Source organism: Stenotrophomonas sp. WED208 (assembly GCF_040984485.1).
Taxonomy (GTDB): Bacteria; Pseudomonadota; Gammaproteobacteria; order Xanthomonadales; family Xanthomonadaceae; genus Stenotrophomonas; species Stenotrophomonas riyadhensis.
Genome location: NZ_JAZARB010000001.1, coordinates 849,006 through 964,348, shown reverse-complemented (window position 1 = coordinate 964,348; position 115,343 = coordinate 849,006). Strand labels below are relative to the sequence as shown.

The following is a 115,343-nucleotide window of genomic DNA, read 5'->3' as shown; positions in this document are numbered from 1 at the left end:
CCTTGGCGGATCAATGCGGAGGACGCAATCTGAAAAGTGTCTGAAAAACGTCGAGGATCAATTTCTGCCCGGCACGACAGACCTCACCAGGTTCAACGTCAGCGCGTGCAGCCAATGCCTGGCAGCCAGGGAGGCGGAATGCGACAAAGGATGCGCCGCCCCACGACGACTACTGCAGCGTTGCTCCACCCCGGATCTTTTCAGCCCACAACTGCTGTTGCGCGTGGCAGGTCAGCTCGCGTGCAGCCAGCAGCAGGCCTTCCATCGCATCCGAAGGTACGACCTGCAACGGACCTCCGCGGGTGCGTGCGATATGCACGGCGTACATCATCCGGGTCAGGATGGTGATACCTGCGACGGTATGCCTGATGCCGGCCAGCGTGCCGGCCTCCGACGCTTTCAACCCGGCGCGTTGTGCAGCCTCCCCGGTGATGCGGTCGACGTCCATCTGGACCTTCAGGAGCGGCATCAGGCCATCGGGCCGGGACAGCGTGTCCTCGACACGCTGGGCGATATCGGCGGACAGCTGGCTGATCGATTCGCCGACCAGTTGATACAGGTTCGGGTAACGGGTGCGGTGTGACATGGCGAACCTCCTGGCGGACGGCGGGTGATTCCGGCGCAGGCATCTGGCCATCTGCACGTCAGTCTGTCAGGAGGCAAATGCGGCAATGGCAGCGGGGATCGCCGGAACCGTGAGCCGCGACACGCTGCCACAACCGCACGGCTCCCAGCCCGAACTGGCAGGAAGAGGTACTTCCGTGCTCCTTGCGACATTGAATCCACCCGATGCCTCGCGGATGCAGTGCCGGCCAAGGTCGGCACCTACCGAAGCGGGTGTGTCGGCCGTCCGCGCTTACAACGGCTTCGGCGAGAACGTCAGCGTGGCGATCACGCCACGCTCGCCACCGGGGCGCACGCTCACCTGCCAGCCGTACAGATCGCACAGGCGGCTGACGATCGACAGGCCGATGCCACCGCCCTGCGAATGGCCGGCGTGGGTGCCGCGATAACCGCGCTGGAACAGCTTGGCGGCGTCTTCCTCGCTCAGGCCTGGCCCACTGTCGGTCACCGACACCGAATTGGTGCCGACGAACACGCGCACTTCGCCATCCTGCGAGTACTTCACCGCGTTGCCGATCAGGTTGCCCAGCGCCACCGACAGCGCCGCCTCGGGCGCGTCGATCACCAGGTTGCGCTCGCCTTCCAGCGCCAGCTCCAGTGGCTTGCCACCCAGCTGGGCGCGATGCGCGTCCAGCAACTGTTCGGCCACGCGGGCGACGTTGCTGGTGCCCTGCCCGCGCTCGTTGCGCGACAGCAGCAGCAGGGCGCCGATCAGATCGCTGCATTGCTGTTCCGCACGCTGGATACGCTGCAGGCGCTGCAGTACCTTCTCATCCAGCCCGGGCCGGGTCAGCAGCAGCTCGGTGGCGCCACGGATCACCGCCAGCGGCGTGCGCAGCTCGTGGCTGACGTCTGCATTGAATTCGCGGTCGCGCTGCACCACTTCGGTCAGCCGCGAGGAATAGTCGTCCAGTGCCTGGGCCAGCTGCCCCACTTCGTCATCGGGGAAGCGTGGCGCCAGCGGTTCGGGGTCACTGGTGCCGCCGCGGTAGGCGCGCAGCCGCGCGGCAAGATCCGACACGGGTTTCATCACCTTCGATGCCGACCACCAGCCCAGCACCAGCGACAGCAGGCTGAACACCAGTACCGACAGCACCAGCGCGCGGTTGAGCTGCTGCCCACCCCGCACGCTGTCGGTCATGTCATAGGCCAGGAACGCCCAGGCGTCGGGCGTCTTGCGCACGGCCAGCTTGTAGGCGTACGGCTGACCACGTTCGTCGGTACCGGAAATGTTGTGGTTGCCATCAGGCAACGCTGCCCAATCCGGCTCTTCCTCGCGCAATGCCTCGAACTTGTCGGGTTTGACCAGGCGCGCGCGCATCTGCTGCACGGGCAGGTCGGGGTTTCGATCCGGGCTCTCGTAGAACCGACGCACATACTCGTTGATGTTGCGGTTCATCACGTCTTCCACCAACTGGTTTTCCACGCGCATGCGGGCCCAGTTGGTGGCGAACGCGAACAGTGTTGTCAGGCAGAAGCCCAACAACACGAACGAGACGATGATGCGGCTGCGCAGGCGCCGCCGATAGGGCGTGCGCCGGCGCTCCCCCTTGGTTGCCACGGAATCAGGCTTCCGGGGTGGCGATGCGGTACCCGATGCCATGGCGGGTCTGGATCAGCGGCACTTCAAACGGCTTGTCGACCACCGCACGCAGGCCATGGATGTGCACGCGCAGCGAGTCCGAGTCGGGCAGTTCCTCACCCCAAACACGGGTTTCCAGCTCCTGGCGGGTCACCACGGCGGGGGCCGCCTCCATCAGCGCCTGCAGGATCTTCAGCGCGGTCGGGTTGAGCTGCAGCAGCTTGCCCTGGCGGCGCACTTCCAGCGTGTCCAGGTTGTATTCCAGGTCGCCGGTTTCCAGCACGCGGGTCTGCACGCCCTTGCCGCGACGCGACAGGGCATTCAGGCGCACTTCCACTTCCTGCAGCGCGAACGGCTTGATCAGGTAGTCGTCGGCGCCGGAATCGAAACCGGCCAGCTTGTTGTCCAGCGAGTCGCGGGCGGTCAGCATCAGCACCGGGGTCTGCTTGCGCGCTTCGTTGCGCAGCTTGCGGCACACTTCGATGCCATCCATGCCGGGCAGATTGAGATCCAGCACGATCGCGTCGAACTCGTGGACCACGGCCAGGTGCAGGCCGGTCACCCCGTCGGCGGCGAAGTCCACGGTGTGGCCACGATCCTCAAGGTAGTCGCCAAGGTTGGCGGCGATGTCGCTGTTGTCTTCGATTACGAGAATGCGCACTGGGACCTCTGGTTCTTGAAGGGTCGTCGGGGGCCAGGCCCACGCTGCAGGATGGGCCTGCAGGAGTGGACGCGACGTCTACCTGCTGAACGATACAGGTTCCATTCTTAACATTTCGTACCGGCACCGCGAGGCGGGCGCAGGGCCCGCCCCCTCGTCCTCAGCGGCTCATGCGCTGCTGGTCGATCATCGTGCGGCGGCTGTCTTCCTGGGCCTTGCGGCGTTGGGCCACGGTCAGGCACACGCTCTGTGGCATGTTGCTGCCGGTCAGGCGTTCGCGGCGGCAGATCATGCGGCTGTCGGCCTGGGCACGGGTCATGATCGTGTTGACGATCTCCTGCTCGTTGAAGACGTCGTTGCGCTCCTGTGGCGCGAGTTCGTCCACCTTCTCACGGCCATTCATCTTGATCTTGATGCGGTTCAGGGCCTGCTGCACCCGGCTTTTGTCTTCGAGGCCGATCTCGCTGTAAGCCTCGCTGCCCATGGCCGTTTCAACGTTGCGGATCTGCTCGGAAACCGGCGTGGAGCTGTCCATCCGCACGGTGGGCTTGTCAGCCTTGGCATGTGCGGTGGCGGCCAGGCCCAGAGACAGCATCAGGGCCAGCGTGGTCTTGCGGTACATGTCGCACTCCAGGTTCTTCCATGAATGGGAGCCAACTTTACGACTCCGACGAAGCGCCCACAAGGGACGCTCGGCAGGGTGACCGTTGGCCACAAGGCGCGATCAGGATCAGGGTGATCACGCCGTCCTTGAGCAGCATAAAAAAGACCCAGGCGGTGCCCCCGCCTGGGTCTGAAGTTGTATCCCGATACCGATCCTGCTGAGAGGCAGAGCTGCGGTTCGCTGAAGGCTACGCCGGGCCCGATTAAAGGCATGTTAAACCCGGCCTCATTCGCTCATGAGAATTTCAAGCCACTGAATAATCAGGGCTTTTTGAGCTTTTCAACATGCTCGATGATGCGTGTGGCCACATCCACCCCGCAGGCGGCTTCGATCCCTTCCAGCCCCGGCGTGGAGTTGACCTCCAGCACCAGCGGCCCACGCGCGGAGCGGATCAGGTCCACCCCGCATACCGACAGGCCCAGCGCTTTCGCCGAGCGCACCGCTACCTGCTGCTCGGCACGGCTGGCCTTGGCTGCCACCGCAGTGCCACCGGCATGCAGATTGGAGCGGAAGTCGCCTTCCGGGGCCTGCCGTTGCATCGAGGCCACCACCTGGTCGCCAACCACGAAGCAGCGCAGGTCGGCGCCCTTGGCCTCGCCGATGAACTCCTGCATCAGGAAGTTGGCATACAGCCCGCGCAGCGCCTCGACGATGCCGCGCGAGGCACTGGCCTTCTCGGTGAGGATCACGCCCCGCCCCTGGGTGCCCTCATTGAGCTTCACCACATGCGGCGGCGGGCCGAGCATGGACAACAGATCAACAGTGTCGTCGGGGTTGTCGCCGAACACGGTGACCGGCATGTCGATGCCCTTGGCCGCCAGCAACTGGTGCGCACGCAGCTTGTCGCGCGAACGCAGGATCGCGTCGGACGGATTGGGCGTGCGCGCGCCCATCAGCTCGAACTGGCGCAGCACGGCGGTGCCATAGCGGGTGATGGAGGCACCGATGCGCGGGATGACCATGTCCACCCCGGTCATCGGCCTGCCCTTGTAATGCATCGAGAAACCATCGGCCGCGATGCGCATGTAGCAGCGCAGCGGATCGAGGATGCGCACGGTGTGGCCGCGCGCGCGGGCCGCCTCGACCAGCCGGCGGGTGGAGTACAGGGAGCTGTTGCGGGACAGGATGGCGAGCTTCATCGCGGCAGGATCGGGCGGCAGGCGCGCAGCATAGCGCGGGCGTGTGGCGGGTGGATGATGCTCTGCGGCGTGGCCTGGCCGGAAACGGACGGCACACTGCCAGGATCTGGACAGACCGGAAGGAAGCCCATGTCGATCACCGTGTTCCCACGCTTTTCGGAGGTGGACGTGCTTGGCCACGTCACCAACACCGCCCTGCCCGTCTGGTTCGAGGAGGGCCGCCAGGAGATCTTCCGGTACTTCAGCCGCGAGGCCGGCATGCGCGACCTGACGCTGATCCTGCGCCGCTACGAAATCGACTTCCTGCAGCAGATCCAGCCGGGACACGACGTGCGCATCGAGACCCGCATCGAGAGCATCGGCCGCTCTTCGCTGACGATCGTGCAGCAGGCGTTCCAGTTCGAGGCCCTGGTAGCCAGCGGACGCTGCGTGATGGTGCATTTCGACTACACGACCAACGCCTCGCGCGAGATCGATGCGGGGCAGCGCCGGGCGTTGTCGGGGCTGTTTACCGAGGAGTATGCGCAGTCGCTGCGGGAAACGCGCGAGCGCGCCGCCGAGGCCTGATCAGGGCGAAGGGATGCGAAGGTTGAAGCGTCCATTGCGAGCACGCAGTGCCAACGGAGTGTCCCGCCACTCCACGGGAAGCGCCAGCGACGTGTGTACTGTCGGGCAACGCGTGATGTCATCAAACTCCCAGCGCTCCTCGTAGGCCTCGCATCGGAGCGTGCCGTCATCGCCGGCCTCGATCACATCGATCCAAGCCCCACTCCGGGCCTTGCCGCTGCCGCCCATCGCATGGCGGCCAATGGCTTGCCAACGCCCCTGCCAGTGGATGAGCCACACTCCCGCGATGGGACGCAGCTCCCCATCGAGCACGCTGCCCGCCACCACCAGGCATCGCCCTGCCGGGCTGGTGATCACCGTATCCAGGCCACAGGCGTGGCGCTCACTGGGCTCGCCATCAAGACAGAGCGCGTACGGGCAGATGCGCGCGAACAAGGTCGGATGCGCAGTCAGGCGCAGGTCGTCGGGAAGCAGCGGGATGGCCTGCAGCACCCGGGCATCAGGCAGGACATGCCGCAACGCCTTCGGCACTCCAGCGCTCAGCGCCGGGTGCGCCTGGTGCAGCCACAGACCGCGACAGGGATACAGCTGGCGCGTGCTGCTGGGCAGGCTGCGCAGCCACGACACGGCGCCAGCGTCTCCTTCGGATTGCCGCTGCGCATTCAGTTGCTGCCAGAACTGCCAGCCAGGCATCGCCAGCACATACACCACCTTGTGATGCTCATCGTAGACGATGACGGCCTCGCACCGGTCAACATAGCAGGAGGCCCAGCGCAGTGCGCTTCCCGGAACGTCCTTCCATCCGCAACTGGCATCACGACCACCTGCAATGGCGATGTCTTCGACGATGGCACCATCACGCAGCATCTGGGTGCTGTAGACGGGCCCTCCCATGCCCAGCTCGCCCCATTCCAGCTGCACATCGTGGGCAGGCGGCCGGTTGGCAAAGCGCCCTGGTGTTCGCGAGCGCAACCGTTCACCGCCTACTGCATCGCCGATCAGATCGAAGCGCTGCAGCACGCCCCCCAACGCAAGACACGCAGCCAAGCCCGCGATCACTCCCAGAGGTGACCACCACGCCACACCGATGACAACCCAGACCAGAATGGGCAGCCATTGGGTGTAACGGCGAAGCGTGCTTCGATTCAAAGCCATGCAGATCAGGCAGAGTGTTCGTTGTGATCCATCACGTCGACCTCCAGAATGTGCGCTCACAGGCTAAGAGAAGCCAAGCGCGATATCCAGCGGTGCTGCCCGCAGCAACGGAGGAGAACACGTTCTCCTCGCAGGTGCTCAGTGACGTTGAAAAGCTGACGAAAATGCCGGCGGGCAGTTCCCGGCAGGAGCGCCTCAAGGAACATCTTTCCGTGATCAAAGCGCTTTCAGCCGAAGCGGATCGGCTGGGTGGCCTGCTCGATCAGGAGTGATCGAGAGGCGGGATGGAGCGGGCGATGGGAATCGAACCCACGTCAGTAGCTTGGGAAGCTACAGCTCTACCATTGAGCTACGCCCGCAGCGCGGATGAAAGTCTATGCGGAGGGACCGGTACAGCGCAATGGTGGCCACCGCATCCGCGAGGGGTCAGAGCCCTTTCCTTGCGGAAAGGGATCCGACCCCCGCGGTTGCTGCTTAGAACGTGCCGCTGAAGTTGGCGAACAGCGTCGCGTCCTGGGCACGCTTCTGCCCGGCCGATGCGCTCAGGCCGAAGTTGCTCTGCAGTCCGAACAGCTCGGTACGGGCCCCCAGCACCACGGTGGCGTAGTTCTTGTCGAAGTTCAGGCCCGGCACGCGGTAGCTGCCCAGTTCCGGCAGGGTCTGCAGCCAGGCACTGGCCTGCTTGGTGTCTTCGAACTCGTGGTCGTAGGTCACCTGCGCGTACGGCTTGACGGTGCCGCCATCGAAGCGGGCCTGCCAACCGATGCGGCCGACGGTCGAGTCGACGTTCTGGCGGTCATAGCCCAGTGCGGTGGCCAGGGTGCCGGCCGCAGCACTTTCGGTGTAACCGTCGATCTTCACCTTCTGCCAGATCACCGAAGCGATCGGGCCGTGGCGGAAACCGCCCTCGGTGCCGAACTCGTAACCAGCGTTCAGGGCAGCGGTCAGGTTGCTGCCGTCCGGCGAACCACCGTGCTCGCGGGTGGCCGGGCCCAGCTGGACCTTGCGGTTCACGTCATAGGACAACCAGGTGTAGCTGACCTGGCCATTGACCCAGATGCGGTCGTGGTACCAGCCCGCGAACAGACCGGCGGTGGTGTCCTTCTGGGTGAAGTCACCACGGCTGTTGCCGAAGTCGGCATTGAGGCGGCCAAAGCCGGCGAAGCCGCCGAACACCATGCCGTCGCGCGCCCAGTCGATACCGAACAGGCCGGCCGGCGCCAGGCCGTCGTACAGGTCGGCATGGTCATAGCGCTGCAGGTCACCGCGCACGCCGCCCCACCAGGACAGGCCGTCGGCCGGACGACCACCCAGATGCATGCTGACCTGGTCGGCGCGCGAGCGGCCGATGGTCTGCGCCGAGTGGCTCAGCACCTGCTGCAGACGGGGGCCTTCCAGCACCGATACCGCGTACTGGCCCAGCAGCTGGTGGCCGGCGGTGGTCGGATGCACGCCGTCGGCGAACAGGTAGGTGTTGGCCGCATCCGGGCTGACGTAGCTGGTCGGGTTGCAGGTCAGGATGCTCTGCGTCGAGTTGGCCGGGTCGATCTTGCAGGCGGTGCTGGTGACGTTGGTGAAACCGTACATGCCCGGGTTGGCAGCCACTTCGCCCAGCACGGTGAAGGTATCGAGCGGGATGAACTCGATGCCGGCCTGCTTCAGGCCGCCGTACAGGGCCTTGTTGTAACCGGCCGACAGCGCGGTGGCGGCTGCGGCATTCGGGCCACGGAAGGCCGGGGTCAGGCCCACGTTCGGCAGGTTCGGCACCAGCACGTACTGCGCACCCGCCTGCTTCAGCGCGCCGACCAGGGCGATCTGGTCGGTGACGGCCGCGCCGATGATGGCCTGCGCCTGCGCCGGCGCAGCGGCCGCGGCGAACAGGTCGTTGGCACCGCCCCACACCGTATACAGGACATTGGCGTCAGCCTTGCCGCCATTCGCGGCCAGGTAGCGGGCCGCCTGCGACTTCAGCGACGGGATGGTTCCCATCGCGCTCGGAACGTCCACGCCGACGCGGGCACCACCCACCGCATAGTTGTCGCCGCTCTGGCCGTTGCCGTTGGCGGCGCCGTTGAGACCGTAGTAGTTGGCCACCTGCTGCGACCACACCCAGCCCGGGTTGGTGGTGAACTGGCCGGTGACCGGCTGCACGCCGGGCGGCAGCAACGGGCGGAAGTAGCCGGCATCGGTGAGGCTGTCACCGAAGAACACGGCCTTGGAATACGGGGATTCGCCTGCCATGGCCGGAAGCGCGGCCAGCGCGATCGCGGCCGCCATCAGGGAGCGGATCGGGCGTTTGCTGAGCAGCATGTAAAGAACTCCTGTGGGGATATCGTTGAGGACCCGGCGGACGTACGCCGGCGCACGGTGAATGGTTTCACTGCGCCGCCGTTTGCTCACGCTGCGCCGCCGCATGGATTGTCGCCTGACCGCGTGAAAACCCGTTGTGCCAGAGCTGGCGCCCGGTTCAATTTGCAAACGTTCCGATCCCACCGGGCTATCGGCGACAATGCACGGATGAACATCCAGCTCAACGGCGAACCCCGTACCCTGCCCGCTCTGGCGACCCTCCACGACCTGCTCGAAGCCGAGCAGCTGCTGCAGCGCCGGGTGGCGGTGGAGGTCAATGGCGAGATCGTCAGCCGCAGCCGCCATGGCGGGCATGTCCTTGCCGAAGGCGACGTGGTGGAGATCGTGCACGCGCTGGGCGGGGGCTGAGGCTGCTCGGGTCTTCAGGGGTCAGATCCCTTTGCCACAGGCAAAGGGATCTGACCCCACGCTCGACCCCGCCCGCTGCGTGACCCCATCTTCAGGCGGATAAGCGATAATCGCGCCATGAACGTTCATGTCTCCCCCGATTCGCTGGTGATCGCCGGCAAGACCTATGGCTCGCGGCTGCTGACCGGCACCGGCAAGTTCAAGGATCTGGAAGAAACCCGCCTGGCCACCGAGGCTGCAGGCGCCCAGATCGTCACCGTGGCCATCCGCCGCACCAACATCGGGCAGAACCCGGGCGAGCCGAACCTGCTCGACGTGCTGCCGCCGGAGCGCTACACCATCCTGCCCAACACTGCGGGCTGCTACACCGCCGAAGACGCGGTGCGTACCTGCCGGCTGGCCCGTGAGCTGCTGGACGGCCACAACCTGACCAAGCTGGAAGTGCTGGGCGACCAGAAGTCGCTGTACCCGGACGTGGTGCAGACCCTCAAGGCCGCCGAACAGCTGGTCAAGGACGGCTTCGACGTGATGGTCTACACCTCCGACGACCCGATCCTGGCCAAACGCCTGGAAGAGATCGGCTGCGCTGCGGTGATGCCGCTGGCCGCGCCGATCGGTTCGGGCCTGGGCATCCAGAACAAGTACAACCTGCTGCAGATCATCGAAGACGCCAAGGTGCCGATCATCGTCGACGCCGGCGTGGGCACCGCGTCGGATGCGGCGATCGCGATGGAGCTGGGCTGCGACGGCGTGCTGATGAACACCGCCATTGCCGGTGCACGCAGCCCGGTGCTGATGGCCAGTGCCATGCGCAAGGCCGTCGAAGCCGGCCGCGAGGCCTTCCTGGCCGGGCGCATCCCGCGCAAGCGCTACGCCAGCGCCTCCTCCCCGGTGGATGGGTTGATCGGCTGATGACCAATCCCTTCGACAGCGCCGGTTCCAAAGCCCCGCCCAAGCCCTTCACCGTGAGCGAGGGCCGCCGCGAAGTGCGCAGCTTCGTATTGCGCCAGGGCCGCTTCACGCCCGCCCAGCAGCGCGCGTTCGACGAACGCTGGCCGCGCTTCGGCATCGACTACAACGGCCAGCCGCGTGACCTGGACGCCACCTTCGGCCGCCCGGCGCACAAGGTGCTGGAAATCGGCTTCGGCAATGGTGCCGCGCTGCGCTTCGCTGCCCAGCACGACCCGTCGCGCGACTACATCGGCATCGAGGTGCACGCCCCCGGCGTGGGTCGCCTGCTGAACGCGCTGGCCGACGACAACGCCGACCATGTGCGCCTGTACCACCACGATGCGGTGGAAGTGCTGCAGAACGAGATCGCCGATGGCGCGCTGGATGAAGTGCGCATCTACTTCCCGGACCCGTGGCACAAGAAGCGCCACAACAAGCGCCGCCTGCTGCAGCCTGCATTTGCCGAGCTGCTGGTGCGCAAGCTGCGCCCGGGTGGCCGCCTGCACTGCGCCACCGACTGGGAGGACTACGCCGAGCAGATGTGGGACGTGCTCGATGCCACCGCCGGCCTGGTCAACCGCGCCGGCCCGCGTGGCAGCGTGCCGCGCCCGGACTGGCGTCCGCAGACCCACTTCGAGACCCGCGGCCAGAAGCTCGGCCATGGCGTCTGGGACCTGCTGTACGACCGCACCTGACGATCGCCTGAGGACACCGCTCCCCACATGGATACCGCGCTGACGCTGACCAACGACATGAAGCTCGTGCTCGGGCTGGTCGGCTTCACGATGGCGATGTTCCTGTTCGAGCGCATCCGCGCCGACGTGGTCGCGCTGGTGGTCCTGGTGGTTCTCGGTGTCACCGGCCTGATCGCGCCGGAGGAGATCTTCGGCGGTTTCTCCGGTAACGCGGTGATGAGCATCATTGCCACCACCATCCTCGGTGCGGGCCTGGACCGCACCGGGGCGCTGAACCGGCTGGCCGCGTGGCTGCTGCGGCGTGGCCATGGCGTCGAGCAGCGGCTGCTGATGATGACCACGGCCATTGCCGGCCTGAATTCCTCTTTCATGCAGAACCCGTCGGTGATGGCGCTGTACCTGCCGGTCGCCTCGCGACTGGCCGCGCGCACCGGGTTGACCCTGCAGCGCCTGCTGCTGCCTATTTCGGCGGCAATCGTGATGGGTGGTGCGCTGACCATGGTCGGTAATTCACCGCTGATCCTGCTGAACGATCTGCTGGCCTCGGCCAACAACAACCTGCCTTCCGGCCTGGCCACCATCGAGCCGCTGCGCATGTTCGCGCCACTGCCGATCGGCGTGGCCCTGCTGATCGCCTCGCTGCTGTACTTCCGCTATTACGGCGACCGCAAGCTGGTGGAAGAGGAAAGCCTGGTCAACGACGGGGTCACCCCGGCACGCACCGAGAGCTACTTCGCCAAGACCTATGGCATCGAAGGTGATGTGTTCGAGCTGGTGGTCAGTGCCGAAAGCCCGCTGGTCGGCATGACCCTGGGCGAGGCGGAGAACCTGCACGATGCGCCGCTGCTGCTGGCCCTGAAGACCGGCAACGACACCCGCCTGGCGCCGCCGGCGGAGATGCGCATCTGGGTCGGCAGCGTGCTCGGCGCGATGGGCCCGCGCGAGCAGATCAGCGACTTCGCGCAGAATCAGTTCCTGCGCATGTCCTCCCGCCTGAAGCATCTGGGCGACCTGTTCAACCCCAGCCGCGCCGGCATTTCCGAGGCCGTGGTGCCGCCGACCTCGAACGTGATCGGCAAGAGCGCGGCCGACCTGCGCCTGCGCAAGGAGCGCGGTATCAGCCTGCTGGCGATCAACCGCGACAAGCAGGTGATCCGCGAGGACGTGCGCGACGTGCAGCTGCGCGCCGGCGACATGCTGGTGTTCCACAGCATCTGGACCGACCTGGCGCAGGCCGCCCGCAGCCGCGACTTCGTGGTGGTGACCGACTACCCGACCGGCGAGCAGCGCCCGCACAAGTTCAAGATCGCGATGGCGATCTTCGCGCTGACCATCCTGATCGCGCTGACCAGCAAGCTGCCGGTGGCGCTGACGCTGATGACCGGCGTGGCCGGCATGCTGCTGACCGGCGTGCTGCGCATGGACGAGGCCTATGCCTCGATCAACTGGAAGACGGTGTTCATGATGGCCGGGCTGATTCCGCTCGGCTGGGCGATGGATTCCAGTGGCGCGGCGGCATGGGTGGCCGGCCATACCATCGACAAGCTGCCCACCGGCATACCGGTGTGGGTACTGGAGGTGGCGCTGGCGCTGCTGACCACGGCGTTCTCGCTGGTGATCAGCCATGTGGGCGCGACCATCGTGATGGTGCCCATTGCAGTGAACCTGGCGTTGGCGGCGGGCGGCAATCCGACGGCGTTCGCGCTGATCGTGGCGCTGTCGGCGTCCAACAACCTGATGACGGCCTCCAATCCGGTGATCTCGATGATCACGGGGCCGGCCAACTACACACCGCGTGAGATGTGGCGGGTCGGCGGCCCGCTGTCGCTGATCTACACGCTGGTGGTGGTGTTGATGATCAACCTGATGTTCTGAGGTTGGGGTTTGTTGGCAGGGCTGCGCCCTGCACCCCGGTAGTGCCGGCCGCTGGCCGGCAACCTCAACAGCAAAAGCGTGCATTTCGTGGGATGCCGGGGTGGGTCCGGTTGCGGGGGACGCCGTAAACCCGTCCCTGGGGGCTTGGCCGCGGCATCCATGCCGCGGACACCCCCGCAACCGGACCCACCCCGCCTTCGACAGATTCATGCGAGCTGTCGAAACGGCATTCCGTGCTGCTGTTGGTAGGTGTCGACCTTGGTCGACACGGCTTTTGTAGCGTCGAGCCATGCTCGACTGCTCCTGGCTTGATGGGGTCAGAGCCGCTTTCCGGCGGAAAACGGATCCGACCCCTGGTCTGGACTCAGGCCAGATAAACCTGCCCGTCGCGCACGTCCACCGGTACCGCGCGCAGGCGGTCGCCCTTGCAGGGGCCGGCGATGCAGTCGCCGCTGTCCAGCGCGAACGAGGCACCGTGGGCGGCACACACCAGGTGGCCCTCGCGGCTCTTCAGGAACTGGCCCGGGGCCCAGTCCAGGCGACGGCCGGCGTGCGGGCAGATGTTCAGGAACGCACGCACCTGCGCGCCATCGCGGTACAGCACCAGCGATTCGGCATCGCCATCGACCACCGCTTCGACCTCGGCAAACGCGCCATCGGCAATGGCATCAAGGGCGATCAGGGCAGCGGCGGCAGTCATGGCGAAGGCTCGGACAGTAAACCTGCATTGTCGCACGCCCACTCAGGTGACTGGCTGCGACATGAACACAAGTCATTGATCCGTAATAAGCACAGGCTATATTTAACGAGTTTTTCACTCAATGACAGTGGCGCGTCCCGATACTCTGGTTTCGCTGATCCCAGCCTATCGAGCCGCCATGTTCAATCGCGCATCCGCCTTCAACCAGTTCCGCACCCTGTTCGCGCCGCGCAAGCCGCGTCACCCGCTGGTGCGCGTGGCCGTGGGCCTGCTTGGCCTGGCGATCCTGGCCGCGATGGTGTTCATCGGCGTATTCGTCGGTGCGGCAATGATCCTGGTCGGCCTGGCGTGGAAGCTGCTGGCCTCGCGCAAGCCGGGCGCCGCGCGTCCGGTCGACCCGACCGTGGTCGAGGGTGAGTACCGCGTGGTGCGCAAGCCGGTGCTGCCGGCCTCGCGCTGATCCACGCCCTCCGCGCCCGCTGACGGCGGGCGCCATGCGTTCTAGACTGCGGGCACGCCCTTCCTGGATGCCCGCATGTCCGATGTCTCCGATGTGATCCCTGCCGTAGCCCTGCCGCGTGTGCCGGTGGTGGGCGGCGGCAGCTTCCCCGTGCACCGCATCTACTGCGTCGGCCGCAACTTCGCCGACCATGCCCGCGAAATGGGCGCGGCGGTACCGGCAGCCGATGACCGCGGCCGCCCGATGTTCTTCAGCAAGCCAGCCGATGCGATCGTGGTCGGCCACGACGATGCCATCCCCTACCCCCCAGCAACCGCCAACCTGCACCACGAAGTGGAGCTGGTGGTGGCGATCGGCCGCGATGCGCCCGCGGGCGAGCTGGCCGTGGCCGATGCCGAAGCGCTGGTCTACGGCTACGCCGTTGGCCTGGACCTGACCCGTCGCGACCTGCAGGCCGCGGCCAAGGACAAGGGCCACCCGTGGGATGCAGCCAAGGGCTTCGATGCCTCCGCGCCGATCAGCGAGATCGTGCACGCCGAGGAAGTGGGCGACCTGGCCGCGCTGAACCTGTCGCTGGAGGTCAACGGCGAAGTGCGCCAGCAGGCGCTGCTGGACCAGATGATCTGGAACGTGCCGGAGATCCTGCATGAGCTGTCCAAGCTGTGGCAGCTGCGTGCCGGCGACCTGGTGTTCATGGGCACCCCGTCCGGGGTGGCTGCGCTGAAACCCGGCGACCGCTTCAGTGCCCGACTGGAAAACGTGGCCGAGCGCCACGGCGTGATCGCCGGCTGACATCACCTGCGCTACCCTGCGCGCTGTCCACTTCCCCCACCGGAGAAAAACAACAATGGGAATGCTCACCGAGTTCAAGGAATTCGCGATGCGCGGCAACGTCATCGACCTCGCCGTCGGCGTGGTGATCGGCGCGGCCTTCGGCAAGATCGTGACCGCCCTGGTCGAGAAGATCATCATGCCGCCGCTGGGCATGCTGATCGGCAAGGTGGATTTCTCGCAGCTGGCCTGGACGTTGTCACCGGCCAGCGTCGGCGCCGATGGCAAGGAGATCCCGGCCGTGGTGATCGGCTACGGTGACTTCATCAATACGCTGATCCAGTTCGTGATCGTGGCCTTCGCCATCTTCCTGGTGGTCAAGACGATCAACCGCCTGTCGCGCAAGCAGGAAGCCGCACCGGCCGCACCGGCCGAGGAAGTGGTGCTGCTGCGCGAGATCCGCGACAGCCTGAAGAAATAAGGCGGCCTACCGGTAGTGCCGGCCGCTGGCCGGCAAGGTCCGAACAAGCGGGGAGCCGGCCAGCGGCCGGCACTACCGCGACTGCACGAAAGCCCCGCCCCGGCGGGGCTTTCGCTTTGCCGGACGTGGCGGAAAACAGCGTTCGCGGCAGCCATGACCTCCCGCCCATGCGCCGGGCTGAACGACTGTTAAGCTCCAAGGCTTAGGTCCCTTCCCGGAGTTGTCCATGCGTCGCCGCGTCCTTGCCATCGCATCCTCCCTCGCCCTGCTGGCCGCCCCGGCCTTCGCGGCGCCGCGTACCACCACCCTGCCCCCGGCGTCGCTGGCCACCGCCGCACAGCTGCGCGACCAGGCGCTGGCCGATGACACCGGCTGGAAGGTGGTCGAATCGCTCACCACCGAAATCGGCCCGCGCATCGCCGGCAGCGAGGCCGACGCCCGCGCCGTGGCCTGGGCCGAGGCCAAGTTCAAGGCCCTCGGCTTCGACAAGGTGTGGAAGGAACCGGTGACGTTCCCGAAGTGGGAGCGCCGCAGTGAACACGCCGCGGTGACCGGCAAGAACCCGCAGCCACTGCAGATCACCGCGCTGGGCGGCAGCCCGGGCGGCACCGTTGAAGCCGAAGTGGTCCGCTTCGCCGACCTGGCCGCGCTGCAGGCGGCACCGGCCGGTTCGCTGAAGGGCAAGATCGCCTTCGTTGATTACCAGATGCTGCCGTTCCGCGATGGCCGCGACTACGGCCGTGGCGGCGCGATCCGCAGCAAGGGCCCGTCCGAAGCGATCCGCAAGGGCGCGGTCGGCTTCCTGATGCGCTCGGCCGGTACCGACTCGCACCGCGTGCCGCACACCGGCATCACCCGTTTCGATGAAGGCCTGACCCCGGTGCCGTCGGCGGCGCTGTCGGTGCCCGATGCCGACCAGCTGGCGCGCCTGCTGGCACGTGGCAGCACCACGGTGAAGGTGGCGCTGGACTGCGGTTGGGATGGCACCGCCACCTCGTACAACGTGATCGGTGAGATCACCGGCCGCAGCCTGCCGAAGGAAGTGGTGGTGATCGGTGGTCATCTGGATTCGTGGGACCTGGGCACCGGCGCGGTGGATGACGGCGCAGGCGTGGGCATCACCATGGCCGCCGGCCACCTGATCGGCCAGCTCAAGCAGGCGCCGAAGCGCACCATCCGCGTGATCGCGTTCGCCAACGAGGAACAGGGGCTGTACGGCGGCAAGGCCTACGCCGAAGCGCACGCCAAGGATGTGGCCCTGCACCAGCTGGCTGCCGAGAGTGACTTCGGTGCCGGCCGCATCTATGCCTTCAATACCGGTTCGCCGAACCCGGAAGGCTCGCGCGAAGCGACGAAGCAGATTGCCGAGGTGATGAAGCCGCTGGGCATCGAGTACCAGGCCGACAAGGGTGGCCCGGGCCCGGACGTCGGTCCGCTGGCTGCCAAGGGCGGTGCGTGGGCATGGCTGGCGCAGGACGGCTCGGATTACTTCCACCTGCACCACACCGCCGACGACACACTGGACAAGATTGACCCGAAGGCGCTGGCGCAGAACGTGGCTGCCTACACCGTGTTCGCGTACCTGGCGGCGGAAGCCGATGGCAGCTTCGGCAGCGAGGCCAAGGCGACCACGCCGCCGAACGAGTGATGCGGTAGTGCCGGGCCATGCCCGGCGAACGCAGCGGCGGGAGCGGTGCGAACCAAGGTTCGCACCCACCGGGTAATGGCGCTCCCACCGGGTAATGGCGTGCGGTCAGAGCCCTCGCGTCGGCGAGGGATCTGCCCCCGGTCCTGTCAGCCCTCCCACACGCTGGTGTTGCGTACACCCAGCAGCTTCGGATTGAACAGTGGATCCTTGCCCGCCTGGCGATGCTGTTCGTAGTCGCGCAGCGCCGCCAGCGCCGGCTTCTGCAGCAGCAGGATGGCGATGATGTTCAACCAGCTCATCAGGCCGACGCCGATGTCGCCCAGCGACCACGCGATCGTTGCACTGTTCACCGCCGAGTAGCCGGTCGCGGCCAGGAACAGCAGCTGGAACCCGCCCATCACCCACGGCGCGGGACGATCACGGCACAGGTAGCTGATGTTGGTCTCGGCCATGTAGTACAGCGCCAGGATGGTGGTGAACGCGAACGGCAGGATCGCCAGCGCCACGAACGAGCGGCCGAAGCCCGGCAACGCGGATTCCACCGCATGCTGCACGAAGCGCGGCCCGGCCTCGACGCCGGGCAGATTGCCCAGCAGCAGGCGCGCCTCATCCGGAATGCCATTCACTGCCGGGTCGTAGACGTTGTACAGACCCGTGGACAGGATCAGGAACGCGGTGGCACTGCACACCACCATCGTGTCGATGTAGACCGAGAACGACTGCACCAGGCCCTGCTTGACCGGATGCGAAACTTCGGCGGCAGCGGCCGGATGCGCACCGCTGCCCATGCCGGCCTCGTTGGACAGCACGCCACGGCGCACGCCCCACTGGATGGCGGTACCGATCATTGCACCGAACGCGGCATCCACACCGAATGCACTGCGCAGCACCAGCATGATCACCTCCGGTACTTTCTCTGCATTGAGCACCATCACCAGCGCCGCCACCAGCAGATACGCCACTGCCATCAGCGGCACCACCCATTCGGCAACCCGCGCGATGCGGCGCACGCCGCCGATCAGGATCGCACCCAGCACCACCAGCAGTACCGCCGTAGTGGTCATCACCGGCACGTTCCAGGCTTCGTTCACCGCACTGGTGATGGCGTTGGACTGGGTGCCGGCCAGCATCGCGCCGGCCAGTACGGTCACCAGTGCGAACAGCACCGCGTACCAGCGCTGGCCCAGGCCTTTTTCGATGTAGTAGGCGGGCCCACCGCGATACTGGCCCTTGGCATCGCGGTCCTTGTAGATCTGCGCCAGCGTGGATTCGATGAAGGCACTGGACGCGCCGAGGAAGGCGACGATCCACATCCAGAAGATCGCGCCCGGGCCGCCAAAGGCGATCGCCATCGCCACGCCGGCGATGTTGCCGACCCCGACCCGGCTGGACAACGACAGCGACAGGGCCTGAAACGGTGACACGCCGGATTCGGAGCGCTCATGACGGAACATCAGGCGCAGCATGTCCGGCAGCGCACGCAACTGGATGAAGCGGGTGCGCACACTGAAGTACAGGCCAGCGAGCAGGCACAGCACCACCAGGTACGGGCTCCAGACGACGCCGAGGATCGTGTTGACGATGGATTCGATGTTCATCGGCCGCCCCTCAGAAGAACATGCCCAGGGCGACCTGGGGGCTGATGATGCGGCCGGCGTTGCGCCCGGCCACGGTGAATTCGACGCCGGCGATCAGGCCCAGTGACGGACTGAAGTGGTACTCCACGGCCGGCGCCAGGCTGACGTTGCGGCTGGCCGGACGGTGCTCTTCAATCCGTTCGATCACACCACTGCTGTTGCGTGCGAAGCCGCTCAGGCGCTGGCCGGTCTCGCGGCTTGCGGCCATTTCCATCACGCCCACCCAGCGTGAGTTGAAGCTGTACTCGGCGCCCACCGACAGGCCCAGTACCGAGCCGCGCGAAATGTGCCCCTGGAAGCTGTCGTCGGTGCCATACACGCTGGTGCCGGAAATGGCGGTGCGCGATGGGGCAGGACCGGCGCTGAGCTGGGCGCGCCAGCGCACGGGGCGATCGTTGCCCAGCCACACCACCTGCTGCACGCCCAGCGCGGCGGTGGTGCGCTGCACGCCATCGCCCTGCGCATCCAGCGGATTGCCGGTGATGCGGTCGTGGCTGCCGGTGCTGAAGCGCTGCACCAGCGCGACCGAGATGGCCGGACGGGTGCCATCGGCATTCGGTGCCTGCAGCAGGTACTGCAGGCGTGCCGTGGTGTCGCCGGCACGGAAGCCGCTGCTGCGCGCACTGCCGGATTCCGAGCGTGAGGCGCTGAGATTGACCTGGCCCATCACCCGGTCGCTGAAGCCGTAGATGATCGGCACCACGGTCGCCCACGCACCACTGCGCTCGGCGCTGCGGCGGCGATCCCCGTTGTTGTCGTAGTGGTCGCGGCTGTCGACCCGCACCAGATAGGGCTCGATGTACCAGTTGCCCTGCGGCAGGCCGGCCGGATTCGGCGTGATCAACGGGCCGGTGAAATTGACCCCGTCCAGGCTGCGCTCTCCGGCCTGCACCGCGGGTGACGCAAGCGCAGCGAGTGCCAGCACCAGGCAAGTGCGGCGTGTGCGGCGTTGGATTCGATGCATGGAACCACTCCTGTACGACGTTGGAAGGATCTCCACCGTGCGGCGCGGGAAACGGCCCAGCAATGAGATAAGTTCTAAAATTGCCTGTCGTTCGGTCAAGCGTGCTTGAAACAACGTGAGCTGACGCAGATGACCCAATTCTCCTGGCATGCACCGCTTGCGCTCTTGCACCGCGCAAAAAAAAACCCGGCCACAAGGGCCGGGTCCGGGCATCAGCACGGCATTGAAACCGCGGGATCAGCCGTTGCGTCGGCTCGCCCACTGCGCCAGCAGCACCGCCGTGGCTGAGGCCACGTTCAGGCTCTCCACCGCGCCACTGCCGGGAATCGAGACCTGAAGGTCGCACTGGCCGGCCAGGCTGCGGTCCATGCCCTCGCCCTCTGCGCCCATCACGTACACCAACCGTTCCGGCAGCGATGCGCGGAATACGTCGTCACCGCCATCGACCAGGGTTGCCGCCAGGCCAAAACCGGCCGCACGCAGCTGCGACATTGCCTGCGCGGTCTCCGGCAGCTGTACCAGCGGGACGGCTTCGGCACCGCCCTCAGCCACACGTGCGGCGGCACCGGACAACGCCAGCGTGCTGGCAGCCGGCAGCAGCAGTGCCTTGGCACCGAAGTGCGCGGCCGAGCGCAGGATCGCGCCCAGGTTGTGCGGGTTGCCCACGCCATCCAGCCACAACGCCAGCGCCGGGCCGTCGCCGACCTGCTCCAGCCACTGCGCCAGTGGCAGTGCCGGTGCACGCAACACATCGGCCACCACGCCTTCGTGATGGGTGGTGCCGGCGAGCTTGTTCAGATCGCCGTCTTCAACCACGCGGTACCCCACGCGGTTGGCCACGCACCACTTCAGCAGCGGCTGCAGGCGCGCAATGCGTGCCTCCAGCAGGTACAGCTTGCGCAGCGCCTGCGGTCGCGCCTCGAACGCGGCCAGCACGGCATTCAGGCCGTACAGGCGCAGCTCCTCGCTGCCACCGCGCCCGCCACCGCCCGTGGCCGGCACCTCCGGACGCGGCAACGGCGTTGCGCGCGGCGGACGGGCGGACGGGCGGCGGTTGTTCCAAGGGTTGTTCACTTACACACTCTCCTGCTTGCGCTGGCGCCAGAAATCAGCGTTCTTGATGCCCAGGGCATCAGGGTCGAACACCGGATCCAGGCCCAGCTTCTTCTGTCGTTCGTAGTCACGCAGGGCCAGCATTGCCGGCTTCTGGATGATGAGGATGGCAATGATGTTCAGCCAGGCCATCAGGCCCACGCCGATGTCACCCAGCGCCCAGGCCAGGGTTGCATTATGGAACGCGCCGAACACCACCATGGCGATGATGCCCAGGCGCAGCACCAGCACGGTCAGCGGGCGCTTCTTGTTGTGGTTCACATAGCTGAGATTGGTCTCGGCCATGTAGTAGTACGCCATGATGGTGGTGAAGGCGAAGAAGAAGATGGCGATGGACACGAACGCCGAACCCCAGCCCGGCAGCACCGCTTCCACGCCGGCCTGAGCGTAGCCCGCGCCTTCCGGAATGCCGGCCAGGCCCTGGAAGATCGGCGGGGCGCCGGCACCTGCTGGCGAATACACGTTGTAGGTGCCGCTGGCCAGGATCAGGAACGCGGTGGCGGTGCACACCATCATGGTGTCGAAATAGATGGCGAAGGCCTGCACGTAACCCTGCTTGGCCGGGTGCGAGACTTCCGAGGCCGCTGCCGCGTGCGGGCCCGAGCCCTGGCCGGCCTCGTTGGCATAGATGCCGCGCTTGATGCCCCACTCCACCGCCAGGCCCATCATCGCGCCGAACGCGGCGTGGGTGCCGAAGGCGCTGCTGAAGATGATGTTGAACATCTCCGGCACGCGGTCGTAGTTGATGATCATGATGACGATGGCCATCAGGATGAAGCCGGCGGCCATGAACGGCACCACCACTTCGGCGAAGTTGGCGATGCGCTTGACGCCACCGAAGATCACCACGCCCAGCAGCAGCGCCACCACGATGCCGATGCCCAGCTTCAGCGCCTGCACCGATTCCATGCCGAAGGCCTGGCCATCGAGCGGGCCGCACAGTGCGGTGCCACGGCAGGCGTTGATGATGCTGTCGGCGATGGCGTTCGCCTGCACACCGGGCATCAGGAAACCGGCGGCAATGATCGTGGCGATGGCGAAGGCCAGCGCGTACCACTTCAGGCCCATGGCCTTTTCGATGTAGTACGCCGGGCCACCGCGATAACGGCCTTCGGCATCCTTGGTCTTGTAGATCTGCGCCAGGGTGCATTCCACGTACGAGGTGGACGCGCCGAGGAAGCCCATCACCCACATCCAGAAGATCGCACCGGGGCCGCCGAAGGCGATGGCGGTGGCCACGCCGGCGATGTTGCCGATGCCCATGCGGCCGGCCATCGACATGGCCAGGGCCTGGAAGGACGACACGCCGGCGTCGGATTTCTCACCCCTGACAGTGAGGCGGCACATCTCGAGGAAGCCGCGGATCTGCATGAAGCGCGTGCGCAGGCTGAAAAACAGGCCGGCGCCCAGGCACACGAAGATCAGTGCCTTGCTCCAGATGATGCTGTTGATGAAATGTACGGTAGCTTCCACGCGCGCTCTCTCCAGTCGGCGGGTTGTAAGGACGTCCCGTCGGCTGGAGGGGACCGGTCGATTCTCCCTGATCGAAGGCCGCTGCGGTAGCGCCAGAAGGATGCGGTCGGATCCCTTGCGCAGCGCGCAGGGGCTCTGACCCCGGTTCTACCGTTTAGCGGGTTGGGGGTCAGAGCCCTTTTCTGCGAAAAGGGATCTGACCCCGGGCCATTCAGGGCAGCTGCGTGCGTACCCGGGCAAAACGGCGCAGGTCGTGCAGCACGCCGCGCTTGTAGACCGCGCAGCGGTCCACGCCTTCTTCCTGGAAACCGTTCTTTTCCAGCACCCGGGCCGAGCCGAGGTTGAAGTCGACCACCCCGGCCTGCAGCCTGAACAGGCGAAGTTCGTCCATCACCCAGGGGGCGAACAGGCCGACCACCCGGGTCATCACTCCTTGGCCCCAGTAGGCCTGGCCCAACCAGTAGCCCAGCTCGGCCATGTGCCCGCGCTCGGCACTGCCCTGCTGGGCCCCGACGCTGCCGCAGGCCTGGCCGTCGATCTCGATGGCCAGGTTCAGGGTACCGGGGGCCAGCACGCGGCCGGCGAGGAAGGCCTCGCCATCCTCGCGCGTGTACGGATACGGGAAGCGGTCGCGCAGGCCGCGCGACACCTCGGCGTCGTTGGCGTGGTGCAGCAGGGATTCGAGGTCTTCATTGCGCCAGGGGCGCAGCAGGAAGCCCTGGCCCTGCAGGTGTGGGGTCAGAGCCCTTTCCCCTTGGGAAAGGGATCCGACCCCGCCTGCCATCCCGTTGGCGGTCGGATCAGGCATGGCCACCCACCGAGGGCGATTCCGCTTCCTGCTTCTCCAGCTCGCGCTTCACCGCTTCCGGCGAGCGGGTGTACGGGGCCAGCCGCGCGTAGAACGCCGGCACCACCAACAGCGACAGGAAGGTCGAGAGGGTCACGCCGAAGATGATCACGATGCCGATCGTGCCACGGCTGGCCGAACCAGGGCCACCGGCCACCACCAGCGGAATCGCGCCGACCACGGTGGCGATCGAGGTCATCAGGATCGGGCGCAGGCGCACCATCGCCGATTCGATGATCGCCTCGCGCACGGTTCTTCCGTCGTCACGCAGCTGGTTGGCGAATTCGACGATGAGGATGCCGTTCTTCGCGGCCAGGCCGACCAGCATGACGATGCCGATCTGGCTGAACAGGTTCACCGTGCCGCCGCTCACCCACAACCCGACCAGCGCGCCGAGCACGCCCAGCGGCACGGTCAGCATGATGGTGAGCGGGTGGATGAAGCTCTCGAACTGCGCGGCCAGCACCAGGTAGACCACCAGCAGGGCCATTGCGAAGGTCAGCAGCACGGCACCACCGGCGCTCTGGTACTCACGCGATTCGCCCTTCCAGTTCACCTGTGCGTACTGCGGCAGCTCCTCGCGGGCCACGTTCTGCGCCCAGGCAATGGCCTCGCCCAGCGGATAGCCCGGCGCCAGGCCGGCGTTGATGGTGATCGAGCGCAGGCGGTTGAAGCGGTTCAGGGTGCCGGCCTCGGCCACTTCGCTCAGCGTGACCAGGTTGGACAGCGGCACCAGTTCGCCGGAAGTCGCGCGCACACGGATCGCCGCCAGGTCGGCCGGGCTGGCGCGGCCATCGCGGCCGGCCTGCACCAGCACGTCGTACTCCTCGCCGTTGTCGACGAAGGTGGTGACGCGGCGCGAACCCATCATGGTTTCCAGCGCCGAACCGATCGCGGTGACCGGCACGCCGAGGTCGGCCGCACGCTGGCGGTCGATGTTGACCCGCATCTGCGGCCGGGTCTCCTTGTAGTCCGAGTCGGGGCCGACCAGGCCGGGATTGTCGGCCATGCGCAGCAGGATGCGGTCGCGCCACTGCGCGATCTCGGCATATTCCGGACCACCCAGCACGATCTGGAACGGCTGGCCGCCGCTGCGCACCAGGCCACCGCCCACCTGCGTGCGTACGCGCACGCCACGGATGGTATCCAGCTCCTTCTGCAGTTCGTTGGCTACTTCCGGCGTGCCCTCGCTGCGCTGGCGCCACGGCTGCAGGAAGATGCTGACGCGGCCGGTGTGCATTTCCTCGCTGGCGCCCCAGCCACCCGGCACGCGCGGGTTGGCGCGCACGATTGGCTTGTCCGGGCCGACATGCGGTGCCAGCATCGCTTCCACCTGCTGCACCTGCTGCACGGTGTAGTCGTAGCCGGCGCCTTCCGGGCCGTCGATCATGATCTGGAACGAACCGCGGTCTTCGGCGGGCGCCAGTTCCGACGGCAGCAGCTTGAGCAGGCCCCAGCTGGCAGCCAGTGCGGCCACCATCACCAGCAGGTAGATCCAGGTGCGGTCCACGTGATGGTCGAGCACCCGCCCATAGGCCCCTGCCAGGCGCTCCAGGTTGCGGTTGACGAAGCCATGCAGGCCACGCGGCGCGTGCCCGGTGTGCGGCTTGAGCAGCTTGGAGGCCATCATTGGCGTCAGCGTCAGCGCCACGAAGGCGGACAATGCCACCGCGGCGGCCAGCGCCACCGCCAGCTCGCGGAACAGGCGCCCGGTGTTGCCTTCCAGGAAACCGACCGGCAGGAACACCGCCACCAGCACCGCGGTGGTAGCAATCACCGCGAAGGCGACCTGCGCGGTGCCGCGCTTTGACGCCACCAGCGGGGGTTCGCCCAGATCGATGCGGCGCTGCACGTTCTCCACCACCACGATCGCATCGTCCACCACCAGGCCGATGCACAGCACCAGCGCCAACAGGGTCAGCAGGTTGATCGAGAAATCAAACGCATACAGTGCGATGAACGCCGCGACCAGGCAGACCGGCACGGTCACCGCCGGAATCAGCGCGGCGCGGAAGCTGCCGAGGAACAGCCAGATCACCGCCAGCACCAGGATCATCGCCTCCACCAGCGTGGCGTAGACGCGGTCCACCGCGGCTTCGATGAAGGTGGTGTTGTCGAAGGCAACGAAGATCTGCGTGCCCTTCGGCAGGGTCAGTGCGACCCGCTCCGCCTCGGCACGCGCGACACGGGCCACGTCCAGCGAGTTGGCGGTGGAGGTCTTGACGATGCCCAGGCCGATGCCCGGCTCGCCGTTGCTGCGGTAGTACGCGCGGCGCTCGGCCGAGGCCAGCTCGATCTTCGCCACGTCGCCCATGCGCACCACGTAGCCATCGCGTCCCTTGCCCAGCGGGATGGTCGCGAAGTCTTCCGGCTTGATGTAGTTGCGCTCCACGCGCAGGGTGAAATCGCGGTCGGTCGACTCGATGCGGCCGGCCGGCAGTTCCACGTTCTCGTTGCGCAGCGCGGTTTCGACGTCGCCGGTGGTCAGCCCGCGCGCCGCCAGCTGGTCGCGGTCCAGCCAGATCCGCATCGCGTAACGCTGGCGGCCGCCGATGCGGACCTGGGCCACGCCGTCGAGGCTGGAGAAACGATCGACCACGTAGCGGTCGGCGTAGTCGCTCAGCTCCAGCGTATCCATGGTCGAGGAGACCATGTTGAACCAGATGATCGGGTCGGCATCGCTCTCGACCTTGGCGATCTCCGGCGGACGCGCTTCCTCCGGCATGCGGTCGGCGACGCGGCTGACCGCATCGCGCACGTCATTGGCCGCCGCTTCGATATCGCGGTTGGAGGTGAATTCGATGCTGACCTGCGAGCGGCCGTTGTTGCTGCGCGCATTGATCGTATCGATGCCTTCGATGCCAGCCAGCGCGTCTTCCAGTACCTGGGTGATACGGCTTTCGATGACCGCGGCCGAGGCGCCGGTGTAGTCCACCGACACCGAGACGATCGGCGGATCGATGGCCGGCAGCTCACGCAGGGTCAGGCGGGTGAAGGACATCACGCCCAGCACCAGCAGCAACAGGCTCATCACCACGGCAAATACCGGCCGCTGGATGGAGATGTCGGACAGCTTCATCCGCCGTGGCCCTCGGCCGCGACCGGCGCTGCAGCGTCAGCGGGCTTCGCACCGCTGGCCGGGGCCGCGTCCTTGGCCGCGACCTTCAGGCCCGGGCGCAGCTTGCCGGTGCCATCGACCACGATGCGCTGGCCCGCTTCCAGGCCCTGCCTGATCTCGACCACGCCGGCACGGCGCGCGCCGGTGACCACGTCCACGCGCTCGACGCTGTCGTCGGCCTTGATGCGGTACATGAAGGTATCGCGGCCGACCTGCACCACGGCGATCTCCGGCACCACCAGCGCCGGGCGCTCGGGCCGGAACAGGCGCACGTCCAGCAACATGCCCGGACGCAGCGCATGGTCGCCGTTGGCGAAATCGGCGCGCACGGTCACCGCACGGGTGGCCGGGTCGATGCGCGCATCGATGGTGCTGACCACACCCTCGAAGGTGCGGCCGGGCCACGCCACGCTGGTGGCACTGACCTTGTCACCGACGCCCAGTGCGGCCAGTTCCACTTCCGGCACCTGGAAATCGATGTGCATGTGCTCGATGTCGTCGAGCGTGGCGATCACCGTGGTCGGCGTCAGCAGCGTGCCCGGGCTGACCTGGCGGATACCCAGGACGCCAGCGAACGGCGCACGCACGCGGCGGTCGCCGATATCCGACTGCATCTGCGCCACACGCGCCTCGGCGGCATCGCGGATCGACTTCTGCGTATCCAGCGTGGCGCTGGACACCAGCCGCTGGGTGGCCAGCTCGCGCTGGCGCTTGTACAGCTGGTCGGCCTCGTGGAAGGTGGCCTGCGCCTGCACCAGCGCAGCCTCCTGGGCCTGGCCGCGCAGGGTCACGATCGGCGCCCCGGCAGCGACGTGCTGGCCGCTTTCGAAATGCACTTTCTCGACGATCTCGCTGACCTTGGCGGTCACGCTGATGGATTCGCGTGCCTTGGCCGTGCCCAGTGCCTGCAGGGTGTCGTTCCACTGCGTGGACTGCACGACCTGCGCGGTGACCGGCACCGCTTCTCCCTGCCGACGGGCGGCGGCCTCCTGTTTGCCTGCGCACCCGGCCAGCACGGCCAGGCTGAGGCCAAGAGCCAGGGTCGAAGCGATACGAGCCAACATGAACGGTCCTGAGTGATCCACGGCCGCCGAGTGTAGGCAAGGGCCCGCAAAAGCGGTATGTGCCAAGCGTTTACCGGCGTGGAACCAGGGCTGCGATAGCGCCTTGAACCCGTTCCGTGCAAGGCTGATATCAGCGGTGTCGGCGTGTGTCGAGGTGTATCCAGCCGCCCACTGTGGCCGCTGCCATCGTAGAGTCGAAGCTGCCCGACGGAGGGCGTCGGGCGGGGACGGATCCTGGCGGGGATCCGGCCCCGTTTTTTTGCATCCGACGGATCAATACCGGTAGTTCACCTTCATCCACAAGCTGCGGCCCGGCTCGTTGATGCGCACCGGATCGGCCGGGAAGCCGAAGTCGGCGCTGCCGGCAAGGTTCAGGTGCTCGCTGTAGGCACGGTCGAACAGGTTGTCGACGCCCGCGCTGAGCTGCAGCTGCGAACTGAAGCGATACGCCGCGTTGAGCGCGAAAGTGGCGAAGCCGGCACTCGGCCCGAGATCCTGGGCGACGACGTTGCCTTGGCCATCTGCGACACGATGCTGGTGGGTCACCGCGCGCAGCAGCGCACCGGCACTCCAGCGTTGGCCCTCCCAGTTCGCGCTCAGGCGTGCTTCCAGCGGTGGCATCTGCGGCAACGGGCGATGCTGGTCGCGGTTCTCGCCCCACGCATAGGCCAGCGTGCCGCCCAGCGTCCATTGTTCGGCCACGCTCACTTCCAGGCCCGCCTCGGCACCAGCGATACGCGCATCAACGTTGCTGGCTTGGCTCATGCCCATCATGCCGCTGCCGTGGTAGGTGAACAGGATGTAGTCCTGAATCTGCCCGGCGTACGCCGAAACCCACGCCTGCACGCGCGGTCCCTTGTACTGCAGGCCGACATCGAGCTGGGTGGTGCGCTCCGGCTGGATACCGGCAAACGCGTTCACTGCACCGGCCGGGCCGTGGTTGGGCGAGAACAGCTCCCAGTAGTCGGGCATGCGTTCACTGTGACCGAGGCCGGCATACCAGGTCAGGCCGTCGGCCAGGTCCTGCTCGTAGCGCAGGAAGCCACTGCCGAGCCATTCCTTGCGGCGTTGGCCCGCAGTCGGATTGGGCATGTTGCCCATCATTCCGCGGATCGACTGCCGCTCGTCGCGCACGCTGGCACGGTCGATGCGCAGTCCGCTGATCCAGCGCTGGTCGGTGCCGGCGCCGAGGGTCAACTCGGTGAACGCGCCGTAGCGCCGGAAGTTGGCATCGGTCTCCCACGCCGCCTGCCGGTAGGTGTCGCGGCCCATGCCCATGCGCCCACGATGGCGGCTGTCTTCGCCATCCACACCCGCCACCAGCTGCACGTCCTGCCAGCGCCACTCGGAACTGACCCGACCGCCCTGGGTTCGGCGATCCACGTTCGATGCCATCGGCATCGGCATCATGCTGTGCGGGTTCGGCGTGCGCAGCGTGTAGTTGTCCATCACGTGGTCGGCGTTGTTGTAGTACACGTTGGCCTGCACCGTGTCCCATGCCCCCGGCAGGTTGCGCTTCTCGAAACGCGCGGCGTAGCTGGTGCGTTCGAACGCGGCACCGTCCATGCCACGGCCCGCGTAGCGTGCGATGGCATCACCGGCACCGGCGGAAATCTCCAGCAGCGTGTCGACATCCGGCGTCCAGCCGATGGCCACGTCACCGTTCCACTTGCGCCACTTCGACGGCACCACGTCACCGTTGCCATCCTTGTAGTCATCGGCTTCGGAACGGTTGCCACTGGCGCGCACGTAGCCGGTCGGGTTGCCCAGGGTCAGGTCCAGCACCTGGTCGTTGCGGTTGCGCGAACCGACCAGCGCACTGGCATCGGCACGCACGCCCGGTTCCTCGAAACGCGGCGTATCGCGCTCGAAACGCACGGTGCCGGCCGACGCGCCGGCCCCCCAGCGCACGCTCTGCGGGCCCTTGATGATGGTCAGCCGGTCGAAGCTTTCCGGCGCGATGTAGGACAGCGGATTGTCCATGCGCGATGGGCAGGCGCCGATCAGGTTGCCGTCATTGCTGAGGATGTTCAGGCGCGAACCGAACATGCCGCGCAGCACCGGGTCGCCGTTGGTGCCGCCGTTGCGGATGGCGGAGAAGCCGGGGACGGTCTTCAGGTAATCAGCGCCATCACTGGCAGGCACGGGCTGCCGCGGCAGGCGCGGATCGGTCACCCAGTGCAACGGGGACGACGGCGCGGCGGCGGTGACCACCATCGTGTCGAGGGTACGCGCCTCTTCGGCAGGCGCAGCGTGGGCCAGTGACGCGGCCACGGCCAGGCCAAGGGCAACCGGCAGGCGCGCGCAGGCGCCCGCGGGGCGGGAAGTCATTTTCATCGGAACAGCTCCAAAGTACGCACGCGCGCACGGCGCCCGGTCAGGCGTCGTGCGGCAGATTCGATAGGGACATCAGCGAACGATGGAGAAACGCGGCGGCCCGCGCGCGGCATGCGCCGGCCAACGCAGTGCCTGCAGCACCTGTTGCGACCACGGGAACACCAGGCGCGGCCGCCACAGCAGCGGCAACAGCAGCACCAGCACCGCCAGCCACGGCAGCAGGCGCATGGCCAGCACGCAGTATTCGCAGGCTTCGCCGTGCATGGCGTGGGGGTCGGGCGGACGGCTGGGCGCGGCCGGCGCGGCGCCGTGCTGATCGTGCCCGGGCATGGCCATGGCGTGCATGTCATGGCCCATCGCGGCATGGTCCATGCCCGCCATCGCCGCGTGCTCCATCGGCGATGCCTGCAGCGCGCGGCTGACCAGCGGCGCGAGCACCATCAGCAGCGTCGCCAGGACGGCGAGCTGGAACAGAAGGCGCTGCGGGCGGGACAGGCGGGTCACCCCGCTAGTTTAGAGCCGGGTCCTGGGTTGCCCTGTGCGACGAACCGTCGCAGGCATTTGCGACACCCCGTCGCGGGGGTGTTCGGCAGGGCTGCGCCCTGCACCTGCAGATGCCACGTCCACGGCAAGAGCCGAAGCAACAGCAAAAGCAAAAGCTGGCTTCCCGTGGGATGGCGGGGCGGGTCCGGTTGCGGGAGACGCCGTAAACCCGTCCCTGGGGGCTTGGCCGCGGCATCCATGCCGCGGACACTCCCGCAACCGGACCCACCCCGCCTTCGACAGTTTTCCGCGATCTGTCGGAACGACTCTCGGGGTCAGATCCGTTTTCCGAAGGAAAACGGATCTGACCCCAGATGTATTTCGATATCTGACAGTTTTCATCCACGCATGGCGTGGATCAACCGTGTCGACCAAGGTCGACACCTACCAACAGCCGCCGGAATCTGTCAGAGGTGGGGCGGTGTCGGAGTGCGGGGTGTCCGCGGCATGGATGCCGCGGCCAAGCCCCCATGGAGGGGTTCACGGCGTCCCCGCACTCCGACACCGCCCCGCCATCCCACGGAATGCCGCTTCTGCTGTTGCTGTTGCTTGCGCGCCGCAGCAGGTGCAGGGCTGCAAGCCCTGCTCGACCCACCTCACACCGTGATGGTCTGGGTCAGTGACTCCCAGGTCGGTGGCACCGGCCACGCCGCCGCCTGGTTGCCATCCAGCACCCTTCGCAGGTCGCGCGGATCAATCTGCGGTGCCAGCACGTGCACCAGCTCCAGCGCGTAATCACGCAGCACGCGGTCGCGCGGCAGCACCGCCCACGCGATGCATTCGCTGATCGGGTCCGGCGCCGGCCACGATCTCAGGTCTTCGTCGTTGGAACTGACCGCCATCTCCGCCAGCAGGCCCACGCCCAGCCCGGTACGCACATAGGTCTTGATCAGGTCCGCATCGAGCGCGGTCAGTGCCAGATCCGGCACCAGGCCGTTCGCAGCGAAGGCGCGCTGCAACGAGGAATTCGGCCGAGTCGAGGATTCGTAGCTGATCAGCGGTTGCCGGGCCAACGCGGCGAGGTCCGGTGCGCGGCCCGCGCGGTCCAGCGGGTGGCCCTTCGGTACCACCACCAGGCGTCGCCAGCGGAACAGCGGCACCGCGATGCCATCGGTGGGCTCACCGCCGGCGGTGCTGATGATGGCGATATCGGCATCACCCTGGTTCAAGCGGTCCAGCGCGTCGGCTTCACCGGCCTGCTGCAGGTGCACGCTCACCTGGGGATAGGCCTGCTTGATCGCCGCCACCGCCGGCGGCAGCACGAAGCGCGCCTGGGTGTGGGTGGTGGTCAGGATCAGCTGGCCCTGGCTCTCGCGGCGCTGGTTGGCCGCGTAGGTGCGGATGTTGTTGGCCTCGGCCAGCACCGCGCGGGCACGGGCGATGACCTCGGTGCCGGCCGGGGTGACCGACTCCAGGCTGCGGCCCTTGCGCACGAACAACAGGAAACCCAGCTCATCCTCCAGCTGCTTGAGCTGCTTGGACAGACCGGGCTGGGTGGCGTGCACGCGCGAGGCGGCCAGCGTGATGTTCAGCTCGGCGTCGGCGATGGCAACCAGGTAGCGCAGCTGGGTCAGCGTCATGGGAGGCAGGCGGCGTGGGGCGGAGGTCCACTCTAGGGTCAATTGCCGTCACCAGCTTATAACCAAAGGTTGTTTAAGAAAGGTATCTGGTCATTTCCGGGCGTCATATGCCGGCGCTACGGTCAGCCGGCAGCCGCTGGCCTGAACAGCCAGCCCTCCCCCTTCGCCCGCCGAAGCCCGGCGCGGCCCCGTTTCCGGAGCGCTTCCATGGCCCTGTACGACTCCATCCTCGATACCGTCGGCAACACCCCCATCGTCAGGCTGCAGCGCCTGGCGCCCCCGCAGGTCAGCGTCTACGCCAAGGTCGAGTCGTTCAACCCGGGCGGCTCGGTGAAGGACCGTCTGGCGCTGGCGATCATCCTCGACGCCGAGGCACGCGGCCTGCTCAAGCCGGGCGACACCATCGTCGAAGCCACTTCAGGCAACACTGGCGTGGCACTGGCGATGGTCGCCGCCGCGCGCGGCTACAAGTTCGTGGCCACCATGGTCGAGACCTTCTCGGTGGAGCGCCGCAAGCTGATGCGCGCCTACGGTGCCAAGGTGATCCTGACCCCGGCCGCCGAACGCGGCAGCGGCATGGTGCGCAAGGCAGCCGAACTGGCCGAACAGCACGGCTGGTTCCTGGCCAGCCAGTTCGCCAACCCGGCCAATCCGGCCTATCACCGCAACACCACCGCCGCCGAGATCCTGCGCGACTTCGCCGGCAAGCGGCTGGACTACTTCGTCAGCGGCTGGGGCACGGGCGGCACGCTTACCGGCGTGGGCGAAGTGCTGAAGGTCGCGCGCCCGCAGACCCGCATCATCGCCACCGAACCGGCCGGCGCTGCACTGCTCAAGGGCGATGACTGGAAGCCGCACAAGATCCAGGGCTGGACCCCGGACTTCGTGCCGGACGTGCTCAACCGCGATGTGGTGGACGAACTGGTCTCGGTCGAAGATGACCGCGCCATCACCACCGCGCGTCGCCTGGCTGCCGAGGAAGGCATCTTCGTCGGCATCTCCGCCGGCGCCACCGTCGCCAGTGCGCTTGACGTGGCCGCGCGCGCTGAACCGGGCTCGGTGATCCTGGCGATGCTGCCGGACACCGGTGAACGCTATTTCTCCACGCCGCTGTTTGCCGATGTGAACGAAGGCTCCGACGACGACTGGCTGGCCGGCCTGCCGTGATCCACAGGGTCGGATCCCTTTCCCGTCGGGAAAGGGCTCTGACCCTGCCAGCTCACCATGGAACTCGGGGGTCAGAGCCTTTTCGCGCGGAAAAGGATCTGACCCCCTTCTGCTTCAGCCTGCGTGAAGGCGCCGCCCGCCATCGTGCGTGAAGGCCGTCGGATCGCAGCGCGTGAGACGGTCATGACGCAATATCGATGCCCTGTCCCCTACCGTGGGAACAGCCGGCGCAGATGCTGCGCGGATCACCTCACAGGCAGGAGACGGACGCATGAAGATCGAGGTTTGGCAGGGCGACATCACGACCCTGGCGGTGGATGCGATCGTCAACGCGGCCAATGAAACACTGCTCGGTGGCGGTGGTGTCGACGGCGCGATCCATCGCGCAGCCGGCCCCGCATTGCTGGCCGAGTGCGAGCAGTTGCCGGAGCTGCGTCCGGGCGTGCGTTGCCCGACCGGCGAAGTGCGCGCCACCGGCGCCCATGCGTTGCCAGCGCGCCACGTACTGCACACGGTGGGCCCGGTCTGGCATGACGGCCAGCGCGACGAACCGGCGCTGCTGGCCAACTGTTACTGGAAATCGCTGCAGCTGGCCGAATCACTGGGCGTGCAGTCGATCGCGTTCCCGGCGATCAGCTGCGGCGTGTATGGCTATCCGCTGTACCAGGCCGCGCAGATCGCGGTGACGGAAACGCTGGCCTGGCAGCGCAGCCACGCGCAGCCGATGCGCATCGTGCTGGTGGCATTCAATACGGCCACGGCCAAGGCGTACCAGCAGGCGCTGGCTGCCGCCGGCCAGAACACGGACAGTGAACCGCGCACTTCAATGTTGCCGCCGCTGGGCGATGCAGGCCTCGCTGCAGCGCATTGATCCGCAGCGCTGCAGGCAAGAGAAAAGGCCGGGCATTGCCCGGCCTTCTGCATCACACCGTTGTTTTCATCCACGCATGCGTGGATCACGCTCAACGGCTGGCGGCTTCCACCGCAACAGCATCATCAGCCACCGCCGCCGCAGCGTCGGCCGCAGCACGTGCAGCCGAGGCCGCAGCACCATCGGCGCTGGCACCCTCCACCTGCACGCGCACTTCCACCAGGCCCGCGCCATTGTTCAGGCCGGACACGTCCACGGTGTAGTGACCGGCCGGCAGCGTCTCTTCCAGGCGCGCGTTGGTGCCGTTGCCACCATCATCGTCGGCCAGCTCGACATCGCCGCCCACCACGCGCAGCACGGTATCGACCTGGCTGGAGATCGCATCCAGGCGTACATCGGCCGGGCGGTCCAGGGACAGCAGGAAGCGGCGGCGGCCATCATTGTCGAGCATGGTGTACACGCTGCCCGACTTCGGCAGGGCGCTGCCATCGCGCTCGACCAGGTTGCCCGGCAGTTCGATGCGGGTGGCCGACAGAGTGAACATGCCACTGACGCCGTCGCCCAGGCCGCGCGCGGTCAGGGTGTACTTGCCCGGCTTCAGCGACAGGGTCAGGCGCGAGTTGGTGCTGTCGCCACCATCGTCATTCTCCGCATCAACCCCCTGGCCCGACAGCTTCAGCACCGGATCGAAGACATCCGAGACCAGGCGGATCTCATACAGGCCTGCCTTGTCCACCTGCAGGGTGTAGTCCTGCGAACCGCCGGCCAGCATGTCGACGATCTCGCCACTGCCCGCCAACGGCTTGCCGTCGTACGGCACCAGCTTCTCGGCGCGCAGGCGGTACGGGCCGTAATCGGTCGAGCCATTGGCGTTGACCGCCACCTGGTAGGTGCCGCCACCGTTGGCACGGAAGGCCAGCGAGACGTCGCCTTCGCGCTCGTAACCGGTGTTGCTGCTGGCCACCAGGCTGCCGTTGCTGAATACCGCGATCGAGCCACTCAGCGATCCGGTCAGCTTCAGCCCAACCAGCTGCTTGTCTTCCAGCTTGATCTGGTAGAGCTGGTGGTGGCTGCCGTCATTGAAGTTGATGCCGCTGCGCGAGGTGATCTCGCCGGACACCGGCTTGTCGAAATCGAGCGACGCGGCCTTGCCTGCCTCTGCGCCGCCGCCACCGATGCGGTTGCACCCGCCGGCGACCAGGACCGTGGCTACGGCCAGTGTGATTGCTGCCAAACGCATGTTGTTTCTCCTTGGCCTTCCATGTGGTTCCCACGTACCGGCCGGGCACGCGGGGGCGGAAAAGATACCCGCAAAAGCAAACGCCGGCGTGATGCCGGCGCTGCCTTGTTCATCCAGCGATGGGACGGATCAACCGTTCCACTTGCCCAGCGCAGCCAGGCCGTTGTCCTTGGCACGCTCGTACACGGTCTTCTGGGCAGCGGCGTAGTTGCCCTTCATGTCCTTGGCCCACAGCTTCAGCGCGGCCTGCTGCATGGCGCGGCCGTAGGAGAAGCTCAGCGGCCACGGCAGGTTGCCCAGCTGGTTCATCGCGTTCAGGTGCTCGGTGGACTGCTCATCGCTCTGGCCACCGGACAGGAACACCACGCCCGGCAGGATCGCCGGCACGGTGCTCTTCAGGCACATCACGGTCGATTCGGCCACTTCCTCGACGTCGGCCTGCTCATCGCAGCCCTTGCCGGAGATGACCATCGAGGCCTTCAGGATCGTGCCTTCCAGCAGCACGTTCTGCTGGTAGAGCGCGTCGAACAGCGAACGCAGGGTGGCTTCGGTGACTTCGTAGCAGGTCTCGATGTCGTGGTCGCCGTCCATGATCACTTCCGGCTCGACCATCGGCACCAGGCCACATTCCTGGCACAGGGCGGCATAGCGGGCCAGCGCATGGGCGTTGGACTCGATGCAGGTGCCCGACGGAATGCTTTCGCCGATGTTGATCACCGCACGCCACTTGGCGAAGCGCGCACCCAGCTTGTAGTACTCCTGCAGGCGCTCGCGCAGGCCGTCCAGGCCTTCGGTCACCAGCTCGCCCGGGCAGCCGGCCAGCGGGTGCGCACCCTTGTCCACCTTGATGCCCGGAATCATGCCGTGGTCGGCCATGTACTTGGCGAACGGCACGCCGTCCTTGGTCGACTGACGGATGGTTTCGTCAAACAGGATGGCGCCGGAAATGTGCTCGTTGAGCTTCGGCGTGGTCAGCAGCAGCTCGCGGTAGGCGCGACGGTTCTCCTCGGTGTTCTCGATGCCGACGCCAGCGAAACGCTTGGCGATGGTAGCGGTGGATTCGTCGATCGCGATGATGCCCTTGCCCGGGGCAACCATGGCCTGGGCGGTTTCAGCCAGCTGTTCGATGCTCATGTACTTCCTGTGGCGGGTGCGGGAAAAACGTAAGTATAGCCCCGCTGCCCGTTGCCCCGACGTGGAGGCCAGTCTGGAAACGATTCCAATGTCCGCACCGGACAAGGGATGTCCTGCGGCGTGGGGTCAGAGCCCCTTCGGGAATCTGACCCTGGGTCGGACCCGCGCCGCGGCTCCGACCCGGGGCCGACTGGGTTTACAGATCGCCCAGGCCGATCGCGCGGCCGTCGTCGCCCACTTCCAGCAAGCGCAGGGTGTTGGTTGCGCCCAGGGTTTCCATGTGCTCGCCGCTGGTAAACACCACGCGGTCACCGGCCTGCAGCAGTTCGGCTTCCACCAGCAGGCGGATGCTGCCGCGTGCGGCTTCGCGCGGGGTCAGGCCACGGCTGTCGAAGTTGATCGGGTAGACATCGCGCATCAGCGCCATCTGGCGACGTGCGCCGTCGTGGCGGGTCACCGCGAACACCGGTGCCTTGGCGCGGAAACGCGACAGATAGCGGGCGGTACCACCGGATTCGGTCATGGCCACGATTGCGCGCACGCCCACGTGCTGCGACAGGAACATGGTGGCCATGGCGATGGCCTGGTCAGCACGCTCGAGGTTGCGCGGCGAGGCGTTGAAGTCGGTCTCGGTCTGGAACTGGCGCTCGGCCCCCAGGCAGATGCGCGCCATTGCTTCCACAGCCTTGACCGGCCACGCACCGGCAGCGGTCTCGGCCGACAGCATCACCGCGTCCGTGCCATCGATGACCGAGTTGGCCACGTCCAGCACTTCGGCACGGGTCGGGATCGGGCTTTCGACCATCGACTGCAGCATCTGTGTGGCAGTGATCACCACCTTGTTCTGTGCCAGCGAGGCCTTGATGATCTTCTTCTGCAGGCCCGGCAGTTCGGCATCGCCGATCTCCACGCCGAGGTCGCCACGGGCCACCATCACCACGTCGCTGGCCTCGACGATTTCTTCCAGGTTCTCGATCGCCTCGGTACGCTCGATCTTCGACACCAGCGCGGCATCGCAGCCGTGCGAGCGGGCGATCTCACGCGCGTCGTTCATGTCCTGCGCATTGCGGCAGAACGACACGGCGATGAAGTCGACACCGATCTTGGCGACAATGCCGATCAGCTCCTTGTCACGCTCGGTCAGCGCGCCCAGCGACAGGCCGCCGCCTTGCTTGTTCAGGCCCTTGCGGTCGGACAGCACACCGTCGTTGAGCACGGTGTTGATGATGCGTTCGCCCTGCACCTCCACCACCTGCAGCTGCATCAGGCCGTCGTCGAGCAGCAGCACATCGCCCGGACCCACGTCCTGAGGCAGGCCGAGGTAGCTCACGCCCACCTGGGTCGCATCGCCGGGGCCGGCGTTGGTGCTGGCGATCAGGTCGAAGCGGTTGCCCGCCTTCAGCTGCACCTTGCCTTCAGCGAAGCGCTCGATGCGGATCTTCGGGCCCGGCAGGTCAGCCAGGATGCCGACTTCCACGCCGACGCGGGCGGCGGCGGCGCGCACTTCGGCGGCGCGCTTGGCCTGGCCGGAGGGATCGCCGTGGCTGAAGTTCAGGCGCACCACGTTGACGCCGGCGCGGAACAGATCCTCCAGCACGCCCGGCGGATCAGTGGCCGGACCGAGGGTGGCAAGGATCTTGGTGCGACGCTGACGCTCGAACATGGTGAATGGGCCTCTCCCGATAAAGAACGGAAATTAGCACATCCTTCACGCCGCATGTATACGGTTACAGCCTTGCGCTGCCTGACTTCGCGGGTCATGGAACGGACATCGTCCGGACATACGCTGGCGCAGGGAGTTCTGCAGAGCCGAGCATGGGCTCGGCTCTGCAGGGGACTAGGCCAGCAGCGTTTCCAACTGCGACGGCGCGTGCGCCAGCTGCCCGGCACCGGCTTCGATGAGCTCGGCCTCACCGCCAAAGCCCCACAGCACACCGACACTGCGCAGGCCGTGGTGGCGTGCGCCTTCGATGTCCATGCGGCGATCGCCGATCATCCAGCACTGCGCCGGCTGCACTTGAAGGCGGCGCAATGCCTCGCCCACCAGTTCCGGCTTGTGGCTGCGCGAGCCGTCCAGGGTCGAACCGACGATTTCCTCGAACAGTCCGCCGAACGGCAGGTGGGCCAGGATGCGGCGCGCATGCGGCTCGTTCTTGGCGGTGACCACCGCCAGGCGGTGGCCACGCCCATGCAGCGTGCGCAGGGTGTCTTCCACCTGCGGGTACACCGTGTGCTCGCGCCAGCCCTCGGCGTCGAAGCGTTCACGGTAGTAGCCCACCGCCTGTTCCACCCGCGCCGGTTCGACGAACAGCGGCGCGAAGGTGGTGCGCAGCGACGGGCCGATCCAGCCCAGCAGCGTCTCCTGCGGCGGCACCGGATGGTCCATCTTCTGCAGCGCGTAGGCGATGCAGGCGGTGATGCCCACCTGCGAATCGATCAGCGTGCCATCGAGGTCGAAGAACAGGACATCCTTGCTGCGCTCGGCACTCATGCGCCGCGCGCGTCGAGTGCGGCCACCGCCGGCAGGGTCTTGCCTTCCAGGAATTCCAGGAACGCACCGCCGCCGGTGGAGATGTAGCTGACCTGCTTGGCGATGTCGAACTTGTCGACCGCCGCCAGCGTGTCACCGCCACCGGCGATGGAGAACGCCTTGGAGCTGGCGATGGCGCGGGCCAGCGCTTCGGTGCCCTTGCTGAAGGCTTCGAACTCGAACACACCGACCGGGCCGTTCCAGACCACGGTGCCAGCCTTCTCGATCAGCTGCGCGTACTGCGCTGCGGTCTGCGGGCCGATGTCCAGGATCAGATCGTCTTCGGCAACGGCGTCGACCGCCTTCACCTCGGCGACCGCATCCGGCATGAACTGCTTGGCGGTGACCACGTCTACCGGCAGCGGGATGTCGGCGCCGCGCGCCTTGGCATCGGCCACGATCTTCTTCGCGGTGTCCAGCAGGTCCGGCTCGTACAGCGACTTGCCGACGTTGTAGCCGGCGGCAGCGATGAAGGTGTTGGCGATGCCACCACCGACGATCAGCTGATCGACCTTGCCGACCAGGTTGGCCAGCAGTTCCAGCTTGGTGCTGACCTTGCTGCCGGCGACGATGGCCAGCAGCGGCGTGGCCGGTGCATCCAGCGCCTGCGCCAGCGCATCCAGTTCAGCCATCAGCAGCGGGCCACCGGCAGCGACCGGGGCGAAGCGGATGACACCATGGGTGGAGGCCTGCGCACGGTGTGCGGTGCCGAAGGCATCCATCACGAACACATCGCACAGCGCGGCGTACTTCTTCGACAGGGCTTCATCGTCCTTGCCCTCGCCGACGTTCATGCGGCAGTTTTCCAGCAGCACCAGCTGGCCCGGCTGCACGTCGACGCCGTCGACCCAGTCGCGCACCAGCGGAACCTCGCGGCCGAGCAGCTCGGACAGGCGCTGGGCGACCGGCGCCAGCGAATCGGCTTCGCTCCACACACCTTCCTTCGGGCGCCCCAGGTGCGAGGTGACCATCACCGCCGCGCCCTGCTCCAGCGCGCGCTTGAGCGTCGGCAGCGAAGCCGTGATGCGCTGTTCGGAGGTGATGCGGCCATTCTCGATCGGCACGTTCAGATCCTGGCGGATCAGCACGCGCTTGCCGGAGAGGTCGAGGTCGGTCATGCGGACGATGGACATGGGCAACTCTTTGGCTCAGGGACGGGATGCCGGGGTACGGCAGACGGACATTGTATCGGGTGCGGGTGGTGGGAGGGCCGATGCCTGCGGCAGGCAGAGGCGCAACTGCAACTGCAACAGCGAGAGCCAAAGCGCTGGCGCCTTGTGATGCTGTGGCTGGGCCGGGGCGGTGTGGGCTGGCAGGGGACGCCGTAAACCCGTCCTTGGGGGCTTGGCCGCGGCATCCATGCCGCAGACACCCCTGCCAGCCCACACCACCCCGGCCTCGACAGGTTCATGAGGTGACGCGGGCGGCAAAGGCGGAAGCAAGAGCGGTTTCTGATGTCGGAAGGAGAAAGAAGGGGTCAGATCCGTTTCCCTTCGGAAAACGGATCTGACCCCGATGGCCGTCTTCGCGAACAGCTGCCGAGCGTGGGCTCGGCTCTACAAGAAGCGCACAGCCAAGCTGCTTTTGCTTTTGCTCTTCTTTTTTTCTTCCGTGGGTGGACGCACCCGGAAATTGTCAGAGGCCGGGCGGGTGGGCTGGGCAGGGGTATCCGCGCCATGGATGGCGCGGCTAAGCCTCCAGGGACGGATTCACGGCGTCCCCTGCCCAGCCCACCCGCCCGGCCAAGCGCGGCTTCATGCTTTTGCTTTACACGACCAACCCACCCACGAGGGGCTGCGCCGTTCGCCGAAAGCTACGCCGAAGGCGCCGGCTTCTGCCGAAGCAGACTGACCGCCAGGCCGCCAACAACCAACACCCCCAGCCCCAGCAACGCCCACAGCAACCACGACTTCCAATCGCGCTGCGGCTTCAGCGCCGCGTCGCCGGCCAACGGCTCCGGGCTGCCCTCCAGGCGCGCCAGCGTCGGCTGCCACGACGGGTCATTGCGCTGCCGCAGTTCCTCGATCAGCACACCAATCGGCGCTTCCATGCGGCGCGCGGTCGCACTGCCCACTGCCAGTGCATACGGCGCTGCCCCCTGGCTCAGGAACACCAGCACTTCCGGCTGGTAGCCCAAGCGCAGGGTCGGTGCGGTCGCCGTTTCCGCCGGGTTCGCCACCAGCTTCCAATAGCGGTCACGATGCACGCTACCCAGCGGCTGGGCCGCTGATTGCTGGCGCTGGCCCTGCGTGCCCTGCTGCAGCTGGTACGCAATCCACGGCGCACTGCGGCGCTGCCACTCGGCACTCTCGTCATCGCGGCTGAACAACGTCCACTGCACCAGGCTGTTGTCGGTGCTGGCCACATCGGCGCGTGCTACCGGGAAACGGCCGTCGAGTTCGAAGGTGTATTCGCCCTTGCCCTTCGAGACCGGCTCCAGCGACAGCCATTCCCACGGCAGCGTGGCCGGTGCCGGCGGCAGTTCGGCCAGCACGCTGCGCAGCGTCGGCAGGCGCGCATCGCCCTGTGCCAGCACACGCAGGTAACGTGCTTCGCCATTCACCTGCAGGCGACGCTGCAGCAGGCGCTTGCCAGCGCGCTGCAGATCCACCAGCGGAACGTCACGCCCGACCGCACGCCAGTGCTGCAGATCGTCGCTGGCATCCAGCTGCACCTGCGCCTGCAGCGGCTGTCCGCTGTCGGCCCAATCCAGCACCAGCGCCGCCAATGGTTGCTGGCCGAGCACGCTGGCATCGATCAGCCAACCGCCCTGCCCATTCGCCACCGCACCACCACTCACGCGCGCCTCGACCCGGCGTACGCGGCCATCGGTATCGCGTTCGGTCAGCAGCTGCAGATCATTGCGCTGTGCCTCGGCCAACGGCGGCAGCGCGAACCACGGCAGTTCACGCTGCACCGGCGGCTGCGCCAGCGGTTGGTCCGGCGCCAGCAGCGCCGATGGCAACGACTGGCCAGCGGCATTGAACACCTGCAGATCGCCGAGATCGGCGGCACCTGCACGGCGATAGATCGCCGGCTCCAGAACAACCCTGTACGCACCGGACTGTGCGCTGGACAGCGTCAGCGGCCACTGTTCGGCGTACTGCGTGCGGTAATCGGCGGCCTGCACCACGACGGCGGCCAGCATGCCGAACATCGCCGGCAGCAGCGCCCTGCTCCACTTCCTCATTGCTTCTCCTCCACGGACGGCGCCGCGCTGGGCGGTGCCGGTGCCAGATAACCCACGACCGTGCACAGCAGGCCGTAGGCGATGAACGATGCGATGCCCAGCAGGTTGCCCAGGTGCTGGCGATCGACGATGACCAGCTTGGCCAGCACCACGCCCATCAGCACGGCACCGACCATCCACAACACGCGCTGGCCACGGCGCGATCCCCACACCCAGGCAATCACGCCGAGCACGCTCCACAGCACGGTCAGGCTGGTCTGCGCCAGGCTGAAGCGCATCATCGACGCGTTCCACGACAGGCCGCCCCACTGATGCACGCCATGCAGCACAACGCTGGTCAGCGCGACGAAGGTTGCCAGTGACAACAGCGGCATGCGGATACCCAGCAGCGCCTGCGGCGCCTGATCGCTGTACAGCCAACGCGCCAGCAGCAGCAGGCTCAGCCACTGCCCGAGCTCCGCCGGATTCAGCACCGGCAGCCACAGCAGCGGCGCAGCATCGCCCGGCAGCAGCTGGCCGGACAGCCAGCCGATCGACAACAGGCCGAACAGCACGCACTGCAGCGGCTGACGCACGCGGTCGAACGCTGCACCCAGCGGCCAGCGCAGCGCATTCCAGCGCCACAGCGACAGCGCCGCCATCAGCAGCCACGGCAGGGTCACCAGCAGCGTGGTCCAGCCTTGTGCCAGATCGGCCTCGCCACCGCCCCACAGGGCCAACAGCGAAAGCAGCGACGGCCACAGCAGCCACCACAGGAACTGCGCGATGCGCGCCACGATGTCGCCCCCCTGGCGCAGGCACAGCAGCGTGCGCACGCCCAGCACCGCGAACACCGCCCAGGCCAGCGCGCCGTAGCCGGCGAACGGCTGATGGTGTGCGTCGCTCTGCAACAGCGCCAGCGGGAAGCCCAGCGCCAGCATCGCCAGTGCGGTCACCCCCAGCGCACGCGCCGGCTGGCGCCGCTGTACTTCGGCGGCCAGCCATGCGGTGACGGCAGCCAGCACCAGCAATGCATCCACTTCGGTGCGGTACGGGAAGAAACGGGTGATCTCATGCACCAGGCCACCCAGCCACCACAGCAGGCCCCACAGGTAGTAGACCAGGGCAATCTCGTGGCGTGACCTGCGCTGGTAACTCCAGGCCGACGCGAAGCCGGCCAGGGCCAGCAGCAGCGCCCCGATGGCGGTCGGATTGATCAGGAAGCGCAGGTCCTCATGCCAGTGATCGCCACCGGCCACGAAGGCGAACGCAGCGCCCATCTGCAGCAGCGCGCCGGACACCTGCGGCAGCCAGCGCTTCTGGCGCAGGCCCAACCAGGCCAGGCCAGCGCCTTCCAGCGCAAAGACCGCGCCGGTGGCACGCGCCGACAAGGCCAGCGGCACCGCCAGCGTGGCGAAGCCCACCGCCAGCACCGCGTGCGACTGTGCCAGCACGGTGTACGACGCACGCGCGATCAGCGCACGTGCCAGCACCGCGTAGATCGCCGCCAGGGCCAGCGCGCACAGCGCCAGCGTCATCGGCTGCTGGTACAGCATGCCCGCCTGCAACGAGAACGCGACCAAAGGCGTACCGAACACCAGGCTGCCATCGATCAGGTCACGCCGCCCGGCGGGCTGCCGGCGTGCATACAGCAACGGGATCAGCAGGTAGAAGGCAAAGAACAGCAGCAGGAACGGCTCGGTGCTGCTGAACTTGTCAGGCGCGTACTGCAGCACGCCCCAGAACGTACCGATACCGAAGGTGAAGGCGAAGCCCAGCAGGTTCAGCGCGCGCCACGGTCGGAACCAGGCAATGGCGAAGATGCCGGCGTTGAGCACCGCGTAGTAGCTGAACAAGCCCACGTGGTTGCCGCTGCCGGTGGACAGCCACAGCGGTGCCATGAAGCCGGCGAGGATGCCCAGCACCGCCAGCGTGCGCGAGTTCTGCACCACCGCCAGCACGCACAGCCCGGCCACCAGTGCAATGGAGCTGACGAACGCGAAGCCCGGGGGAATCAGGTCGAAGCGCTTGAAGGCCGCGAAGATCGTCAGCAGCAGCACCCCGATGGCGCCGCCCTGCAGGGCCAGCGCAAACAGGCGCCTGCGCTCGCGCTGGTGCCAGCCGAACGCCAGCAGGCCGAGTGCGCCGACGGTGACGCCGGCCAGGCGCAGCTCGATCGGCAGCACCAGCCAGCCCTGGTCACTGACGTACTTCAGCAGTGCGGCGACACCGGCCAGCAGCACCAGCATGCCGATCTTGACTGGCACGTTGCCCTCGGTGAACCAGCGCTTGACCGCACCGACGCCGCGCTCGATGAAATTCGGCAGCACCGGTTCTGGCGGCAACGGCGGCTGCACCGGCGCCGGCGGTACCGGCGGTGGCGCAGCAGGACGGGGGGCAGGCGCCTCGGTGGGCGGGGCCTCTCGCACCGGCGGTTGTGGGGGTTGCGGCGCAGCCGCAGCGACCGGGCGCAGGAACGGTGGATCGGCACTGGCCGCAGGCGTGACCATCGGCCGTTCAGGCGCGGGCGTGACGGCCGCCGGCTTGGCAGCGGCAGGCGCGGCGGCCATGGCGCTTTCCAGCGCGGCGACGCGGCGGCGCAGGCCGGCAATCATCACCAGCGCCACCACCAGCAGCAGCGGGATGGCCAGCAGGACCAGTACGACCAGGGCTATCAGTGCTTCCATTGCGTGCTTCCATTGCGTTCCCGCGCCCCAGCGGCAGCGGTCGACCGCCCCATGCTACGACAGGCCCGGCCCCATAAACGACGAACCCCGGCCAGGCCGGGGTCCGTCTGCGATCTACGCCGGCCTTACTTGGCGGCGATGACCTTGGCCATTTCCAGGCACTTGTTCGAGTAGCCCCACTCGTTGTCGTACCAGGTCACCAGCTTGACGAAGGTGCCGTCCAGGGCGATGCCAGCGTCGGCGTCGAACACCGAGGTGCAGGTTTCGCCGCGGAAATCGGTGGCCACGACCTTGTCTTCGGTGTAGCCCAGGATGCCCTTCAGCGGGCCTTCGCTCTGTGCCTTCACTTCCGCGCAGATCTCGGCGTAGGTGGCTTCCTTCTCCAGCTCGACGGTCAGGTCGACCACCGACACGTCCGAGGTCGGGACGCGGAAGCTCATGCCGGTCAGCTTCTTGTTCAGTTCCGGGATGACCACACCGACGGCCTTGGCCGCACCGGTGGACGACGGAATGATGTTTTCCAGGATGCCACGGCCGCCGCGCCAGTCCTTGTTGGACGGGCCATCGACGGTCTTCTGGGTGGCGGTGGCCGCATGCACGGTGGTCATCAGGCCGCGCTTGATGCCCCACTTGTCGTTGATGACCTTGGCCAGCGGCGCCAGGCAGTTGGTGGTGCACGATGCGTTGGAGATGATCGCCTGGCCGGCGTAGGTCTTGTCGTTCACGCCGTACACGAACATCGGCGTGTCGTCCTTCGACGGGGCCGACATGATGACCTTCTTGGCGCCGGCATCGATGTGCTTCTGCGCGGTTTCCTTGGTCAGGAACAGGCCGGTGGCTTCCAGCACCACGTCAGCGCCGACTTCGTCCCACTTCAGGTTGGCCGGGTCGCGTTCCTGGGTCAGGCGGATCTTCTTGCCGTTGACCAGCAGGTCGTTGCCCTGCACCGCCACGTCGGCCTTGAAACGGCCGTGCACGGAGTCGTACTTGAGCATGTAAGCCAGATAGTCCGGCTCCAGCAGATCGTTGATGGCCACGATTTCGATGTCGTCGCCGAAGTTCAGCACCGCCGAGCGCAGGACGTTACGCCCGATGCGACCGAAACCGTTGATACCAACCTTGATTGCCATGTTCTCAAGCTCCTGCAGCCGCGACGGGTGCGGCGGGATGGATAGGGCCCACAAGTCTAGCAAACCGGGGCTGGCCACCGTGGGCCGGCCGGGGCCCGCAGCGGGCTGGCGGACAGGATTTGATCCGGATCAAAGCGTTAGCGCGGCGTGAGGCCGAGACTGTCGCCATCCACCCAGCAACGAGAACACCCCCATGCGCAAGATGTCCCCCCTGATCGTGGCCAGCCTGGCCGCCGCCCTGTCCCTCGCCGCCGCCCCGGCCATGGCCCAGTCCAAGGGCGACTGGACGCTCTCCGCCGGCATCCACCAGGTGGCGCCGAAGTCGAACAACGGCTGGCTGGCCAACCACACCCTGAAGGTCGACGTCGACAACGACGTCAAGCCGACCATCACCGGTGAGTACTTCATCGCCGACAACCTGGGCATCGAAGTGCTGGCCGCGCTGCCGTTCAAGCACGACATCAACATCAACGGCCTGGGCCGCGTGGGCAGCACCAAGCAGCTGCCGCCGGTGGTGACCGTGCAGTACCACTTCAACAGCAAGGGCAAGGTGTCGCCGTTCATCGGTGCGGGCGTGAACTACACGACCTTCTTCAGCGAAGACACCACCGGTGCGCTGAAGGACAGCCGCCTGAAGCTGCAGGATTCGTGGGGCCTGGCCGCGCATGCGGGCGTGGACTTCGCGATCGGCGAGAAGGGCGCGCTGCGCGTGGACATGCGCTGGATCGACATCGACAGCAAGGTGAAGTTGAACGGCGAGAAGATCGGCACGGTCAACATCGATCCGCTGGTCTACGGCGCTTCGTACGTCTTCAAGTTCTAAAGCGGTGTGTTGAGCGCGGGGGCTTCGCCCCCGCTCCCACGCTACACGCAAAACCCTCGCAGCATGTTGCCCCGGTGATTGCCGGGGCTTTTTTTGTTTGCGCGAAAAGCACCGGCATCTGGAATTGGGCGGAGAGGGTGGGGTGATCGGGACACGCCGTAAATACGTCCCTGTAGGCTCGATCGCCGTATCCATGCGGCGAACGGTCCCGATCACCCCACCCTCTCCACACTTCCCATCTGCGCGCGCCAGCTCAAGCAAAGGCGAGGACAAGCCGCGTACTTCCAAGGGGTAGTGGGTGTCTGCAGTTGCGAGCGGCAGGTTTTGATCCTGCATTTGCTTTTGATGTTGCCTTTGACGTTTGCATCCGCCTTCGCTGCCATGTTGGATGGGGGCTGCAGGGGCAGGCGCTGCAGCCCGCCCCAGCAGACAGAAACGCGCCGCTCTTCAATCCACCTACCCCGCTAGAATGTGCGCATGAAAGCCCTGCACTCCCTCTTCCTCGCCGCCGCCCTGGCGCCGGCCCTGCTGTCCGTCTCCGCCCCCGCCCATGCCTGGGGCGCGCAAGGCCACCGTCTGGTCGCCGAAGTCGCCGACGCCCGCCTCACCCCCACCGCCCGCGCTGAAGTGGACCGCCTGCTGGCCATCGAACCGGATGCCACCCTGGCCAGCATCGCGCCATGGGCCGATCAGCTGCGTGCAAAGGATCCGGGCCTGGGCCGTCGCTCGGCCGGCTGGCACTACGTCAACATCGCCGAAGACAACTGCCATTACGAAGCACCGAAGCATTGCAAGAACGGCAGCTGCATCGTCGAGGCCCTGAAGGCCCAGAGCGCCATCCTCGGTGACCGCAGCCTGACCGACGGCGAGCGCCTGCAGGCACTGAAGTTCGTCGTGCACCTGGTCGGCGACATCCACCAGCCGATGCACGCCGGTTACGCCCACGACAAGGGCGGCAACGATTTCCAGCTGCAGTTCGGCAACCGCGGTACCAACCTGCACTCGCTGTGGGACAGCGGCATGCTCAACACCCGCAAGCTGGATGACGCAGGCTATCTGCCGCTGCTGCAGAGCCAGCGCGCGCCGAAGCTGGCGCGCCAGTCCAACCCGCAGCGCGACCCGCAGACGTGGGCCGAGGCCAGCTGCCGCATCTCCATGCAAGCTGGCGTTTATCCGGCCACGCGTAAAATCGGTGACGAGTACACCGAGCGCTACCGGCCGCTGGCCGAAGCGCAGCTGCGACTGGCCGGTGAAAACCTGGCGCAGTTGCTGAACCGCGTGCTCGGCGCGCGCTGAGGAGAGTTCCGATGTCGGTCCAGGTGCAGTCGTTCTTCCACCGTGACAGCAACACCTTCAGCTATCTGGTCAGCGACCCGGCCAGCGGCGAGGCAGCGCTGATCGACCCGGTCCTGGACTACGATCCGGATACCGACGCCAGCAGTGAAGCGCCGCTGCATGCCGCGTTGCAGGCCATCGAACAACAGGGCCTGCAGCTGCGCTGGCTGCTGGAAACCCACGCCCACGCCGACCATGTGTCGGCCGGGCGCCGCCTGAAGGAGCGCTTCCCGCAGGCCACGCTGGCCATCGGCGAAGGCATCCGCGCGGTGCAGGCCACCTTCGCACCGCGCTATGGCCTGCAGCTTCCGGCGTCCGATGAGATCTTCGACCACCTGTTCAGCGATGGCGAGACCTTCGCCCTCGGCGAACTGCGCGGCCAGGTGATCGCCGTGCCCGGCCACACCAGCGACAGCATCGCCTACCTGATCGGCGACGCGCTGTTCACCGGCGACTCGCTGTTCATGCCTGACGGCGGCACCGCGCGCTGCGACTTCCCGGGTGGCGATGCCGCGCAGCTGTACCGCTCGATCCAGCGCCTGCTGGCCCTGCCCGAGGCCACCCGCGTGTTCGTCTGCCATGACTACGGCCCGGGCGGTCGCGACGTCGCCAACGAAACCACCATCGGCGAGCAGCGCGCGCACAACATCCACGTGCATGACGGTGTGGCCGAGGCGGAGTTCGTCAGCGTGCGCCAGGCCCGCGATGCGACGCTGGAAGAGCCGAAGCTGATGCAGCCCGCGGTGAAGGCCAACATCCAGGGCGGGGCCTGACATACACCGCTGCGCTCGCCGGGCATGGCCCGGCGCTACCGTTTTCGGTCAGGCATCGCGGGCGTTCATTTCCCCTGCGTGCGCACCACATGCTGCCCCTTCACGACCTCGAAGGTGAAGGCATACTGCAGAGTGACCGCCACCGGCTCGACGCGCTCGGCGCCACGGCAGTCGCCGCGATCAGCGGGCACCTTGCCGGGTGCGAAGTGGCAGACCGCGGCGGACGAGTACTTCCACATCGCAACCGCCTCCTGCGCGGCCTGCAGCAAGGGCGCATTTTCACCTGCAGCACCTGCCGCGCACTCCGGGCGATCGGTGAGCGGCACGCTGCGTTCGACGCTGCCCTGCGCATCGACCACCACCTGCAGGCAGATGGTGGTCGGCGCCAGTTCCGCACGCGGGTCGCGATCGCCAACCTGCGGATCCGGTGCCACGTGCAGCTGCGGCATCCGGTAGCCCTCGCTCGCACCCAGCGAATACGTCTGCACTTGCCCGCTGCCGCCACCGGCCTGCGGCTGCAGGCGCTGATGGCCGACATTCTCGCTGCGGGTATCCACGGTGGTCAGCCGGTCCTGGGTCGCGCATCCTGCCAACAGCGCCGCCATCATCAACAGCGGCGCGGTCTTCACTGGGAGTCCTCGGTGTTGTCCATGGCATAGGTGATCGGAATCTTCACAGCCCCTGCAACGGGCTTTCCGTTCTTTATCGCCGGACGATAGGTCCAGCTGCGCGCTGCGGCGATCGACACCGCGTCGAACACCCCCGGATTGGTGGCGCTGAGCACCTGGACGTCGGTGGGATGGCCCTGGGCGTCCACTTCCACGCGCAGGTTCACTACGCCCACCTGGCGCTGCTCGAAGGCGGACTTCGGATAGGACGGCGGCCGCATCTTTTCGACCTGGATCTCCCGATCCATGACGGATCCTGCCGGGCCTCCCGCCGCACCGCCCTGGCTGGCCCACGCCACCGCGCCCATTCCCAGACACAAGCCGACCACCAGCACCTGCCCCGACACCCACGGCAATGCCTTCCGCTTGGACTGCTTCAACATGGCGATACGCTCCTTCAACACGGGTTGGCTGCGCCAATGGCAGACCGCTGGCGCAACCGGATGGACCAGCTGCGCCTTCAGCAGCGTGCTGGCGTAGAGACCGCGCAGCGCAGGCTGCGGGGCAATGGTGCGGGCATCGCAGGCCAGTTCCTGGTCCCGCAGGAAGCGGCGTGCAGCCCATGGCACGAGCGGGTGGAACCAGAACACCGCGCGTGCCATCAGCAGCGCCCCATTGGCCCAGTGATCGCCATTGCGACGGTGGCTGCGCTCGTGCTGCAGGATCAGGCCCTGCTCCTGTGCGGTGAACTGCTGGTCGAAGTCCGGGCCTACCACGATGCGCGGACGCCACAGGCCGACCAGCGCGGGCAGCCCGGGATCAGCGCTGGCCTGCCAGCTGCCATCTGCGCGTGCACACAGTTGGCCCATGCCACGTTCAAAGCGCCGCTGCGCACGTAGATCGCGTAGCAGACAAAGGACCGCCCCCAGCGTCCATGCCAGCAGCAACAGCCCGGCCCACGGCAGCGACTGCCCCGCCATGCCTTCGACGGCGCCGGGTACCACTTTCAGCGGCAACGTCGGCACATGCTCCAGAAGTGCCACCTGCGGCAACGGCAGCATCAGTGCCAGCAGCAGCATCGGCAGCAGCCACCAGCTGCGATAGGCCAGCGCAACGCCCCCCAATCGCACCAGCAGCGGCCGCATTACCGCCAGCAGGACCACGCCCACCGCCAACCACAGGCTGGCCTGCCACACTCCGTTGAGCAGCTCAGTCATGGTCCAGCTCCTGGATCAGCTTCTTCAGTTCGGCGATGTCCTGCGCACTCAACTGGCCGCGTTCGCTGAAGTGCGCGACCAACGGCGCAACGCGCCCTTCGAAGACACGGCCGATGAAGTCCTGGCTCTGCGCCTCCACCCACGCCTGGCGCTGCAGCAACGGCCGGTACAGGTAGCGCCGGCCATCACGTTCGGCAGCAATCGCGCCCTTGGTCAGCAGGCGGTTGAGCAGGGTCTTGATGGTCGGCTCGGCCCAGTCACGGTGGGCCAGCGCGGCCACCACGTCGTCGGCGCTGCGCGGTGCCTGCTGCCAGAGCACCTCCATCACAACGGCTTCGGCTTCGCTGATCGGGGTCATGATTTACATCCGTAATCGACGATTTGATTACGCGCGTAATCGAAAGCCTTGTCAACCCCCTCGACTCCAGGTTCATCGCACCTGCGCCAGCATCGATGCCTCCCGCCCCAGGCCCCGGATGAAAGCGCTGCCCAAGAAGGACGTCCCGGTCGAGCACGCCCGCCGCTTCCTCGAACCCGGCCCGATCGTGCTGGTCAGCACGGCGTGGCGTGACCAGCGCAACCTGATGACGATGGGCTGGCACATGGTGATGGGCATGTCGCCTTCGCTGGTCGCCACCTACCTGTGGCACGAAAACCACAGCCACGCATTGGCGCGCGGCAGCGGCGAATGCGTTATCAACGTGCCGGGGGTGGAACTGCTCGATACCGTCGTGGACATCGGCAACTGCAGCGGCCGCGAGGTCGACAAATTCGCCCGTTTCGGGCTCGATGCGCAGCCCGCGCGCGAGGTTGGCGCACCGCTGGTCGGGCAGTGTCATTCCTGCTTCGAATGCCGCCTCTACGACGACAGCCAGGTCGCAGCGAACAACCTGTTCATCTGGGAAATCGTGCGCGCCCACGTGGCGCCACGGCCGAAGCTGCCGCGCACGGTGCATTACCGCGGCGATGGGCAGTTCATGGTGTCCGGTGCGGAGGTCTCGCGTCGACGGCGGTTCAAGCCCGACATGCTGTAATGCCCGCACTCCCCCACACGCAGGACCACCGCGCATGACCGAACACCTCACCGACCTGGACGCCGCTGTCGACTGGTTGTTTGCGCGCGTGGACGGGCCGCTGCGGATCGGGGCACCGCTGGCACTGGGCAAGCCACATCGGTTGCTCAATGCCCTTTACGCACGCGTCGAGCACGACCCTTCGCGGCCGCTGCAGCTGTATACCGCGCTGTCGCTGAACCCGCCGAAGGCGCGCGGCAACGGCCTGGAAGCGCGCTTCATGGCACCGTTCGCGCTGCGTCACTTCGGTGATGATTTCCCTCGCCTGGCCTATGCCGATGCGATCGCGCGCGACGCGCTGCCGGCGCACGTGCAGGTGGAAGAGTTCTACATGCAGTCCGGCGCCCTGCTCGGTTCGCGCCAAGCGCAGTCCAGCTATACCAGCCTGAACTACACCCACGCCGCCGATGCCGTAGCGCAGCGCGCGCCGCAGGTGATCGTGCAGAAGGTGGCAATGCGCCCGGATGACCGCCGGCTCTCGCTGTCGTGCAACAACGACATCACCCAGGACACGCTGGATGCGATGACCGCGCGCGGCCTGCCGCGCCCGTTGATGATCGCTGAGATCGATCCTCAGTTGCCCTATCTGGGCGGCTCGGCGACGGTTGATGTGTCGTTCTTCGATCTGGTGATCACCCCACCGCCGCCGTACCCGGCGCTGTTCGGGCTGCCGCGGCAGCCGGTCGGCGATGCCGACTACGCCATCGGCCTGTATGCCAGCACACTGGTGCGCGACGGCGGCACCCTGCAGATCGGCATTGGCACGCTGGCCGACGCGCTCAGCCATGCGCTGGTGCTGCGCCACACCGACAACGCGCGCTACCGCCGCGTGCTGCATGCGCTGGATCCGCAGCTGGCCAGCCATCCGCTGGTGCAGGAGATCGGCGGACTGGATCCGTTCGAGGTCGGCCTGTATGGCTGCAGCGAAATGCTCAACGAGGGCTTCCGCCGGCTGGTGCAGACCGGCGTGATCAAGCGCAAGGTGCACGACGACCTGGCGCTGATGCAGCGCATCGAGAATGGCAGCACGCTGTCCATCGACCACGCTACCCTGGCCGCCGAAGGCGAGTACCTGCACGGCGCGTTCTACCTGGGTTCGCCGGAATTCTACGAGTGGCTGCGCACGCTGCCGGAAGACGAGTGCCGTGCGATCGGCATGCGCCGCATCAGCGAGATCAACCAGCTGTATGGCGGCAACGAGACGCTGGAGCGCCTGCAGCGCCGCCATGCGCGCTTCTTCAACTCCTGCATGATGGCCACCGCGCTGGGCGCGGCGGTGTCGGATGCGCTGGACGATGGCCGCGTGGTGTCCGGCGTGGGCGGCCAGTACAACTTCGTGGCGATGGCACATGCGCTGCCGGAAGCCCGCAGCGTCTTGATGTTCCGCGCCGCGCGCGATGACAAGGGCCAGCGCGAATCCAACGTGCGCTGGAACTACGGGCACACCACCATCCCGCGCCATCTGCGCGACATCTACCTCAACGAATACGGCATCGCCGATCTGCGCGGCCTGACCGACGAGGACTGCGTGCATGCGATGACCGCGATCACCGAGGCCCCGTTCCAGGGTGGCCTGCTGCAGCAGGCACACGCCTCGCGCAAGCTGCTGGCGGCCACGCAGCCGGATCCACAGCATCAGCAGCGCAACACGCCGCAGGCACTGGCCGCGGCACTGGCCCCATTCCGCACCGATGGCAGCCTGCCCGACTATCCGTTGGGCAGCGACTTCAACGAGATCGAGCAGGTGCTGGTGAAGGCGCTGGGCTGGCTGAAGGCCAACACGCAGACCCGCGGCGACAAACTGCGCACGGTCTGGGCGGCGCTGCGCCAACCGGCTGGCGACGGCGATGCGGTGTACCTGCAGCGCATGGACCTGCAGGCACCGAAGGATTTCGCCGAACGCCTGGACGCGCGACTGCTGCGCCTCGCGCTGGCACGCACCGCCTGAAAAAAGGGGACGGAGGGGATTAAGTCGTTTGTGCACATGCGACTTAATCCCCTCCGTCCCCTTTTTCTTCCGGCAACGAGAAAGGCCGGCTTGCGCCGGCCTCTCCCTTCCTGCTTCGCGAGGCTGCTTACAGCGCCTTGGCGGCTTCCACCACGTGGGCAGTGGTGATGCCGAAGTGCTTGTACAGCTGGTCGGCCGGGGCCGAGGCACCGAAGGTGTCGATACCGATCACCGCACCGTCCAGGCCGACGAACTGACGCCAGAAACCTGTGACACCGGCTTCCACGGCCACGCGCTTGCGCACGGCGTTCGGCAGTACCGATTCACGGTAGGCCGCATCCTGGCGCAGGAACACGTCGGTGGACGGCATCGAGACCACGCGGGTCTTGAGGCCGGCCGCGTCCAGCTGGGCCTTGGCTTCGGTCGCCAGCGAAACTTCCGAACCGGTGGCGATCAGGATCACGTCCGGGGTACCGGCGGCATCGGCCAGCACGTAGCCACCGCGCTCGATCTGGGCGATCTGCTCGGCGTTGCGCGGCTGGTGCGGCAGGTTCTGGCGGCTGAACACCAGGCAGCTCGGGCCGTCCTGGCGGGTGATCGCAGCCTTCCAGCTCACCGCCGACTCGACCGCATCGCACGGACGCCACACGTCGTTGTTCGGGATGTAGCGCAGCGAGGCCAGGTGCTCCACCGGCTGGTGGGTCGGGCCGTCTTCGCCCAGGCCGATCGAGTCGTGGGTGTAGACGTGGATGGCGTGGGCCGGGATCAGCGCGCTCATGCGCACGCCGTTGCGGGCGTAATCGCTGAACACCAGGAAGGTAGCGTCGAACGGAATGAAGCCGCCGTGCAGGGCCAGGCCGTTGGCGATGGCGGTCATGCCGAACTCGCGCACGCCGTAGTACACGTAGTTGGCGTTGGCGTCGTCGCTGGCCACCGACTTGCTGCCCTTCCACAGGGTCAGGTTGGAGTGCGCCAGGTCGGCCGAGCCGCCGACGATTTCCGGCAGCAGCGGGGCATAGGCTTCGATGGCCAGCTGCGAGGCCTTGCGCGAGGCGATCGTCGGGCCTTCAGCGGCCACCTGGGCGATGTAGGCATCGGCCTTGGCAACGAAGTCGGCCGGCAGCTCGCCGTGCGAACGGCGGGTCAGCTCGGACGCTTCAGCCGGGTACTGGCTGGCGTACTTGTCGAACAGCTGCTCCCACTCGGCCTGGCGCAGCGTACCGGCGCCATTGGCGCGCCAGCCGTCGTAGATCGCCTGCGGGATCTCGAAGGGACCGTATTCCCAGCCCAGCTGCTTGCGGGTGGCTTCCAGTTCGTCCTTGCCCAGCGGGGCGCCGTGGCTGGATTCCTTGCCCGCCTTGTTCGGCGAACCAAAACCAATGGTGGTGCGGCAGCAGATCAGGGTCGGCTTGTCGCTCTGCGACAGCGCGGCCTCGATGCCGGCCTTGATGCTCTCCGGGTCATGGCCATCGACATCGCGCACCACGTTCCAGCCATAGGCCTCGAAACGCTCCGGGGTGTTGTCGGTGAACCAGCCCTCGACATTGCCGTCGATGGAGATGTGGTTGTTGTCCCAGAAACAGACCAACTTGTGCAGGCCCCAGGTACCGGCCAGCGAAGCGGCTTCATGCGACACGCCTTCCATCAGGCAGCCATCGCCCATGAACACCCAGGTGCGGTGGTCGACCACTTCCAGCTCCGGGCGGTTGAAGCGCTGTGCCAGCAGCTTCTCGGCCAAGGCGAAGCCCACGGCATTGGCGAAACCCTGGCCCAGCGGGCCGGTGGTGGTTTCCACGCCCGGGGTCTCGTGGCGTTCCGGGTGACCGGCGGTGTGGCTGCCCAGCTGGCGGAACAGCTTCAGCTGCTCGATCGGCAGGTCGTAACCACTCAGGTGCAGCAGCGCGTACTGCAGCATCGAACCGTGGCCGTTGGACAGCACGAAACGGTCGCGGTTGAACCAGTGCGGGTTGCTCGGGTTATGGCGGAGATAGTCGTTCCAGAGGACTTCGGCGATGTCGGCCATGCCCATGGGCATGCCGGGGTGGCCGGACTTTGCGGTTTCAACCGCATCGGCGGCAAGGAAGCGGATGGCGTTGGCCAACTGGCGACGGGTAGGCTGCGTCATGGTTCTGTCGGAATCGGGAGGCGGCCGCGGACGTGCGGGCGGCCTATTGTCCCATAGTCGCCGGGCGGGGGGCGGTTCACCTTGCCCGGTCGTGCCGGCCGCTGGCCGGCGACGTCGTCATCTCCGCCGGATTCCGCATGTGAAACGGGGTCGGAGCCCTTTCCCTGCGGAAAGGAATCCGACCCCGATCAGGTCGCCAGCAGTGGCGTTGGACTCAGTCCTGCTGCGGGCCCAGCGCCGGGCCGTCGTGCGATTCGCCCTTGGCCACCAGGGTGGTCAGGGCCAGGTCGCCGGTCACGTTCAGGGCGGTGCGGCACATGTCCAGGAAGTGGTTCACGCCCAGGATCAGGCCGATGCCCAGCGGGTTCACGCCCACCATCGCGCAGATCATCGCCACCACCGGCAGCGAGCCCGACGGCACGCCGGCGGTACCGATGCCACCGAGGATGCAGACCGCCATCACCATGAACTGCTGGCCGATGCTCAGGTCCACGCCGAAGAACTGGGCCAGGAAGATCACCGTCACACCCTCGAACAGCGCGGTGCCGTTCTGGTTGGCGGTGGCGCCCACGGTCAGCACGAAGCGCGACACGCGCTGCGGCAGGCCCATCTGGTCGGCCACGCGCAGCGCGGTCGGCAGGGTAGCGTTGCTGGAGGCGGTGGAGAACGCCATCACCGTCGCTTCCTGGGTATCGCGGAAGAACGACAGCGGCGAACGTCCGGACAGCCACACCGCGGTGCCGTAGGTCACGATCATGTGCAGGCCCAGCGCCAGCACCACCACGCCCACGTAGGCACCAAGGCGGATGATCAGCTCGAAGCCGAACAGTGCGGCCAGGTTGAACATGAAGCAGGCCACCGCATACGGGGCCAGGCGGATGACCAGGTTGATCAGGGTCATCGAGATTTCGAACACGCCTTCGATGGCGCGGCGCAGCGGGGCGACCTTCTCGTTGTCGGTCAGCACCATGCCGATGCCGAACATCAGCGCGAAGAACATCAGCGACAGGATCGCGCCGTTGTCCGACGCCGCCTGCAGCACGTTGCTCGGCACGATCGACAGCAGCATGTCCATGCCCTTCGGCGTGCCATGGATGCCCGCGACGATTTCCTTGCTGCGCTCGGCGTTCTCAGACAGCATCATCGCGGCGACCTGCGGGTCGACGCCGGCACCCGGCTTGAGCAGGTTGACCAGCACCAGGCCGATGCCCACGGCGATGCCGGACAACAGCACGGTGTAGGCCAGGGTCTTCCAGCCGATGCGGCCGAGGGCGCGGATGTCGCCCATTTCCGACACGCCCATGATCAGCGCCGAGAAGATCAACGGCACGATCAGCATGAAGATCAGATTGAGGAACAGGCCCGACGCCGGGGTGGTGACGTAGTCCATTACCCACTTGGCACCGGCCTGCAGACCATCGACGCTGCCGCCCAGGGCGTGCACGATCAGTCCCAGGACCAGGCCGATCGCAAAGCCGATGCCCATCTTCCAATGCAGGGGCAACTTCTTCTTGTCGGCAGCAGCTGCTGTCATACGCGGGTTTCCTCGAAAAATGAATGCACTCTAACAAAGCGCGCAAGCGGCGCCGGTTCAGGTTCGCCGTGGCGGATACAGCGGCGCCAGGCCAGTGTCGGCGGTGCCCGTAGCCGCCGACCAGTGCGGTCCGTCACGGAAGACCTCGCGCAGGCGCGCACGCAGCGGCGCCAGATCACCCTGCCCGCCCCAGCGCGCCTGCTGCAGGTCCTGCAGCACCTGGCGCTGGGCAGCATCCTCAAGCCGCGCGATGACCTGCTCGATGCGTTCAACGCCGGCCATCGCACACAGCTGTGCTTCCACCTGGTCGAAGCCTTCGCCATCCAGCGCGCGGCGCAGTTCGGCCAGGCCGGCACGCCCGCTCGCCACAGTCGGCACAGCGGGCTTGCCCGCCACAGGCGCCACTGCACGCGCGCGCCGGCCACGCTGCCAGCCCCACAGCAGGGTCAACAGCCACAGCAATGCCAGGCCGATGGCGGCGCCCATCCATGGCCACGGACGTTCGGCCAGGCCACTGGCGCGCGGATCGGTCGCCGCGATGCGGCTGTCCTGGCCATCGGCACCCGGCAGCGCCGCATCGGTGTCGATCGGCGGCAGCGGTGCCGGTGTGGTCGTGCCACCCCCTCTACCCGCGGCGACGGCCAGCGTCAGGTCCGGCAGCTTCGCTTCCTGTGCCTTGCCATTGCGCACGTCCCACCACGGCAGGCGCGGCCCCGGCACCACCAGCGAACCCGGCTGGCGCGGCACGATCGAATAGCGGCGGGTGATCTTCAGCCGCGGCGTGCTGCCATTGAAGGTCTCTTCGTACTGCGCAGGTTCGGCGAACACCTGCGCAGCGTTGCCGACGTCCGGCACCGGCAGATCGGTGAACTGCGCGCGGGTCGCGCCCTCGGCAACCGCTTCGACCACCACGTTGGCGGCCTCCCCGCTGCGGGCGCTGGTCGGTGCACTGGTGTAGCGCAGCTGCAGGCTCTGCAGCGGCAACCATGGCTGCGGTGCCTGTGCCGGTTGCGCCTGCACCTGCAGCGTGCGGTCCGCACCGGTGGCATTCATGCGGCCGTCGCCGCCACCGAAGAAATCATCGAAGAAGCCGCCGGCACTGCGCCCGTTGAAGCGGGCACCGGCAAGGCGCAACGCGCCACTGCGCTCCGGAATCAGCAGGAAGCGGCGTTCGACCATGTTGTAGCGGCGGCCGTTGACCTGGCGCACATCGGTGCGGTCGTCACCTACCCGCTGCAGCGACGCACCCGCCGGGGTATCCAGCACCAGTTCGCCCGACGCCAGCTGCGACGCGAAGTACAGACGCACGACCACGCCCACGCTCTGTTGCACGTAAGGCGTCTCGTCATCGACCACGGTCTCGATGAAGGCCATCGCATTGCTGTCCGGACCGGCCACGACGGCCGCATCCACCTGCAGGGTCAGCGGCGCGGTGCGCGTGCTGCCCACCTGCAGACCCGGAACCACCAGCGCGCCGCTGCGCCGTGGCGTCAGCGCCACGCCATACAGGTTGCGCTGCTGCATGCTGCCGTTGCTCCACTCCACCTGGCGGCTGCTGGTCTGCCCGCTGAGATCGAAGTCGGTACGCAGCGGTGTGAAGTCTGGCGCGCCCTGATCACTCTCGACATTGAGAGTGACCGTGTCGCCCATCGCGATGCGGTCGCGGTCCAGCCAGGCACGCGGCTGCGCCCAGGCCAGCAGCGGCAGCCACAGCAGCAGTGCCGCCAGTACCTGCAATGGCCTGCGCCCGTGCATGTTGATCGCCCGCGTCATCGCCCTTCCCTCTTCCTGCGTTCGTTTTCCAGCTGGAACTTGGCCCGCAACAGCGCACCCGGATCATCCGGTACACGCCGCATCCACGCCTCCACCGCCTGTTGCTCCTCGCGCTGGCGCGGGGTGCTGCCCTCACTGCCCGGCACCGGCTTGCCGTCCTTGTCAGCCTTGCCCTCGCGCGCCTGCTGCATTGCCTGCTGCATGCGTTGGCGCTGCTGTTGGTCGGCCTGCGCCTGTGCCTTGGCATCTTCCACCTGCGGCGGTGCCTGCTGGCCATCGCGGCCACGCTCGCCGGGCTGCGGGCTCGACTGGGATGTGTCGTCACCCGCCTTGGGCTGCCCCTGCTGGCCCGACCGCGGCTGCCCTTGGCCGGGATCCTGCTGGCCCTGCTGCGGTTGCTGGCCCTGCGGGTTCTGCTTGCCGCGCGAATCGTCCTGCTGCTTCTGCTGGCCATTCTGCGGCGGCTTCTGCTGATCCTGCCCCTCCCCCCCCGACTGCTTGCGCTTGCGCGCGGCATCGACCACGGCACGGTTGGCCACCGCATCGGCCATGCCGGGATGCAGTGCCAGCGCGCGGTCGTAGGCGGCGATGGCCTCATCGTAGTTGCCCTGGCGTGCCAGCGCGTTGGCCAGGTTGTACCAGCCTGCATCGCTGTCGATGCCTTCGAACTGCTTGCGTGCACTGGCAAAGTCGCCATTGCGGTAGGCCTGTACGCCTTCGGCCAGGCGCTGGTGCTGCAGTTGGTCAGGACGCTTCCACAGCGTGCCCTGCACGGGCGGCGAAGACGGTGCAGCAGGCGTCTGTGCCTGTACATCCGTCGTCCACGGCAACAGGCCAACCGCCAGCACGGCGGCCAGCACCGCGCGGCGACGGAAGGCCAGCAGCGCCAGCAGCATCACCGGCGGCAGCAGCCAGAAGCCCTCGTCACGCCATTGCTTGCCTTCGCCCGGCCGTTGCGCTGCCGTACCCTCGCGCGCATCCAGCACCCCCAGTGCGCGCAGGTCACTGTCATCGGCCGCGATGCGCGCATAGCGCCCACCGCCTGCCGTGGCCAGCGCGCGCAGGCTGCCTTCATCCAGCGCGGCCTGGCGGATCTGGCCACTGCCGTCGCGATAGGCGGCACCGGCTGGCGTGCCCAGGCCCAGCACCGACACCTGCATGCCCAGACTGCGCGCCTGCGTGGCCGCCAGCGTCGCTTCACCGTCGGCCTGATCGGTGACCAGCAGGATCTGCCCCTGCGGCGCAGCAATCTGTCGCATCAACCGGGTGGCCCAGTCAATACCGCGGTCGGCGCGCTGGCCCTCGCGCGGCATCACATCGGGCGACAAGGCATCCAGATACAACGCGACATTGCTGCCGTCGTCGGTCAGCGGCGCGACGGTATAGGCATCGTCGGCATACACCACCAGGCCGACCTGTCCGCCCTGGCGTACGCGCAGCAGTTCACCCACCTTGGCCCGCGCCTGCAGCAGGCGCGAGGGCGGCAGATCGGTGGCGGTGATCCGGCTGGACAGGTCCAGCACCACCAGCAACGGCGCGCTGGCCTGGAACATCGGTTGCGCCTGCTGGCGCCAGCTCGGTCCGGCCATCGCCAGCGAGGCCAGCGCCCAGCCCAACAGGAGTGCCCACGGCAGGCGCGCACGACGGCGCGTTCCGGCAGCCAGCAGATGCGGCAACAGGTGTGCATCCACCGCCTGTCGCCACACATCGCTGCGTCGCTGCCGGTACAGCGCCAGCGCCAGGATCACCGGCAACGCGAGCAAGGCCCACAGCCATTCCGGGCGCAGGAAGTGCAGCGCGTTCCAGTCAGGAAGATTCGAAGCCAATGCGATCATCGGCGTCGCTCCGGCCACAGCCAGGCCAATGCGCCCAGCAACAACGCCAGGCCCAACGGCCATGCATAGCGTTCTTCGCGCGGGCGCAGGCTCGGCCCCTTCGCCGCGATCGGCTCCAGCCGATCCAGTTCGGCATAGATGCCGGCCAGCTGCGCGGTATCGCGGGCGCGGAAGAACTGGCCGCCGGTCATGCTCGCGATCTTCTTCAAGGTGGCCTCGTCGACCGGGTCCTGATCGGCGGAAATGGGAATGCCGAACAGGCGCATGCTGCCATCGCCACCAAACGCAACAGTGTGGATGCGTACGCCTTCGGCACGCGCGACTTCGGCGGCACGCAGGGGTTCCAGCACGCCGGCATTGCTGACGCCGTCGGTCAGCAGGATCAGCACGCGCTGGCCTTCGGGCTGGCTGCGCAGGCGTTTCACCGCCAGGCCGATGGCATCACCGATGGCGGTCTCGCGCCCGGCCAGACCAACCACGCTGTCGCGCAACTGGTCGCGCACGCTGGCCAGATCGGCAGTCAGCGGCGTGAGTGTGTAAGCGCGGTCGCCGAACACCAGCAGGCCGATGCGGTCACCGGCACGGCGGTCGAGGAAGTCGGCCAGCACGGCCTTGGCGGCGGTGAGGCGATCGACCGCCTGCCCGCCCAGCACCATGTCGCCCTCGCCCATGCTGCCGGACACGTCCATCGCCAGCATCATCTGCCGGCCCTCCTGCGGTGGCGTGACTGCCTCACCCAACTGCTGCGGACGGGCCAGCGCGATGCACAGCGCGCACCAGCCCAGCCACAGCAGCAGCGTACGCAGCCACGACACATCAACGCGTCCACCACCGGCCAGCGCTTCCAGTTCGGTGGCCGCATATGGCACGCGCAGCGCAGCGCCCGGATCGGCACGACGTTTCCACCAATGCATCAGCAATGGCAACGGCAACGCCAGCAGCGCCAGCGGCCACGCCAGCTGCAGGTCCGGCCACGGCCAGTAGCTCGCCAACTGGTTCATCGACGGCGCTCCAGCAGCATGGCCAGATAGCGCTCACGCGCCCAACTGCGCACGGCGGCCACTTCGCTGGCGTCAACGCGTGGACGGTAGGCCCCTTCGGCCAGCAGGCTGCGGCGGGCATCGGGCAACGTGCCCTGCGGATCCACCCGCCGCCACCAGGCATCATCGCGCAGGGATTCACTGCCAGGCCGTGCCTGACGTGCGGCGCGACGCAGCAGTCCTGCGATCGCCGCCAGTTCCGCAGCAGCATCGGCGGTCGATGCCAGCTCCTGATCGAACAGCTGCAACCAGCGTTGGCGGCGACGGCGACGCTGCCAGCCGAAGAATGCGACCACCAGCAGCACCAGCAGGACCGCACCTGCGATCATCAGATAGCCCGGTGCCGGCGGCCACCATGAGGGCGCGGGCGGCAGCTGCACGTCGCGCAGCGGCAGGTTCGCGCTCATGCCGGCACCTCGGTCGGTGACGGCGCCAGCCAGGCGTCGCTGGCTGCATCGGTGGACAGTACCTGCACGTCGACGCGGCGTGCGCCGAGCTGGCGGCGCAGCGCCTGCAACGGTTCGACGAAGTGCGCCTGCCAATGTGCCTGCACCTCGCTGCGGCGCAGGTCGAGACCGACGCGCTGCTGCGCGGTCTGGAACTGCAGCGCGGCCGAGGGCGGCTGCATCTCCAACGGATCGACCAGCAGCACCAGGCTGAGGTCATGGTGCTGGGCCAGCGCGCTCCAGCGCGCCGGTGGAATGCGGATGGCCTGCTGCGGATCGGCCAGCACCAGCATGCGCGCACCCGGGCGAAGCACGCGGGCGGCGTGGTCCAGCGCGCGCTCCAGGCCGAGGTCATCGGCAGGCGGCTGTGCATACCAGCGGGTGAGTGCATCGAGCACGCGCAACACGCCACGCGGGCCGCCGGCGGGTGCGATGGGCGGCTCACGATCACTGCCGCGCAATGCACCGATGCGGTCGCCCCGACGCTGCGCCGACCATGCGGCGACGGCGCCCGCGCGCGCGGCCTGCACCGACTTGAAGCGTACGCGGGTGCCGAAATACAGGGCCGGCGACGTATCGGCCACGATCAGGCTGACCCGCTCGCGCTCGGCCTGGAACAGCTTGGTGTGGGCACGGCCGGTACGCGCGGTCACCCGCCAGTCAATATGCCGCGCATCATCACCGGCCACGTACTCGCGTGACTCGGCGTATTCCATGCCGCGCCCACGCAGCGGCGACGGCGCCTGCCCGGCGTTGCCCGCACGGCCACGGCGCGGCGGTGGCGGCCGCTGTGCAAGGCGGCGCAGCGCCACCAGTTCGGACAGCTGCGGGCGCAGCCCGTCGCCATCACTGGCGTTGGATGCAGGTTCCAGGGACGGATCGGTCATGCGCAGGCTCAGGGTGCCGGCACCCGGGCCAGCAGCTCCTGCACCAGGCGCTCACCATCCCAGCCTTCGGCGGTGGCCTCGTAGCTGGGCAGCACGCGATGGCGCAGCACGTCGGCAGCGACCGCACGCACGTCATCAGGGGTGACGAAATCGCGGCCGGCCAGCCAGGCGCGCGCACGTGCGCAGCGTTCCAGCGCGATCGATCCACGCGGGCTTGCACCCCAGGCGATGCGGCGGCCGAGACCGGCGTCATAGCGCGACGGATCGCGCGAGGCCAGCACCAGTTCGATCAGGTAGCGCTCCAGCGCCGGCGCCATGTGCAGGTCCAGAACTTCGCGACGGGCATCGAACACATCCTGCATCGGCAGCTTCTCCGGTACCGGTGCCGCCTCGCCCAGCGCGCCACGGGCACGCTCGCGGGCCAGCCGCAGGATCTCCGATTCGGCGGCCTGGTCGGGGTAGCTGATGCGCACATGCATCAGGAAACGGTCCAGCTGCGCTTCGGGCAGCGGAAAGGTGCCTTCCTGCTCGATCGGGTTCTGCGTGGCCATCACCAGGAACAGCGACGGCAGTGCGTAGGTGTGGCGACCCACGGTGACCTGGCGCTCCCCCATCGCTTCCAGCAGCGCCGACTGCACCTTGGCCGGTGCGCGGTTGATTTCGTCGGCCAGCAGGATCGGATGGAAGATCGGACCGGGCACGAATTCGAAGCGACCTTCCTGCGGGCGCCAGATCTCGGTGCCGGTCAGATCGGCCGGCAGCAGGTCGGGGGTGAACTGCACACGGGCGAAATCGGCCTCCAGGCGCGCGGCCAACGCGCGGATGGCGGTGGTCTTGGCCAGGCCCGGGGCACCTTCCACCAGCAGATGGCCGTCGGCCAGCAGGGCAATCAGCAGACGTTCGACCAGTGCGGCCTGGCCCACGATCTCCGCTGACAGCGCGTCGCGCAGCTGGGTGAAGGCGGCATGCAGGCGGGAGGTGGCCGGCGCAGGCGGCGGCGAGGCGGTTTCGGGCATCGGCGGTGGCAGGTTCATGGGGGCCTTTGACCGGCGCGGGACGGCACGGGTTCCCGACATCATCGCAGGGTGCCCTGCGATTGGCATCAAGAACGGCTGAACGGCCCATCCGCGCATGGCGTGGATCTACCGGCGGAAACGAAGAAGGGCCGCACGCGGCGGCCCTTCTTCGCATCATGGGTTGCGCGGGCTTAGTTCTGCTTGGCCACGCGCAGCACCTTCGGGGTGACGAACACCAGCAGCTCGGCCTTGTCCTTGCTGCGGCCACGCTTCTTGAACAGATTGCCCAGGAACGGCACGTCGCCCAGGAACGGCACCTTGCTCACGCTGTTGCGGTCGGTGAACTCATACACGCCACCGATGACCACGGTCTGGCCGTCATCCACCAGCACCGCAGTGTTGACCTCGCGGCGGTTGATTTCCGGCACGGTGCCATAGCCCTGCAGCTGGATCAGGCGCTCCACTTCGTCCTTCTTCAACTGCATGTTGAGGAACACGCGGTTGTCGTTGGTGATGGTCGGGGTGACCTTCAGCTCCAGCACCACTTCCTTGAACTGCACGTTCGGCGTGGCAATGCCGCCGGCACCACCACCGCTGATGGTGACGTAGCCGATTTCCTTGCCCTGCTTGATCAGCGCTTCACGCTGGTTGGTGGTGACCACGCGCGGGTTGGAGATCACTTCGCCACGGGACTCTTCCTGCATGGCCGACAGCTCCACGTCCAGCAGGTAGCCGGCGTTGAGGATCGACAGGGCCAGCGAACCCGGGGTGCTGGTCGAGGCAGCCGGCAAGTTGAAGTTCAGGCCACGCTTGATCGCCGACATCAACGGAACCGGCGCCGGTCCAACGCTGCCACCGGCCTCCCAGTCACGATAGGCCTTGGCATTGGCCGCCGCCGTATCGGCCTGCGACTTGATGGTCTCCCCATTGGCATCCAGATTGCCACTGAAGTACACATTGTCACGGCTGCCACTGATGCCGAACTTCGCACCCAGCTCGCGGGCGAAGGTATCGGTGGCGATGACGATGCGGCTTTCGATCAGCACCTGGTCGACCGGGCGATCAATCACACCGATCAGTTCGCGCATGCGCGCGATCTTCTTCGGAATGTCGCTGATCATCAGCGTGTTGGTGCGCTCGTCGGCGACGATGCGGCCACGCGAGGACAGGAAGCCGCTGTCTTCCTGCGACGGCGAGCCCGAGCCACCTGCACCACCGCTTCCGCTGCCGCCGATACCCTTGGCTTCGGTCAGCGCTTTGAAGATCTGGGTGGCGCTGTGGTAGTTGATCTGGACGTAATCGGTAACCAGGTCCTCGCGGTTCTCGATGGCGATGCGCGCGTCTTCCTTCTCCTGCTCGAACTTGGCCAGTTCAGCCTGCGGAGCGACCCAGATCACGCTGCCGTCGCGGCGCTTGTCCAGGCCCTTGGCACGCAGCACGATGTCCAGTGCCTGGTCCCACGGCACATTGACCAGGCGCAGGGTCACATTGCCCTGTACCGAATCGGACGCCACCACGTTGAGATTGGATTCTTCAGCGATCAACTGCAGCACGGTGCGCACCGGCACGTCCTGGAAGTTGAAGGTCACCGGCTTGCCGGTGAAACCGCGCTGGCCGACAGCCTTGGCGGCCTGGGTGACGCTGCCGGCAGTGACCGCACCAACGGCGGCCGGAGCCTGCCGCGGGCTGATCTCCACCACGTACTCGTTGCCGCTCTGGTAGGCCAGCGATTCCACGGCGCCACCGGTGCTCAGCACCAGTTGGGTGCCGGCACCGGACGGCTTGGCGTCGATGCGCTGCACCGGCGTGGCGAAGTCGGTGACGTTCATCGGCTTCTGCAGGTTGGCCGGCAGCCGGGCGTTGCCGACATCGACCACCACGCTGTTGCCCTGCGTGCGCAGGTCCGGAATCGCACCCTGGCCGTCGAACTGGACGATCAGGCGCCCGGCGCCGTCATCGCCACGCTTGAAATCGATCTTGGCCACCGACAGGCCGGCCGGCGCGGTCGCCGGGGCCACGGTAGCGCCCACCGGCTTTTCCGCCGGTGCGGCGGCCAGCGCCGGAGCGCAGGCCAGCATCAGCGCGACTCCCAACGCGCTGACACGGTTCAAGGTAGAGCGCCGGATGGGACGCAGCCCCTTGGCTTGGTGAAAGGTCATCGTGCTATCCCCAGTAAACGATCATTGATCTTCAAGCGAGAGCGTTGCCGGCCGTTCCAGCCAGCCGCCCGCGCCATCCGGCACCAGTTCGATCAGCTCCACGCGGTCTTCGAAGACCGCCGTGACCCGCCCGTCGCTCTGCCCGAGGTAACCGCCCGGGCGCACCCGGTAGGTCACCTTGTCCGGCCCCATCACCAGCGCGACGGTGCCTGCACCGGTGCCGATGGTACCGACCATGTCCAGTGCATCCAGCGGGAAGCCTTCCAACGGCTCCTTGCGCCGGTTCGGATCCGGACGCATTCCGCCATTCCCCTGCTGCGGATTGGTCCAGGCATCGGTGAACGGGTCGCGCATGCCCTGCGCGGAGTACTCGAAGGTCTCGAACTGCTGCATCACCGGCAGCGGCTCCAGCGGCTGTGCCGGTCGTGCACGCTCGCCCTCCACCCACTTTTCAAGATTCGGCGCATCACCCGGCGTGCTGGTCACACCGCGGCCGCATGCGGCCAGCAGCAGCACGGCAGCCGCCATTCCACAACGTGCAAAGAAGGAACGGATCACTTCTTGTCCTCCTTGCCGGCTTCAGCCTTCTGCTGTTCCTGCACCTCGGTCTCGTCCAGGTAGCGATAGGTCTTGACCGTGCCGGACAGTTCCAGCGCGCCACTGCGGACGTTGCCGCTGGTCTTGTCCTTGGGCTTGAGGTTGATGTCATGCATGGTCAGGATCACCACCCGCGGCAGCGAGGCCACGCCGCTGACGAACGCGCCGAACTGGTGGTAGCTGCCCACCATCCGCAGCTTGATCGGCTTCTCGGCGTAGAACTCCTTGACCTGCTCCTGCTCGGGCTCGAACAGCTCGTTGGTCAGGCCGCTGGACAGCGCGGTCTGCGAAATGTCGATGATCAGGTCCGGCATTTCGGTCTTGCTGGGCAGCTGCCGCAGCATCTGCTGCAGCACCTGCTCCATCTGCGCCAGCTGCTGCTTCAGCGGCGCCAGGTTCACCGCGCGTTCCTGCTGCTTGGTGAACTCCGAACGCAGCTCGGTTTCCTTCGATTCCAGGCCGGCCAGTTCCTCGCGCTTGCCGCTGATCAGCAGCATCCACGCCAGGAACATGATCACCAGTGCCAGCAGCGAGCAGAAGACGATCTTGGCCTTCTGCGGCCAGTTGCCGATGTCGTTGAAATCCAGGTTCTTCAGATCGATCTTCTGGCTCATGCGCGGTCCCCCTGCAGCGGGGCATTGAAGGCCTGCGGCGGCTGCGCCAGGCGGCTGCCCTCAGGCTTCGGCGCAGGCTGGGCAGCCGGTGCGGCCGGTTGGTTCGGCTTGGCCGGAGCAGCGGCCGGCGCACTTGCCGGCGCGGCAGCAGGTGCCGCCGGCGTCGGTGCAGCCGGGTTCACTGCAGGACCTGCAGCCGGAGCCGCAGGCGTGGCCGCATCCGGGCCAGCGGCGAGCGGTGCCACCGGCGCCGGCGCAGCCGTCGCCACCGAACCGTCGGCGTTCAGGCCCGGCGTCGCCGCCACTTCCTCGCTCTGTGCCGGCAGTTTCACCTTGACCACGAACACGTACGGCAGCGCCTTGATATCCGCAACCGGGCCCGTCTTGCCGTCCTTGTCCTTCTCGGGGTCACGCGCTTCGATGATCGACAGCTCCGGGTTGGTCATCCAACCGGAGGTCTCCAGGTTGCGCATGTAGGCCGAAACACGGGCATTGGACTGGGTACGGCCTTCCAGGGTCAGCACATCACCTTCCTGCTTCAGCGCGGTCAGCACCAGGCCATCGGGGATCGTGCGCACCAACGCATCGAACAGGTGCACCATCTGCGAGCGCTTGGCCTGCAGTTCCTCGATCACCTTCTTACGCGCCAGCAGGCGGTCCTTCTGGGCGTCAAGGCGGTCGATCTCCTTGTTCTGTTCCTTGACCTTCTCGATCTCGGCTTCCAGATAGGCGTTGCGGTCCATCTGGCCGCTCACCTGGCGGTCGTAATAGAACCAGATCAGCAGCGACAGCAGCAGGCCACCGATCGCGGCCATGCCCAGCATTGCGTAGAACTCGCGCTGGCGTTGCTTGCGCCGTTCGGCGCGCCAGGGCAATAGATTGATGCGTGCCATCAGTCGAAGCTCCTCAGCGCCAGACCGGTGGCGATCATCAGCGCGGGGGCATCCTGGGCCAGCGCATGCGCGTTCACCTTCGGGCCCAGGGTCATCTGTGCCAGCGGGTTGGCGACCACGGTCGGCACGCCCAGCTGTTCCTCGACCATTTCCGGCAGACCGCCGAGCACGGCGCAGCCGCCGGCCAGCACGATGTGGTCGACGCGGTTGAACTCACTGCCCGCATAGAAGAACTGCAGCAGGCGGCTGATCTGCTGGACCGTGGCTTCCTTGAACGGCTCCAGCACTTCCATCTCGTAGCTTTCCGGCAGCCCGCCCTGGCGCTTGGCCAGTCCGGCTTCCTCGTAGCTCAGGCCGTAGCGGCGCATGATCTCGTCGGTCAGCTGCTTGCCACCGAACACCTGTTCGCGGCTGTACAGGCTGCGGCCGCCGCGCAGGACATTGAGGGTGGTCATGGTGGCACCGATGTCGACCAGCGCGACCACACCCTCGATGGATACCGGCAGCTCGCTGGCGACCAGGGCATAGGCGTTCTCGACCGCGAAGGCCTCCACGTCCATCACCTTGGCCTGCAGGCCACCCAGCTCCAGCGCCGACTGGCGCAGTTCCACGTTCTCCGAACGCGACGCGGCCAGCAGCACCTGGACCATCTCCGGGTTGTTCGGGATCGCCCCGATCACCTCGAAGTCCAGGTTCACTTCCTCGATCGGGTACGGAATGTAGTTGACCGCTTCCAGCTCGATCTGGGCTTCCATGTCGTTTTCGTCGAGCTCGGCCGGCATCGGGATCACCTTGGTGATCACCGCCGACCCGGCGACGGCGGCAGCGGCCAGCTTGGCCTTGCTCCCCGAGCGGTTCATCGCACGGCGGATGGCCTCACCCACGGCCTCCACTTCCACGATGTTCTTCTCCACCACCGCATTCGGCGGAAGAGGTTCCACAGCGTAATGTTCCACACGAAAACGGTTGCCACTGCGGGACAGCTGCAAAAGCTTTACCGCAGTCGAACTGATGTCGACGCCCACAAGCGGCGACTGACTTTTTGGGATGAGCCCCACGGTTTCTCCCCTGCCGACGGGCACTTGGACGCAAGACCTGCGCCCGAGCATTAATAACGTATTCTTAGCAAATGGCAACGGCCCTGCTGTGAAGTCCCTCACGGATTCACCATGCAGCCCCTGACTGTTCCCTTTGCGCTCCCCGGCGACGACCCCAGCCGCCACCTTGCGTAATCTATACTCTGCGACCACGAAATTCGCAATCGGAATCTGAACCCGATGACTCGACTCCGCCGCTGGCTGCGCTGGATCTTCCTGATTGTCCTGGTCCTGGCGCTGATCGGCGCGGCCGCCGTGGGCGGTCTGTACTACGCTGTGTCCTCCAAGCTGCCCGACGTGCAGACCCTGCGCGACGTTGAAATGCAGGAGCCGATGTACGTCTACGCTGCCGACGGCAAGCTGATGGCCGTGTTCGGCGAGACCCGGCGTACCCCGATCACCATGAAGGACGTGCCGGAGAAGCTGAAGCAGGCGTTCCTGGCCACCGAGGATGCCCGCTTCTACGAGCATGGCGGCGTGGACTACATGGGTATCGGCCGCGCGGTGTGGCTGCTGGCCACCACCAACGACAAGCGCGTGCCGGGTGGCTCCACCATCACCCAGCAGGTGGCCCGCCAGTTCTTCCTCAGCTCCGAGTACAGCTACACCCGCAAGCTGGCCGAGATCCTGCTGGCGCGGAAGATCGAGTCCGAGCTGAGCAAGGACGAGATCTTCGAGCTGTACCTGAACAAGAGTTTCTTCGGCAACCGCGCCTACGGTGTGGCCGCTGCTGCCGAGTTCTACTACGGCAAAAAGCTGAACGAGCTGGACCTGGACGAGATGGCCTCGCTGGCCGGCATCCCCAAGTTCCCGTCTTCGGGCAACCCGATCTCCAACCCGGAACGTGCCCGCCAGCGCCGCGACAACTACGTGCTGCAGCGCATGGCCGACCTGAAGTTCGTCAGCCAGGCCGAGGCCGACGCGGCCAAGGCGGTGCCGATGCACGCCACCGCGCATGAGCCGCCGGTGCAGGTCGATGCCCCGTACGTGGCCGAGCTGGTGCGCCAGGAAATGATCGCCCGCTTCGGCGGCGATGTGGTCAACAAGGGTTACCACGTCACCACCACCATCGACTCGACCCTGCAGACCGCCGCCAACCTGGCTGTCCGCGATGGCCTGCTGCTGTACGACCACCGCCACGGCTGGCACGGCGTGGAGAAGCAGGTCCAGGTGGGTGCCGGCGAAGACGCCGCCGCCCTGGCCGAGCACCTGCGCGGCATGTTCGGCCAGGCCGGGCTGCTGCCGGCCATCGTCGCCAGCACCGGCGCCGATGGCAGCGCTACCGTGGTGCTGGCCAACCGCAGCGAGATCGTGCTGCCGGCCGGTGCCGCCAAGTGGACCAACAAGACCCCGGGCAAGCTGGTGCAGCGCGGCGACATCGTGCGCGTACGCGCCGGTGCCAAGGACGGTGAGTGGCTGCTGGACCAGCTGCCGCGCGGCCAGTCCGCGCTGGTCTCGCTGGATGCCCACAACGGCGCGCTGAAGGCGCTGGTGGGTGGCTTCAGCTTCTCCGGCAACAAGTTCAACCGCGCCACCCAGGCCCGTCGCCAGCCAGGTTCGAGCTTCAAGCCGTTCGTCTACGCGGCTGCCTTCGACAAGGGTTACAACCCGGCCTCGATCGTGCTCGACGCCCCGGTCGTGTTCCGCGACCGCCGCGGCAAGACCTGGGCCCCGCAGAACGACGGCGGCGGCTTCCGCGGCCCGATGCGCCTGCGTGAAGCGCTGGTGCAGTCGCGCAACCTGGTCTCGGTGCGCCTGCTCGATGGCATGGGCGTGGACTACGCGCGCAAGTACATCAGCGAGTTTGGCTTCGCCGAATCGGAACTGCCGCCGAACCTGTCGATGTCACTGGGTACTGCCTCGCTGACCCCGCTGTCGGTGGCCCGTGGCTACGCCGTGTTCGCCAACGGCGGCTCGCGCGTGGACACCTGGCTCATCGACCAGGTGAACGACCGCGACGGCAACCTGGTGTTCAAGGAAAACCCGGCACTGGCCTGCCGCGACTGTGCCGGCAGCAGCGACCAGCCGGTCAACCAGGTGGTGGACGGCTTCAACTTCGGTGCCCCGGCCCCGAAGGTCGACCCGGCCGCCGCGGCCAAGGCCGAAGCCAAGACCGAAACCCCGGTGGCTCCGGCCAACCCGGATGCCCGCACCGCCCCGCGCGCGATCGACGCCCGCACCGCCTACCAGCTGGTGTCGATGATGCGCGACGTGGTCCAGCGCGGTACCGGTGCCCAGGCCAAGGTGCTCGGCCGCGAGGACGTGGGCGGCAAGACCGGCTCCACCAACGACCACCGCGACGCCTGGTTCTCCGGCTTCGGCGGCCCGTACGTGACCACCGTGTGGGTGGGCCGCGACGACTTCCGCTCGCTGGGTTACCGCGAATACGGTGGCAAGGCCGCGCTGCCGATCTGGATCGACTACATGCGCACCGCGCTGAAGGACACCCCGATCGCGCAGAACGACCCGCCCAGCGGCATGGTCCAGGCCACCCTCAACGGCGCCACCGAGTGGGTGAAGGTGGAAGACATGGACCGCCTGACCGACTACGACCTGAACCTCAATACGCCGCAGGCCGACGCCGCCGCGTTCGATATCTTCTGAGGAAGGGTTTGGTGGGTGCCGCTCTGGTAGATGCCAACCTTGGTTGGCGCCCCGTGCCGACCAAGGTCGGCACCTACCAGAGCGTTGGTGGGTGCCAACCCTGGTTGGCACCTGTGTTAAATACCCACGCAGATGTCACATCCGTGCGCTAGTCTGTAGCCAGGTCGCAACAGGAGTCATCGCATGCATCGCGCCCGTCAGCATGCTGCCAGCCAGACCCGCGAGCGGCGCCACCGCCTCGCCCACGAAGCCGCCCGCCTGATGGCCGAAGGCGGCATCCGCGACTACCACCAGGCCAAGTTGAAGGCCGCCAGCCGGCTCGGCATCCACGACGATGCCTCCCTGCCCCGCAATACCGAGATCGAAGACGCCCTGCGCGAATACCAGCGGCTGTTCTCCGGGCCCCAGCACGGCAACGAACTGCAGCGCCGCCGCGAAGCCGCCATGCGCGCGCTGGAATTCCTGCACGGCTTTGCCCCGCGCCTGGCCGGCCCGGTGCTGGATGGCACCGCCGACGCCAACAGCCCCGTGCAGCTGCACCTGCATAGCGACGACCCGGAAGCCGTGCACCGCTTCCTGGACGAACACGGCATTCCCGCCGAATCGCGAACGCGCCGCCTGCGCATGGACCGCGAACGCTGCCTGGATGTGCCGGTGTGGGTCTTCAGTGCGGAGGAGCTGACCTTCGACCTGGCGGTGCTGCCGTACGACGCCCTGCGTCAGGCGCCGCTGTCACCGGTGGACGAGAAGCCGATGCGGCGCGCGTCGGTGGCACAGCTGCGGCAGGTGCTGGCCGAGGCGGAGATCACTGCGTACATCGGCGGGTAACGGTAGTACCGGTATTGGTAGGTGCGGACCGTTGGTCCGCACAGTGCTTCAGGCGTCTGTATCTCTGATCGAAGAGCAGTCGAGCGCGAATCCTGCCCTCGGCCCGGCGGCAGGTTCCGCGCGCATGGCGATGCGTTCATCTGGAGGGCGCCCACAGATCCTTCGGCGCGGCTCAACTCTACAGCAGGCAACGGCCGTCGCGTTACGGCGGCATTCCGCTGCCGGTTGAGGACTCCGTGCCCATCATCCACTCCGGCAGCCACGGCGCCGGGGCGCGCCTGGGATACTCCGCCATCATCCGTGCGTGCATGCTCTGCAGATCGTTCAACAACCATGTCTGGTAGTAGATGTCGTCGAACGAATCCGACCAGCCGCTCTTCACCCGCTGGCGGTCACCACGTTCCAGGCTCGGCATCAGATCGCTCGGCCCGTCCAGAATCCGCTGCAAGGTCTGGTTGATACCCGCATTCTGCACCGCCGCCTCGCGCAACAGTAGGAGGCGGGCCTGCACCTGAGCGCACGGGTAAGGCACACATCCTCCGGTAACCTCGATGTAGTCCGCGATGTCCGCCAGCAGATTCGCCTTCAGGCGCCATGCCACTTCCCCGTCCAGCACCTGCCGCACCCGCATCGTGCGCACCGTACTGGCGCGAACCTCCTGCGGCGTGGTGAACTCCTGGCCCGGCGTGCTGCCGCCATGGCGCACCAGCACGATGCGGTGGATCGCTTCGTTGGTGATGCCTTCCACCCGCAAGGCTGCGGCCTGTGGGTGCATCCGCGGCGGCGGCACGTTGGTGTACCGCCAGTAGTACCAGAGCAGCAGCACCACACCCGCCAGGCACAGCGCACTGACCACGATCCTGCCATTCAAGTGGCGCGTGTAGTACCGGTAGCGCGCACGCCACACATAGAAGGTGCGGTAGCTCATGAACCGGCTTACCCAACCATACATTGCCATCTCCTCGGCAAGGACCCCGGCGCGACGGGGTGGACTACGCGCGTCACGCCGGGGCTGCATGGCTTACCAGCCGATGCCCACACCCACGCCCATGCTGCGCTCACCGCTGTTGGTGAACGCACCATTGAGGCTGAAGGTGGCTGAGCCCTTCTCGTTGAGCACGCGCTGGTAACCCACCGCCATCGCCGACTCACCCTCGCTGTAACCCACGCCCGCACCAAGGCGGTTGTAGGTGGCCAGGCCGGCAGTGTTCATCGCCATCGCCGTCTGCGCGCTGCTCATCGCCGCCATGCGGTTGAAGCGCTTGTCCATCTTGTCCAGGCGGCGCTCGAAGTTGCTGATCGCACCATCGGTGTACTCGTTGGCGCGGGCCAGCATCTTCTCCAGCTCAGCGGTGTCGACCTGCGGCTTGGGCGACTCGTCCTGCTTGGCCTTCGGCTGCGGCGTGGGCTTGTCACCCTCGCCCAGCGAAGCGACCTGCTGGGAGTCCTTGCCTTCCGGTATCACAGGAGTTTCCTCGGCCTGCGGCTTCGGCACCGAGGAAGACGCCAGTGCACGCGGTGCCGGGGCATCGTCGATGCGCTGCTCCAGACCGTCCATGCGGCCATTGAGCTGCTGCTGCATCGAATGCAGCTGGCCACCGTTGACCGCGTCACGGCTTCCTGGCGCCACTCGGCCATCGGCAAGATTGGTCAGCACCATGCCATTCACGCCATTCAGCGCGATTTGGCTCATGCCGTCAGCGCGCGCCGAAGGTGAATCCTGGAAGATCGAACTGAGCTGACCTTCCACCTTGTCCACGCGACGGCTGGCGGTGATGACGGCACCATCGAGTGCCATCAGCGCATCCTCGACGGTGTTCTGCGTTCCGCCCTGCACCGTGTAGGTTGGGGCGATGATGTTGCCACTGGAATCCATGCCTGCGGCGCCGCCGAGCGTGGCGAGGGAGTCCTTGAGCTGGGAGACGGTGGTGGCGTTGTGGTCGGCAGTGCCCTTGGCGATGTTGGTGATACGGCGTTGATCTGTAGAGTTACCAAATGATGCAGTACCTGCTTCGTCTGCAAAGGACCCCGCCCCCAATGCCAATGAGCCCGCGGCCGAGTCTCCAACAATAGAGCCCGCCCCGATCGCAACACCATTGATTGCGTGCACTTGAGCCCCAGCTCCCATTGCAAACCCACCAGATGCGACGCCCGAGACCCCCGCACCACGGCCAACTGCCACCGAGTTCTTTCCCAGAGCTGTTGCGAAGGCGCCCAAGGCGGTGCCTCCCTCAGCTCCGGCCTTCGCTGAATCACCAATAGCCACCCCAAGCAGCGCCGCTTCTGCGCGCTCACTGAGTGAGTCAACACCCACACTCACATACTGATTGGTGCTCTCCAAATCCGAGATTCGACTGTTCGTCGCGTGGAGTTGGCTACCTGAAACGGCCTCAGCGCTATCGGCACTAACCGCCCCATCTGCAACGCCACTGATCCTTCGATTGACATTGGCGCTATTGCGCACGTCCAAGGTCGTTCCGCTGTTCTTCTCGCCCAATCGCACATTGCCAGACGCAGATACCTGCGCCACCAGTCCGCCCAGCGCCGCCGTCTCGGTCAACGCTTTGGCTGCATCGGTCTTCGCCACGGCAGCATCTGCACCCGCAGACCTGGCCACACCCTCCACAGTCGTCACCTTGTCATTGGTCGCATTGAGCTGCCTGCCGTTGACGGCCTCATAGCTACTGACGCTGACTACTCCATCAGCCACACCGGTCAGCTTCCGATTCGCGTTCGCGCTGTTGCGTACATCCAGCACGGTGCCACTGTTCTTCTCACCGACGCGGACATTGCCATTGGCACTGGCCTGACTGAGCAGCCCGTTTAGCGTTCCCACCTGGGTCAGGGCGGTGTTCGCGGAGGTCTTGGCCGCATTGGCGTCACTCTGCGCAGTACTGACATGGGTATTGGTGGCAGCGAGCTGCCGGCCGGTCACCGCATCTGTGCTGGTGGAAGACAGCGTCGCATCTGCAACACCCGTAACCTTACGGCTCGCATTGGCGCTGTTCCGCACGTCCAGTACGGTGCCGCTGTTGGTTGCGCCCAGGCGGACATTGCCCGAGGCAGCGGTCTGGCTCAGAAGCCCGGAGAGAGTGTTGGCCTTCGTCAACGCGCTGTCGGCACTGGTCTTTGCGACGTCAGCCGCCGTCTGAGCCTTGGCTACAGACTGCTGGGTATCGAACAGCTGGCTGCCGGTAACAGCATCCGTGCTGCTCTTGCTGATAGTGCCATCTGCAATGTACTGGATCTTTCGCCTGACCGAGGCGTTACCCACCGAGACCGAGTTGGCGGAATAGGTGACGGACCCGGCTCCCAGTGCCACGGCGTTCTCATGCTTGGCCTGGGCACGATCGCCCAGCGCAACTGCACTGACCGCGGTTGCTTTCGACAGATTTCCGAGTGCACTGGTATACAGCGCAGTTGCTTCGCTACCGCGACCCAACGCGGTGCTCTGGCCGGCACTGGCCTTGCTCAGATAGCCAACCGCCGTACCGTGCTCGGCCTCGGCCTTGGCATCACCGCCTACGGCAATAGAGAAGTTGCCGCCTGCGTTTGCGCGGAAGCCGGTTGCAACGGCGCCGTTGGCGCTACGGGTTCCGGCGCCGACCGAGACACCCGCGTTCTGGTTGGCCACCTTGTTGCCGTCCGCATCCACACCAGCGCGCGCGTCGTCGCCCAGCGCTACGCTGCGGCCGTTGTACGCTTTTGCGTTGTTGCCGAGTGCGGTGCTGATGCCGTAGCTGCCGTTCTCTGCGGCCGCCCCCCTGCCCAGCGCCAGCGTGGTCGCGTCAATACGATTGGTGGCCTTCTGCGCGATTTCGCGCACCGCCACAAGATCCATCTTCGCGGTATCGGCGATTTTCTCGACGGCCGCCACCTTCGTGTTGGTGGCATGCAGCTGATTGCCCGTCATGGCATCCGTGCTGCCAGCACCAATCACGCCATCGGCAAGATACTGGATGCGGCGCTTCTTGCTTGCGCTGCCAACAGACACCGTGTTGGCCGCAGCGGACACAGAGCCTGTCCCAATTACGAAGGAATCGGTGTGCGAACCCGCTTTCAGCATGCCATTCAGTGATCCGATCTTCTGCTCGGTGGCGTAGAGCTGCTTGCCGGTCACGGCGTCAGTACTGGAACTGGTCACGCGGGCGTCGGCAAGATTGACGATACGGCGCTTCGTTGTGCTGTTTCCCACCGATACAGTGTTCGCCTCATCGGCTATGGAGTGCACTCCAAGAGCAACCGCCCCCGTCTTTGATGCCTTGGAGTTGTAGCCGATCGAAACACCATCGAACTCAGCCTTGGAGCTGCCACCCAGAGCGACTGCCCCAGTGTAGCCCTCCGTTCCAGCGCGAGCCCCTCCACCGATAGCAACCCTCGAAATGCCAGCACCAGCACCCGACGTCTGCGCTGATCTACCAATGGCAACGTCGCCTTCGCCGACAGACGCGGTATTCCACCCCAAAGCTGTCGCGCTATACCCTGTTGCCTTGGACGACGTCCCCATTGCCACGGAATACTGGGCAGCCGCATGGCTGCTCGCGCCCACGGCTAGACTCCACTTTTCGTCGCTCTTCGCACTATATCCAACAGCAGTACTGCCATGTTCCCTTGCAACGGAGAATGAGCCCAATGCAGCCGCGCTGTAGCCCGTCGCTTGGGCAGAAGTACCAAGCTCAACTGCATACATACCCGCGCGTGCTGACATTGAGAACATGCCCACAGCTGTCGCCTCTCGAGTCGACTCTGTAAAGGACGAGGCCTGCTCGGATTCAACTTGGGCTGAGTGCTCTTGGTCTGCGCCCACCTCAGTGGAAACAGCCGCGAATGGCACAGAGATCAAGCATCCCATCAGCACGGCGGCGCGCCGTCCTGAAGTTCTCTTCCCCGTTGTGCGCGCCAGTTCGCTGGCCACCTCCCAGCATTGCTTGGCGTGATTCCAGATACGACGATAGATGCGGTTCATGCTCTCTCCTTAACAGGACAAGGAAAATGAAGCCCCGCATTTGAGCGGGGCAATAAGGGTCAGGCGCTCGGCGCCAGGGTCGTTACGTGATCGCGATAGCTGTCGTTCGACAGTCGGTACTGCAGCTGCAAGGTGTTGCCGGGCTGGAGCTGGAACGGCAAGGTCAGCGCTGCGTCGGGGTAGAGGCTTTTCGACAGCTCGCGCGGTGTGCACACGCCACCGGCACTGCACTCGGCAGCGCCAGTGATGCCAACACGCAGGGTGCCCTTGTTGTGCAGAGTGTTTTCCTGCAGTTTCAGATCCACGCTGCCCTCGGCAGGTACTACGTTCACCAGCGCACCCCAGACCAGGCTGACACCAACATTGGCTTGTGCCGCCTGCTCATCGCCTTCCAGGATCGTGCCGTCGGGCCCATTCACGCCCTCGAAGTAGATGCGATAGGCCGCCTCTTTCTGCACCTTCTTCAGTGGAATCACCCGGATCAGGCGATTGCCACCGCCACTGAGCGCGAACTTGCCGGGCGTGATGGCAATCGCCGCATCGGCAGCTTCCACTTCAATCTCTTCCTCACCCACCTGTGCCGGGTTGCTGATACGCAGCAGGCGTGCCTGCACGTACTGCGGCTGGGTAGATTGCGAGTACACGCGGATCTTCGTGCCGTGCTTGGCATCCACCGTTGCGCGCATCGGATGAATGGACAGATTGGCCTGTGCCGGTGGGGCCAGCAGTGCGCTCAACGGCAACAGGCAGAACAGCAGCTTCTTCATGATGAGCCTCCGTGGGGATCAGGGTTTGGCGGTCGGCACGCGCAGCTCTACCGTCAGTTCGCCGTCGTAGAGACCGGGGCGTTTGCTGGCGATGGGCGTGGGCGGTGTTTCCAGCGTCAGCGGCGTGGGCACGCAGTACACCGGTTGGCTGATGCCCGGCAGCAGCACCATGCGTAGCTGCGCGCTGTCGATGCCGCGCAGCAGCTGTTCCTCGCCGTTCTTCATGGCCAGCAGGTTGCCGCCGTAGTTCAGGCCGACCTGGTAGTCGAGGCGCTGGGTGTCGTCGCTGCCGCCGTCCTGATGCCAGACCGCAAAGTCCCGCCCAGGCGGTGGGCGTGGCCCGCTGTCGCGCACAGTGACGCCGAGGAATTCGCTCTGCGAACCCACACCGTCGTACAGGCACATATCTACGTCCTTGCGCCCGGCGACGACCTTGCGGATGGGGTCGTAGCGCAGGTCCATGTTGACCAGGGGCGCAACACCATCGAAGCCTGGGAAGTAGATCGAAATCGCGTCGTAGTCGGTGACGGTGAAGTCGAAGTTGAAGACGGCGGTGGCGACCGGGGCTGCGGCCGGATCGGCTTTGATGCTCAGGCGCATCGTGGCGCTCCAGTGGCCTGCAACGAGCCGTGAGATCTCGCGTTGAGGCAGGATCAGCTCAACGCCGGTTCCAATCGGATCATTTGCTCCTCCCCCCACGCCGCATCGAAACCAGAATGCTGAGTACAAAGGCCGGGGATCTAATTCCCAGAAGTCACCTGTGCAAATTCGCCCGGACATGATTCTCAACAGGCTTCCAATCGCACGGATTTCTGCAATCAGCCCGGTCCGCTGCTCCACAAGACGCAACACAACCTCAGATGTTCCGGTAATAGGAAGGGGTTCACCCTCCATCGGGCATCGCCCAAATTCACTATCAGAAGCAGACCCACAAACCACATGGATCTGCCCATACTTCATCGCCAGGTCGTGGCTGAACCCCAACACCGTCCGCGGCGCCCACAATTCCACATCCCCCGGCACAGCCGAGCGATCCCACGACATCACAATGTCCCGGCTCTGATCCGCCGGATGCGTCTCCGGCGGCCACTGCGCCCACGCCCTCGGCGCCAGCACCACCAGCGCACACACCAGCGCACACACCAGCATCAACACCAACAACACACGCCGGTTCATGGCGTTCCTCCTGCAGCAGCGGTCTGGGGCGTGGCGGCAATCAACGCGCGTTCCTGCAGCAGGCGGGTCACGCGGGCCTGCTGGCGGATCTCGGCCGGCAGCTGGGCCACGGCCATTGGCTCGCAATGCACGGCGCCGACCAGCAGCACCACCTGGCGGCGCTCGCGCACCTGCAGCGGGCAGTGCAGCAGACGGTCGTCCTGCAGCAGGTACAGCGTTGTCTCGCGACGCGGGAAATCGGCAACGAAGCCGCCGTTGGCGCTGGTGCCGGGCACCGGCGCGTTGAGGATGCGGGCGCCACCCAGCGGCGCTCCGGCAAGATCCTTGGCGTTGCCGATGAAGGTGTAGGTCACCTCGATCGGCACCGGCATGCGCATCAGCCGCCCGGGGCTGAGGAACATCGGCCGTGCGCCACCCACGCCGGTCACGCGGATGGCGGCGATGCTGTCCAGCGTGCTGGCGTCCTGTACTTCGGCGCGGTGCGACTGGTACGACGACAGCGGCAGCAACCGGCGCTCGCCAATCTGCAGGCGTTGCCGGCGCAGGCCGCCCACCTGCAGTTCGGCCGCCACGCCACGCAGGTCAAAGTCGTCAGTGTCGGCCACCTGTACGGCCAGGCCAGCATCGGCACCGTTGCTGCCGCTCCAGTAGAAGCCGCGCTTGCCCAGTGCGAAGCCGGAGCTGTGCATGCCGCTGTAGGCGGTCTCGCTGCGGCCGCGCTGCTGGTAGTGCGCCAGCGTGGCGCCGCTCTGGCCCAGGCTGTTCTGCAATTGCCCGCTGAGCGTGGCGCTGTAGCGGTCACTGTTGTTGGCGCGCAGTTCGGCCGACAGCTCGCGGTACTGCGCATCGACTTCCTGGCGCAGGCTGTGGCCGACGCTGTAGTTGATGTCCGGGCGCTGGTGCTGCGGCTGGCGTACGTCCACGCTGTAGCGGCGCTGGCCGCTGCCGGCGGTGCCGCGCAGCAGGCGGGTCAGGCTCAGGTTGAAGTAGATGCCGCGGTCGCGTTGGTCACTGCCGCGCAGGCTGTCGCTGGCGCGCTGTTGCCACACGCCCACGCGGGTGGAGACGCTGAAATCCTGCCAGCGATGGCTGCGGCTGAAGCTGGCCTGCCAGGTGCGGCTGAGCTGCGGCTCGCGGCGCGGTTGCCACGGCGCCGGCGGCGGCAGCAGCGGGTCCAGCCCGGCCAGCGGATCGTCTTCCGCACCCGGCAGGATGCGTCCCGCGCGCCAGGTCTGGCGCCGCGTGTAGCCCACGTAGGCGCTGCCACCGGCCAGCGGCAGCGCCATCGAGGCGCTGAGCGAGTTGGTGCAGCCCAGCTGGTCGCGCGCGTCGGCCTCGAACTGGCAGGCCTTGCCGCGCATGCGCTGCTGGTAGATGTTCCAGGATGCGGTGCGGCGGTACGACAGCTGGTGCTGCTGGCCGGTGCTGCCATCGTTGCCGCGCATGCCGCCAAAGCTGGCGCGCAGTTCCTGGGTGGCGTACAGGCGGCGCAGGTCCACGCGCAGCTCGCCGTAGCGGAAGCCGCCCAGGTCGGCGGCGCCGGCCACCATCGCCACGTCGCGCCCCAGCGGCACGCGCATGCCTGCCACGGCCACACGCTCGCCATCGAAGCGATCACTGCGGCGCTCGTTGCGCCTGCCGCCCTGCACGAACCACTGCCACTGGCTGTTGGTCCAGTCGCCGCCCTTGTCGAACGGCGCATCTTCGCTGCGCACCAGTACGCCGTCTTCGTAGATGCGCAGGGTGACGTTGTAGTTGCCGAACGGGAAGTTGCGGGTGTCGATCTGGTTGATGCCGGCCTGCAGGTAGGAGGTCTGCAGCAGGCGCGTGCCGTCGTAGGCATCCACGCGTGCGTCGCGCGCCAGCAGCACGGTCAGGGGCGTGGCCTGCACGGCGGCATCGGCATCCACATAGGCTTGGGTGGTACCCACGCGCAGGCCCTGCAGCCGATCCAGCGGCAGCATGCTGAAACTAAAGGTGCCACCCTGGGGGCTGGACAGGTTGCGGCGGTCCATGCGCCCGGCCTGCAGGTAGTGCGCCTGCCCCAGGTCGTGGCGGTAGTAGACGTTGTCGAACTGGAACGTGCTGTCACTACCACGGCTGCGGTAGCGCTGCTGGTTGAAGTTCCATTCGGCGGAGACATGCCCGCGATCGAACAGGCCCAGCACACCGGTGCCGCGCGCGGACAGCGTCTGGTAGTCGCGGCTGCCGCTGACATTGATCACCTGCTGGTGCAGGAAGGCGTTCTCGGCGTTGGCGCTGACGGTGTGGAAGCGCTCGGCAGCCGGCTTGCCCGGAATCCACTGGCGGGCGACGAACAGGCGCACCGCGCCCTCGCCTTCGTCGTACAGCGCGCGCACGGCGGCGGGGTCCTCCGGTGGATCGAGATAACCGCAGCCGGCGGTGGCGCCACCGTAGCGGCAGGCCAGATGGCTGTTGCGCGGCATCGGCTGCGACAACGCGGGCAGCAGCGCGGCCTGCGCCTCGGCGGGCAGATCCAGCGCCTGCAGCACGCTTGCCGGATCTTCCAGCTGCACGTGCTCCAGGGTCACGCGCACCGGCGACAGCCCGGCCGAGCGGCCGAACAGCTGGATGTCGAGTTGTTCGGTCTGGCCTTCGACCAGATCCTCGAAGCCGGGCGGGACGCCGCGCGCCGCCACCAGCGGCGTTGCCAGCGCCAGGGCGAGCGCGACCGCCAGCCGGGTAATGGCGGGGGCGTGTGGGGTCATGGGGGTACCGCTGGAGAAGCGGCCGGCCCGAGTCAGGGGCCGGCGCGGGAGGTGCGTTGAATCAGGGCTTCTGGCTCAGCACGACGTTGACGACACCCGTGTAGGTACCCTTGGTGGCGATCGCCGCCGGGGTGGTCTGCGCGATGGTCAGCGGCATCGAGATCGAAGCACCCGGGGTGGCACCTGCCCCGGTGAACAGGTCGGCTGCAGCGTATTCAATCGGGGTGAGGCCCAGATCGCGACCGTTGAGGCTGACTTTCATCGGCACGGTGACCTTGCCGTCGCCACTGGCCAGCACGAATGTGCTGCCGATCTTTGCCTCGATATCAGCAGTCTGATCGTTGGAGTGGATGCGAACGCGCTGGGTGTTCGGCAGCAGACCACGCATCGGGTCGTGGGTCAGGGTGACCAGATCCGGCAGTGCGCTGCCGTCATCACGCAGCAGGGCCAGGGTCGGGTCGACGTCGGCGTAGACGGAGATCTTGGTTTCCACGGCGTGCGCGGACAGCGAAGCCGTGGCCAGCGCTGCAGCGAGCGCGGCCTTCTTGATAGTGGCGTGCATGGGTGTCTCTCTCGGACAAGGGGGAATATGAAAGCCCCCCTCCCCTAAGGAGAAAGGGAGGGAGGCGCCGCCCGCAGAGGTGGTTGCGGGCGACGGAGAGAATGTTAGAAATCCCTTGTCCTGCCGGCCATTCAAGCATTCCTAAAACATTGAATGCTAAGGAAGATTCTTGAAGGCGCTCAATGTTTGAGGGTTATGCAATTTCCCTCATTCGGTAAATGCAAAAAACCTCATTGCCTTGCTTTTGTAGAGTCGAGCCATGCTCGACTGCTGTTCGCGCCGCTCGCGCTATGCGTGCGAGTCGAGCATGGCTCGACTCTACAGTGGTTCATCCACGCATGGCGTGTATCTACAGACAAGGTTACGCAACTTCCCTCACGCGTTGAGTACAACAAACCCCATTGCCTCGCCTTTGTAGAGTCGAGCCATGCTCGACTGCTGTTCGCGCTGTGCGTGCGAGTCGAGCATGGCTCGACTCTACATGTCGCAATCGTGACCGAGCCTCAGCCTGCGGGCACCACGGTGGCCCGATCAACAACGATGTCGGTCGGCTTGAACCGATACGTGTCGACCTCGCCATGCGGTTCCACCACCGTACCCATCCGATGGCCTCCGTCGGCAGATCGTCGTCGATCTCCTATTCGATCAAGGCGATGACAACAGGAAGGACTCCATTGCCTCCACCAGTACCAAGGGTGTCTCATTCATCGGGTAGTGTCCTGCATCCTCCAGAACCTGCAGCGTGGCCTGCCGGTAGCGGCGCAGATAGGTGTGCTCCATCAGTGATCGGTTGAAGGTCGGATCGTGCCCACCTATCAGCACCTTCAACCGATGGTCACCGACGATCTCATTGCTGAAATCCGTATCTGCCCACGCAGGTAGATAGGCAGCAAACGCGCCGGGCGCGGAGTGCTGCATTGAATAACGGGCCTTCCAATCCAGCCAGGCTGCGGGCAGCCGCCCGCCGGTACTGCGATCGATGATGGCCCTTCGGCTGGCCACGCTGCCGGAAGCGCTCTCCAGAAGTCCTCGCGTGAGTGCGTCATAGGCCATGCCGCCGCAGGGAACGGGTGCGATGGCCAGCATGGACCGCACCCGCTGGGGGGCGAGCACGGCAATGCGCTCGATCGCCATGCCCCCCATGGAATGCCCCGCTACGCTGAACGTTTCCAGCTGAAGTGCATCGGCGAGCGAGAGTGCGTCACGGGCGATTTCGTCGATGCTGTACTGCCCCACCACATCGCGCATGCCGCCGTAGCCACGGCAGTCCATGAAGGTGTAGCTGAAGTGGTCGCGTGACAGCCACGGCTCGATCGGTTCGAACGCGTGTGCGTCGCCGAACCAGCCATGCAGGACCAGGACGGAGTGAGGCCCCTGCCCCACGCGATGAAAAGTGTTGGCCATGAAGAATCGCCACAGTCAGAAGGAGTATTGATGCTAGGCAATGCAGGCGCGGCCCACCGTCGATGACGGGTCAACCGCTATAGAATCCGGGCCATGCGCAATTCGCTGCTCGATCCCTATGAAGACCTGCCGCGCGATGTCGTGGTCACCTCCAACGACTACGCAGCGTCGTCCACCTTTCCGCGCCATGCCCATCGACGCGGACAGTTCGCGTTCGCCGCGCGCGGCACCATCAGCGTGACGACACCGCAGGGGCGCTGGCTGGTGCCGCCACAGCGCGCCTGCTGGGTTCCCGCCGGGCTGGTGCACGAAATGACGATGCGCGGGCCGGTGACGATGCTCAACGTATTTCTTTCCATCGAGGCGGCTGCTGCGGTGGCGATGCCGGCGCAGTGCCACGTGTATGCCGTTTCGCCGTTGCTGCGGCAGCTGCTGGAAGGCGCAGTGGATCTGCCCGCGCTGTATGACGAGGACGGGCGTGCGGGCAAGCTGATGCAGTTGCTGATCGCGGAGATCGCGTCGATGCCGATGCTTTCCCTGCATGCGCCGTTGCCTGCCGATGCACGCCTGGCGCGCGTCTGCCGGGCGCTGTTTGATGCGCCCTCGCTCGCCATCGGGCTTGATGAGGTGGCTGCGGATGCAGGCATGAGCCGGCGCACCTTCACGCGGACGTTCCGCGCGGATACCGGGGTGAGTTTCGCCGAGTGGCGGCAGCAGGTGTGCCTGCTGGCGGCCATCGAACGGCTGGGCCAGGGGCAGGCGGTGACACGCGTGGCCCTGGACCTGGGGTATGCGAGTCCCAGTGCGTTTTCTGCCGCGTTCCGGCGTGAGCTGGGGTGTTCGCCGAGCCAGTATTCAGAGGTGTAGTGCTCTGCTTTTGTAGAGTCGAGCCATGCTCGACTCAGCAAGAGCAGTCGAGCATGGCTCGACTCTACAAAAGCGTGCCAACCAAGGTTGGCACCCACCAAAAAAAAAACGCCCCGCGGATGCGGGGCGTTCTCGGCACAATCTACGCGGGCGATCAGCCCTGGTAGTCGCGCACGTCGCTGCCGGTGTAGACCTGGCGCGGGCGGCCGATCTTCATTTCCGGGTCAACCTGCTGTTCCAGCCAATGCGACACCCAGCCGGAGGTGCGGCCCAGGGCGAACATGACGGTGAACATTTCGGTCGGGATCTGCAGCGCCTTGTAGATGATGCCGCTGTAGAAATCGACGTTCGGGTACAGCTTGCGGGCGACGAAGTACTCGTCCTGCAGCGCGGCCTGTTCCAGCTTCACGGCCACGTCCAGCAGCGGATCCTGCACGCCCAGCTGCTTGAGCACCTTGCTGGTCATCTCGCCGATGACCTTGGCGCGCGGGTCGAAGTTCTTGTAGACGCGGTGGCCGAAGCCCATCAGGCGGAAGCCGGAGGTCTTGTCCTTGGCCTTGACCACGGCGGACTCGACGTTGTCGGCGCTGCCGATCTCTTCCAGCATCTTCAGCACGGCTTCGTTGGCACCGCCGTGGGCCGGACCCCACAGCGCGGTGACGCCAGCGGCGACCGACGCGTAAGGGTTGGCACCAGTCGAGCCGACCAGGCGCACGGTCGAGGTCGAGGCGTTCTGCTCGTGGTCGGCGTGCAGGATGAACAGCAGGTCCAGCGCCTTGACCACGTCCGGGTTCAGGTCGTACTGGCCATCAGCCGACTCGAAGGTCTGCTTCAGGAAGCGGCTGACGTAGTCCAGCGAGGTATCCGGCTTGTTGGCCGGCAGGCCCTTGCCATGGCGGTAGATCAGCGCCGACAGGGTCGGCACCTTGGCGATCAGGCGCACGGCGGCCTGGCGGCGCTGTTCGGCGTCGGACAGGTCCAGCGAGTCATGGTAGATGGCCGACAGCTGCGCGATCGCGGCAGCCAGGATGGCCATCGGGTGGGCGTCCTTGGCGAAGCTGCCGATCAGGGTGTTGATCGACGCATCGACGTTGGCTTCGGCGGTCAGCTCATCGGTGAAGGCCTTCAGCTGCTCGGCGCTCGGGCGCTCGCCGTTGATCAGCAGGTAGGCCACTTCGACGTAGCTCGACTTTTCCGACAGCTGTTCGATCGGGTAGCCGCGGTACAGCAGCACGCCCTTGTCGCCGTCGATGTAAGTGATGGCGGACTTGCAGCTGGCCGTCGCGGTGAAGCCGGAATCGTAGGTGAAGAACCCCGTTTCCTTGGTCAGCTTCGCGATGTCGACGCAGTCGTTGCCAAGGGTGGGTTTGATGACGGGCAGAACGACGGACTTATCGCCGGCGTTGAGCGTGACCTGATCAAGATCGGACACTGTGTGCGCTCCTTCATGGGAAGGCGCCTGCCCAAGCGCATTGGTCAGGCACGTGAATGACGTCCTCGGCCTGTGCCGGGGATCACGCCATTATCGCACAGCAGCATTTGCCCGGCGCTAGACAGAAGTCGTATACGACAGGCGGCCAGACGCCGGCCGTTGAGCGGCCCGGATCGGCAAAAGCGTTGTCACACGAACGCAGTGTTCCGTCCATCCAAACGCCCGTTGGGTTGGCGTTGGGGAAAAACAAACGGCCGCGCAGAGCGCGGCCGTCGGTTCGAAGCTGGATCGACAGATCAGCGCGCGTAGCGCTTCTGGAACTTGTCGATACGGCCCGAGGTGTCGATGACCTTGTGCTTGCCCGTGTAGAACGGGTGCGAAGCCGAGGAAATTTCAACCTTCACCAGCGGGTAGTCGTTGCCGTCTTCCCACTTGATGGTTTCCTTCGTCGCCATGGTCGAGCGGGTCAGGATCTTGAAATCGGAGGTGACGTCATGGAAGACGACGTCGCGGTAGTTCGGATGGATATCGGCCTTCATGGGCTCACACCGTAAATGGGCTGGTGGTCAAGAGCGGCATTATAAGCACCGGTTGCCGCTCGGGGCAACCGGTGCCGGTCAATCAACTTCAGTCCGCGCCCAGGGCCTGGCGCACCAGGGCCTCGAAACGCTGCTGGTCGTAGGCCATCAGCAGATCGCAGTTGTCCGGCTGGCCGGTCTGGCGGTTCCAGTCGACGATGGTGGCGCCGCGGCTGAACGTGCCGTTCAGCTCCACGTTCAGCGGACGCGATTCGACCTGCAGCTGCCCTTCCGGGTTCAGTGCCCAGGCCATGGCGACCGCATCGGCGGTGTACCAGCGCCCGCCCTTGCTGTCTTCGGACAGGCCACGGGTCTTGCGCGAGATCAGCTCGTAGAAGCGGGCGCGATCGGAATCGGCCTGCAGCCACTTCTCGGCATCCTGCAGCGGCAGGCCATGGGCGACGGTGGCCTCCCAGTCCGACACCAGCAGGTGCTTGAACGAAGTGAACACCACGTGCGCCGCTTCCGGATCGAACGCAATGTTGAATTCGGCCGCCGGGGTGATGTTGCCGTGGCAGGTGACCGCGCCACCCATGACCACGATGCGCTTGATGCGCTCGGGCAGGGTCGGGTCCAGCTTCAGTGCCAGCGCGAGGTTGGTCAGCGGGCCAAGCATCACCAGCATCAGTTCGCCGGCGTGCTCGTGCGACAGGCGCAGGATGGCCAGTGCGGCGTGCTCGGCCTCGGCCTGGCGGCTCGGCGGCGGCAGGTCCACGTCGCCGTAGCCATCACGGCCATGCACGTGGGCGGCGTCGACGGAGGGATGCAGCAGCGGATCCGGGCTGCCGGCAAACACCGGCACGTCGGCGCGGCCGACGATGTCGCAGAGCTTGAGGGCGTTGCGGACGGTGTACTGCAGGCCGACATTGCCGGCGGCGATGGTCAGGGCGACCACGTCATGCCGTTCGTCGGCAAAGGCCATCAGCAGGGCCAGGGCGTCGTCCACACCGGGGTCGGTGTCGATCAACAGGGGGATCTTGTGGGTCATCGTTGCCGTCTTCAGATCGGCAACGAAGTGTGGACCGGGATGATGACCGTTGCAAGTACGGGGGTTGGGGTTCGGCAGGGCTGCGCCCTGCACCCGCAGAAGCGGTAGTGCCGGCCGCTGGCCGGCAACGTCAACGTCAACGTCAAAAGCTGGCTATCCGTGGGATGGCGGGGTGGGTCCGATGGCGGGGGACGGCGTGAATACATCCATGTAGCCTCGGTCGCGCCATCCATGGCGCTCACGCCCCCGCCATCGGACCCACCCCGCCTTCGACAGATTTCTGCAGTCTGTCGGAACGGCATATTGCTCTGGTGGGTGTCGACCTCGGTCCACACATCCACGCAATGCGTGGAGGAACATGTAAATGATCGAATTGGCTCTCTGTAGAGTCGAGCCATGCTCGACTCCCGCGCGCAGCGCGAAAAGCAGCCGAGCGTGGGCTCGGCTCTACAGTAGATCCACGCCATGCGTGGATGTGTGGACCAAGGTCCACACCCACCAATGCGGCATTACGCCGAGGCGTAACGCACGGCGGTGCCGATCCAGCGCTGCACCACGCGATCGGCCAGCGCGGGTTGCTGGGCCAGCAGGCGTTCGGCCAGGTCATGCACGCCGGGCAGCAGGCCGGCATCACGCGCGAGATCGGCGATGCGGAAACCGGCCAGGCCGGTCTGGCGGGTACCGAGCAGTTCACCGGGGCCACGCAGCTCCAGATCCTTCTCGGCGATGACGAACCCATCGTTGGTTTCGCGCATGGTCTGCAGGCGCTCGCGCGCCATCTGCGAGAGCGGTGCCTGGTACAGCAGCACGCAGCGCGACACCGCTGAACCACGACCGACGCGGCCGCGCAGCTGGTGCAACTGCGCCAGGCCCAGTCGCTCGGCGTTCTCGATCACCATCAGCGAGGCGTTCGGTACGTCCACGCCCACTTCAATCACGGTGGTCGCCACCAGCAGGTCGATCTCACCGGCCTTGAACGCCACCATCGTCGCCTGCTTCTCGGCGGCCTTCAGGCGGCCATGCACCAGCCCGACGCGCACGCCCGGCAGCAGCGCCTGCAGCGACTCGTAGGTGGCCTGCGCCGGCGTCGCATCCAGCTCCTCGCTTTCCTCGATGAGCGTGCACACCCAGTACACCTGACGCCCTTCCTGGCAGGCCAGCGCGATGCGCTCGATCAGCTCGGGACGGCGATCGTTGTTGAGTGCGACGGTCTGCACCGGCGTGCGGCCCGGCGGCAGTTCGTCAATGGCCGACACATCCAGATCCGCGTATTCGGACATCGCCAGCGTGCGCGGAATCGGCGTGGCGGTCATCACCAGCTGGTGCGGCACGCTGTTGCCACCCGCGCCCTTGTCGCGCAGGGCCAGCCGCTGGTGCACGCCGAAGCGGTGCTGTTCGTCGACGATGGCCAGAGCCAGATCCTGGAATACCACCGCCTCCTGCATCAGTGCATGGGTACCGACCACCACCTGCGCTTCGCCGTTGGCGACCTGCTCCATCACCTTGGCGCGCGCCTTGCCGGTGACCTTGCCGGCCAGCCAGGCGATACGCACGCCCAGCGGTTCCAGCCAGCCGCGCAGGTTGTTGAGATGCTGCTCGGCCAGCAGTTCGGTGGGCGCTGCCAATGCGACCTGCTTACCCTGCTCCACCGCCAGCATCGCGGCCAGTGCGGCGACCACGGTCTTGCCGGAGCCGACGTCGCCCTGCACAAGCCGCAGCATCGGGCTGGGCCGTGCGAGGTCTTCGCGAATCTGCTTGAACACACGCGCCTGTGCACCCGTCAGCGCGAACGGCAGCTGTTTCAGCAGCGCCTTGGCCAGCTTGCCGGGGCCGGCCAGCGGCGGCGCATGGTGCGCCTGCAAGGCAATACGCTGGCGGCGCAGGCTAAGGTGATGGGCCAGCAGCTCTTCCATTGCCAGGCGACGCTGCGCCGGGTGGGTGCCTGCTGCCAAGGCGGCCAGATCGGCATCCGGCGGCGGCCGATGCACGGTCAGCAGCGCACTGCGCAGCGACGGCAGGCCGAGGCCATCCAGCCAACCGCTGGGCAGCAGTTCCAGCGTGCTTTCCTCGGGCAGGCGATCCAGGGCCTGGCCGATCAGCTTGCGCATGGTCATCGGGCCGACACCTTCGACGGTGGGATACACCGGGTCGAGGCGGTCGCCGAGTTCGGGATCGTCGTTGCGGCCCAGCACCTGGTAGCTGGGATGGACGATTTCCAGGCCGAGGTGGCCGGGTTTGGGCGTGCCGAAGCAGCGCAGCCGGTTGCCGACCGCGAACTGGCCGACCTGCTGCTGGCGGAAATGGAAGAAGCGCAGCACCAGGGTGCCCTGCCCCTCATCCTCCACCGCCACTTTCAGCATCGGCCGGTAGCGCATGCCGCGCTCGACCGCGACCACCCGCACTTCCACCTGCGCCGGCACGCCATTGCGCAGGTCTTCGATGCGGGTCAGCCGGGTCCGGTCTTCATAGCGCAGCGGCAGATGAAGCCAGAGATCCTGCAGGGTGGCCAGGCCACGCGCCTGCAGTTTGGCGGCCACGGCCGGCCCCACGCCAGCGAGCATCGCCAGGGATGCTTCGCCGGACGGTGACAGGACCGGGGTGACCGCCGCCTTGCGTGCCACGTGGCGGTCAGTCGATGACCATCACCGCGTCGACCTCGAAGTTGGCGCCCTTCGGCAGGCCGGAGACTTCGATGGTGGAACGGGCCGGGTACGGGGCCTGGAAGTAGTCCTGCATGACCGCGTTGACCTTGGCGAACTCGCCCAGGTCGGTCAGGTACAGGCCCAGGCGCACGACCTTGTCCAGCGAGCCGCCAGCGGCTTCGGCCACGGCCTTGAGGTTGTCGAAGGCGCGGCGGGCCTGGGCTTCAACGTCACCGGCGCCGACGATGTCGCCGGTGGCCGGGTCGAGCGGGATCTGGCCGGAGAAATACACGGTGTTGCCGGCGCGCACGGCCTGCGAGTACGGGCCGATGGCGGCGGGGGCCTTTTCGGTGTTGATGATCTGGCGGGACATGGGTCGCTCCGGTGCTTGGGGGAAAACAGAGCGGTGATTGTACCGGGTGGGGGCGGTATCGGCTGGGGTCGGATCCGTTTCCCGGTGGGAAACGGCTCTGACCCCGCACGGCAACATCCACGCATTGTGTGGACCTACGGCGGGATTCAATGGGGTCAGAGCCCTCTCCGCAGGAGAGGGATCCGACCCCGGGTTCGCGTTACTGGCGGCGTACCGATTGCACGACCGACAGGCGGCGCAGGCGGCGCATCACTTCGGCCAGGTGGTTGCGGTCGCGCACCTGGATGTTGAACGCCAGCACGGCAGCGTTGAAGTCACGGTCCAGGTAGTCCACCCGTTCGATGTTGGAGTGGCTCTGGGCGATGGCGGCGGCCAGCTGCGCCAGCACGCCGGTGCCGTTCTCCACTTCCACCACCAGCGAGGTGTCGTAGTCGCCGGAAACGGTGGTGTCCCAGCCGATCGGCACCCAGCGCTCGGGCGACTTGCGCAGCTCGGCCAGGTTCGGGCAGTCCATGCGGTGCACCACGATGCCCTTGCCGGCGGTGTGGTAGCCCATGATTTCGTCGCCAGGAATCGGCTGGCAGCAACCGGCGAAGGTGACCACGCCGCGCTCGCTGCCGTTGATCAGGATCTTTTCCTGCGAGTGGTGGCGCGAATGCGGGCCGCCACGCAGTTCGGCATAGGCCATCAGCGCCTGCGCGGCCTGGGTCGGCATCCAGTTGCCCAGTGCGACCTCGGCCAACAGTGCCTCCAGGCGCGGGAAGCGGTGCTCGGCCAGGAACGCATCCAGGCGCCCCTTCGGCAGCCGCTCCAGCGACGAATCCATCGCCTCCAGCGCACGGTCGAGCATGCGGTGGCCGAGCTGCACGGCGTCTTCGTGCTCCAGCTGCTTGAGCTGGTGGCGGATGGCGGTGCGCGCCTTGCTGGTGACCACGAATTCCAGCCACTGCGGTTTCGGCGTGGCCGAGCGGGCGGTGATGATCTCCACCGACTGCCCGGACACCAGCTTGGTGCGCAGTGGCACCAGTTTCTTGTCCACGCGCGAGGCCACGGCCATGTTGCCGACATCGGTATGCACGGCGTAGGCGAAGTCCAGCGCGGTGGAGTTGCGCGGCAGGGCCAGGATCTTGCCCTTCGGAGTGAACAGGTAGACCTCGTCCGGGAACAGGTCGACCTTGACGTTGTCGAGGAACTCCAGCGAGGACCCGGCGGCGCGCTGCGAGTCGATCAGCTCGACGATCCAGGCGTGCGCGCGGCTCTGCGCGCTGTTGGGCGAATCACCACCGAACTTGTAGGTCCAGTGCGCGGCCACGCCGCGTTCGGCAATCAGGTCCATTTCCTCGGTGCGGATCTGCACCTCGATCGGCGAGCCATAAGGCCCGAACAGCACTGTGTGCAGCGACTGGTAACCGTTGGCCTTGGGAATGGCGATGAAGTCGCGGAAGCGGCCATCCAGCGGCTTGAAGGTGGCATGCACCGAACCCAGCGCGTGGTAGCAGCTGGGCACGCTGCGCACGACCAGGCGGAAGCCGAACACGTCCATCACCTGGTCGAAGGATTTGTTCTCGTCGCGCATCTTGTTGTAGATGCTCCACGGGGTCTTGATGCGGCTGACCAGGCGGTGCTCGATCCCTTCTTTGGCCAGGCGCTGCGACAGCTGTACTTCCACCTGCGCCATCGCCTCGCGGCGCACTACCGGCTGACTGCGGATGTGTTTCTCGATGATGGCGTGGCGCCACGGGTACAGCGCCTTGAAACCGAGGTTCTGCAGCTCGCTCTTGACCAGGCTCATGCCCAGGCGCTGGGCGATGGGCGCGTAGATCTCCAGCGTTTCGCGGGCAATGCGGCCGCGTGCTTCGCGGCTCTGTGCGCCCAGCGTGCGCATGTTGTGCAGGCGGTCGGCCAGCTTGATCATGATCACACGCAGGTCGCGCGACATCGCCAGCAGCATCTTGCGGAAGCTCTCGGCGGCCGCTTCCTGGCGGTCGCGGAACTTCAGCTTGTCCAGCTTGGTCACGCCGTCGACCAGTTCGGCCACGGCTTCGCCGAACTCGGCGGCCAGCGCCTCACGGGTCAGCGGGGTGTCTTCGATGGTGTCGTGCAGGATCGCGGCGATCAGCGCTTCCACGTCCAGGCCGAGCTCGGCCAGCACCTGGGCCACGGCCACCGGATGGGTGATATAGGGCTCGCCCGACTTGCGCGTCTGCCCAGCGTGCGCGGCGGCGCCGACTTCCCAGGCACGGCGCAACAGCGGCAGCTGTTCCGGCGGCAGGTAATGGGCGGCGCGTTCAAGCTGGAGGACGTAGTCGGGTACGGCGGCAGCGGGGGCTGCGGCGACCTTGGCAGTGGGGCCTGGGTTCATGCCCGAAGCCTATTCCAGCGCGACGTTTACGGCAAATCCTGAATGCGAAACAGCCCGCACGGGGCGGGCTGTTCGGCACATCCAACGATTACGTTGATCGATGCGATCAATCGTCGTTCTTGGACATGTCTTCGTCGGCGACCACTTCCGCGGCGGCCCACTCCAGCGCTTCGCGCTCGGCGCGCTCACGCTCGGCCTTCTCGACTTCGTCGATCAGCGCGTTGTCGATCTTGCGGGCAGCGATTTCGCGCAGCGCCAGCACGGTCGGCTTGTCCTCGGTCTCGCTGTTGTCCAGCGTGGCCTGCACGCCGTTGGCGAGCTGGCGGGCACGCTTGGAAGCCATCATGACCAGTTCGAAACGGTTGTTAACGACTTCCAGGCAATCTTCTACGGTGATGCGGGCCATACGGGCTCCCGGCGACCGGTCGGCCGCTCAGTCGAATGAGGGAAAGGGGACGGAGTGTACTGGCAGGGGCTGGACAAAATCAAGCCAACCCCTACCCGATTCTTTTGGAATCAGTCAGTTGCGCCCGGATCGGGGGTCAACAGGGCCTGGATCAGGCCAGCGTGGCGGACCTTCTGGGCCTCCCGGCGCAGCCGGCTGGCGGTGAAGATGGCGCACAGCTCGTCCACGGCAGTGTCGAACATCTCGTTGACGATCACGTAGTCGAACTCGTTGAAGTGCAGCATCTCGTCACGGGCCGCGCCCAGGCGCTGGGCGATGACCGCCTCGCTGTCCTGGCCGCGCTTGCGCATGCGGTCCTGCAGGGCCTGCTTGGATGGCGGCAGGATGAACACGGTGACCGTGCCTGGCACCAGCTGGCGCACCTGCTGCGCGCCCTGCCAGTCGATCTCCAGCAGCACGTCCTGGCCGGCGGCCAGCTGCGGTTCCACCGACTGGCGGGCGGTGCCCTTCCAGTCGCCGTGCACCCAGGCATGCTCGAAGAAGTCGCCGGCGGCGATCATCTGTTCGAACTTCTCGGCGCTGACGAAGTGGTAGTGCTGGCCGTTCACTTCACCGGGGCGCATCGCGCGCGAGGTGAAGGAGATCGACAGGGCGATCTGCGGGTCACGCGCCAGGGTGGCGTTGACGATGCTGCTCTTGCCGGCGCCGGAGGGCGCCGCAACGATGTACAGCGTGCCGCGCGCGACGGCGTCCGACGGAGTAGACGGGGCGCTCATGCACGGAACCCAACTGGTTGATTTCGCAAAATTTTTCCTCGATGTTCCAGATCCGGCGCGGAGGATCGCGCCAGGACGGCGGGGGCTGCGCGGAACATCCTGGAACCAGGCCCGGCAGACGACTCCCCGGGGTGCGGGCACGCAACTTTACCAGAGCCGCCCCTTGCCGCGCCCGCCCGGCAGGCGCCGGGCCTTGTGCCACATGGGCGTGCGGGGGCCTGTGCTATAACCGGGCCGTACCCAACGACAGCCCGGAGGCCCGTGCCTCCCCGCCATCCCAGGAGAACGGCATGTCCTCGATGAGCCGCCGCCAGTTCCTGAAAGTGACCGGGACAACCCTGGTCGGCTCCAGCCTGGCACTGATGGGCTTCGCGCCCGGCATCGCGCTCGCGGAGGTTCGGCAATACAAGCTGACCCGCGCGACCGAGACCCGCAACACCTGTACATACTGTTCGGTGGCCTGCGGCATCCTGATGTACAGCCTCGGCGACGGCGCCAAGAACGCCGAGCCGAGCATCTTCCATATCGAGGGCGACCCGGACCATCCGGTCAACCGCGGCACGCTGTGCCCGAAGGGTGCCGGCCTGGCCGACATCATCCACAGCAAGTCGCGCCTGCTCTACCCCGAGTACCGCGCACCGGGCTCGAACGAGTGGAAGCGGCTGAGCTGGGACGATGCGCTGGATCGCATCGCGCGGCTGATGAAGGAAGACCGCGATGCGAACTTCGTGCAGAAGAACGAGGCCGGGCAGACGGTCAACCGCTGGCTGACCACCGGCATGCTGGCGGCCTCGGCGACCAGCAATGAAACCGCGGTGCTGACCCACAAGGTCGTCCGCTCCCTTGGCATGTTGGCATTCGACAACCAGGCACGTGTCTGACACGGCCCGACGGTGGCAGGTCTTGCCCCGACGCTAGGCCGTGGTGCGATGACGAATCACTGGGTCGACATCAAGAATGCCGACCTGATCCTGATCATGGGTGGCAATGCCGCCGAGGCACACCCGTGCGGGTTCAAATGGGTGACCGAGGCGAAGGCACACAACAAGGCCCGACTGATCGTGGTCGATCCGCGCTTCAACCGCTCGGCCGCGGTGGCCGACGTGTATGCGCCGATCCGTACCGGCACCGACATCGTGTTCCTGGGCGGCCTGATCAACTACCTGTTGACCGAGGACCGCATCCAGCACGAGTACGTGCTGAACTACACCGACATGTCGTTCCTGGTGAAGGACGAGTTCGCCTTCAAGGACGGCCTGTATTCGGGCTACAACGAAGAGAAGCGCAGCTACGACCGCTCCAGCTGGGACTACGCCTACGGTGACGATGGCTTCGTGCGCAGCGACCCGACGCTGAAGGACCCGCGCTGCGTCTACACCCTGCTCAAGCAGCACTACGCGCGCTACACCGTGGAGATGGTCGAACGCATCTGCGGCACGCCCGCCGACAGCATCCGCCAGGTCTGGGACATGATCGCGTCCACCGCCGGCAAGGACAAGGCGATGACCATCCTGTACGCGCTGGGTTGGACGCAGCACTCGATCGGCGCGCAGAACGTGCGCGCCGGCACCATGGTGCAGCTGCTGCTGGGCAACATCGGCGTGGCCGGCGGCGGCATGAACGCGCTGCGCGGGCATTCCAACATCCAGGGCCTGACCGACATCGGCTTGATGTCCGACCTGCTGCCCGGCTACCTGACGCTGCCGAAACAGGACGAGCAGGACTACGACGCTTACATCGCCAAGCGCACGCAGAAGCCACTGCGCGCCAATCAGATGTCGTTCTGGCAGAACTACCCGAAGTTCCACGTCAGCCTGATGAAGTCGTGGTGGGGCGACGCCGCTACCGCCGACAACAACTGGTGCTTCGACCATCTGCCCAAGCTCGACAAGCCGTACGACATGCTGCAGGCGTACGAGCTGATGAACGAGGGCAAGATCCACGGCTACATCTGCCAGGGGTTCAACCCGCTGGCTTCGGCGCCGAACAAGGGCAAGCTGATCAGTGCGTTCTCCAAGCTGAAGTTCATGGTCAGCATGGACCCGCTGGAAACCGAGACCATTGCCTTCTGGCAGAACCATGGTGCGTTGAACGACGTCGATCCGGGCACGATCCAGACCGAAGTATTCCGCCTGCCGACCACCTCCTTCGCCGAGGAGAACGGCGCGGTGGTGAACTCCTCACGTTGGCTGCAGTGGCACTGGAAGGGTGCCAATCCGCCGGGCGAAGCACGCAGCGACATCGAGATCATGTCCGAGCTGTTCCATCGCATCAAAGCGATGTACGAGAAGGACGGCGGTGCGTGGTGGGAGCCGGTGCGCGACCTGGCCTGGAAGTACTCCAACCCGGAACTGCCAACGCCGGAAGAACTGGCGATGGAATACAACGGCAAGGCGCTGGCCGACGTGTTCGATCCGAAGGACCCGACCAAGCTGGTGCGCAAGGCTGGCGAGCAGCTGGCCGCGTTCGGCGACCTGCGCGACGACGGCAGCACGTCCTCCGGCTGCTGGATCTACATCGGCGCCTGGGGCCCGACCGGCAACATGATGGCGCGGCGTGACAACAGCGACCCCACCGGCATCGGCAACACGCTGGGCTGGGCCTGGGCGTGGCCTGCCAACCGCCGCGTGATGTACAACCGCGCGTCGTGCGACGTGGCCGGCCAACCATTCGATCCGCGCCGCACGCTGCTGGCATGGAACGGCAAGAACTGGGGCAGCGTGGACGTGCCGGACTTCAAGGCCGACGAAGATCCCGCCGGCGGCATGGGCCCGTTCATCATGAATCCGGAAGGCATCGCCCGCTTCTTCGCAAAGGCTGGCATGGCCGAGGGCCCGTTCCCGGAGCACTACGAACCGTTCGACACCCCGCTGCGCAGCAACCCGCTCAGCCCGGGGCAGGCACTGACGCTGAACAACCCGGCGGCACGCGTGTTCGCCAGCGATCGCGCACAGATCGGCTCGCCGGACGAGTTCCCGCATGTGGCCACCACCTACCGCCTGACCGAGCATTTCCACTTCTGGACCAAGCACGGCAAGCTCAACGCCATCATCCAGCCCGAGCAGTTCGTCGAGATCGGCGCGGCCCTGGCCGACGAGCTGGGCATCAACAATGGCAGCCGCGTGCGGGTCAGTTCCAAGCGCGGGCACATCGAAGCGGTGGCGATGGTGACCAAGCGCATCAAGGCCCTGCAGATCGATGGCAAAACCGTGCACCAGGTGGGCGTGCCGATCCACTGGGGCTTCCTCGGTGCGGCCAAGCCCGGATACATCGCCAATACGCTGACCAACGCCATCGGTGACGGCAACTCGCAGACGCCCGAATCGAAGTGCATCCTGGTCAAGGTCGAGAAGGTGTAGGAGACACGCCATGTCACTGCAATCCCTGGACATCATCCGCCGCTCGGCCACCACCACGCCCTCGCCGGAGGCGCGCGGTGCGCACACCGGCCAGGTCGCCAAGCTGATCGATGTAAGCAAGTGCATCGGCTGCAAGGCCTGCCAGGTCGCCTGCATGGAATGGAACGACCTGCGCGACGAGGTCGGCAGCTGCGTTGGCAGCTACGACAACCCACCCGACCTGAGCGAACAGTCGTGGACGGTGATGAAGTTCCGCGAGTACGAGGACGAGAAGGGCAAGCTGGAGTGGCTGATCCGCAAGGAAGGCTGCATGCACTGCAGCGATCCGGGCTGCCTGAAGGCCTGCCCGTCGCCGGGCGCGATCATCCAGTACGCCAACGGCATCGTCGACTTCCAGGAAGAGAACTGCATCGGCTGCGGCTACTGCGTGACCGGTTGCCCGTTCGACGTACCGCGCATTTCCAAGAAGGACCACAAGGCCTACAAGTGCACGCTGTGTTCGGACCGGGTGGCGGTGGGCCAGGAACCGGCCTGCGTGAAGACCTGCCCGACCGGTGCGATCACCTTCGGCAGCAAGCAGGCGATGACCGAGCATGCCGCCGGCCGCGTGGAGGACCTGAAATCGCGTGGCTACGAGAACGCCGGCCTGTACGACCCGCAAGGCGTCGGCGGCACCCACGTGATGTACGTGCTGCAGCACGTGGACAAGCCCGAGCTGTACGCCGACCTGCCCAAGGACCCGCGCATCAGCCCGATGGTGGAAGTGTGGAAGGGCGTGGCCAAGCCGCTGGGCGTGCTGGCGATTGCCGCTACCGCCTTCGCCGGCTTCCTGCATTACATCGGCATCGGCCGCAACACGGTGGACGAGGAAGAGGAAGAACACGCCGAGCGTGAGGCCGAGAAGATCGAGGAGGACCGGTCATGAGCCGCGCCCCGCGCCCCCGCGAGATCATCCGCTACCGTGCGCCGACCCGCATCAACCACTGGATCGTGGCGATCTGCTTCGTGCTGACCGCGCTGTCCGGGCTGGCGCTGTTCCACCCTGCCCTGTTCCCGCTGACCCAGCTGTTCGGTGGCGGGCCGTGGACGCGCATCCTGCATCCGTTCATCGGCCTGGCCATGGTGATCGGCTTTGCGCTGCTGGCGCTGCGGATGTGGCGTGACAACTTCCTCAGCGCCGATGACCGCGCGTGGATGCGCGGCATGCGCGATGTACTGCGCAACGAGGATGAGAAGCTGCCACCGGTGGGCCGCTTCAATGCCGGCCAGAAGCTGCTGTTCTGGGCCATCATCGGTTGCCTGTCGGCGCTGCTGCTGACCGGCTTCGTGATCTGGCGGCAGTACTTCAGCCACTTCTTCCCGATCGGGGTGATCCGCTTCTCGGTGCTTGCCCATGCGCTGTTCGGCTGGGTACTGGTCTGCGCGATCGTGGTGCACATCTATGCAGCGATCTGGATCAAGGGCTCGGTGCGGGCGATGACCCAGGGCAAGGTGACCTACGGGTGGGCGTACAAGCATCACCGGCAGTGGTTCCGGGACATCCTGCGCGGGCGGCGGGAACAGGGTTAGCGGCAGGGCCTGCGGCCCTGCACCCGCTTCAAGCCAAGGCAACAGCAACAGCGGCTATCCGTGGGATGGCGTTCTGCGTTGCTGTTGGTGGGTGTCGACCTTGGTCGACACAATGAACACGGCAACAACCGATGGGGTCAGATCCGTTTTCCTATGGAAAACGGATCTGACCCCAACCATTTCAAATGGCCTGCAATGCGCTGGACGCCAGCGCTGACAACGGCGAGGATGGAGGCTGGTTCTTCTGGCTGGCCCTGCATGGCGCAACGCATCCTTGAACCCGGTGAGATCGAGACGCTGGCCTCGCGCGATGTTCCGCGCATCATCCTGCCCGATACCGCGTCGCTGTTTGCCGGACGTGCGGACCGCCTGCGCAGTCTGGCGGGACACAGTGCCATCGGTGGCTACCTGCAGCTTCTGGCTGCGCTGGCTGATGCGCAGCAGGCGCTGCTGGAGGATCTGACACCGCCGCAACGCGAGGAGCTTCAGGCACAGGCGCGTGCACAGCAGTCGAGTGCGGCGGCCGGCGCCGGGATGCCGTTGCGGCCGGCCAACACGCTTCAGCTGGATGGACGTTGGCGCGACTGGCTCCGCACGCTATGCCAGCACTGCGCTGAAGAAGCCGGGCTGCCGGCGGAAACCCGGCTGGAACTGCAGCGCGTTGCCGCTGCCGATGACGCGTGGCTGGATGCACAAGCGCATGCGGTGCTGGAACGTGATGACGCGCCGTCGGTGGATGCGGTGGCTGCGCTGCTGGTGATGAACGCGCTGCAGGTCTACTGGGCGGTACTGGCGGACAGCTTCCGCCCCACCGACCTGAAACCGCTGGCCGATGCACCGGGGCTGTGCCCGCTGTGCGGCACCCTGCCGGTGGTCAGTGTGGTGCAGGCGCGGCCGCCCTATGCGTCCTACCGCTACCTGTCGTGCTCGCTGTGCGCCTGCCAGTGGCACTACGTGCGCGTGCAGTGCAGCCAGTGTGGTGCCGCCGGCAAGGACATCGCCTATCGCGCCCTGGCCGATGTGGATGGCGACAGCGGCGAGGCGGTGCGCGAGAGCGCGGTCCGTGCCGAGACCTGCGACCACTGCCACAGCTACCGCAAGATCCTGTATCTGGAGAAAGACCCGTCGCTGGAGCCGGTGGCCGACGACCTCGGCACGCTGGCGCTGGACCTGCTGCTGGGCGAGGAAGGGTATGCGCGCGCCAGCCAGAATCCGCTGCTGTGGCAATCCGACGGCGAGTGAGGCGATGACAGCCACGCCCCCCACCCCGGCATCGGCCGCTGCCCTGCCCTCGCTGGACCGGTTGCTGCGCCTGCCTGCCTTGGCAGCACTGATCGAGGGCCACGGCCGCAGCCGTATCACCCAGCTGCTGCGTTCGCACCTGCAGGTGCTGCGCGACCGTATCAGCGCCGGCCAGCTCTCGGCCACGCAGCTGCAGGAAGCGGTTGACGGCCCGGCGCTGGTGGCAGCAGTCGAGGCCGCACTGGCCGCTGACGCACGGCAGGATCTGCAGCCGATGTTCAATCTGACCGGCACCGTGCTGCACACCAATCTCGGCCGCGCCTTGCTGCCGGATGCCGCCGTGCACGCGGTCACCCGCGCGATGACCGCGCCGGTGGATCTTGAATTCGACATCAGCCGCGGCCGTCGCGGCGACCGCGATGCACGGGTGCAGGCATTGATCTGCGAACTGACCGGCGCTGAAGCCGCCACTGTGGTCAACAACAATGCCGCGGCGGTCCTGCTGCTGCTCAACAGCCTGGCCAACCGCCGCGACGTGGTGGTGTCACGCGGCGAGCTGGTGGAGATCGGTGGCGCCTTCCGCATTCCCGACGTGATGCGCAGTGCCGGCGCGCGGCTGCTGGAAGTGGGCACCACCAACCGTACCCACCCCGCCGACTTCGCCAATGCCATCGGCGTGCGCACCGCGCTGCTGATGGAGGTGCACGCCAGCAACTACGCGATCACCGGCTTCACCGCCAAGGTCGACACCGCGGCGATGGCCGCGATCGCGCACGAGCACGGCCTGCCGCTGGTGGTGGACCTGGGCAGTGGCAGCCTGTGCGATCTGGCGGCCTTCGGCCTGCCGCACGAGCCCACCGTGCAGGAAACGCTGGCGGCCGGCGCTGACCTGGTGTCGTTCAGTGGCGACAAGCTGCTGGGTGGTCCGCAGGCCGGCATCATCGCCGGCCGCGCCGACCTGATTGCACGGATCAACCGCAACCCGCTGAAGCGGGCACTGCGCATGGACAAGATGGGCCTGGCCGCACTGGAAGCGGTGCTGGCCCTGTACCGCGAACCGGAGCTGCTGGCACAGCGGCTGCCGACCCTGCGCACCCTGTCACGTACGCAGGAGGACATCGATGTGCAGGCCCAGCGCCTGCTGCAGCCGATGCGTTCCGCGCTGGCGGCCGACTACGGTCTTGAACCGGCATCGATGCACAGCCAGATCGGCAGCGGTGCACAGCCACAGGCGCAGCTCTGCAGTGCCGGCCTACGCATCACGACTGCGCGCCGTGGCGGACTGGATCGCCTGGCCAAGCGCCTGCGTCAACTGCCGCGACCCGTGCTGGGCCATATCGCCGATGACGCGCTGTGGCTGGACCTGCGCTGCCTGGAACCGGCCGACGAAGCGGCCTTCCTCGCCCAATGGAGCACGCTGCAGGCATGATCGTCGGCACCGCCGGGCATATCGATCATGGCAAGACAAGTCTGGTGCGCGCACTGACCGGCATCGAAACCGATCGCCTGCAGGAAGAACGTACGCGCGGTATATCGATCGAACTGGGCTATGCCTATGTCCCGGTGGAAAGCAGGGACGCCGAAGGCCCCGCCGCGACGCTGGGTTTCGTCGACGTGCCAGGCCATGAGCGCTTCGTGCATACGATGGTGGCCGGCGCCACGGGTATCGATGTCGCTCTGCTGGTGATCGCTGCCGACGACGGCGTGATGCCACAGACCCGCGAGCATCTGGCGATCCTGCAGCTGCTGGGCGTGGATCGTGGTGCGGTGGCGCTGACCAAGATCGACCGTGTGGATGCGGCGCGCCTCGCCCGGGTCGAGATCGAGATTGCCGCGCTGCTGGCCGCGACACCGCTGCAGGATTCCCCTCTGTTCGCCTGCAACAGCACCGCACCCGACGATGCCGGCATCAGCGCACTGCGTACCCAGCTGCACGCGTGGGCGGCGGACGATGCCAGCACACGCCAGGCCGAACTGCGCAGCGAACTGTTCCGCATGCCGGTGGACCGCGTGTTCTCGCTGCCCGGCCACGGCACGCTGGTGACCGGCGCGGTGCATGGCGGCATCGCCGCGGTGGGTGAGCATCTGCAGCTGATGCCGGCCGCCACTGAAGTGCGCATACGCAGCATCCACGCGCAGAACCAGGCCAGCGAGCACGCGATGGCTGGGCAACGCTGCGCGCTGAACCTGGCCGCCATCGCCCGCGACGACATCCACCGGGGCGACTGGATTGCCGATCCACGCGCGCTGCTGGCCACTACCCGCGTCGACGTGCGCCTGCGGCTTTCCGCACTGGCGCCGCCACTGCGCGACTGGTCGCCGCTGCACATCCATTGGGGCACGATGCACCGGCAGGCCCATGTGGTGCTGCTGGAAGACCACGACCACGGCGATGGGCAGTTGGTGCAGCTGGTGTTCGATGCACCGGTCTGCGCGATGTGTGGCGATCGTTTCATCGCCCGTGATTCAGCGGCCACCCACACACTGGGCGGTGGCGTCGTGCTCGATCCGGATCCTCCGCAGCGGCGTCGGCGCAGTCCTGCACGGCTGGCCTGGCTGGCGGCACTGGAGCAGCTGGCGGCCGGTGCCGGTGTTGTCCCGCTGCTGCAGCAGGCACCTGCCGGCATCCCCCTCACTGCGCTGCAACGCTATTGCCGACGCGCCGCCGACCGCATCGACCTGCCCGAGGACGCGCGACGCATCGCGACCAGCGATGACACAGTGATCATCCTCGCACCGCACTGGCAGGCACTGCGCGAACAGGTGATCACCTCGCTGCGCGGCTGGCACGAGCGACGCCCGGACGAACCCGGTGTCGACAGCGGGCGCCTGCAGCGCAGTACCCTGCCCTCGCTTGCAGCGAGCCTCTGGAATGCGCTGCTGCAGGACCTGCTGGCCGATGGCACGCTGCAGCGCGTGGGCGCGTGGTGGCGCCTGCCCGGCCATGACCATGTGCCACCGGAACGCGAACGTCTCCTGCTGGAACGCGTGCTGCCGCAACTGCACGCCGGTGGCTTCGATCCACCGTGGGTGCGCACCCTGGCCGCCGACGTCGGTCTGGCCGAAGATGAGGTCCGCGCCGCCCTGCGTCGCGCCGCCGCGCGTGGCGATCTGTTCCAGGTGGTGCCGGACCTGTTCTATGCGCCGGCCTGCATCGCCGAGCTGGCCACGATCGTCGCGCAGCTGTCACAGGCCAGCGGCACGGTGGATGCGGCGGCCTTCCGCGATGCCATCGGCCTGGGCCGCAAACGCAGCATCCAGATCTTGGAGTTCTTCAATCGCGTTGGCTACACTCGACGCGTCGGTGACCAGCATCGGCCGCGCGGCGACCTGCAGTGGAACGCAGCCCGCGACTGAGCCCACCGGTACCGCCGTACTTTCGGAAGGCATGCGCATCCGGGCATGCGGCTGGGCTTCAAACCCAGTAGGGGGCGTCGATCGTTCCCTGGTAGGTTCGACTCCTGCTGCCTTCCGCCATTCGTGTTTCCGCAGGAGATGTCGGCATGGCCACGCACGCGCAGTCCCCCGCTCCTTCAACGGCTGATGCCCCGCAACGACTGACGTCTCTCGCGCATGGCGGTGGCTGCGGCTGCAAGATCGCGCCGGGTGTGCTGACCGAACTGCTGCGTGGCGTTCCAGCGCTTCCCGCACCGGCCGAACTGCTGGTCGGCCGCGAGACCAGCGACGACGCCGCGGTGTACCGCCTCGATGACCGGCAGGCGATCGTCGCCACCACCGATTTCTTCATGCCGATTGTCGACGACCCGTTCGACTTCGGCCGCATCGCCGCCACCAATGCGCTGTCGGACCTGTACGCGATGGGCGCGCGCCCGCTGTTCGCACTGGCCATCGTCGGCATGCCGATCAACAGCCTGCCGCAGGACACCATCCGCGGCATCCTGCAGGGTGGCGAACGCGCCTGCGCTGATGCCGGCATCATGGTGGCTGGTGGCCACAGCATCGATTCGGTGGAACCCATCTACGGCCTGGCCGCGATCGGCGTGCTCGATCCGCAGCGGCTCAAGCGCAATGCCGATGCCCGCGCAGGCGATGTGCTGGTGCTGGGCAAGCCGTTGGGCGTGGGCGTGTATTCGTCGGCGCTGAAGAAAGAAGTGCTGGATGCCGAGGGCTACCGGCAGATGGTCGAGTCGACCACCCGCCTGAACAGCGTGGGCATGTCCCTTGCCGCGCTGGATGGCGTGCACGCGATGACCGACGTCACCGGTTTCGGCCTGCTGGGCCACCTGCTGGAAGTGTGCCGGGCCAGTGGGGTGGCTGCCGAGGTGGACAGTACCCAGGCGCCGCTGCTGCCTCAGGCCCTGCAACTTCTGCAGCGCGGCTGCGTGACCGGCGCGTCCCACCGCAACTGGGCCTCGTATGGCGCCGACGTGCGCTTCGCCGACGGGTTGCCAGCACACTGGCAGCCACTGCTGACCGACCCACAGACCAGCGGCGGCCTGCTGGTGTCCTGCGCCCCGGAAGCGGTGGATGCGGTGCTGGCCTGCTTCCACGACGCCGGGTTCGGCCAGGCGGCCGTGGTGGGACGGTTGGGCGAGGGAACGCCGGGCGTCAGCGTCCGCTGAGGCGCTGGAACGGCAAGGGCGCCCGAAGGCGCCCCTGCTGTAGCGCTGGATGCAGCATCACTCGATGTTCTGCACCTGTTCGCGGATCTGGTCGATCAGCACCTTCAGTTCCACTGCAGCATTGGACGTACGGCTGTCCACCGACTTCGAGCCCAGCGTGTTGGCTTCGCGATTGAACTCCTGCAGCAGGAAGTCCAGGCGACGGCCGACCGGCTCGCGCTGCTTGAGCACGCGGCGGATCTCGACGATATGGCTGCCAAGACGGTCCAGTTCTTCATCCACGTCCAGCTTCTGCAGCCACAGCACCAGTTCCTGCTCGGCGCGACCGGGGTCGACCGGGTGCGGCAGGTCGGCCAGGCGTGCGGCCAGCTTGGCGCGCTGGCCGTCGCGAATGGCCGGAATCAGCGTGCGGACTTCGGTGGCGATACGCTCGATGCCGTCCACGCGCTCGCTGATGGCCGCGGACAACTTGCCGCCTTCGCGCTCACGGGCCTCGACGAAGCCGTCCAGCACCTGGTCCAGCAGGGCCAGTGCCTCGACCTGCAGGGCGGCGGCATCGGTGGCCTCGCCGCGGGTCACGCCCGGCAACTGCAGCAGGTCGGTGAAACTGACCTGCAGGTTGGGGAAATCGGAGGTCAGACGGTGCGCCAGGCGGCCCAGCTGGCCCAGCAGGGCCTCGTCCACCTGCAGGTTGGCGGCCGCTTCCGGCGCGCGCAGGCGCATCACCAGATCCAGCTTGCCGCGGCTCAGGCGCGCGGCGATACGCTCGCGCAGCTGCGGCTCGAGCGCCCGCAGTTCCTCGGGCAGGCGTGTGCCGACCTCCAGGAAGCGGTGGTTGACCGAGCGCAGCTCGCAGCCCAGCGTGCCCCACGGGGTGACCCGCTCGCCGCCGGCGTAGGCGGTCATGCTTCGAATCATGGATTGTGTCCGGTGCGTGCAAAGGGGGAATGGTACCCTAGCGCCCTCACCAGAGCCCCCTTGCCCGCCCCGTGAAGGCTGCGGGCGTGGCGGCGTACTCCCACGCCATTACGGAACCCGCACCATGTCCGATTCCCGCCCCAGCGGCCGCCAGCCCGACCAGCTCCGCCCGGTCGTCATCCAACGCGGCTTCACCCGCCACGCCGAAGGTTCGGTGCTGGTGTGCTTCGGTGAAACCCGTGTGCTGTGCACCGCCAGCGTCGAGAACCGCGTGCCGGGCTTCCTGCGCGGCAAGGGCGAAGGCTGGGTGACCGCCGAGTACGGCATGCTGCCGCGCGCCACCCACACCCGCAGTGATCGTGAAGCCGCCCGCGGCAAGCAGGGCGGCCGCACGCTGGAGATCCAGCGCCTGATCGGTCGCAGCCTGCGTGCCTGCGTGGACCGCAACGCGCTGGGCGAGCGCACCATCACCCTCGACTGCGACGTGCTGCAGGCCGACGGCGGCACCCGCACCGCCGCCATCACCGGCGCCTACGTGGCGCTGGTCGATGCGGTGAACGTGCTGATGAAGCGCGGCGACATCAAGCGCAACCCGATCCTGGGCGCGGTGGCAGCGGTGTCGGTGGGCGTGTACCGCGGCACCCCGGTGCTGGACCTGGACTACGCCGAAGACAGCGACTGCGACACCGACATGAACGTGGTGATGAACGACGGCGGTGGCTTCATCGAGCTGCAGGGCACCGCCGAAGGCCATGCCTTCCGTCGCGACGAATTGGATGCGCTGCTGGGCCTGGCCGAAAAGGGCGTGGCCGAACTGCTGGCCGCACAGCAGGCAGCGCTGTCGGCATGAACCGGCGCATAGCCCTGACCACGCTGGTGGTGGCCGACTACGACGAAGCCATTGCCTGGTACACCGGCAAGCTCGGCTTCGCGCTGCTGGAGGACATCGACCAGGGCCACAAGCGCTGGGTGGTGGTGGGGCCGACCGACGGCAGCGCTGCCGCCCTGCTGCTGGCCCGTGCCAGCGACGAGGAACAGCGCAGCCGCATCGGCAACCAGACCGGTGGCCGCGTCGCCTTCTTCCTCAACACCGATGACTTCCACCGCGACCACACGGCGATGCTGGCCGCCGGGGTCGAGTTCCTGGAAGCGCCGCGCGAAGAACCCTATGCAACGGTCGCGGTGTTCCGCGATCTGTATGGCAACACCTGGGACCTGCTGGAGCCCCGTCAATGAAGAAACTGGTACTGGCCAGCCACAACGCCGGCAAGCTGGTGGAGATGCAGGAGATCCTCGCCGACCTGCCGCTGCAGATCACCTCGGCCGCCGAGCTGGGCCTGGGCGACGTGGAAGAGACCGGCCTGACCTTCGTCGAGAACGCGCTGCTGAAGGCGCGCGCGGCCTGCGAAGCGACCGGCCTGCCGGCGCTGGCCGATGATTCCGGCCTGATCGTCGATGCCCTCGGCGGCGCACCCGGCCTGTACAGCGCGCGCTATGCCGGCCACCCGACCAACGCCGCAGCCAACAACGCCAAGCTGCTGGAGGCGATGGCCGACGTTCCCGATGGCCAGCGCGGTGCCCGCTTCTATGCGGTGATCGTGCTGCTGCGCCACGCCACCGATCCGCAGCCGCTGATCTGCGAAGGTCGCTGGGAGGGCCAGATCATCCGTGAACTGCGCGGCACGAATGGGTTCGGCTACAACCCCGTGTTCCTGGACACCACCCACGGCCTGACTGCCGCGGAGATGGAGCCGGCCCTGAAGAACGCCATCAGCCACCGTGCCATTGCCCTGCAGCAGCTCAAGCAGCAGTTGGCGACGCTGTACTGACGCCACCCGATCGAACCAGGGAAGCCGGCCAGCGGCCGGCACTACCGATGAAGTCCATGCCGCACTCTCACCACCACGACCACTGCAACCACCTGCCCGGCGAAGCCTGCTCCGCTGACCACGACACCCCGCCGCGGCTGGTACCGCCGCCGCTGTCGTTGTACGTGCACCTGCCGTGGTGCGTGCGCAAGTGCCCGTACTGCGATTTCAATTCGCACCAGGCCAAGGGCGAACTGCCGTTCGACGCCTACATCGATGCGCTGCTGCGCGATCTCGACCAGGACCTGCCGCTGGTCTGGGGCCGGGTGGTGCACAGCGTGTTCTTCGGTGGCGGCACACCCAGCCTGTTCCCGCCGGAAGCAATCGACCGTTTCCTGCAACAGGCCAGCGCACGCCTGCGCTTCGCACCCAACGCCGAAATCACCCTGGAAACCAACCCGGGCACGGCCGAGCATGGCCGTTTCGACCGCTACCGCGCGGCCGGCGTGAACCGCCTCAGCTTCGGCATCCAGAGTTTCGACGATGCGATGCTCAAGCGCCTGGGCCGCATCCACGACAGTGGCGAAGCCGAGCGCGCGGTGAAGATGGCGCAGGACGCGGGCTACGACAACTTCAACATCGACCTGATGTACGCGCTGCCGGAACAGACCCTGGCCGGCGCCGAGTCCGATCTGGAGCGCGCGTTCGCACTGCAGCCGGCGCATATCTCGCACTACCAGCTGACCCTGGAACCGAACACGGTGTTCTTCGCGCGGCCGCCGCAGGGCATTCCCGATGAAGACAATGCCTGGGACATGCAGGAACACTGCCAGGCCCTGCTGGCGCAGGCCGGTTTCGGCCAGTACGAGGTGAGCGCCTACGCACGCCCTGGCCGGCAGAGCGCGCACAACCTGAACTACTGGCGTTTCGGCGACTACCTGGGCATCGGTGCCGGCGCGCACGGCAAGATCAGTTCGGGTGCCGAGGAACACGTGCTGCGACGCTGGAAGCTGAAGCATCCGCAGGCTTATCTGGACAGCGCGGGTACCCCGGCCTCGTTCGGCGGTGACGATGTGATCGCGCCTGAGCGCCTGCCCTTCGAGTACATGCTGAATCTGCTGCGCCTGCATGAAGGCTTCGGCCTGCGCGATTTCGAGTCGCGCACCGGGCTGCCGCGCCGCGTGCTCGATGCACCGCTGGCCGAGGCCGTGCAGCGCGGCTGGCTGGAGGTGACGGATGGCCATGTGCAGCCGACCGAGCTGGGCCGCCGATTCACCAACGATGTGGTGAGCCTGTTCCTGGAGGAATAAGCCTTCTGCCGTAACGGGTAGTGCCGGCCGCTGGCCGGCACTCCGGTGAAGCCCGAGCTGCCGGCCTGCGGTCGACATTGTCGTTCATCCGTCGGCCCTGCCCAGCGAACGTGAGTCACGTTCACCCTAAAGTAGCGCCGACTGCGGCCGACACGGTAGATTCACAAGATCGATCCGCGGGAATCCGGGTACCGCCTGCCGATGTCAGCTGTCTTCTCCATTACCTCTGCCGACAAAGCCCGCCTGGCTGCCAGCAACCTGCCACCGCGGGTGCGTGAGCTGCTGGGCGCCTTGATCGGCCTGTGCCGGCAGACGCTGGCCGCCCCTCTGATCCTGACCGTCGAAGCGCTGGAACAGACGCTGCTGCACGACGCCGATCGCGCGCGCAATCCACAGCTGCAGGCCGAACTGATGGCCCAGCGCGGCCAACTGCATGCCTTTTCCGGCCATTTCGCCGACCGCATGCTCGATGCCGTGGCCGATGCACTGATACGGCTGCGCGAACCCGCCACCGGCGCCAGCGTCGGTGCCACGCCCCCGCCGTTGCCCGGCATGCTCGGGCTGTCGCTGGTCGATGAACATGAAGTGGACCGCGACCTGCTGCTGACCGAGATGATCCGGCGCGAGACGCTGCGCTCGACCAACACGCTGAACCTGCTGGGCCAACGCTTGGGCGTGCTGGCCGCGGCACCGGCCTTCGAGGCCGATACCCTGCCACTGGCACCGCAGGCACTGTGCGCGATGCTGCGCCGGATCGCCGAACAGGATGCGCTCAGCGTCGAAGTCCAGTTGGCGCTGTATCGCAGCTTCGAACGCCAGGTGCTGGAACGCCTGGGCGACATCCTCGACCGCGCCAATGCCCTGCTGGCCCAGCACGGCGTGCTGCCCGGCCTGGTCTACACCCCCTACCTGGCGCGCTCGTCGAGCACGCGGCGGATCATCACCCAGTCGGTGGGCGGTGGACGTGCCACCCAGCCGGCAAAGCGCGCTGCGGCGCCACTGACCGGCTGGAACGGATCGGCACCCGCCGGTTCCTGGTCGAGCCTGGTGCAGGACGCCTTCCAGGATGGCGGCGCAACCGGCGCGGCCCTGCCGGGCCTGACCACCGCCACCGGCAGCGCGCTGCATGAGCTGCTGCAGCAGGCACGCCAAGCCAGCGCAGCCCCTGCGGACCGCGATGCCGTGCCGAGCGCGGCAGTGGATGCGGTGCTCGCACGCCTGCAGGCCCAGTCCAGCTCGGCCACCGGCGTTGCCGACCTGCAGGCCGCCGTCGTGGCGCAGCTGCGCAGCGAGCACGGTACGCAGGCGCAGCTGGGCAGCCACGACCGTGACAACCTCGACCTGCTGCGCATGCTGATGCAGCAGGTGCAGCAGCAACAGCGCCCCGACCCGGTGCCGGCCGCCCTGCTGGCGCGCCTGCAGGTGCCCTTGGCACGCGCGGCAATGGCCGATCCGGGCTTCTTCGTACGCGACGAGCACCCGGCGCGCGAGCTGCTCAACCAGATTGCCGAAGTCGGCGCCAACTGGCTGGGCGACGATGACGTCGACCCACAGCTGCTGCAGCGCATGGCGCAGAGCGTGCAGGGCCTGCTGGGCCAGGACGCACGGACGCCGGAGGCTTTCGCCACCGCCAATGAAGACGTGCAGCAGCACCAGCGTGCCGCGGCGCATCGCGCCGAGCTGGCCGAGCGCCGCCATGTCGAAGCTGCGCGCGGCAAGGAGCGGCTGGAACTGGCCCGGCGCCAGGCCAGCGCACAGATCGACCAGTGCTGCGACACGCAGGAACCGCCGCGCTTCGTGCAGACCCTGCTGCGCCAGGCCTGGGCCGACGCCCTGACCCTCACCCGCCTGCGCCATGGCGACGACTCACCGCAATGGCAGGAACGCCTGCAGCAGACCCAGCGCATCGCTGCCATCACCGCGCAGGCCGTCGATGCCCCCGGTGGCACCGATGCCGCGCTTGCTGCCGATGTCGAGGCCGCCCTGCTGCAGGTCGGCTACCACGCCGAGGAAGCCGCCGCCGTCGCGCGCAGGCTGGCTACGCCCGGCGGCGAGGACGAAAGCACCTCGCGTACCGAACTCAGTGCCCGCCTGAAGGCGCGTGCACGCCTGGGCGAACACGCCGGCACGCCCACCGGCACGGCGCCTGCAACACCCCGCAACAGTGCCGAAGAAGCCGCCTACCAGCAGCTGTCAACGCTGCCGTTCGGCAGCTGGTTCGACATCGATACCGGTGATGGCACGCTGCGCCGCCAGCGCCTGTCCTGGTACAGCCTGCTGACCGGCCACGCCCTGTTCGTCAATCCGCGCGGGCAGAAGATCGCCGAGACCGACCTGGATACGCTGGCCCGGCAGATCAGCGCCGGCCGTGCGCAGCTGGTCACCGAAGACAAGGCCCGGCTGGTCGACCGCGCCTGGGAAGCCAGCCTTGGCGCATTGCGTGCGCTGGCGGCCGGCCACACGCAGGAGACCTCCGCATGAACACTCAGCCGCCACAGGACACCCGTCGCGCACCGCGCCGCCAGGTCTCGGACCTGGTCCCGGTCACCGACCAGATGCGCGAATGCGTGGTCGGCCGTCTCGGCAATGTTTCCGAAACCGGCATGCTGATGCTGGCCAGTGCGCCGCTGCGTGAGGACGCGCTGTACCAGCTGCGCTTCCCGCTGCCACTGGGTGATGGCCGCCAGCAGGACATCGATGTGGGCGTGCACCTGCTGTGGAGCGAGCCCGCACATGCCCCCGGCCAGAGCTGGACCGGCTTCCGATTCCTCACCCTGTCGCGCGAACATCGGCAGCTGCTGCGCCAGTGGGTGGGCGAGGACAGCGACGAGGGACCGGTTTCGACGGCCTGAGTGCCGGTTCCGGCACAGCGGTTTTTCGCGGTATGCGGCAGAATCTAGGGCCGTTTTCCGTGTCGAGCCACCGCAATGATCCAGCAAGACCCCGGCGCCCTGTATTCCGACCACCTGGCCGTGCTGTGCCGACGCGCCGAACAGGCGCTGGCCCGCGGCGGCTTCGATCACCTGGTGGTGCCCAGCGGCACCCTGCACTACCAGGTGTTCGACGATCGCGACTACCCGTATGCGGTGAATCCGCAGTTCAAGGCCTGGTTGCCGTTGACCCGCGTGCCCAACAGCTGGATCGTGTTCACCCCCGGCAAGCGCCCGGCGGTGATCTTCCACCAGCCCTTCGATTACTGGCACGTGGTACCGGACGCCCCCAGCGGCTGGTGGGTGGAGCACTTCGACATCCACATCATCCGCAAGCCCGAAGAGGCGCTGGCGCTGCTGCCGGCCGACCCGTCGCGCTGCGCGATCCTCGGCGAGCCGCAGAGCGCGCTGGGCAACTACGTGCCGAACAACCCGGCACCGGTGGTGAACTACCTGGAGTGGCACCGCGGCAGCAAGACGCCGTATGAAATCGCGCTGATGCGCCAGGCGCAGGTGCTGGGCGTGCGCGGCCACCGCGCCGCCGAGGCCGCGTTCCGCAACGGCGCCGACGAGTTCAGCATCCACATGGCCTACTGCCAGGCCGTTGGCCAGGACGCCAACGAGTTGCCCTACGGCAACATCGTGGCGCTGAACGAACATGCCGCCGTGCTGCATTACACCGAGCTGGGCCGCAAGGCACCGCAGCCGCTGCGCAGCTTCCTGATCGATGCCGGTGCCAGCGCGCACGGCTACGCCAGCGACATCACCCGCACCTACGCCGCGCAGGGCCACGACGAGTTCGCCGCGATGATCGCCGCCGTCGATGCGGCCCAGCAGCAGATGTGCGCAGCGGTGCGCCCAGGCTTTGACTACAAGCAGCTGCACGTGGATGCACATCTTTCACTGATGGGCGTGCTGAAGGACTTCGGCGTGATCAAGGTCTCGCCACAGACTGCAGTGGAAACCGGCGTCAGCGCCGCGTTCTTCCCGCATGGCATCGGCCACCTGATCGGCCTGCAGGTGCACGACGTGGCCGGTTTCGCGGCCAGCGACGAGGGTGGCCGCATCGAGCGCCCGGCGGGCCACCCGTACCTGCGCCTGACCCGCGTGCTGGAACCGGGCATGGTGGTGACCATCGAACCGGGCCTGTACTTCATCGACATGTTGTTGAATGAAGTGAAGGATGCCGGCCATGGCGATGCGATCAACTGGGACCGCGTGGATTTCTTCCGTCCGTATGGCGGCATCCGCATCGAAGACGAAGTGCTGTGCACCGAGGGCGAAGCGGACAACCTGACGCGGCCGGAGTTTGCGGCGGCGAACGGCTGAGTCGCTCGTGGTTGGGCGCTGAAATCAGAAGCAGCGCTTGGCGGGGCGGGGTGGGTTCGCGGGGGACGCCGTGAATCCATCCCTGGAGGCTTGGCCGCGGCATCCATGCCGCGGACACCCCCGCGAACCCACCCCGCCCCACCTCTGACAGTTTTCTGCGCGCGTCCAACCACGGAAAAGAAAGAGGAAAAGCAAAAGCGGGTCGCTCGCTGCGCTTGCTCTGTGTCGACCAAGGTCGACACCTACCAACAGCCGCGCGTTCCAACGGCCGCAGTGGCCAGTAGATCCACACCATGCGTGGATGATTCATTCGATATCTGACAGATGTGCCGACCAACGGTCGGCACCCACCAACAGCCCCGTCAGCCTGTCGAAGGCGGGGCACTGTGGGCTTGCGGGGTGTGAGCGGCATGGATGCCGCGACCAAGCCCCGATGGATAGGTTCACGGCGCCTCCGCGAACCCACCCCGCCCGGCCTTTGACAGTTTCCTGCGCGCGTCCAACCGCGGAAAAGAACAAAGAAAAGCAAAAGCGGGTCGCTCGCTGCGCTCGCTCTGTGTCGACCAAGGTCGACACCTACCAATCGTCGTTCGTTCCAACAACCGCCGTTACCAACAGCCGCAGGAATCTGTCAGAGGTGGGGCGGTGTGGGTGGGCAGGACCGTTGGCGCCATGGATGGCGCCATCGAGCCCCCACGGATGGGTTTACGGCGCGTCCTGACCACCCACACCGCCCCGCCATCCCACGGATAGCCCGCTGTTGCTGTTGCTCCAGCTGTTGCCTCTGCAGGTGCAGGGCTGCAAGCCCTGCCGAAACCCCTTACCCCGCCATCACCGCTTCAATCTCGTCGGCGCTGCGCGCCAGGCCTTCGGTCAGCACGCGATGGCCGTCATCAGTGATCAGCACGTCATCCTCGGTACGGATGCCGATACCGCGCCAGCGCGGTTCCACCGTCGTATCGTCTACGCCGATGTACAGGCCCGGCTCGATGGTGAACGCCATGCCCGGCTCCAGCAGGCGCGAATCGCCCGCCAGGCGGTAGTCGCCCACATCGTGCACGTCCAGCCCGATCCAGTGCCCGGTCTTGTGCCGGTAGAAGCGCTGGTACAGGCCCTCGGACAGGTTCTTTTCCAGCGTGCCCTTCAGCAGCCCCAGCCGCAGCAGGCCCTCGGTCAGGGTCTGTACCGCAGCCAGGTGGCCGGCCTCGTACGGTACGCCCGGCTTGGCCTGGGCCAGTGCCGCGGCCTGCGCGTCACCGACCAGGTCGTGCAGCGCGCGCTGCTCGGCGCTGAAGCGGCCATTCACCGGGAACGTGCGGGTGATGTCGCTGGCATAGCCGCGGTATTCGGCGCCGGCGTCGATCAGCACCAGCTCGCCATCACGCGAACGGGCGTTGTTGTCGCGGTAATGCAGGATGCAGCCGTTGCGGCCGGCACCGACGATGCTGCAATAGGCCGGCACGGCATCGTTGGCGCGGAACACGCGTTCCAGTTCGGCCTGCAGTTCGTATTCGTGGATGCCGGCCTTCGCCGCTTTCATCGCCGCCAGATGTGCACGCACGCTGATCTGCGCGGCGTGGTGCATCAGCGCCACTTCAGCACCGGACTTGAACAGGCGCTGCTCGTGCAGCAGGTGACCCAGCTCCAGGAACTCATGCGGCGGCTGCGCGCCGTGGCGCACCTGCGAACGCACGCGGTTGACCCAGCCGATCAGCTTCAGGTCGAAATCGGCGTCGCGGCCGAAGTG

At 66.8% G+C, this 115,343-nt stretch carries 93 protein-coding genes and 2 tRNA genes (1 of these 95 only partly in view); 35 read left to right on the top strand and 60 right to left on the bottom strand.

Features of this window, described 5'->3' with window-relative positions; genetic code table 11:
• Positions 1 to 169: 169 nt before the first annotated feature.
• The 5 genes from VPH47_RS04265 to rimK form a co-directional block, all read right to left on the bottom strand.
• Entirely contained in the window at positions 170 to 586 is a 417-nt protein-coding gene (locus tag VPH47_RS04265) for a hypothetical protein (RefSeq protein WP_197611728.1), read from the bottom strand.
• A 270-nt stretch (positions 587 to 856) separates the two neighbouring features.
• Positions 857 to 2,227, bottom strand: a complete 1,371-nt coding sequence (locus VPH47_RS04260; RefSeq protein ID WP_368850191.1) for a sensor histidine kinase — start codon at positions 2,225 to 2,227, stop codon at positions 857 to 859.
• The gene (locus VPH47_RS04255; RefSeq protein ID WP_005410804.1) at positions 2,190 to 2,867 is read right to left on the bottom strand and encodes a response regulator transcription factor; all 678 of its coding nucleotides are present in this window, start codon (positions 2,865 to 2,867) and stop codon (positions 2,190 to 2,192) included. The genes VPH47_RS04260 and VPH47_RS04255 overlap by 38 nt, the downstream gene beginning before the upstream one ends.
• Positions 2,868 to 3,027: 160 nt before the next feature.
• On the bottom strand, positions 3,028 to 3,489 hold the full coding sequence (locus VPH47_RS04250) for a hypothetical protein (RefSeq protein ID WP_197611729.1): 462 nt from the start codon (positions 3,487 to 3,489) through the stop codon (positions 3,028 to 3,030).
• 302 nt (positions 3,490 to 3,791) lie between these two features.
• Positions 3,792 to 4,670: a 30S ribosomal protein S6--L-glutamate ligase gene (gene rimK / locus VPH47_RS04245; RefSeq protein WP_005410807.1), complete on the bottom strand. Its 879-nt coding sequence runs from the start codon at positions 4,668 to 4,670 to the stop codon at positions 3,792 to 3,794.
• A gap of 129 nt (positions 4,671 to 4,799) precedes the next feature.
• Here rimK and VPH47_RS04240 point away from each other — a divergent pair, with 129 nt between their 5' ends.
• Complete coding sequence (locus VPH47_RS04240) at positions 4,800 to 5,237, top strand: thioesterase family protein (RefSeq protein WP_110713379.1); 438 nt, start codon at positions 4,800 to 4,802, stop codon at positions 5,235 to 5,237.
• On the opposite strand, the gene VPH47_RS04235 is transcribed toward VPH47_RS04240, so the two are convergent.
• Entirely contained in the window at positions 5,238 to 6,392 is a 1,155-nt protein-coding gene (locus VPH47_RS04235) for a hypothetical protein (RefSeq protein WP_368850190.1), read from the bottom strand.
• Between the two features lie 14 nt (positions 6,393 to 6,406).
• Here VPH47_RS04235 and VPH47_RS04230 point away from each other — a divergent pair, with 14 nt between their 5' ends.
• Complete coding sequence (locus VPH47_RS04230; protein ID WP_368850189.1) at positions 6,407 to 6,664, top strand: hypothetical protein; 258 nt, start codon at positions 6,407 to 6,409, stop codon at positions 6,662 to 6,664.
• A 13-nt stretch (positions 6,665 to 6,677) separates the two neighbouring features.
• Here the strand turns inward: VPH47_RS04230 and VPH47_RS04225 are convergent.
• Together VPH47_RS04225 and VPH47_RS04220 are read right to left on the bottom strand one after the other, a co-directional pair.
• A tRNA-Gly gene (locus VPH47_RS04225) sits at positions 6,678 to 6,751 on the bottom strand.
• Between the two features lie 115 nt (positions 6,752 to 6,866).
• A complete protein-coding gene (locus tag VPH47_RS04220) occupies positions 6,867 to 8,702 on the bottom strand; it encodes an autotransporter outer membrane beta-barrel domain-containing protein (protein ID WP_110713383.1) in 1,836 nt (611 codons plus the stop codon).
• A 207-nt stretch (positions 8,703 to 8,909) separates the two neighbouring features.
• Between VPH47_RS04220 and thiS the strand changes: the two genes are divergently transcribed.
• The 4 genes from thiS to VPH47_RS04200 all read left to right on the top strand — a co-directional run bounded on the left by thiS (position 8,910) and on the right by VPH47_RS04200 (position 12,631).
• Positions 8,910 to 9,110 carry a sulfur carrier protein ThiS gene (thiS, locus tag VPH47_RS04215; protein WP_180854242.1) on the top strand — a complete coding sequence of 67 codons (201 nt, stop codon included), beginning with the start codon at positions 8,910 to 8,912 and terminating at the stop codon, positions 9,108 to 9,110.
• A gap of 117 nt (positions 9,111 to 9,227) precedes the next feature.
• On the top strand, positions 9,228 to 10,022 hold the full coding sequence (locus VPH47_RS04210) for a thiazole synthase (protein WP_180860835.1): 795 nt from the start codon (positions 9,228 to 9,230) through the stop codon (positions 10,020 to 10,022).
• Entirely contained in the window at positions 10,022 to 10,756 is a 735-nt protein-coding gene (gene trmB / locus VPH47_RS04205; protein WP_010481468.1) for a tRNA (guanosine(46)-N7)-methyltransferase TrmB, read from the top strand. Before VPH47_RS04210 ends, trmB begins: the two co-directional genes overlap by 1 nt.
• A 27-nt stretch (positions 10,757 to 10,783) precedes the next feature.
• A complete protein-coding gene (locus tag VPH47_RS04200; protein ID WP_110713387.1) occupies positions 10,784 to 12,631 on the top strand; it encodes an SLC13 family permease in 1,848 nt (615 codons plus the stop codon).
• 364 nt (positions 12,632 to 12,995) lie between these two features.
• Here VPH47_RS04200 and VPH47_RS04195 read toward each other — a convergent pair whose 3' ends face one another.
• A complete protein-coding gene (locus VPH47_RS04195) occupies positions 12,996 to 13,331 on the bottom strand; it encodes a Rieske (2Fe-2S) protein (protein WP_012511947.1) in 336 nt (111 codons plus the stop codon).
• 178 nt (positions 13,332 to 13,509) lie between these two features.
• On the opposite strand from VPH47_RS04195, the gene VPH47_RS04190 reads away from it, so the two are divergent.
• From VPH47_RS04190 to VPH47_RS04175, 4 genes are all read left to right on the top strand, one after another.
• Positions 13,510 to 13,791: a hypothetical protein gene (locus VPH47_RS04190; RefSeq protein ID WP_019660189.1), complete on the top strand. Its 282-nt coding sequence runs from the start codon at positions 13,510 to 13,512 to the stop codon at positions 13,789 to 13,791.
• 75 nt (positions 13,792 to 13,866) lie between these two features.
• Positions 13,867 to 14,583, top strand: coding sequence for a fumarylacetoacetate hydrolase family protein (locus tag VPH47_RS04185; protein ID WP_012481114.1), 717 nt, complete (start codon positions 13,867 to 13,869; stop codon positions 14,581 to 14,583).
• A 55-nt stretch (positions 14,584 to 14,638) separates the two neighbouring features.
• Positions 14,639 to 15,043, top strand: coding sequence for a large-conductance mechanosensitive channel protein MscL (gene mscL / locus VPH47_RS04180; protein ID WP_153855661.1), 405 nt, complete (start codon positions 14,639 to 14,641; stop codon positions 15,041 to 15,043).
• 226 nt (positions 15,044 to 15,269) lie between these two features.
• Positions 15,270 to 16,691: a M28 family peptidase gene (locus VPH47_RS04175; RefSeq protein WP_100478672.1), complete on the top strand. Its 1,422-nt coding sequence runs from the start codon at positions 15,270 to 15,272 to the stop codon at positions 16,689 to 16,691.
• Positions 16,692 to 16,837: 146 nt separating this feature from the next.
• On the opposite strand, the gene VPH47_RS04170 is transcribed toward VPH47_RS04175, so the two are convergent.
• The 10 genes from VPH47_RS04170 to VPH47_RS04125 form a co-directional block, all read right to left on the bottom strand.
• Positions 16,838 to 18,289, bottom strand: coding sequence for a sodium:alanine symporter family protein (locus VPH47_RS04170; RefSeq protein ID WP_093999603.1), 1,452 nt, complete (start codon positions 18,287 to 18,289; stop codon positions 16,838 to 16,840).
• A 10-nt stretch (positions 18,290 to 18,299) separates the two neighbouring features.
• Positions 18,300 to 19,292 carry a hypothetical protein gene (locus tag VPH47_RS04165; protein ID WP_180846454.1) on the bottom strand — a complete coding sequence of 331 codons (993 nt, stop codon included), beginning with the start codon at positions 19,290 to 19,292 and terminating at the stop codon, positions 18,300 to 18,302.
• 237 nt (positions 19,293 to 19,529) lie between these two features.
• A complete protein-coding gene (locus VPH47_RS04160; protein ID WP_110713395.1) occupies positions 19,530 to 20,366 on the bottom strand; it encodes a TrmH family RNA methyltransferase in 837 nt (278 codons plus the stop codon).
• Positions 20,367 to 21,878 carry a sodium:alanine symporter family protein gene (locus VPH47_RS04155; RefSeq protein ID WP_180860853.1) on the bottom strand — a complete coding sequence of 504 codons (1,512 nt, stop codon included), beginning with the start codon at positions 21,876 to 21,878 and terminating at the stop codon, positions 20,367 to 20,369. It abuts the gene before it with no gap.
• A 211-nt stretch (positions 21,879 to 22,089) separates the two neighbouring features.
• The gene (locus VPH47_RS04150; RefSeq protein ID WP_368850188.1) at positions 22,090 to 22,686 is read right to left on the bottom strand and encodes a GNAT family N-acetyltransferase; all 597 of its coding nucleotides are present in this window, start codon (positions 22,684 to 22,686) and stop codon (positions 22,090 to 22,092) included.
• Positions 22,679 to 25,804: an efflux RND transporter permease subunit gene (locus VPH47_RS04145; RefSeq protein ID WP_368850187.1), complete on the bottom strand. Its 3,126-nt coding sequence runs from the start codon at positions 25,802 to 25,804 to the stop codon at positions 22,679 to 22,681. Before VPH47_RS04145 ends, VPH47_RS04150 begins: the two co-directional genes overlap by 8 nt.
• Positions 25,801 to 26,907, bottom strand: a complete 1,107-nt coding sequence (locus VPH47_RS04140) for an efflux RND transporter periplasmic adaptor subunit (protein WP_110713401.1) — start codon at positions 26,905 to 26,907, stop codon at positions 25,801 to 25,803. Before VPH47_RS04140 ends, VPH47_RS04145 begins: the two co-directional genes overlap by 4 nt.
• Before the next feature lie 273 nt (positions 26,908 to 27,180).
• Positions 27,181 to 29,244, bottom strand: a complete 2,064-nt coding sequence (locus tag VPH47_RS04135) for a TonB-dependent copper receptor (RefSeq protein ID WP_368850186.1) — start codon at positions 29,242 to 29,244, stop codon at positions 27,181 to 27,183.
• 72 nt (positions 29,245 to 29,316) lie between these two features.
• Complete coding sequence (locus VPH47_RS04130; RefSeq protein WP_368850185.1) at positions 29,317 to 29,748, bottom strand: DUF2946 family protein; 432 nt, start codon at positions 29,746 to 29,748, stop codon at positions 29,317 to 29,319.
• Between the two features lie 635 nt (positions 29,749 to 30,383).
• On the bottom strand, positions 30,384 to 31,367 hold the full coding sequence (locus VPH47_RS04125; protein ID WP_010481448.1) for a LysR family transcriptional regulator: 984 nt from the start codon (positions 31,365 to 31,367) through the stop codon (positions 30,384 to 30,386).
• 207 nt (positions 31,368 to 31,574) lie between these two features.
• Between VPH47_RS04125 and cysK the strand changes: the two genes are divergently transcribed.
• Positions 31,575 to 32,534, top strand: a complete 960-nt coding sequence (cysK, locus tag VPH47_RS04120; protein WP_368850184.1) for a cysteine synthase A — start codon at positions 31,575 to 31,577, stop codon at positions 32,532 to 32,534.
• Positions 32,535 to 32,805: 271 nt separating this feature from the next.
• A complete protein-coding gene (locus VPH47_RS04115; protein ID WP_368850183.1) occupies positions 32,806 to 33,405 on the top strand; it encodes an O-acetyl-ADP-ribose deacetylase in 600 nt (199 codons plus the stop codon).
• 91 nt (positions 33,406 to 33,496) lie between these two features.
• Here the strand turns inward: VPH47_RS04115 and VPH47_RS04110 are convergent, their stop codons facing one another.
• The 8 genes from VPH47_RS04110 to gap all read right to left on the bottom strand — a co-directional run bounded on the left by VPH47_RS04110 (position 33,497) and on the right by gap (position 45,295).
• Entirely contained in the window at positions 33,497 to 34,645 is a 1,149-nt protein-coding gene (locus VPH47_RS04110) for an ABC transporter substrate-binding protein (protein ID WP_368850182.1), read from the bottom strand.
• 129 nt (positions 34,646 to 34,774) lie between these two features.
• On the bottom strand, positions 34,775 to 35,779 hold the full coding sequence (locus tag VPH47_RS04105; protein ID WP_010481439.1) for a class I fructose-bisphosphate aldolase: 1,005 nt from the start codon (positions 35,777 to 35,779) through the stop codon (positions 34,775 to 34,777).
• A 196-nt stretch (positions 35,780 to 35,975) separates the two neighbouring features.
• The gene (gene pyk / locus VPH47_RS04100; RefSeq protein ID WP_110713411.1) at positions 35,976 to 37,442 is read right to left on the bottom strand and encodes a pyruvate kinase; all 1,467 of its coding nucleotides are present in this window, start codon (positions 37,440 to 37,442) and stop codon (positions 35,976 to 35,978) included.
• A gap of 174 nt (positions 37,443 to 37,616) precedes the next feature.
• Positions 37,617 to 38,270: an HAD hydrolase-like protein gene (locus VPH47_RS04095; RefSeq protein ID WP_368850181.1), complete on the bottom strand. Its 654-nt coding sequence runs from the start codon at positions 38,268 to 38,270 to the stop codon at positions 37,617 to 37,619.
• Complete coding sequence (locus VPH47_RS04090) at positions 38,267 to 39,442, bottom strand: phosphoglycerate kinase (RefSeq protein ID WP_110713414.1); 1,176 nt, start codon at positions 39,440 to 39,442, stop codon at positions 38,267 to 38,269. Before VPH47_RS04090 ends, VPH47_RS04095 begins: the two co-directional genes overlap by 4 nt.
• 680 nt (positions 39,443 to 40,122) lie before the next feature.
• Entirely contained in the window at positions 40,123 to 41,499 is a 1,377-nt protein-coding gene (locus tag VPH47_RS04085; protein WP_180854245.1) for a DUF3999 domain-containing protein, read from the bottom strand.
• Positions 41,496 to 44,165, bottom strand: coding sequence for a DUF2339 domain-containing protein (locus tag VPH47_RS04080; protein ID WP_368850180.1), 2,670 nt, complete (start codon positions 44,163 to 44,165; stop codon positions 41,496 to 41,498). Before VPH47_RS04080 ends, VPH47_RS04085 begins: the two co-directional genes overlap by 4 nt.
• A 125-nt stretch (positions 44,166 to 44,290) precedes the next feature.
• Complete coding sequence (gap, locus tag VPH47_RS04075) at positions 44,291 to 45,295, bottom strand: type I glyceraldehyde-3-phosphate dehydrogenase (RefSeq protein WP_005414333.1); 1,005 nt, start codon at positions 45,293 to 45,295, stop codon at positions 44,291 to 44,293.
• 193 nt (positions 45,296 to 45,488) lie between these two features.
• Here gap and VPH47_RS04070 point away from each other — a divergent pair, with 193 nt between their 5' ends.
• The 3 genes from VPH47_RS04070 (at position 45,489) to VPH47_RS04060 (ending at position 48,226) form a co-directional block, all read left to right on the top strand.
• On the top strand, positions 45,489 to 46,118 hold the full coding sequence (locus tag VPH47_RS04070; RefSeq protein WP_110713419.1) for an OmpW family protein: 630 nt from the start codon (positions 45,489 to 45,491) through the stop codon (positions 46,116 to 46,118).
• A 477-nt stretch (positions 46,119 to 46,595) separates the two neighbouring features.
• On the top strand, positions 46,596 to 47,414 hold the full coding sequence (locus VPH47_RS04065; RefSeq protein WP_368850179.1) for a S1/P1 nuclease: 819 nt from the start codon (positions 46,596 to 46,598) through the stop codon (positions 47,412 to 47,414).
• An 11-nt stretch (positions 47,415 to 47,425) separates the two neighbouring features.
• On the top strand, positions 47,426 to 48,226 hold the full coding sequence (locus VPH47_RS04060) for an MBL fold metallo-hydrolase (protein WP_368850178.1): 801 nt from the start codon (positions 47,426 to 47,428) through the stop codon (positions 48,224 to 48,226).
• Between the two features lie 65 nt (positions 48,227 to 48,291).
• Here VPH47_RS04060 and VPH47_RS04055 read toward each other — a convergent pair whose 3' ends face one another.
• The 3 genes from VPH47_RS04055 to VPH47_RS04045 are packed head-to-tail and all read right to left on the bottom strand — an operon-like array spanning position 48,292 to position 50,409.
• Positions 48,292 to 48,855: a hypothetical protein gene (locus VPH47_RS04055; RefSeq protein WP_197611747.1), complete on the bottom strand. Its 564-nt coding sequence runs from the start codon at positions 48,853 to 48,855 to the stop codon at positions 48,292 to 48,294.
• Entirely contained in the window at positions 48,852 to 50,051 is a 1,200-nt protein-coding gene (locus VPH47_RS04050; protein WP_368850177.1) for a TonB family protein, read from the bottom strand. Before VPH47_RS04050 ends, VPH47_RS04055 begins: the two co-directional genes overlap by 4 nt.
• A complete protein-coding gene (locus VPH47_RS04045) occupies positions 50,044 to 50,409 on the bottom strand; it encodes a BlaI/MecI/CopY family transcriptional regulator (RefSeq protein WP_010484077.1) in 366 nt (121 codons plus the stop codon). Before VPH47_RS04045 ends, VPH47_RS04050 begins: the two co-directional genes overlap by 8 nt.
• A gap of 118 nt (positions 50,410 to 50,527) precedes the next feature.
• Here VPH47_RS04045 and VPH47_RS04040 point away from each other — a divergent pair, with 118 nt between their 5' ends.
• Together VPH47_RS04040 and VPH47_RS04035 are read left to right on the top strand one after the other, a co-directional pair.
• Positions 50,528 to 51,085 (top strand): flavin reductase family protein, encoded by a 558-nt coding sequence (locus VPH47_RS04040; protein ID WP_368850176.1) that lies wholly within the window; start codon positions 50,528 to 50,530, stop codon positions 51,083 to 51,085.
• 34 nt (positions 51,086 to 51,119) lie between these two features.
• A complete protein-coding gene (locus VPH47_RS04035) occupies positions 51,120 to 53,072 on the top strand; it encodes an acetyl-CoA hydrolase/transferase C-terminal domain-containing protein (RefSeq protein ID WP_368850175.1) in 1,953 nt (650 codons plus the stop codon).
• Between the two features lie 127 nt (positions 53,073 to 53,199).
• On the opposite strand, the gene tkt is transcribed toward VPH47_RS04035, so the two are convergent.
• The 13 genes from tkt to VPH47_RS03970 form a co-directional block, all read right to left on the bottom strand.
• Positions 53,200 to 55,197 (bottom strand): transketolase, encoded by a 1,998-nt coding sequence (tkt, locus tag VPH47_RS04030; protein ID WP_032127859.1) that lies wholly within the window; start codon positions 55,195 to 55,197, stop codon positions 53,200 to 53,202.
• A gap of 214 nt (positions 55,198 to 55,411) precedes the next feature.
• Positions 55,412 to 56,731, bottom strand: coding sequence for a dicarboxylate/amino acid:cation symporter (locus VPH47_RS04025; protein ID WP_164161069.1), 1,320 nt, complete (start codon positions 56,729 to 56,731; stop codon positions 55,412 to 55,414).
• A gap of 57 nt (positions 56,732 to 56,788) precedes the next feature.
• A complete protein-coding gene (locus tag VPH47_RS04020) occupies positions 56,789 to 58,504 on the bottom strand; it encodes a BatD family protein (protein WP_368850174.1) in 1,716 nt (571 codons plus the stop codon).
• Positions 58,501 to 60,339 (bottom strand): tetratricopeptide repeat protein, encoded by a 1,839-nt coding sequence (locus VPH47_RS04015; RefSeq protein ID WP_368850173.1) that lies wholly within the window; start codon positions 60,337 to 60,339, stop codon positions 58,501 to 58,503. Before VPH47_RS04015 ends, VPH47_RS04020 begins: the two co-directional genes overlap by 4 nt.
• Positions 60,336 to 61,340 (bottom strand): VWA domain-containing protein, encoded by a 1,005-nt coding sequence (locus tag VPH47_RS04010; protein ID WP_368850172.1) that lies wholly within the window; start codon positions 61,338 to 61,340, stop codon positions 60,336 to 60,338. The genes VPH47_RS04015 and VPH47_RS04010 overlap by 4 nt, the downstream gene beginning before the upstream one ends.
• The gene (locus VPH47_RS04005; RefSeq protein WP_180854251.1) at positions 61,337 to 61,786 is read right to left on the bottom strand and encodes a DUF4381 family protein; all 450 of its coding nucleotides are present in this window, start codon (positions 61,784 to 61,786) and stop codon (positions 61,337 to 61,339) included. Before VPH47_RS04005 ends, VPH47_RS04010 begins: the two co-directional genes overlap by 4 nt.
• On the bottom strand, positions 61,783 to 62,712 hold the full coding sequence (locus VPH47_RS04000) for a DUF58 domain-containing protein (protein WP_305098962.1): 930 nt from the start codon (positions 62,710 to 62,712) through the stop codon (positions 61,783 to 61,785). The genes VPH47_RS04005 and VPH47_RS04000 overlap by 4 nt, the downstream gene beginning before the upstream one ends.
• Positions 62,713 to 62,720: 8 nt before the next feature.
• Positions 62,721 to 63,746 (bottom strand): AAA family ATPase, encoded by a 1,026-nt coding sequence (locus VPH47_RS03995; protein WP_368850171.1) that lies wholly within the window; start codon positions 63,744 to 63,746, stop codon positions 62,721 to 62,723.
• A gap of 173 nt (positions 63,747 to 63,919) precedes the next feature.
• Entirely contained in the window at positions 63,920 to 65,887 is a 1,968-nt protein-coding gene (locus VPH47_RS03990) for a type IV pilus secretin PilQ (RefSeq protein ID WP_368850170.1), read from the bottom strand.
• Positions 65,888 to 65,908: 21 nt separating this feature from the next.
• Complete coding sequence (locus VPH47_RS03985) at positions 65,909 to 66,415, bottom strand: pilus assembly protein PilP (RefSeq protein ID WP_350260381.1); 507 nt, start codon at positions 66,413 to 66,415, stop codon at positions 65,909 to 65,911.
• Positions 66,416 to 66,441: 26 nt separating this feature from the next.
• On the bottom strand, positions 66,442 to 67,098 hold the full coding sequence (locus tag VPH47_RS03980) for a type 4a pilus biogenesis protein PilO (RefSeq protein ID WP_110713450.1): 657 nt from the start codon (positions 67,096 to 67,098) through the stop codon (positions 66,442 to 66,444).
• Positions 67,095 to 67,991, bottom strand: a complete 897-nt coding sequence (locus VPH47_RS03975; protein WP_368850169.1) for a PilN domain-containing protein — start codon at positions 67,989 to 67,991, stop codon at positions 67,095 to 67,097. Before VPH47_RS03975 ends, VPH47_RS03980 begins: the two co-directional genes overlap by 4 nt.
• Positions 67,991 to 69,049, bottom strand: coding sequence for a pilus assembly protein PilM (locus VPH47_RS03970; RefSeq protein WP_010484061.1), 1,059 nt, complete (start codon positions 69,047 to 69,049; stop codon positions 67,991 to 67,993). Before VPH47_RS03970 ends, VPH47_RS03975 begins: the two co-directional genes overlap by 1 nt.
• Positions 69,050 to 69,268: 219 nt before the next feature.
• On the opposite strand from VPH47_RS03970, the gene VPH47_RS03965 reads away from it, so the two are divergent.
• A complete protein-coding gene (locus VPH47_RS03965) occupies positions 69,269 to 71,692 on the top strand; it encodes a penicillin-binding protein 1A (RefSeq protein WP_164161079.1) in 2,424 nt (807 codons plus the stop codon).
• Between the two features lie 183 nt (positions 71,693 to 71,875).
• Positions 71,876 to 72,520: a hypothetical protein gene (locus tag VPH47_RS03960; RefSeq protein ID WP_012511978.1), complete on the top strand. Its 645-nt coding sequence runs from the start codon at positions 71,876 to 71,878 to the stop codon at positions 72,518 to 72,520.
• 202 nt (positions 72,521 to 72,722) lie between these two features.
• On the opposite strand, the gene VPH47_RS03955 is transcribed toward VPH47_RS03960, so the two are convergent.
• From VPH47_RS03955 to VPH47_RS03925, 7 genes are all read right to left on the bottom strand, one after another.
• Entirely contained in the window at positions 72,723 to 73,472 is a 750-nt protein-coding gene (locus VPH47_RS03955) for a hypothetical protein (RefSeq protein WP_110713454.1), read from the bottom strand.
• 69 nt (positions 73,473 to 73,541) lie between these two features.
• Complete coding sequence (locus VPH47_RS03950) at positions 73,542 to 77,486, bottom strand: ESPR-type extended signal peptide-containing protein (protein WP_368850168.1); 3,945 nt, start codon at positions 77,484 to 77,486, stop codon at positions 73,542 to 73,544.
• A 59-nt stretch (positions 77,487 to 77,545) separates the two neighbouring features.
• The gene (locus tag VPH47_RS03945; RefSeq protein ID WP_368850167.1) at positions 77,546 to 78,253 is read right to left on the bottom strand and encodes a pilus assembly protein; all 708 of its coding nucleotides are present in this window, start codon (positions 78,251 to 78,253) and stop codon (positions 77,546 to 77,548) included.
• 18 nt (positions 78,254 to 78,271) lie between these two features.
• Positions 78,272 to 79,429: a CfaE/CblD family pilus tip adhesin gene (locus VPH47_RS03940; protein ID WP_368850166.1), complete on the bottom strand. Its 1,158-nt coding sequence runs from the start codon at positions 79,427 to 79,429 to the stop codon at positions 78,272 to 78,274.
• Positions 79,426 to 82,158, bottom strand: coding sequence for a TcfC E-set like domain-containing protein (locus VPH47_RS03935; RefSeq protein ID WP_368850165.1), 2,733 nt, complete (start codon positions 82,156 to 82,158; stop codon positions 79,426 to 79,428). The genes VPH47_RS03940 and VPH47_RS03935 overlap by 4 nt, the downstream gene beginning before the upstream one ends.
• 61 nt (positions 82,159 to 82,219) lie before the next feature.
• Positions 82,220 to 82,720, bottom strand: a complete 501-nt coding sequence (locus VPH47_RS03930) for a CS1 type fimbrial major subunit (RefSeq protein WP_368850164.1) — start codon at positions 82,718 to 82,720, stop codon at positions 82,220 to 82,222.
• A gap of 645 nt (positions 82,721 to 83,365) precedes the next feature.
• Positions 83,366 to 84,124 (bottom strand): alpha/beta fold hydrolase, encoded by a 759-nt coding sequence (locus tag VPH47_RS03925; RefSeq protein ID WP_368850163.1) that lies wholly within the window; start codon positions 84,122 to 84,124, stop codon positions 83,366 to 83,368.
• A 93-nt stretch (positions 84,125 to 84,217) separates the two neighbouring features.
• Here VPH47_RS03925 and VPH47_RS03920 point away from each other — a divergent pair, with 93 nt between their 5' ends.
• Entirely contained in the window at positions 84,218 to 84,991 is a 774-nt protein-coding gene (locus tag VPH47_RS03920) for a helix-turn-helix domain-containing protein (RefSeq protein WP_368850162.1), read from the top strand.
• A gap of 154 nt (positions 84,992 to 85,145) precedes the next feature.
• Here VPH47_RS03920 and VPH47_RS03915 read toward each other — a convergent pair whose 3' ends face one another.
• The 8 genes from VPH47_RS03915 to gmk all read right to left on the bottom strand — a co-directional run bounded on the left by VPH47_RS03915 (position 85,146) and on the right by gmk (position 94,548).
• Positions 85,146 to 86,423 (bottom strand): citrate synthase, encoded by a 1,278-nt coding sequence (locus VPH47_RS03915; RefSeq protein ID WP_110713467.1) that lies wholly within the window; start codon positions 86,421 to 86,423, stop codon positions 85,146 to 85,148.
• Positions 86,424 to 86,719: 296 nt separating this feature from the next.
• Complete coding sequence (locus tag VPH47_RS03910; protein WP_010484049.1) at positions 86,720 to 86,962, bottom strand: type B 50S ribosomal protein L31; 243 nt, start codon at positions 86,960 to 86,962, stop codon at positions 86,720 to 86,722.
• A gap of 88 nt (positions 86,963 to 87,050) precedes the next feature.
• Positions 87,051 to 87,989 (bottom strand): nucleoside hydrolase, encoded by a 939-nt coding sequence (locus tag VPH47_RS03905; protein ID WP_032127836.1) that lies wholly within the window; start codon positions 87,987 to 87,989, stop codon positions 87,051 to 87,053.
• A 509-nt stretch (positions 87,990 to 88,498) separates the two neighbouring features.
• Positions 88,499 to 90,610 carry an ATP-dependent DNA helicase RecG gene (gene recG, locus VPH47_RS03900; RefSeq protein ID WP_368850161.1) on the bottom strand — a complete coding sequence of 704 codons (2,112 nt, stop codon included), beginning with the start codon at positions 90,608 to 90,610 and terminating at the stop codon, positions 88,499 to 88,501.
• Positions 90,611 to 90,617: 7 nt separating this feature from the next.
• Positions 90,618 to 91,004, bottom strand: a complete 387-nt coding sequence (locus tag VPH47_RS03895) for a RidA family protein (protein ID WP_005410875.1) — start codon at positions 91,002 to 91,004, stop codon at positions 90,618 to 90,620.
• Between the two features lie 199 nt (positions 91,005 to 91,203).
• Positions 91,204 to 93,366, bottom strand: a complete 2,163-nt coding sequence (locus VPH47_RS03890; protein WP_093999555.1) for a bifunctional (p)ppGpp synthetase/guanosine-3',5'-bis(diphosphate) 3'-pyrophosphohydrolase — start codon at positions 93,364 to 93,366, stop codon at positions 91,204 to 91,206.
• A 106-nt stretch (positions 93,367 to 93,472) separates the two neighbouring features.
• Positions 93,473 to 93,772, bottom strand: coding sequence for a DNA-directed RNA polymerase subunit omega (gene rpoZ / locus VPH47_RS03885; protein ID WP_005410877.1), 300 nt, complete (start codon positions 93,770 to 93,772; stop codon positions 93,473 to 93,475).
• Between the two features lie 110 nt (positions 93,773 to 93,882).
• Positions 93,883 to 94,548 (bottom strand): guanylate kinase, encoded by a 666-nt coding sequence (gene gmk / locus VPH47_RS03880; RefSeq protein ID WP_368850160.1) that lies wholly within the window; start codon positions 94,546 to 94,548, stop codon positions 93,883 to 93,885.
• A gap of 290 nt (positions 94,549 to 94,838) precedes the next feature.
• On the opposite strand from gmk, the gene fdnG reads away from it, so the two are divergent.
• The 8 genes from fdnG (at position 94,839) to selD (ending at position 105,301) form a co-directional block, all read left to right on the top strand.
• Entirely contained in the window at positions 94,839 to 97,907 is a 3,069-nt protein-coding gene (gene fdnG, locus VPH47_RS03875; RefSeq protein WP_248858230.1) for a formate dehydrogenase-N subunit alpha, read from the top strand.
• A gap of 10 nt (positions 97,908 to 97,917) precedes the next feature.
• Complete coding sequence (fdxH, locus tag VPH47_RS03870) at positions 97,918 to 98,832, top strand: formate dehydrogenase subunit beta (RefSeq protein ID WP_097049444.1); 915 nt, start codon at positions 97,918 to 97,920, stop codon at positions 98,830 to 98,832.
• Positions 98,829 to 99,476, top strand: coding sequence for a formate dehydrogenase subunit gamma (locus VPH47_RS03865; protein ID WP_164119395.1), 648 nt, complete (start codon positions 98,829 to 98,831; stop codon positions 99,474 to 99,476). The genes fdxH and VPH47_RS03865 overlap by 4 nt, the downstream gene beginning before the upstream one ends.
• 258 nt (positions 99,477 to 99,734) lie before the next feature.
• Positions 99,735 to 100,718, top strand: coding sequence for a formate dehydrogenase accessory protein FdhE (gene fdhE / locus VPH47_RS03860; protein WP_180860366.1), 984 nt, complete (start codon positions 99,735 to 99,737; stop codon positions 100,716 to 100,718).
• 4 nt (positions 100,719 to 100,722) lie between these two features.
• Positions 100,723 to 102,147 (top strand): L-seryl-tRNA(Sec) selenium transferase, encoded by a 1,425-nt coding sequence (gene selA / locus VPH47_RS03855; RefSeq protein ID WP_368850159.1) that lies wholly within the window; start codon positions 100,723 to 100,725, stop codon positions 102,145 to 102,147.
• Positions 102,144 to 104,075 carry a selenocysteine-specific translation elongation factor gene (gene selB / locus VPH47_RS03850; RefSeq protein ID WP_368850158.1) on the top strand — a complete coding sequence of 644 codons (1,932 nt, stop codon included), beginning with the start codon at positions 102,144 to 102,146 and terminating at the stop codon, positions 104,073 to 104,075. Before selA ends, selB begins: the two co-directional genes overlap by 4 nt.
• 24 nt (positions 104,076 to 104,099) lie before the next feature.
• A tRNA-Sec gene (locus tag VPH47_RS03845) sits at positions 104,100 to 104,195 on the top strand.
• A 26-nt stretch (positions 104,196 to 104,221) separates the two neighbouring features.
• The gene (selD, locus tag VPH47_RS03840; RefSeq protein WP_368850157.1) at positions 104,222 to 105,301 is read left to right on the top strand and encodes a selenide, water dikinase SelD; all 1,080 of its coding nucleotides are present in this window, start codon (positions 104,222 to 104,224) and stop codon (positions 105,299 to 105,301) included.
• A gap of 57 nt (positions 105,302 to 105,358) precedes the next feature.
• Here selD and VPH47_RS03835 read toward each other — a convergent pair whose 3' ends face one another.
• Positions 105,359 to 106,219, bottom strand: coding sequence for a YicC/YloC family endoribonuclease (locus VPH47_RS03835; RefSeq protein WP_019661992.1), 861 nt, complete (start codon positions 106,217 to 106,219; stop codon positions 105,359 to 105,361).
• A gap of 124 nt (positions 106,220 to 106,343) precedes the next feature.
• On the opposite strand from VPH47_RS03835, the gene rph reads away from it, so the two are divergent.
• The 7 genes from rph (at position 106,344) to pepQ (ending at position 113,596) form a co-directional block, all read left to right on the top strand.
• Entirely contained in the window at positions 106,344 to 107,069 is a 726-nt protein-coding gene (gene rph / locus VPH47_RS03830; RefSeq protein WP_049426699.1) for a ribonuclease PH, read from the top strand.
• The gene (locus tag VPH47_RS03825; RefSeq protein ID WP_049400723.1) at positions 107,066 to 107,455 is read left to right on the top strand and encodes a VOC family protein; all 390 of its coding nucleotides are present in this window, start codon (positions 107,066 to 107,068) and stop codon (positions 107,453 to 107,455) included. The genes rph and VPH47_RS03825 overlap by 4 nt, the downstream gene beginning before the upstream one ends.
• Positions 107,452 to 108,048 carry an RdgB/HAM1 family non-canonical purine NTP pyrophosphatase gene (gene rdgB, locus VPH47_RS03820; RefSeq protein ID WP_014038346.1) on the top strand — a complete coding sequence of 199 codons (597 nt, stop codon included), beginning with the start codon at positions 107,452 to 107,454 and terminating at the stop codon, positions 108,046 to 108,048. Before VPH47_RS03825 ends, rdgB begins: the two co-directional genes overlap by 4 nt.
• Positions 108,049 to 108,104: 56 nt before the next feature.
• Positions 108,105 to 109,337, top strand: a complete 1,233-nt coding sequence (hemW, locus tag VPH47_RS03815; RefSeq protein ID WP_368850156.1) for a radical SAM family heme chaperone HemW — start codon at positions 108,105 to 108,107, stop codon at positions 109,335 to 109,337.
• Between the two features lie 201 nt (positions 109,338 to 109,538).
• The gene (locus VPH47_RS03810) at positions 109,539 to 111,818 is read left to right on the top strand and encodes a DUF1631 family protein (protein ID WP_368850155.1); all 2,280 of its coding nucleotides are present in this window, start codon (positions 109,539 to 109,541) and stop codon (positions 111,816 to 111,818) included.
• Entirely contained in the window at positions 111,815 to 112,189 is a 375-nt protein-coding gene (locus VPH47_RS03805; RefSeq protein WP_097049436.1) for a PilZ domain-containing protein, read from the top strand. The genes VPH47_RS03810 and VPH47_RS03805 overlap by 4 nt, the downstream gene beginning before the upstream one ends.
• A gap of 75 nt (positions 112,190 to 112,264) precedes the next feature.
• On the top strand, positions 112,265 to 113,596 hold the full coding sequence (gene pepQ / locus VPH47_RS03800; protein WP_110713497.1) for a Xaa-Pro dipeptidase: 1,332 nt from the start codon (positions 112,265 to 112,267) through the stop codon (positions 113,594 to 113,596).
• Between the two features lie 820 nt (positions 113,597 to 114,416).
• Here pepQ and VPH47_RS03795 read toward each other — a convergent pair.
• Positions 114,417 to 115,343, bottom strand: the 3' portion of a protein-coding gene (locus tag VPH47_RS03795; protein ID WP_368851566.1) for an aminopeptidase P N-terminal domain-containing protein. 396 nt of this gene lie beyond the right edge of the window; only the last 927 of its 1,323 coding nucleotides appear in the window; its start codon lies beyond the right edge, outside the window; it ends in the stop codon at positions 114,417 to 114,419.

Bases quoted from the DNA above. Each gene is read 5' to 3' on its own strand.
- VPH47_RS04265 (WP_197611728.1), bottom strand. From the start codon at position 586: ATGTCACACCGCACCCGTTACCCGAACCTGTATCAACTGGTCGGCGAA.
- VPH47_RS04260 (WP_368850191.1), bottom strand. From the start codon at position 2,227: ATGGCATCGGGTACCGCATCGCCACCCCGGAAGCCTGATTCCGTGGCA.
- VPH47_RS04250 (WP_197611729.1), bottom strand. From the start codon at position 3,489: ATGTACCGCAAGACCACGCTGGCCCTGATGCTGTCTCTGGGCCTGGCC.
- rimK (WP_005410807.1), bottom strand. From the start codon at position 4,670: ATGAAGCTCGCCATCCTGTCCCGCAACAGCTCCCTGTACTCCACCCGC.
- VPH47_RS04240 (WP_110713379.1), top strand. From the start codon at position 4,800: ATGTCGATCACCGTGTTCCCACGCTTTTCGGAGGTGGACGTGCTTGGC.
- VPH47_RS04235 (WP_368850190.1), bottom strand. From the start codon at position 6,392: ATGGCTTTGAATCGAAGCACGCTTCGCCGTTACACCCAATGGCTGCCC.
- VPH47_RS04220 (WP_110713383.1), bottom strand. From the start codon at position 8,702: ATGCTGCTCAGCAAACGCCCGATCCGCTCCCTGATGGCGGCCGCGATC.
- thiS (WP_180854242.1), top strand. From the start codon at position 8,910: ATGAACATCCAGCTCAACGGCGAACCCCGTACCCTGCCCGCTCTGGCG.
- VPH47_RS04210 (WP_180860835.1), top strand. From the start codon at position 9,228: ATGAACGTTCATGTCTCCCCCGATTCGCTGGTGATCGCCGGCAAGACC.
- trmB (WP_010481468.1), top strand. From the start codon at position 10,022: ATGACCAATCCCTTCGACAGCGCCGGTTCCAAAGCCCCGCCCAAGCCC.
- VPH47_RS04200 (WP_110713387.1), top strand. From the start codon at position 10,784: ATGGATACCGCGCTGACGCTGACCAACGACATGAAGCTCGTGCTCGGG.
- VPH47_RS04195 (WP_012511947.1), bottom strand. From the start codon at position 13,331: ATGACTGCCGCCGCTGCCCTGATCGCCCTTGATGCCATTGCCGATGGC.
- VPH47_RS04190 (WP_019660189.1), top strand. From the start codon at position 13,510: ATGTTCAATCGCGCATCCGCCTTCAACCAGTTCCGCACCCTGTTCGCG.
- VPH47_RS04185 (WP_012481114.1), top strand. From the start codon at position 13,867: ATGTCCGATGTCTCCGATGTGATCCCTGCCGTAGCCCTGCCGCGTGTG.
- mscL (WP_153855661.1), top strand. From the start codon at position 14,639: ATGGGAATGCTCACCGAGTTCAAGGAATTCGCGATGCGCGGCAACGTC.
- VPH47_RS04175 (WP_100478672.1), top strand. From the start codon at position 15,270: ATGCGTCGCCGCGTCCTTGCCATCGCATCCTCCCTCGCCCTGCTGGCC.
- VPH47_RS04170 (WP_093999603.1), bottom strand. From the start codon at position 18,289: ATGAACATCGAATCCATCGTCAACACGATCCTCGGCGTCGTCTGGAGC.
- VPH47_RS04165 (WP_180846454.1), bottom strand. From the start codon at position 19,292: ATGCATCGAATCCAACGCCGCACACGCCGCACTTGCCTGGTGCTGGCA.
- VPH47_RS04150 (WP_368850188.1), bottom strand. From the start codon at position 22,686: ATGCCTGATCCGACCGCCAACGGGATGGCAGGCGGGGTCGGATCCCTT.
- VPH47_RS04145 (WP_368850187.1), bottom strand. From the start codon at position 25,804: ATGAAGCTGTCCGACATCTCCATCCAGCGGCCGGTATTTGCCGTGGTG.
- VPH47_RS04140 (WP_110713401.1), bottom strand. From the start codon at position 26,907: ATGTTGGCTCGTATCGCTTCGACCCTGGCTCTTGGCCTCAGCCTGGCC.
- VPH47_RS04135 (WP_368850186.1), bottom strand. From the start codon at position 29,244: ATGAAAATGACTTCCCGCCCCGCGGGCGCCTGCGCGCGCCTGCCGGTT.
- VPH47_RS04125 (WP_010481448.1), bottom strand. From the start codon at position 31,367: ATGACGCTGACCCAGCTGCGCTACCTGGTTGCCATCGCCGACGCCGAG.
- cysK (WP_368850184.1), top strand. From the start codon at position 31,575: ATGGCCCTGTACGACTCCATCCTCGATACCGTCGGCAACACCCCCATC.
- VPH47_RS04115 (WP_368850183.1), top strand. From the start codon at position 32,806: ATGAAGATCGAGGTTTGGCAGGGCGACATCACGACCCTGGCGGTGGAT.
- VPH47_RS04110 (WP_368850182.1), bottom strand. From the start codon at position 34,645: ATGCGTTTGGCAGCAATCACACTGGCCGTAGCCACGGTCCTGGTCGCC.
- VPH47_RS04105 (WP_010481439.1), bottom strand. From the start codon at position 35,779: ATGAGCATCGAACAGCTGGCTGAAACCGCCCAGGCCATGGTTGCCCCG.
- pyk (WP_110713411.1), bottom strand. From the start codon at position 37,442: ATGTTCGAGCGTCAGCGTCGCACCAAGATCCTTGCCACCCTCGGTCCG.
- VPH47_RS04095 (WP_368850181.1), bottom strand. From the start codon at position 38,270: ATGAGTGCCGAGCGCAGCAAGGATGTCCTGTTCTTCGACCTCGATGGC.
- VPH47_RS04090 (WP_110713414.1), bottom strand. From the start codon at position 39,442: ATGTCCATCGTCCGCATGACCGACCTCGACCTCTCCGGCAAGCGCGTG.
- VPH47_RS04085 (WP_180854245.1), bottom strand. From the start codon at position 41,499: ATGAGGAAGTGGAGCAGGGCGCTGCTGCCGGCGATGTTCGGCATGCTG.
- VPH47_RS04080 (WP_368850180.1), bottom strand. From the start codon at position 44,165: ATGGAAGCACTGATAGCCCTGGTCGTACTGGTCCTGCTGGCCATCCCG.
- gap (WP_005414333.1), bottom strand. From the start codon at position 45,295: ATGGCAATCAAGGTTGGTATCAACGGTTTCGGTCGCATCGGGCGTAAC.
- VPH47_RS04070 (WP_110713419.1), top strand. From the start codon at position 45,489: ATGCGCAAGATGTCCCCCCTGATCGTGGCCAGCCTGGCCGCCGCCCTG.
- VPH47_RS04065 (WP_368850179.1), top strand. From the start codon at position 46,596: ATGAAAGCCCTGCACTCCCTCTTCCTCGCCGCCGCCCTGGCGCCGGCC.
- VPH47_RS04060 (WP_368850178.1), top strand. From the start codon at position 47,426: ATGTCGGTCCAGGTGCAGTCGTTCTTCCACCGTGACAGCAACACCTTC.
- VPH47_RS04050 (WP_368850177.1), bottom strand. From the start codon at position 50,051: ATGACTGAGCTGCTCAACGGAGTGTGGCAGGCCAGCCTGTGGTTGGCG.
- VPH47_RS04045 (WP_010484077.1), bottom strand. From the start codon at position 50,409: ATGACCCCGATCAGCGAAGCCGAAGCCGTTGTGATGGAGGTGCTCTGG.
- VPH47_RS04040 (WP_368850176.1), top strand. From the start codon at position 50,528: ATGAAAGCGCTGCCCAAGAAGGACGTCCCGGTCGAGCACGCCCGCCGC.
- VPH47_RS04035 (WP_368850175.1), top strand. From the start codon at position 51,120: ATGACCGAACACCTCACCGACCTGGACGCCGCTGTCGACTGGTTGTTT.
- tkt (WP_032127859.1), bottom strand. From the start codon at position 55,197: ATGACGCAGCCTACCCGTCGCCAGTTGGCCAACGCCATCCGCTTCCTT.
- VPH47_RS04025 (WP_164161069.1), bottom strand. From the start codon at position 56,731: ATGACAGCAGCTGCTGCCGACAAGAAGAAGTTGCCCCTGCATTGGAAG.
- VPH47_RS04020 (WP_368850174.1), bottom strand. From the start codon at position 58,504: ATGACGCGGGCGATCAACATGCACGGGCGCAGGCCATTGCAGGTACTG.
- VPH47_RS04015 (WP_368850173.1), bottom strand. From the start codon at position 60,339: ATGATCGCATTGGCTTCGAATCTTCCTGACTGGAACGCGCTGCACTTC.
- VPH47_RS04010 (WP_368850172.1), bottom strand. From the start codon at position 61,340: ATGAACCAGTTGGCGAGCTACTGGCCGTGGCCGGACCTGCAGCTGGCG.
- VPH47_RS04005 (WP_180854251.1), bottom strand. From the start codon at position 61,786: ATGAGCGCGAACCTGCCGCTGCGCGACGTGCAGCTGCCGCCCGCGCCC.
- VPH47_RS04000 (WP_305098962.1), bottom strand. From the start codon at position 62,712: ATGACCGATCCGTCCCTGGAACCTGCATCCAACGCCAGTGATGGCGAC.
- VPH47_RS03995 (WP_368850171.1), bottom strand. From the start codon at position 63,746: ATGAACCTGCCACCGCCGATGCCCGAAACCGCCTCGCCGCCGCCTGCG.
- VPH47_RS03990 (WP_368850170.1), bottom strand. From the start codon at position 65,887: ATGACCTTTCACCAAGCCAAGGGGCTGCGTCCCATCCGGCGCTCTACC.
- VPH47_RS03985 (WP_350260381.1), bottom strand. From the start codon at position 66,415: ATGGCGGCTGCCGTGCTGCTGCTGGCCGCATGCGGCCGCGGTGTGACC.
- VPH47_RS03980 (WP_110713450.1), bottom strand. From the start codon at position 67,098: ATGAGCCAGAAGATCGATCTGAAGAACCTGGATTTCAACGACATCGGC.
- VPH47_RS03975 (WP_368850169.1), bottom strand. From the start codon at position 67,991: ATGGCACGCATCAATCTATTGCCCTGGCGCGCCGAACGGCGCAAGCAA.
- VPH47_RS03965 (WP_164161079.1), top strand. From the start codon at position 69,269: ATGACTCGACTCCGCCGCTGGCTGCGCTGGATCTTCCTGATTGTCCTG.
- VPH47_RS03960 (WP_012511978.1), top strand. From the start codon at position 71,876: ATGCATCGCGCCCGTCAGCATGCTGCCAGCCAGACCCGCGAGCGGCGC.
- VPH47_RS03955 (WP_110713454.1), bottom strand. From the start codon at position 73,472: ATGTATGGTTGGGTAAGCCGGTTCATGAGCTACCGCACCTTCTATGTG.
- VPH47_RS03950 (WP_368850168.1), bottom strand. From the start codon at position 77,486: ATGAACCGCATCTATCGTCGTATCTGGAATCACGCCAAGCAATGCTGG.
- VPH47_RS03945 (WP_368850167.1), bottom strand. From the start codon at position 78,253: ATGAAGAAGCTGCTGTTCTGCCTGTTGCCGTTGAGCGCACTGCTGGCC.
- VPH47_RS03940 (WP_368850166.1), bottom strand. From the start codon at position 79,429: ATGAACCGGCGTGTGTTGTTGGTGTTGATGCTGGTGTGTGCGCTGGTG.
- VPH47_RS03935 (WP_368850165.1), bottom strand. From the start codon at position 82,158: ATGACCCCACACGCCCCCGCCATTACCCGGCTGGCGGTCGCGCTCGCC.
- VPH47_RS03930 (WP_368850164.1), bottom strand. From the start codon at position 82,720: ATGCACGCCACTATCAAGAAGGCCGCGCTCGCTGCAGCGCTGGCCACG.
- VPH47_RS03925 (WP_368850163.1), bottom strand. From the start codon at position 84,124: ATGGCCAACACTTTTCATCGCGTGGGGCAGGGGCCTCACTCCGTCCTG.
- VPH47_RS03920 (WP_368850162.1), top strand. From the start codon at position 84,218: ATGCGCAATTCGCTGCTCGATCCCTATGAAGACCTGCCGCGCGATGTC.
- VPH47_RS03910 (WP_010484049.1), bottom strand. From the start codon at position 86,962: ATGAAGGCCGATATCCATCCGAACTACCGCGACGTCGTCTTCCATGAC.
- VPH47_RS03905 (WP_032127836.1), bottom strand. From the start codon at position 87,989: ATGACCCACAAGATCCCCCTGTTGATCGACACCGACCCCGGTGTGGAC.
- VPH47_RS03895 (WP_005410875.1), bottom strand. From the start codon at position 91,004: ATGTCCCGCCAGATCATCAACACCGAAAAGGCCCCCGCCGCCATCGGC.
- VPH47_RS03890 (WP_093999555.1), bottom strand. From the start codon at position 93,366: ATGAACCCAGGCCCCACTGCCAAGGTCGCCGCAGCCCCCGCTGCCGCC.
- rpoZ (WP_005410877.1), bottom strand. From the start codon at position 93,772: ATGGCCCGCATCACCGTAGAAGATTGCCTGGAAGTCGTTAACAACCGT.
- gmk (WP_368850160.1), bottom strand. From the start codon at position 94,548: ATGAGCGCCCCGTCTACTCCGTCGGACGCCGTCGCGCGCGGCACGCTG.
- fdxH (WP_097049444.1), top strand. From the start codon at position 97,918: ATGTCACTGCAATCCCTGGACATCATCCGCCGCTCGGCCACCACCACG.
- VPH47_RS03865 (WP_164119395.1), top strand. From the start codon at position 98,829: ATGAGCCGCGCCCCGCGCCCCCGCGAGATCATCCGCTACCGTGCGCCG.
- fdhE (WP_180860366.1), top strand. From the start codon at position 99,735: ATGGCGCAACGCATCCTTGAACCCGGTGAGATCGAGACGCTGGCCTCG.
- selA (WP_368850159.1), top strand. From the start codon at position 100,723: ATGACAGCCACGCCCCCCACCCCGGCATCGGCCGCTGCCCTGCCCTCG.
- selB (WP_368850158.1), top strand. From the start codon at position 102,144: ATGATCGTCGGCACCGCCGGGCATATCGATCATGGCAAGACAAGTCTG.
- selD (WP_368850157.1), top strand. From the start codon at position 104,222: ATGGCCACGCACGCGCAGTCCCCCGCTCCTTCAACGGCTGATGCCCCG.
- VPH47_RS03835 (WP_019661992.1), bottom strand. From the start codon at position 106,219: ATGATTCGAAGCATGACCGCCTACGCCGGCGGCGAGCGGGTCACCCCG.
- rph (WP_049426699.1), top strand. From the start codon at position 106,344: ATGTCCGATTCCCGCCCCAGCGGCCGCCAGCCCGACCAGCTCCGCCCG.
- VPH47_RS03825 (WP_049400723.1), top strand. From the start codon at position 107,066: ATGAACCGGCGCATAGCCCTGACCACGCTGGTGGTGGCCGACTACGAC.
- rdgB (WP_014038346.1), top strand. From the start codon at position 107,452: ATGAAGAAACTGGTACTGGCCAGCCACAACGCCGGCAAGCTGGTGGAG.
- hemW (WP_368850156.1), top strand. From the start codon at position 108,105: ATGCCGCACTCTCACCACCACGACCACTGCAACCACCTGCCCGGCGAA.
- VPH47_RS03810 (WP_368850155.1), top strand. From the start codon at position 109,539: ATGTCAGCTGTCTTCTCCATTACCTCTGCCGACAAAGCCCGCCTGGCT.
- VPH47_RS03805 (WP_097049436.1), top strand. From the start codon at position 111,815: ATGAACACTCAGCCGCCACAGGACACCCGTCGCGCACCGCGCCGCCAG.
- pepQ (WP_110713497.1), top strand. From the start codon at position 112,265: ATGATCCAGCAAGACCCCGGCGCCCTGTATTCCGACCACCTGGCCGTG.